Annotated in this window: 108 protein-coding genes (2 of these 108 cut by a window edge); 55 read left to right on the forward strand and 53 right to left on the reverse strand. The window is 34.1% G+C overall.

The window, feature by feature from the left end:
• The 4 genes from ICJ85_RS01605 to ICJ85_RS01620 form a co-directional block, all read left to right on the forward strand.
• On the forward strand, positions 1 to 202 hold the 3' portion of the coding sequence (locus tag ICJ85_RS01605) for a DUF4251 domain-containing protein (protein ID WP_188222017.1). 353 nt of this gene lie to the left of the window's left edge; the window shows 202 of its 555 coding nt (coding positions 354-555); its start codon lies off the left edge, out of view; the stop codon is at positions 200 to 202.
• A 32-nt stretch (positions 203 to 234) separates the two neighbouring features.
• The gene (locus tag ICJ85_RS01610) at positions 235 to 546 is read left to right on the forward strand and encodes a hypothetical protein (RefSeq protein ID WP_188222018.1); all 312 of its coding nucleotides are present in this window, start codon (positions 235 to 237) and stop codon (positions 544 to 546) included.
• Positions 547 to 669: 123 nt separating this feature from the next.
• Positions 670 to 1,299, forward strand: a complete 630-nt coding sequence (locus tag ICJ85_RS01615) for a dioxygenase family protein (protein WP_241739469.1) — start codon at positions 670 to 672, stop codon at positions 1,297 to 1,299.
• A 216-nt stretch (positions 1,300 to 1,515) separates the two neighbouring features.
• Positions 1,516 to 3,300 carry a prolipoprotein diacylglyceryl transferase gene (locus tag ICJ85_RS01620; RefSeq protein ID WP_188222019.1) on the forward strand — a complete coding sequence of 595 codons (1,785 nt, stop codon included), beginning with the start codon at positions 1,516 to 1,518 and terminating at the stop codon, positions 3,298 to 3,300.
• 34 nt (positions 3,301 to 3,334) lie between these two features.
• Here ICJ85_RS01620 and ICJ85_RS01625 read toward each other — a convergent pair whose 3' ends face one another.
• Complete coding sequence (locus ICJ85_RS01625) at positions 3,335 to 3,973, reverse strand: DUF6266 family protein (RefSeq protein ID WP_188222020.1); 639 nt, start codon at positions 3,971 to 3,973, stop codon at positions 3,335 to 3,337.
• Positions 3,974 to 4,329: 356 nt separating this feature from the next.
• Here ICJ85_RS01625 and ICJ85_RS01630 point away from each other — a divergent pair, with 356 nt between their 5' ends.
• The 24 genes from ICJ85_RS01630 to ICJ85_RS01740 all read left to right on the forward strand — a co-directional run bounded on the left by ICJ85_RS01630 (position 4,330) and on the right by ICJ85_RS01740 (position 24,302).
• Positions 4,330 to 4,743: a hypothetical protein gene (locus tag ICJ85_RS01630; protein ID WP_188222021.1), complete on the forward strand. Its 414-nt coding sequence runs from the start codon at positions 4,330 to 4,332 to the stop codon at positions 4,741 to 4,743.
• 127 nt (positions 4,744 to 4,870) lie between these two features.
• Positions 4,871 to 4,990, forward strand: a complete 120-nt coding sequence (locus ICJ85_RS16720) for a hypothetical protein (protein WP_394354397.1) — start codon at positions 4,871 to 4,873, stop codon at positions 4,988 to 4,990.
• A gap of 69 nt (positions 4,991 to 5,059) precedes the next feature.
• A complete protein-coding gene (locus ICJ85_RS01635) occupies positions 5,060 to 5,596 on the forward strand; it encodes a sugar O-acetyltransferase (protein ID WP_188222022.1) in 537 nt (178 codons plus the stop codon).
• Positions 5,597 to 5,969: 373 nt separating this feature from the next.
• Positions 5,970 to 6,365 carry a hypothetical protein gene (locus ICJ85_RS01640; protein ID WP_188222023.1) on the forward strand — a complete coding sequence of 132 codons (396 nt, stop codon included), beginning with the start codon at positions 5,970 to 5,972 and terminating at the stop codon, positions 6,363 to 6,365.
• A gap of 610 nt (positions 6,366 to 6,975) precedes the next feature.
• Entirely contained in the window at positions 6,976 to 7,731 is a 756-nt protein-coding gene (locus ICJ85_RS01645; protein WP_188222024.1) for a DUF6090 family protein, read from the forward strand.
• Positions 7,732 to 8,039: 308 nt separating this feature from the next.
• Positions 8,040 to 8,819 (forward strand): DUF6090 family protein, encoded by a 780-nt coding sequence (locus ICJ85_RS01650; RefSeq protein ID WP_188222025.1) that lies wholly within the window; start codon positions 8,040 to 8,042, stop codon positions 8,817 to 8,819.
• 113 nt (positions 8,820 to 8,932) lie between these two features.
• Positions 8,933 to 10,435 (forward strand): agmatine deiminase family protein, encoded by a 1,503-nt coding sequence (locus tag ICJ85_RS01655; RefSeq protein ID WP_188222026.1) that lies wholly within the window; start codon positions 8,933 to 8,935, stop codon positions 10,433 to 10,435.
• A gap of 59 nt (positions 10,436 to 10,494) precedes the next feature.
• Positions 10,495 to 11,304 carry a DUF6090 family protein gene (locus ICJ85_RS01660; RefSeq protein ID WP_188222027.1) on the forward strand — a complete coding sequence of 270 codons (810 nt, stop codon included), beginning with the start codon at positions 10,495 to 10,497 and terminating at the stop codon, positions 11,302 to 11,304.
• Positions 11,305 to 11,322: 18 nt separating this feature from the next.
• On the forward strand, positions 11,323 to 11,877 hold the full coding sequence (locus ICJ85_RS01665) for an SRPBCC family protein (protein ID WP_188222028.1): 555 nt from the start codon (positions 11,323 to 11,325) through the stop codon (positions 11,875 to 11,877).
• Between the two features lie 221 nt (positions 11,878 to 12,098).
• Positions 12,099 to 12,470, forward strand: a complete 372-nt coding sequence (locus ICJ85_RS01670) for a hypothetical protein (RefSeq protein ID WP_188222029.1) — start codon at positions 12,099 to 12,101, stop codon at positions 12,468 to 12,470.
• 214 nt (positions 12,471 to 12,684) lie between these two features.
• Positions 12,685 to 13,989 carry a Na+/H+ antiporter NhaA gene (gene nhaA / locus ICJ85_RS01675; protein ID WP_188222030.1) on the forward strand — a complete coding sequence of 435 codons (1,305 nt, stop codon included), beginning with the start codon at positions 12,685 to 12,687 and terminating at the stop codon, positions 13,987 to 13,989.
• 68 nt (positions 13,990 to 14,057) lie between these two features.
• On the forward strand, positions 14,058 to 14,567 hold the full coding sequence (locus tag ICJ85_RS01680) for a TlpA family protein disulfide reductase (RefSeq protein ID WP_188222031.1): 510 nt from the start codon (positions 14,058 to 14,060) through the stop codon (positions 14,565 to 14,567).
• Positions 14,568 to 14,791: 224 nt separating this feature from the next.
• Positions 14,792 to 15,796, forward strand: a complete 1,005-nt coding sequence (gene ahr / locus ICJ85_RS01685) for an NADPH-dependent aldehyde reductase Ahr (RefSeq protein WP_188222032.1) — start codon at positions 14,792 to 14,794, stop codon at positions 15,794 to 15,796.
• Between the two features lie 28 nt (positions 15,797 to 15,824).
• On the forward strand, positions 15,825 to 16,250 hold the full coding sequence (locus ICJ85_RS01690) for a hypothetical protein (protein ID WP_188222033.1): 426 nt from the start codon (positions 15,825 to 15,827) through the stop codon (positions 16,248 to 16,250).
• Positions 16,251 to 16,265: 15 nt separating this feature from the next.
• Complete coding sequence (locus ICJ85_RS01695) at positions 16,266 to 16,499, forward strand: hypothetical protein (protein ID WP_188222034.1); 234 nt, start codon at positions 16,266 to 16,268, stop codon at positions 16,497 to 16,499.
• 181 nt (positions 16,500 to 16,680) lie between these two features.
• Positions 16,681 to 17,379 carry an SIMPL domain-containing protein gene (locus tag ICJ85_RS01700; protein WP_188222035.1) on the forward strand — a complete coding sequence of 233 codons (699 nt, stop codon included), beginning with the start codon at positions 16,681 to 16,683 and terminating at the stop codon, positions 17,377 to 17,379.
• A gap of 34 nt (positions 17,380 to 17,413) precedes the next feature.
• Entirely contained in the window at positions 17,414 to 17,944 is a 531-nt protein-coding gene (gene hemG, locus ICJ85_RS01705; protein ID WP_188222036.1) for a menaquinone-dependent protoporphyrinogen IX dehydrogenase, read from the forward strand.
• Between the two features lie 182 nt (positions 17,945 to 18,126).
• Entirely contained in the window at positions 18,127 to 19,941 is a 1,815-nt protein-coding gene (locus tag ICJ85_RS01710) for a vWA domain-containing protein (protein ID WP_241739470.1), read from the forward strand.
• A 358-nt stretch (positions 19,942 to 20,299) separates the two neighbouring features.
• Entirely contained in the window at positions 20,300 to 20,821 is a 522-nt protein-coding gene (locus ICJ85_RS01715) for a GNAT family N-acetyltransferase (protein WP_188222037.1), read from the forward strand.
• 35 nt (positions 20,822 to 20,856) lie between these two features.
• Positions 20,857 to 21,333: a GNAT family N-acetyltransferase gene (locus ICJ85_RS01720; RefSeq protein ID WP_188222038.1), complete on the forward strand. Its 477-nt coding sequence runs from the start codon at positions 20,857 to 20,859 to the stop codon at positions 21,331 to 21,333.
• Positions 21,334 to 21,370: 37 nt separating this feature from the next.
• Positions 21,371 to 21,931, forward strand: a complete 561-nt coding sequence (locus ICJ85_RS01725; RefSeq protein WP_188222039.1) for a GNAT family N-acetyltransferase — start codon at positions 21,371 to 21,373, stop codon at positions 21,929 to 21,931.
• A 147-nt stretch (positions 21,932 to 22,078) separates the two neighbouring features.
• Positions 22,079 to 22,420, forward strand: coding sequence for a sulfatase-like hydrolase/transferase (locus tag ICJ85_RS01730; protein ID WP_188222040.1), 342 nt, complete (start codon positions 22,079 to 22,081; stop codon positions 22,418 to 22,420).
• Positions 22,421 to 22,468: 48 nt separating this feature from the next.
• Entirely contained in the window at positions 22,469 to 23,674 is a 1,206-nt protein-coding gene (locus ICJ85_RS01735) for a glycoside hydrolase family protein (RefSeq protein ID WP_188222041.1), read from the forward strand.
• Between the two features lie 73 nt (positions 23,675 to 23,747).
• Positions 23,748 to 24,302, forward strand: a complete 555-nt coding sequence (locus ICJ85_RS01740; RefSeq protein ID WP_188222042.1) for a 2'-5' RNA ligase family protein — start codon at positions 23,748 to 23,750, stop codon at positions 24,300 to 24,302.
• Here the strand turns inward: ICJ85_RS01740 and ICJ85_RS01745 are convergent.
• Positions 24,291 to 26,024, reverse strand: a complete 1,734-nt coding sequence (locus tag ICJ85_RS01745; protein WP_188222043.1) for an APC family permease — start codon at positions 26,022 to 26,024, stop codon at positions 24,291 to 24,293. The genes ICJ85_RS01740 and ICJ85_RS01745 overlap by 12 nt on opposite strands.
• A gap of 817 nt (positions 26,025 to 26,841) precedes the next feature.
• On the opposite strand from ICJ85_RS01745, the gene ICJ85_RS01750 reads away from it, so the two are divergent.
• Complete coding sequence (locus ICJ85_RS01750) at positions 26,842 to 28,905, forward strand: DUF748 domain-containing protein (protein ID WP_188222044.1); 2,064 nt, start codon at positions 26,842 to 26,844, stop codon at positions 28,903 to 28,905.
• A 67-nt stretch (positions 28,906 to 28,972) separates the two neighbouring features.
• On the opposite strand, the gene ICJ85_RS01755 is transcribed toward ICJ85_RS01750, so the two are convergent.
• Entirely contained in the window at positions 28,973 to 29,605 is a 633-nt protein-coding gene (locus ICJ85_RS01755) for a fasciclin domain-containing protein (RefSeq protein WP_188222045.1), read from the reverse strand.
• Positions 29,606 to 29,798: 193 nt separating this feature from the next.
• Here ICJ85_RS01755 and ICJ85_RS01760 point away from each other — a divergent pair, with 193 nt between their 5' ends.
• The 5 genes from ICJ85_RS01760 to ICJ85_RS01780 all read left to right on the forward strand — a co-directional run bounded on the left by ICJ85_RS01760 (position 29,799) and on the right by ICJ85_RS01780 (position 34,342).
• Positions 29,799 to 30,593 (forward strand): hypothetical protein, encoded by a 795-nt coding sequence (locus tag ICJ85_RS01760; RefSeq protein WP_188222046.1) that lies wholly within the window; start codon positions 29,799 to 29,801, stop codon positions 30,591 to 30,593.
• Between the two features lie 449 nt (positions 30,594 to 31,042).
• Positions 31,043 to 31,870, forward strand: a complete 828-nt coding sequence (locus tag ICJ85_RS01765; protein ID WP_188222047.1) for an OmpA/MotB family protein — start codon at positions 31,043 to 31,045, stop codon at positions 31,868 to 31,870.
• Between the two features lie 185 nt (positions 31,871 to 32,055).
• Positions 32,056 to 32,673: a YqaA family protein gene (locus ICJ85_RS01770; protein WP_188222048.1), complete on the forward strand. Its 618-nt coding sequence runs from the start codon at positions 32,056 to 32,058 to the stop codon at positions 32,671 to 32,673.
• 65 nt (positions 32,674 to 32,738) lie between these two features.
• Positions 32,739 to 33,029 (forward strand): DUF3817 domain-containing protein, encoded by a 291-nt coding sequence (locus tag ICJ85_RS01775; RefSeq protein ID WP_188222049.1) that lies wholly within the window; start codon positions 32,739 to 32,741, stop codon positions 33,027 to 33,029.
• A 2-nt stretch (positions 33,030 to 33,031) separates the two neighbouring features.
• On the forward strand, positions 33,032 to 34,342 hold the full coding sequence (locus ICJ85_RS01780; protein ID WP_188222464.1) for a mechanosensitive ion channel family protein: 1,311 nt from the start codon (positions 33,032 to 33,034) through the stop codon (positions 34,340 to 34,342).
• A gap of 95 nt (positions 34,343 to 34,437) precedes the next feature.
• Here ICJ85_RS01780 and leuB read toward each other — a convergent pair whose 3' ends face one another.
• From leuB to ICJ85_RS01810, 6 genes are all read right to left on the reverse strand, one after another.
• Complete coding sequence (gene leuB / locus ICJ85_RS01785) at positions 34,438 to 35,493, reverse strand: 3-isopropylmalate dehydrogenase (RefSeq protein WP_188222050.1); 1,056 nt, start codon at positions 35,491 to 35,493, stop codon at positions 34,438 to 34,440.
• Positions 35,494 to 35,506: 13 nt separating this feature from the next.
• On the reverse strand, positions 35,507 to 37,030 hold the full coding sequence (locus ICJ85_RS01790) for an alpha-isopropylmalate synthase regulatory domain-containing protein (RefSeq protein WP_188222051.1): 1,524 nt from the start codon (positions 37,028 to 37,030) through the stop codon (positions 35,507 to 35,509).
• A gap of 3 nt (positions 37,031 to 37,033) precedes the next feature.
• A complete protein-coding gene (gene leuD, locus ICJ85_RS01795) occupies positions 37,034 to 37,630 on the reverse strand; it encodes a 3-isopropylmalate dehydratase small subunit (protein ID WP_188222052.1) in 597 nt (198 codons plus the stop codon).
• 55 nt (positions 37,631 to 37,685) lie between these two features.
• Positions 37,686 to 39,080 carry a 3-isopropylmalate dehydratase large subunit gene (gene leuC / locus ICJ85_RS01800; protein ID WP_188222053.1) on the reverse strand — a complete coding sequence of 465 codons (1,395 nt, stop codon included), beginning with the start codon at positions 39,078 to 39,080 and terminating at the stop codon, positions 37,686 to 37,688.
• Positions 39,081 to 39,315: 235 nt separating this feature from the next.
• Entirely contained in the window at positions 39,316 to 39,702 is a 387-nt protein-coding gene (locus ICJ85_RS01805) for an acyl-CoA thioesterase (protein WP_188222054.1), read from the reverse strand.
• Positions 39,703 to 39,719: 17 nt separating this feature from the next.
• Complete coding sequence (locus tag ICJ85_RS01810; RefSeq protein WP_188222055.1) at positions 39,720 to 40,607, reverse strand: DUF72 domain-containing protein; 888 nt, start codon at positions 40,605 to 40,607, stop codon at positions 39,720 to 39,722.
• A gap of 130 nt (positions 40,608 to 40,737) precedes the next feature.
• On the opposite strand from ICJ85_RS01810, the gene ICJ85_RS01815 reads away from it, so the two are divergent.
• Positions 40,738 to 41,154 carry a glyoxalase gene (locus ICJ85_RS01815; protein WP_188222056.1) on the forward strand — a complete coding sequence of 139 codons (417 nt, stop codon included), beginning with the start codon at positions 40,738 to 40,740 and terminating at the stop codon, positions 41,152 to 41,154.
• Here the strand turns inward: ICJ85_RS01815 and ICJ85_RS01820 are convergent.
• Both ICJ85_RS01820 and ICJ85_RS01825 read right to left on the reverse strand, forming a co-directional pair.
• On the reverse strand, positions 41,151 to 41,825 hold the full coding sequence (locus ICJ85_RS01820; protein ID WP_188222057.1) for a DUF2461 domain-containing protein: 675 nt from the start codon (positions 41,823 to 41,825) through the stop codon (positions 41,151 to 41,153). The genes ICJ85_RS01815 and ICJ85_RS01820 overlap by 4 nt on opposite strands.
• A gap of 46 nt (positions 41,826 to 41,871) precedes the next feature.
• Positions 41,872 to 42,648 (reverse strand): tRNA pseudouridine synthase A, encoded by a 777-nt coding sequence (locus ICJ85_RS01825; RefSeq protein WP_188222058.1) that lies wholly within the window; start codon positions 42,646 to 42,648, stop codon positions 41,872 to 41,874.
• A gap of 100 nt (positions 42,649 to 42,748) precedes the next feature.
• On the opposite strand from ICJ85_RS01825, the gene ICJ85_RS01830 reads away from it, so the two are divergent.
• Positions 42,749 to 43,165, forward strand: coding sequence for a hypothetical protein (locus ICJ85_RS01830; RefSeq protein ID WP_188222059.1), 417 nt, complete (start codon positions 42,749 to 42,751; stop codon positions 43,163 to 43,165).
• Positions 43,166 to 43,212: 47 nt separating this feature from the next.
• Here ICJ85_RS01830 and hisIE read toward each other — a convergent pair whose 3' ends face one another.
• The 18 genes from hisIE to ICJ85_RS01920 form a co-directional block, all read right to left on the reverse strand.
• Positions 43,213 to 43,806: a bifunctional phosphoribosyl-AMP cyclohydrolase/phosphoribosyl-ATP diphosphatase HisIE gene (gene hisIE / locus ICJ85_RS01835; RefSeq protein ID WP_188222060.1), complete on the reverse strand. Its 594-nt coding sequence runs from the start codon at positions 43,804 to 43,806 to the stop codon at positions 43,213 to 43,215.
• Entirely contained in the window at positions 43,803 to 44,558 is a 756-nt protein-coding gene (gene hisF / locus ICJ85_RS01840; RefSeq protein WP_188222061.1) for an imidazole glycerol phosphate synthase subunit HisF, read from the reverse strand. Before hisF ends, hisIE begins: the two co-directional genes overlap by 4 nt.
• A 1-nt stretch (position 44,559) precedes the next feature.
• The gene (hisA, locus tag ICJ85_RS01845; protein WP_188222062.1) at positions 44,560 to 45,294 is read right to left on the reverse strand and encodes a 1-(5-phosphoribosyl)-5-[(5-phosphoribosylamino)methylideneamino]imidazole-4-carboxamide isomerase; all 735 of its coding nucleotides are present in this window, start codon (positions 45,292 to 45,294) and stop codon (positions 44,560 to 44,562) included.
• 1 nt (position 45,295) lies between these two features.
• The gene (gene hisH / locus ICJ85_RS01850) at positions 45,296 to 45,877 is read right to left on the reverse strand and encodes an imidazole glycerol phosphate synthase subunit HisH (RefSeq protein WP_188222063.1); all 582 of its coding nucleotides are present in this window, start codon (positions 45,875 to 45,877) and stop codon (positions 45,296 to 45,298) included.
• Entirely contained in the window at positions 45,878 to 47,014 is a 1,137-nt protein-coding gene (hisB, locus tag ICJ85_RS01855; RefSeq protein WP_188222064.1) for a bifunctional histidinol-phosphatase/imidazoleglycerol-phosphate dehydratase HisB, read from the reverse strand.
• Positions 47,014 to 48,048 carry a histidinol-phosphate transaminase gene (gene hisC, locus ICJ85_RS01860; RefSeq protein ID WP_188222065.1) on the reverse strand — a complete coding sequence of 345 codons (1,035 nt, stop codon included), beginning with the start codon at positions 48,046 to 48,048 and terminating at the stop codon, positions 47,014 to 47,016. Before hisC ends, hisB begins: the two co-directional genes overlap by 1 nt.
• A complete protein-coding gene (gene hisD, locus ICJ85_RS01865) occupies positions 48,048 to 49,331 on the reverse strand; it encodes a histidinol dehydrogenase (RefSeq protein ID WP_188222066.1) in 1,284 nt (427 codons plus the stop codon). Before hisD ends, hisC begins: the two co-directional genes overlap by 1 nt.
• Before the next feature lie 11 nt (positions 49,332 to 49,342).
• Complete coding sequence (hisG, locus tag ICJ85_RS01870) at positions 49,343 to 50,200, reverse strand: ATP phosphoribosyltransferase (protein ID WP_188222067.1); 858 nt, start codon at positions 50,198 to 50,200, stop codon at positions 49,343 to 49,345.
• A gap of 325 nt (positions 50,201 to 50,525) precedes the next feature.
• A complete protein-coding gene (locus tag ICJ85_RS01875) occupies positions 50,526 to 51,341 on the reverse strand; it encodes a prohibitin family protein (RefSeq protein ID WP_188222068.1) in 816 nt (271 codons plus the stop codon).
• A 13-nt stretch (positions 51,342 to 51,354) separates the two neighbouring features.
• A complete protein-coding gene (locus tag ICJ85_RS01880) occupies positions 51,355 to 53,388 on the reverse strand; it encodes a VWA domain-containing protein (RefSeq protein ID WP_188222069.1) in 2,034 nt (677 codons plus the stop codon).
• A 51-nt stretch (positions 53,389 to 53,439) separates the two neighbouring features.
• On the reverse strand, positions 53,440 to 54,186 hold the full coding sequence (gene fabG, locus ICJ85_RS01885) for a 3-oxoacyl-[acyl-carrier-protein] reductase (RefSeq protein ID WP_188222070.1): 747 nt from the start codon (positions 54,184 to 54,186) through the stop codon (positions 53,440 to 53,442).
• Positions 54,187 to 54,334: 148 nt separating this feature from the next.
• The gene (gene sucD, locus ICJ85_RS01890) at positions 54,335 to 55,207 is read right to left on the reverse strand and encodes a succinate--CoA ligase subunit alpha (RefSeq protein ID WP_188222071.1); all 873 of its coding nucleotides are present in this window, start codon (positions 55,205 to 55,207) and stop codon (positions 54,335 to 54,337) included.
• Between the two features lie 72 nt (positions 55,208 to 55,279).
• Entirely contained in the window at positions 55,280 to 56,218 is a 939-nt protein-coding gene (locus tag ICJ85_RS01895) for a UDP-3-O-(3-hydroxymyristoyl)glucosamine N-acyltransferase (protein WP_188222072.1), read from the reverse strand.
• Between the two features lie 6 nt (positions 56,219 to 56,224).
• A complete protein-coding gene (gene efp, locus ICJ85_RS01900) occupies positions 56,225 to 56,794 on the reverse strand; it encodes an elongation factor P (RefSeq protein WP_188222073.1) in 570 nt (189 codons plus the stop codon).
• 34 nt (positions 56,795 to 56,828) lie between these two features.
• A complete protein-coding gene (gene lpxA, locus ICJ85_RS01905; protein ID WP_188222074.1) occupies positions 56,829 to 57,614 on the reverse strand; it encodes an acyl-ACP--UDP-N-acetylglucosamine O-acyltransferase in 786 nt (261 codons plus the stop codon).
• Positions 57,615 to 57,638: 24 nt separating this feature from the next.
• Positions 57,639 to 59,045 (reverse strand): bifunctional UDP-3-O-[3-hydroxymyristoyl] N-acetylglucosamine deacetylase/3-hydroxyacyl-ACP dehydratase, encoded by a 1,407-nt coding sequence (locus ICJ85_RS01910; protein ID WP_188222075.1) that lies wholly within the window; start codon positions 59,043 to 59,045, stop codon positions 57,639 to 57,641.
• Positions 59,036 to 60,058: a UDP-3-O-(3-hydroxymyristoyl)glucosamine N-acyltransferase gene (gene lpxD / locus ICJ85_RS01915; protein ID WP_188222076.1), complete on the reverse strand. Its 1,023-nt coding sequence runs from the start codon at positions 60,056 to 60,058 to the stop codon at positions 59,036 to 59,038. The genes ICJ85_RS01910 and lpxD overlap by 10 nt, the downstream gene beginning before the upstream one ends.
• A gap of 118 nt (positions 60,059 to 60,176) precedes the next feature.
• Positions 60,177 to 61,397: an HD domain-containing protein gene (locus ICJ85_RS01920; RefSeq protein ID WP_188222077.1), complete on the reverse strand. Its 1,221-nt coding sequence runs from the start codon at positions 61,395 to 61,397 to the stop codon at positions 60,177 to 60,179.
• A 107-nt stretch (positions 61,398 to 61,504) separates the two neighbouring features.
• On the opposite strand from ICJ85_RS01920, the gene porX reads away from it, so the two are divergent.
• From porX to ICJ85_RS01940, 4 genes are all read left to right on the forward strand, one after another.
• Entirely contained in the window at positions 61,505 to 63,058 is a 1,554-nt protein-coding gene (gene porX / locus ICJ85_RS01925; protein ID WP_188222078.1) for a T9SS response regulator signal transducer PorX, read from the forward strand.
• Positions 63,059 to 63,148: 90 nt separating this feature from the next.
• Positions 63,149 to 63,553 (forward strand): tRNA (adenosine(37)-N6)-threonylcarbamoyltransferase complex ATPase subunit type 1 TsaE, encoded by a 405-nt coding sequence (gene tsaE / locus ICJ85_RS01930; RefSeq protein ID WP_188222079.1) that lies wholly within the window; start codon positions 63,149 to 63,151, stop codon positions 63,551 to 63,553.
• Between the two features lie 186 nt (positions 63,554 to 63,739).
• The gene (locus tag ICJ85_RS01935; RefSeq protein ID WP_188222080.1) at positions 63,740 to 63,883 is read left to right on the forward strand and encodes a hypothetical protein; all 144 of its coding nucleotides are present in this window, start codon (positions 63,740 to 63,742) and stop codon (positions 63,881 to 63,883) included.
• A 7-nt stretch (positions 63,884 to 63,890) separates the two neighbouring features.
• Complete coding sequence (locus tag ICJ85_RS01940; protein WP_241739471.1) at positions 63,891 to 64,367, forward strand: hypothetical protein; 477 nt, start codon at positions 63,891 to 63,893, stop codon at positions 64,365 to 64,367.
• Here ICJ85_RS01940 and ICJ85_RS01945 read toward each other — a convergent pair.
• Positions 64,364 to 66,820 carry an outer membrane beta-barrel protein gene (locus ICJ85_RS01945; protein WP_188222082.1) on the reverse strand — a complete coding sequence of 819 codons (2,457 nt, stop codon included), beginning with the start codon at positions 66,818 to 66,820 and terminating at the stop codon, positions 64,364 to 64,366. The two genes, ICJ85_RS01940 and ICJ85_RS01945, sit on opposite strands and share 4 nt — an antisense overlap.
• A gap of 181 nt (positions 66,821 to 67,001) precedes the next feature.
• On the opposite strand from ICJ85_RS01945, the gene ICJ85_RS01950 reads away from it, so the two are divergent.
• The 4 genes from ICJ85_RS01950 (at position 67,002) to ICJ85_RS01965 (ending at position 70,324) form a co-directional block, all read left to right on the forward strand.
• Positions 67,002 to 68,201, forward strand: a complete 1,200-nt coding sequence (locus tag ICJ85_RS01950; protein ID WP_188222083.1) for an alanine dehydrogenase — start codon at positions 67,002 to 67,004, stop codon at positions 68,199 to 68,201.
• Positions 68,202 to 68,245: 44 nt separating this feature from the next.
• Complete coding sequence (locus ICJ85_RS01955; RefSeq protein WP_188222084.1) at positions 68,246 to 68,596, forward strand: hypothetical protein; 351 nt, start codon at positions 68,246 to 68,248, stop codon at positions 68,594 to 68,596.
• A 7-nt stretch (positions 68,597 to 68,603) separates the two neighbouring features.
• Entirely contained in the window at positions 68,604 to 69,200 is a 597-nt protein-coding gene (locus ICJ85_RS01960; protein ID WP_188222085.1) for a sugar transferase, read from the forward strand.
• Between the two features lie 65 nt (positions 69,201 to 69,265).
• Entirely contained in the window at positions 69,266 to 70,324 is a 1,059-nt protein-coding gene (locus ICJ85_RS01965; protein ID WP_188222086.1) for a polysaccharide biosynthesis protein, read from the forward strand.
• Here ICJ85_RS01965 and ICJ85_RS01970 read toward each other — a convergent pair.
• Positions 70,319 to 71,494 (reverse strand): proline dehydrogenase family protein, encoded by a 1,176-nt coding sequence (locus ICJ85_RS01970; protein WP_188222087.1) that lies wholly within the window; start codon positions 71,492 to 71,494, stop codon positions 70,319 to 70,321. The two genes, ICJ85_RS01965 and ICJ85_RS01970, sit on opposite strands and share 6 nt — an antisense overlap.
• Positions 71,495 to 71,596: 102 nt before the next feature.
• Between ICJ85_RS01970 and aroB the strand changes: the two genes are divergently transcribed.
• On the forward strand, positions 71,597 to 72,664 hold the full coding sequence (aroB, locus tag ICJ85_RS01975) for a 3-dehydroquinate synthase (protein WP_188222088.1): 1,068 nt from the start codon (positions 71,597 to 71,599) through the stop codon (positions 72,662 to 72,664).
• Positions 72,665 to 72,684: 20 nt separating this feature from the next.
• On the opposite strand, the gene ICJ85_RS01980 is transcribed toward aroB, so the two are convergent.
• On the reverse strand, positions 72,685 to 73,809 hold the full coding sequence (locus ICJ85_RS01980; protein WP_188222089.1) for a DegT/DnrJ/EryC1/StrS family aminotransferase: 1,125 nt from the start codon (positions 73,807 to 73,809) through the stop codon (positions 72,685 to 72,687).
• Positions 73,810 to 73,954: 145 nt separating this feature from the next.
• On the opposite strand from ICJ85_RS01980, the gene ICJ85_RS01985 reads away from it, so the two are divergent.
• Positions 73,955 to 74,953 carry an SDR family oxidoreductase gene (locus ICJ85_RS01985; protein ID WP_188222090.1) on the forward strand — a complete coding sequence of 333 codons (999 nt, stop codon included), beginning with the start codon at positions 73,955 to 73,957 and terminating at the stop codon, positions 74,951 to 74,953.
• A 15-nt stretch (positions 74,954 to 74,968) separates the two neighbouring features.
• Complete coding sequence (locus tag ICJ85_RS01990) at positions 74,969 to 76,252, forward strand: nucleotide sugar dehydrogenase (protein ID WP_188222091.1); 1,284 nt, start codon at positions 74,969 to 74,971, stop codon at positions 76,250 to 76,252.
• Between the two features lie 56 nt (positions 76,253 to 76,308).
• On the opposite strand, the gene ICJ85_RS01995 is transcribed toward ICJ85_RS01990, so the two are convergent.
• A complete protein-coding gene (locus ICJ85_RS01995; RefSeq protein ID WP_188222092.1) occupies positions 76,309 to 76,788 on the reverse strand; it encodes an Lrp/AsnC family transcriptional regulator in 480 nt (159 codons plus the stop codon).
• 70 nt (positions 76,789 to 76,858) lie between these two features.
• The gene (locus ICJ85_RS02000) at positions 76,859 to 77,992 is read right to left on the reverse strand and encodes a M14 family zinc carboxypeptidase (RefSeq protein WP_188222093.1); all 1,134 of its coding nucleotides are present in this window, start codon (positions 77,990 to 77,992) and stop codon (positions 76,859 to 76,861) included.
• A gap of 335 nt (positions 77,993 to 78,327) precedes the next feature.
• On the opposite strand from ICJ85_RS02000, the gene ICJ85_RS02005 reads away from it, so the two are divergent.
• Both ICJ85_RS02005 and ICJ85_RS02010 read left to right on the forward strand, forming a co-directional pair.
• Positions 78,328 to 78,747 carry a helix-turn-helix domain-containing protein gene (locus ICJ85_RS02005; protein ID WP_188222094.1) on the forward strand — a complete coding sequence of 140 codons (420 nt, stop codon included), beginning with the start codon at positions 78,328 to 78,330 and terminating at the stop codon, positions 78,745 to 78,747.
• Between the two features lie 56 nt (positions 78,748 to 78,803).
• The gene (locus tag ICJ85_RS02010; protein WP_188222095.1) at positions 78,804 to 79,172 is read left to right on the forward strand and encodes a DNA topoisomerase IV; all 369 of its coding nucleotides are present in this window, start codon (positions 78,804 to 78,806) and stop codon (positions 79,170 to 79,172) included.
• Between the two features lie 10 nt (positions 79,173 to 79,182).
• Here ICJ85_RS02010 and ICJ85_RS02015 read toward each other — a convergent pair whose 3' ends face one another.
• Both ICJ85_RS02015 and ICJ85_RS02020 read right to left on the reverse strand, forming a co-directional pair.
• A complete protein-coding gene (locus ICJ85_RS02015) occupies positions 79,183 to 79,683 on the reverse strand; it encodes a hydrolase (RefSeq protein WP_188222096.1) in 501 nt (166 codons plus the stop codon).
• Positions 79,684 to 79,695: 12 nt separating this feature from the next.
• Positions 79,696 to 80,457: an MBL fold metallo-hydrolase gene (locus ICJ85_RS02020; protein WP_188222097.1), complete on the reverse strand. Its 762-nt coding sequence runs from the start codon at positions 80,455 to 80,457 to the stop codon at positions 79,696 to 79,698.
• A 97-nt stretch (positions 80,458 to 80,554) separates the two neighbouring features.
• On the opposite strand from ICJ85_RS02020, the gene ICJ85_RS02025 reads away from it, so the two are divergent.
• Positions 80,555 to 82,018 carry a TonB-dependent receptor gene (locus ICJ85_RS02025; protein ID WP_188222098.1) on the forward strand — a complete coding sequence of 488 codons (1,464 nt, stop codon included), beginning with the start codon at positions 80,555 to 80,557 and terminating at the stop codon, positions 82,016 to 82,018.
• 71 nt (positions 82,019 to 82,089) lie between these two features.
• Here the strand turns inward: ICJ85_RS02025 and bcp are convergent, their stop codons facing one another.
• A complete protein-coding gene (bcp, locus tag ICJ85_RS02030) occupies positions 82,090 to 82,545 on the reverse strand; it encodes a thioredoxin-dependent thiol peroxidase (protein WP_188222099.1) in 456 nt (151 codons plus the stop codon).
• An 87-nt stretch (positions 82,546 to 82,632) separates the two neighbouring features.
• Here bcp and ICJ85_RS02035 point away from each other — a divergent pair, with 87 nt between their 5' ends.
• Positions 82,633 to 83,292 carry an endonuclease III domain-containing protein gene (locus tag ICJ85_RS02035; RefSeq protein ID WP_188222100.1) on the forward strand — a complete coding sequence of 220 codons (660 nt, stop codon included), beginning with the start codon at positions 82,633 to 82,635 and terminating at the stop codon, positions 83,290 to 83,292.
• 431 nt (positions 83,293 to 83,723) lie between these two features.
• Here ICJ85_RS02035 and ICJ85_RS02040 read toward each other — a convergent pair whose 3' ends face one another.
• On the reverse strand, positions 83,724 to 84,518 hold the full coding sequence (locus tag ICJ85_RS02040) for a hypothetical protein (protein ID WP_188222101.1): 795 nt from the start codon (positions 84,516 to 84,518) through the stop codon (positions 83,724 to 83,726).
• 165 nt (positions 84,519 to 84,683) lie between these two features.
• Positions 84,684 to 84,908 carry a helix-turn-helix transcriptional regulator gene (locus ICJ85_RS02045; protein WP_188222102.1) on the reverse strand — a complete coding sequence of 75 codons (225 nt, stop codon included), beginning with the start codon at positions 84,906 to 84,908 and terminating at the stop codon, positions 84,684 to 84,686.
• A gap of 121 nt (positions 84,909 to 85,029) precedes the next feature.
• Between ICJ85_RS02045 and ICJ85_RS02050 the strand changes: the two genes are divergently transcribed.
• Complete coding sequence (locus ICJ85_RS02050; RefSeq protein WP_188222103.1) at positions 85,030 to 85,590, forward strand: restriction endonuclease; 561 nt, start codon at positions 85,030 to 85,032, stop codon at positions 85,588 to 85,590.
• 1 nt (position 85,591) lies between these two features.
• A complete protein-coding gene (locus tag ICJ85_RS02055; protein WP_188222104.1) occupies positions 85,592 to 86,521 on the forward strand; it encodes a DNA-methyltransferase in 930 nt (309 codons plus the stop codon).
• 491 nt (positions 86,522 to 87,012) lie between these two features.
• Here the strand turns inward: ICJ85_RS02055 and ICJ85_RS02060 are convergent, their stop codons facing one another.
• The gene (locus ICJ85_RS02060) at positions 87,013 to 87,597 is read right to left on the reverse strand and encodes an RNA polymerase sigma factor (protein WP_188222105.1); all 585 of its coding nucleotides are present in this window, start codon (positions 87,595 to 87,597) and stop codon (positions 87,013 to 87,015) included.
• A gap of 320 nt (positions 87,598 to 87,917) precedes the next feature.
• Between ICJ85_RS02060 and uvrA the strand changes: the two genes are divergently transcribed.
• Entirely contained in the window at positions 87,918 to 90,698 is a 2,781-nt protein-coding gene (gene uvrA / locus ICJ85_RS02065; RefSeq protein ID WP_188222106.1) for an excinuclease ABC subunit UvrA, read from the forward strand.
• A 7-nt stretch (positions 90,699 to 90,705) separates the two neighbouring features.
• On the opposite strand, the gene ICJ85_RS02070 is transcribed toward uvrA, so the two are convergent.
• Positions 90,706 to 91,683 (reverse strand): DUF3667 domain-containing protein, encoded by a 978-nt coding sequence (locus tag ICJ85_RS02070; protein WP_188222107.1) that lies wholly within the window; start codon positions 91,681 to 91,683, stop codon positions 90,706 to 90,708.
• 168 nt (positions 91,684 to 91,851) lie between these two features.
• Between ICJ85_RS02070 and ICJ85_RS02075 the strand changes: the two genes are divergently transcribed.
• Entirely contained in the window at positions 91,852 to 92,484 is a 633-nt protein-coding gene (locus tag ICJ85_RS02075; protein WP_188222108.1) for a hypothetical protein, read from the forward strand.
• Positions 92,485 to 92,579: 95 nt separating this feature from the next.
• Here the strand turns inward: ICJ85_RS02075 and ICJ85_RS02080 are convergent, their stop codons facing one another.
• The 12 genes from ICJ85_RS02080 to ICJ85_RS02135 all read right to left on the reverse strand — a co-directional run.
• The gene (locus ICJ85_RS02080) at positions 92,580 to 93,608 is read right to left on the reverse strand and encodes a formylglycine-generating enzyme family protein (RefSeq protein ID WP_241739472.1); all 1,029 of its coding nucleotides are present in this window, start codon (positions 93,606 to 93,608) and stop codon (positions 92,580 to 92,582) included.
• A gap of 218 nt (positions 93,609 to 93,826) precedes the next feature.
• A complete protein-coding gene (locus tag ICJ85_RS02085; RefSeq protein ID WP_188222110.1) occupies positions 93,827 to 95,398 on the reverse strand; it encodes a SusD/RagB family nutrient-binding outer membrane lipoprotein in 1,572 nt (523 codons plus the stop codon).
• A 37-nt stretch (positions 95,399 to 95,435) separates the two neighbouring features.
• A complete protein-coding gene (locus ICJ85_RS02090; protein ID WP_188222111.1) occupies positions 95,436 to 98,768 on the reverse strand; it encodes a SusC/RagA family TonB-linked outer membrane protein in 3,333 nt (1,110 codons plus the stop codon).
• Positions 98,769 to 98,984: 216 nt separating this feature from the next.
• Positions 98,985 to 101,246 carry a GH92 family glycosyl hydrolase gene (locus tag ICJ85_RS02095; protein WP_188222112.1) on the reverse strand — a complete coding sequence of 754 codons (2,262 nt, stop codon included), beginning with the start codon at positions 101,244 to 101,246 and terminating at the stop codon, positions 98,985 to 98,987.
• Between the two features lie 11 nt (positions 101,247 to 101,257).
• Entirely contained in the window at positions 101,258 to 103,681 is a 2,424-nt protein-coding gene (locus ICJ85_RS02100) for a glycoside hydrolase family 3 N-terminal domain-containing protein (RefSeq protein ID WP_188222113.1), read from the reverse strand.
• 145 nt (positions 103,682 to 103,826) lie between these two features.
• Entirely contained in the window at positions 103,827 to 105,305 is a 1,479-nt protein-coding gene (locus tag ICJ85_RS02105) for an alpha-L-fucosidase (RefSeq protein ID WP_188222114.1), read from the reverse strand.
• Between the two features lie 7 nt (positions 105,306 to 105,312).
• Complete coding sequence (locus ICJ85_RS02110) at positions 105,313 to 107,640, reverse strand: GH92 family glycosyl hydrolase (RefSeq protein ID WP_188222115.1); 2,328 nt, start codon at positions 107,638 to 107,640, stop codon at positions 105,313 to 105,315.
• A 13-nt stretch (positions 107,641 to 107,653) separates the two neighbouring features.
• Positions 107,654 to 108,982 carry an alpha-L-fucosidase gene (locus ICJ85_RS02115; protein WP_188222116.1) on the reverse strand — a complete coding sequence of 443 codons (1,329 nt, stop codon included), beginning with the start codon at positions 108,980 to 108,982 and terminating at the stop codon, positions 107,654 to 107,656.
• A gap of 25 nt (positions 108,983 to 109,007) precedes the next feature.
• Positions 109,008 to 111,335, reverse strand: a complete 2,328-nt coding sequence (locus tag ICJ85_RS02120; protein WP_188222117.1) for a family 20 glycosylhydrolase — start codon at positions 111,333 to 111,335, stop codon at positions 109,008 to 109,010.
• Positions 111,336 to 111,358: 23 nt separating this feature from the next.
• Positions 111,359 to 112,375, reverse strand: a complete 1,017-nt coding sequence (locus ICJ85_RS02125) for an isoaspartyl peptidase/L-asparaginase family protein (RefSeq protein ID WP_188222118.1) — start codon at positions 112,373 to 112,375, stop codon at positions 111,359 to 111,361.
• A 10-nt stretch (positions 112,376 to 112,385) separates the two neighbouring features.
• Complete coding sequence (locus ICJ85_RS02130; protein WP_188222119.1) at positions 112,386 to 114,626, reverse strand: GH92 family glycosyl hydrolase; 2,241 nt, start codon at positions 114,624 to 114,626, stop codon at positions 112,386 to 112,388.
• A 9-nt stretch (positions 114,627 to 114,635) separates the two neighbouring features.
• Positions 114,636 to 115,343, reverse strand: partial view of a putative glycoside hydrolase gene (locus tag ICJ85_RS02135; protein ID WP_188222120.1) — the 3' portion only. It continues 408 nt past the right edge of the window; 708 of the gene's 1,116 nt are visible here — the last part of the coding sequence; the start codon falls outside the window, past its right edge; the stop codon is at positions 114,636 to 114,638.

The following is a 115,343-nucleotide window of genomic DNA, read 5'->3' on the forward strand; positions in this document are numbered from 1 at the left end:
AGGATTAGTCAAAGACTATGAAGTTAAACCTAACAAGCACAGTGGGTATACGATTAAATTTGACGCCACAAGTAATAATGAAAATTTTGATGTTAGCATCGATTTATATCCCAACATGAAAAGTTCTATGACCTTAACAGGAAACACCAGAACAACCATACAATATACTGGAGAAGTAAGTGCTAAAAAAGAAGAGGAGTAAGATCTTAATTATCATTTAGATACATTGATGTAATGAAGGAATCGACAGTTTCCGATGATTATCCGTTAACCCGATTAGTTCGTTATGTGAATTTAGTAGGCGTATTGCTGTTTTCAATAGGTATTTTTACACCCAATTCAGGTATAAAATATATAAGTACCCTGTTTTTTGTGTATTTCTATTTATGGATTTTTATATTATTTCTTGCGTCAGAAATCGGGTTTGTTATCGTAAACAAAAGCAATCTTTTTAAACACATTCAATCCAGCTGGTGGGTTGCGCTTGGTGTTTTATTTCCAATAACCCTGTTCATTATATTATCTGCAATGATGGTTTTCCAGTAGGTTTATGGATGCAAAAAAGTCGTGTTTTTGTAGTTTATCGGTTAAATACAGCGTTCGTATAATATTTTATTAGTGGTAGCTTTAATGTTTTAATTTTAAACCTATTAAATTTTATGCCTTACTATGAAAGCCCTTTATTCTTTATTAAGCATTGTATGTATGTTATTAACTGGCATGTGGAGTTACGCGCAGGAGACTGCCAGTATTTTAGATGATGTACCACCTCAATACAAAAAATCAAGCCCTATATATTTATTATCGGATTACCAACTGAATAACACCGATACCATTCCGGATTTTGCTGAAAAGCCAAACAAATTAAAAATCTCCGGAACCATCTACGAAAGTGATGGTGTAACACCTGCTAAAGATGTGGTTTTATTTATTTTTCAACCTGATGAAAACGGCGACTATAAAATGAAACGCGATAGTAACCGTAAACGTTATGTGCACCACCGCGGTTGGATTAAAACCGATGCCGATGGAAAATATACGTTTTATACCTTCATGCCAGGTAAATATTTAGGAGCAAAAGAGCTAAAACAAATTCACAGGATTGTTAAAGTGCCTGGGCAACCAGAACAAGGATTATCATCGTTTTTCTTTAATGACGATCCGTTAATCCCGGAGTTAACCTTATCCTGTAGAGCGGAAGCTGTTAAAAGTATGCTGCGTTTAGAAATGAAAGACGGTATGCTTATAGCAAACAAAGACATTACCTTAAAGAAAGGTGTCGATATTTTAGCTCAATAATTTTTACTCTGTTAATCGAATTTCAAACAGGCATCCTAAGGGTGCCTGTTTTTTTTACTTAAAATATCATAAACAGGGTGTTATTTTAAGCTTTTCAGAGGATTATATGCGTATAATTTATTAAATTTAATAGCCGGCTTTAACCAACTACCAACCAACGTTTTAATTTAAATATTCGAGGTATTTAAATGACCTATTTAATAAAACCCGTTAAGTATGGACATTACTATCGAGAATCCCCGGTTTTACTTCAAGCTGTTTTATCTTTTAGCTTTTGTTTTTATTTACGCCATGGTGCTTTATAAAAGTGTTAAACGCAAATACCACTTGCGTTCGGTATTACTTATGTTAACCACCATATCGCTGTTTACGGTTTTAGGGTCAAGGCTGTTTACCATCTCTATAGACCACTGGTTAAGCGTTATACAGTCGCCAGCCACTGAATTTAATAACCGATCGGCCGTAGGAGGCTTGTTGTTTGGTTTGGTTGGTTTAGTGATCTCTCAGCGCGTTTTCGGGTTTAATCGGCCCATGCTGGATTTATATGCCTGGTTGGGGCCCATAGCCTTGGGCATTATTAAATTTGGCTGTTTGTTTAACGGTTGTTGCTATGGCGTACCCAGTAATGCCTTTTGGGCGGTTCGCTATCCTGTGGGTACCCATGCCCATTTCAATCAGTGGTCTGCGGGACTAATCCCTTCAGATATGGCGACCACCCTTTCTGTGCACCCTGTACAATTGTACGAAAGTCTTATTCTGTTTGTGGTTGGGTTTATAGTTTGTAAAACCCATAAGTATTGGCGTAAAAACTTCAGTGCTATAGTATCGGGCTTAGTGCTATTCTTTTTTATGCGCTTTGGCATAGAGTTTTTCAGAGATCCAAGCGGCTCCCAATTTAATGATGTGTATTATTACGGATTGCGCTGGTACCAATGGAGCATGCTTCTGTATGGTGTTTTGGCTTCAGTTATATTATTAATTTATGAGAGATACTTAAGCATAGAATTGATTAAGGGACGACAAAACTCACCCTTTCTTCATGCCGATTTTATGTATATCATCCTCATATCTCTGGGACTTTATACGTTTAAAGGCTTGTTGTCTACTTACGAAATTGCAGTGATATGGATTAAGTTTCTTCCTGCTATTGTGCTTTCGGGGTATTACTTATTTACCGATAACCGTTTAAAACGGTACCGTTGGATAACCAGTTTGGCACTCGTGATGCCAGTTTATGTGTTTGCACAAACCATTCCCACACAAAAGCCTGTAGTAAAACAATATCACCGAATTGATGTTGGTGGCTCTTTTGGCGATTTTGCAAATGAAGTCCGTTTTAATCCACAGGAAGGGGAGTGCGGCACCACTTACGACAGCCAGTATTTTAAACAAACCTACAGTGTTGTTGGCGGCGGGTACTCCTTTATTACAGAAAAGAAAAAAAGTAAAATTACCTATGGCGCTAATCTCTCAGCAGGAACCATTAAAAGCACGAATCTCTCTGCGAATACCAGCGAATCTGACTTTATTTTTGGTGTAAACCCTTATTTTAAAGTGGATGGCAAATGGCTGGGAGGCGGTGGTGGTTTTCAGTTGGGTAATTTAAGAGTTAATAAAGATGAAACTATAGATGAAAACAATATAGGAGATGCTCAAAAAACCTATACCATTTTACCTGAGTTTTATGTGCGTCTGGGGCCTAAAAAGTATTTTGATATCGATTATAATTACGGTTTTATGTATCCTTCGGCATTTCCAACATTATACTCCAGAGTAAGTATTGGCTCAGGATTTGGTTTAAGTGATAATTACAGTTTACGCTATGGACATATATTAAATTTAGATACCGGTTATATTTCAGCCGAAGCCTTAATAACCGAACAATTTGGCATCAATATCATGTATATCTTTGAAGAAGATTATTATTTGCCTTTTGATGATAACACCAGTGGGAAAATGGTGTTTTCTTTAAATTACAGATTCGGACATAAATCGAAATAAGATATACCAATGCAAAGCATACACCGCCTTTGTCTTAAACTGTATAAGGCCCCAAATAACAACTGGTAGCACTTAATGTTTTTTGGGGGTTTGTAAAGCCTGCCCATAGCTGCACTTCAAGACCTTGAAATACAGGCTCGAAATTTAAGGGGTAGGCCGAATCGCTACGTTGCACTGTGGGAGTAAAACAAGCAAATTGTTTTATAGCCGGGGCGTAAGCGACCACCAAAAGCCTATCGTCTGCATAAGCCATGCCTTGATTACTGTTATCTGTCCATTGTAGCTTTAAGGGTTGGTTTTCCTGTGTTTCAACAACTACATCCTCAAAACCACGTAACGACCCCATGCTTATTAATACTTTGTTATACTGTATTATAAAGTCCACACCGTTAAAAATGGTAGCTTCTTTTAAGTGATACGAAAACGCCAGATTGTATCGCGATTTACTCTTTACAGGTGCTCCAAAGGTCTCATTTAAAAGGTCTTTAATGGGGGTTAAAAAGCTGTGGATACATTTAAATCTATTGCGTTGCTTTTGTTGGGCTGGTGTTGGTGGTTTATGCGATTTGTTGGGTAGCGATCGTAACACTGCTTTACCGCGCCAGCGACTACCAATTACAGTCCCTACTTTTCCTGAGAAATCGCCTAAAACACCTTGTTGGTATGTTGCCATGATTTTGATTATTAAGGGGTTACATAAAGTAAATATACAAAGAAAAAACTGACTAATTTAATTTTATTGTAAGATTTTAAATATGATATTGTAGCATTGCAGGGGTTTGGTTCGTGTTTCCTTCGGGAATTCCTCGGGTTTTCTTCGTAAAATAAGGGTTTTACCGAAGGATTCCCGAAGGAATATCGAACATGACTCGAAGGAAACCCCTAAAACAGGCGTTTCAATTAAATGTGTATTTTCTTAAATAACAGCACTTTTTTGTAGGTATTTATGTATATTTGGGTGTATATATAATAGAAATAAACACACCAGTGTGTTTATACATATGTTGTAAGTAATTTAAAATCAGGTTCATGAAATTAAAAATAATAATAAGTGTTGTATTCTTTTTAACTTATTTAAACCACAGTGCACAGAATTTAGACCTACCTAAAGAAAACTTAATAGGAAGATGGAAATTTATCAAAATGATTGACGAAAATGGAAAAAAATTAAATCCAGATGTTAGTCTCACTAAAAATAGTCCAAAATTTAAAATTAAATTTCCCGACGTAATTTATAAAGAAAATGGAGAAAATATAATAGACCCTGACCATAAAACTCCTTTAAAAGCAAATTGGTATTGGATACCTAATTCAAAAATTGTAACAGTACCAGAAAGAACAGACTTTGCTTCAGACACAGTAAGAATCGAATGGATAAAAAAAGATAAAATTAATTTCATACGGAAAGGAGAACCTTTTATTAGGGTTTACAAAAAAAAATGAAACTACTTACAACACCAGTAGCCGTTGCACAAGCCCATAATTTTGAAAAAACATGATACATAAGCGCCCATTTTAAGGGCGTTTGTTGTTTTTTTTAAGTATTACGGTCTATCTGAATACAACATTTATGAATACAGCTCACGCTAAGAGGGCTACAAAAAATGCAATTAAATTATATAATGAAGTAAGATTACACCTATCTTTAGGTTTTAAAACACCAAATATGGTATACAAATTAACTGCTTAAATTCATGTTTAACCTGTAGCCATATTTCAGGACGAGACATTTGAACTAAAATCAAGAAAATAAAAGAATTTGAAGAGAATTGAATACAAAAGAAATGACCAAAATCTAAAAAAGGACTTCGTTCGAGCTGGAAAACTTCTGCAAAAATTCAATTTGGCTGACTACGAAAATGAACAGTTGAAAACGAAAATATTGACCGAACTTTTTGGAACAGTAGGAAATGGAATTTCAGTCGAACATAATTTCCATTGCGATTTAGGATACAATATTCACGTTGGCAAGAATTTTTACGCAGGTTTCAATTGTACCATCTTGGATATGGCGGAAGTTAAAATTGGAGATAATTGTCTTATTGCACCAAATGTTGGAATTTATACAGCTGGACATAACATAAATCCAATTGACCGACACAAAACTGGATTTGCGAAACCTACAACAATTGGAAATAATGTGTGGATTGGCGGACATTGTGTAATAATTGGTGGAGTTAAAATTGGAGACAATTCAATTATTGCTTCAGGTTCTGTTGTGACAAAAGACGTTCCAAAAAACACAATTTTTGCTGGTAATCCAGCGAAAAAACTGAAAGATATAGAAGCTGATTAATAAAAAACTACACACAATCGAATAGACGGCCGTGAACGCTAAGTTCACGGTGCGCCTCTCAACTTAGCGAAGCTATATCACGAAATTCTATATAATAAAATAACAGATTGAGTACACCACCGTACCCTTCGACTAGCGCTCAGGATAAACCAAGCGGGGCACGTATACGGCGGTTCAATAACCATCTTTTCAACTCGCTCTTTACACCTAATAGAACTATCTTCAACTTTATTCTTGGGCTACCAAAGTTAACTGGGATTTCAACACCCATTCACAAGCGTAAAAGTTAGTAATTTTAGCTATCTTAGTTCCAACCAATCCGCAACTGATTGTTATACCAGATCGTTAGCGGTAAAAGAATAAAAACTAAACGATGTCTGATTGTATATTAAAATTTTGGCCTAAAGAAGAGGTAAAGGAGATTAAGACTGAACAAATAAAAAAGGGACTTCACGACTCTAAAATTATTGATGAACCTAAAGAACTTTGGGGGGAACAAGGTTATGAAGCTGGATCAGCAATGAACGATTACTTTGAACCTGTATTGAACCCTGAATGGGCAAAGCAATACTTCCCAACAATTGCACTTATGATTGAAGAAAAAGGATACGGTGTTGAAAGTGGTGAAGAGGACTTCGAATACGTTGACAGATTAAACGTTGTATCCATTAAAGGTGGCGAAGGAGCTTTTGATTCGTGGAATAAAATGTGTGCTGAACTAGAAAAAATCACAGGGGACAAATACCAAGGTGGTTGGGAACTACTATAAATACATATTAGATATGTTTAAAAACCTTTTTAGTAAAAAACGTGAGGAAGAGTTAACTCCTCAAATTGACCTTACGAAGATTCTTCCAATAATTAAAGGAACTCAGCCTGAATTTGGTTCAAACATGGAAGTGGAAGCTCCAATAAACAGACCATGATTGAATTCCTGATACTTGGGAGGAAAAACATAAACTGGATAAAACAAATCCTGACGACAGAAATAGGATTGATTCAGATGGCTATACTATGTTAGAGAAATATTTAAATAGCCTCGAATAAAACACGGGGTACAACTATGTATGTGAAAAATATCGGAATAGGAATTTTAATATTGTTTCTCATTGGACTTGTTGGAACACTAACAATTGGAAAGAATAAATGGTTGAAATTGGTAAAGGAATAAAAATACGGTTTACAACAAAGACGCATAAAAATAATTAGTAATTTATTACAAAATAAATAGTTAGTGCGTATTTGGTTACTCTAATTTTCTTCACGGAAAGTTCACACAACTTTACTATCTTAGTTAGATAATCTGATAATTGTAGCGGATTTTCATTTAACGAAACTATGCACAAGCTGTGGTGTTCGATTATTACAACCATTAACCAATGATAAAATTCTTTAGAAAAATTAGACAAAGGTTAGTAACTGAAAACAAATTCAGTAAATATCTTATTTATGCAATAGGAGAAATCATACTTGTAGTTATTGGAATTTTAATTGCGCTTCAAATCAATAACAGGAACCTAAATAAAAGCAATTTAAAAGAATCTAAAGAGTTTGTTGTACGACTAAAAGCCGAAGTAAAAAGTAATATAGGTTTTGTTAAAGAGGAAATTGAAAAAAAAGAAAGCCAAAGAAGGAGTTCTTTAGCTATTTTAAAAATGATTGGTGAAGATATAACCAAACTTTCTTCAAAGACTTTAGACAGCCTAATCATTATAACTATGGCAAATGGCAATGTGGAATTTAAAAATGGAACCTTAAACGAAGGGCTGAATACAGGGAAGGTCGCACTTATTAAATCCGATTCCTTAAAAACACGTTTATACGGTTTGCCATCTCTAGTCGAAGAGGTTAGAAGTGGAGAAAAATACATGAACGAAGACCTTAACGAATATTTTTATCCGTTTATATATGAGCATATCAGTTTTAGGCAGATGGACTTTGAACACACTGCGCATGGAGAACTAATCGGGCCTTCAAAATTTAGCAGCCACAACAATTTAAATGTACTGAATATTCTAAAGTTTGAGAGCTTAATAGACAATATATTTTATAACTCTAATGTACAGATTGATAACTACCAAAGACTTAAAAATGAATTAGAAAACCTCTATGAATTAATCGAGGAATATGAATAAAAGAATGAAAGCATAATAATGATAGCTGTTACACAAGTCAATAATGTTGTGAAAAATAATATACAAACGTCCTTGTTAAGGGCGTTTGTTGTTTTTTTTAAGTATTACGGTCTATCTGGATACAACCTTTATGAATACTGGTAATGCAAAAAGGGCTACAAAAAATGCAATTAAATTATATAATGAAGTAAGATTACACCTATCTTTAGGTTTTAAAACACCTAATGCGGTGTACAAGTAAGTGCTTAAAATATGTTTAACCTGTAGCCATATTTCAGGATTAAACATTATGACTAACCAAAACATCGATGATAAAATTCTTTAGAAAAATTAGACAAAAACTGCTCACTGAACATAAATTCAGTAAATATTTGACATATGCTTTTGGAGAAATTATTCTTGTAGTTATTGGGATTTTAATTGCACTTCAAATTAATAATTGGAACCAAAAGAGAATTGAAAACAACAAGGAAAAATTAATTTTAGCAGAGCTTATAATTGACCTTGAAGAACAATCTAGATTATTAAAGGATTATGTAGAAACCGAATCAAGCTTTTATCAAAATGGAAAAGATATTTTAACTCATTTCGCTAAAAACCAAACCTTTTATGACAACGATACCATATACGCAAAGTTGAATTCTTTAGCTTCTAGAAGAACATTTACTCCATTAAACACAACCTTTCAAGAACTAATTTCCACTGGAACTATTGGAATTTTAAAAGATAAGCCAACAAAGAGAAAAATAATACAATATTATAAAGAGTTGGAAAGAATTTCATCTGTAATTGCCAATAACAATGTTCATATTGTTGATGGAATTTACCAGCCTGAAATTTTAAAACAGACATTGTTTACTTTAGATGAAGATGACCCTGTACTTGAAAACATGAATAAGTTAATTTTTGACAGAGAATCACTAAATAGTATTCGAAACACTTCAAAAGATTTGTTATCTGATGCAAATAACACGTTACATTTATTCAATTTAGTGGAACAAAGAACAATTGTTGCCCAAACCCATGTGGAAATTTATAAAACAATTTATTTACAAACAAAGGACCTACTCTTTGACTTGAATAATTAACTTAAGCCATTTATAGCTTATTACTAGGTTTAGCTTTCTAAATTAAGCACTTAAGAAATACGAAACTATATATAAAATAAGCCGTTACAGCTAATTCAAATAAAAGAGGAACTATGAAACAAAAATCACTAAATATATTAATTTTATTATTCCTCTTTTCTTGTTCGAATAATACCAAAAGAAACATTGAGACAGTTGAATCTTATTATTATCCACAAGGATATAATAATAGAACTGCTGCAGAATGGGAACCGGCTTTAGGAACATTGATAGTTTGGCCACTAAGTATTCCCTATAAATTAGCTATCGAACTTGCGAATGACAATCATCTATTCACAATGGTAGAAAACGAAGACGCTCGAAAAGAAGCAGAAAAATGGTTTAATGAATGGGGTATCAATCAAGAAAATGTGACTTTTGTTTATGCAAAACAAGGCGTTGATGCTTGGTGGACCAGGGATTGGGGCCCAAGTGCTATTTTTACAAGAAAAAAAGAATATAAATTAGCTGATGGAAAATATATTTATTCAACACCAGGAACCGATTTAGCCTGTAATGATTCTTTGCGATTCCTCTTCTTGGATGAAAATAATAAATTAGAACTAACGCAAATTGATGATGACGCCACAATTCCCCTTGCCAAACAATTGGGGTTTGATATTATGGATTTACCATTTAACAATACCGGTGGCAATGTATTGACGGATGGATTAGGAACAGCCTTTTCTACCTGTGTTATATTCGCTGAAAACAAGTATCACGGAATTGACAGTAAAAATTTTCTACATTTAAATGATTCTCTATTAGGTTTTGAACGCTATAATATCATTTCTAATTTTGAAAAGATGGGAATTCAACATATTGACTGCTTGTTAAAACTTATTGATGAAGAAACAATTTTAGTGGCAGAACCACCAAACGACCACGAACTCTATGACATCTACAATAATATTGTCACAAATGAACTTTCAGTGTTAAAATCACCCTATAATAAACCATATAAGATTGTAAGAATTAAGACCGATCGTTATAAAGATGAACGTTTAGCGGCCTATACCAATTCTCTTATATTAAACAAAGTAGTTTATGTTCCTCTTTTTGATATTCCACAAGATTCAATTGCATTACAAACTTGGGAAGATGCAATGCCAGGATATCAAATAAAAGGCTTTACGTTCGCTTTAGATGATGAGCCTGTTGTAACAGATGAATTGAGAGCACATTACAAATCTTATGGTTGGAACAGCGGAGATGCATTGCATTGCAGAACAAGGGCAATTTGGAATCCTGAAATGCTTTTTATTACAGTCAATAAAATTAAAGCAGAAGTCGATTCAAATCAAAACAATAAAGTATTTGCAACAATAATAGATTACAGCAAACAAGGACTTGTTGAGAATAAAACGGAGCTATTCTGGAAAATATCAGGAGCAACCGAATGGAATATTATTCCGCTCTTGCCAACCAATACTGATAACCTTTTCTCTGCCGAAATTCCAAATCATAATTCAGGCACAGCAATAGAATATTATATTTCCGCGGTTTCCAATTCGGGAGAAAGAGAGACTCGGCCAATAACAGCACCAATTGCAGCTTATAATTTTTTAATTAAGTAAACAACCAGTGTTCAAGAACTTATATGAAAAATTACTAGTTTTAAATAAACTACCAACCAATGATAAAATTCTTTAGAAAAATCAGGCAAAAACTGCTCGCTGAACATAAATTCAGTAAATATTTGACATATGCTTTTGGAGAAATTATCCTTGTAGTTATTGGAATTTTAATTGCGCTTCAAATTAATAATTGGAACAACGAAAAAAATAGAAAAAATGCTGAGAAAGTTATTATTGAACAACTCGTAGAAGATCTTAAAAAATCACAAATAGAACTTAAGGAAATCAAAGACTCATGTGAAGAACGAGCTAAAGCAAGTGCCATCGTGTGTCATGCCTTCTTTAAAAACGATACGCCAAATGACAGCATTTATAAATACATGCGCATACCTCTGGGTAACGCAGTATTTAGTCCTACACTAGGAACTGCGCGGTCAATCATTAATTCTGGTAATGTAACATTAATAAAATCTAATGATTTAAAAATTAAAATCACCAGATATGTAGAAATGGTTGAATACAAATTAAAAGACATAAACCGTTATGAAGAAACCTATTTTAGAAATGGACAGATTTTATTAAAAGAAGTGGTACAATTTACAAATTTAGTACCTAAAGAAACTTTATTTCATCAAATAACAGGTGATAATCCCTCTGTTTCAGACACTTTAAAAACTGACGAATTAAGAGCTATACCATACGTAATAGAGAAAATACCATTTGAAATAGATTTGAAGGAAATATTTCAAAATTATAAGGTGTTTTCAGCTTATAATTCTCTACTAGTAGCCCATAGAAATAGTGCTTATAGATATAATGATATATTGGAAATCACAAAGGTACTATTGGATGCACTTGAAAAAACATAAAAACGAAAATATATTCTAATGAAAAAAACACTAATCTTTTTCCTTTCAATCTTTTTGTCCTCAATCTCATTCGGACAGGAGAAAAGAGTTGTATCGAAAATTGATTCGACAAAAACACCAGAATTAGTTTTAATTCAAGAACTAACTATAAAAGCGCCTATCGATTCGGTGTGGAACGCATATACTACTAAAAAAGGTTGGGAAAGTTGGGCTGTGCCTCTTGCCGAAGTTGAGCTAAAGGTTGGCGGATATATCAAAACGAATTACAATGAGCAAGGACAAATAGGAGACAGCACCACAATTGTTACTCACATCATAAATTACGTACCGAAAAGACTTCTAACATTACAAGCAGAAATAACCGATAATTTTCCTGAATTTATGAGAAGTGACGCCAAGGATTTCTTCAATGTTATTTATTTTGATGAGTTAGAAAATGGAGACACTAATATAAAGTCTTTTGGAATTGGATATAAAAACAATCCTAAATATCTTTCGTTAATGAATTATTTCATACCTGCCAATGAAAAGACCTTAATGAACTTAATCGCTTACCTCGAAAAAAAGGAATGACAACAACAACAATGAGTAAGTATCTATAACCTTAACGGAAGATTAGACTAACTTTCGATTACGCTCAGGGCTAGTTGAATCCACTCGGGATTAGCTCCTCGGAACCTAAAGGTTTGCCAACGACAATTCTAAACTGAAAAATAAAGTAGACTAAACCCATAACGGATGGTTATTCATATTGCAATTATCATGTGTTTATAGAATATTCAATTAAAAAAATAATGAAAAGAAATAGTGAGGTTTATAGTCTCAATAAAGGTTATAGCTCTTTTATTTATAAAAGTGAAACGGGGCTAATGTATAGTTTTCCTGTTTCATCAGGTTTTATTGATTTGAGTTTTGAATTTGCTATTACAGAACATGATTTGAATGTATTAAAATCAAACAACTATAAATTTAAGGTGTTATATTATGTTGTATTTTATGAAGCTCAATCTACCTTTGGAATGAGACATACAACTCCACGAAAGTATACTGCTAAAGAATTTGAGATAGCTAAAAACAAAGTATTATATCAATACGAACCTGAGTTAAAGTTGTATGTTAAAGAATTTTCGAAACGGAGGAATTTAGGAGAAGATTATTTTCAATAATTCTGTAAACTTATATTTCCTCAAAAAAAGGATAATAACAATGTATAGTGATTACTCCTCCGTATTTTCATTCGGAAAATCCTCGCAAATTTGTTATATTAGTTAATAATCCAGAAATCCTGACGGGTAGTCATAAAACCAACCTTATTAGGGGTTAGAGAATATACTGATAATTAATGCATTATAATATATTTCAAAATAAAAAACGTCCTCAATGAGACTAGATCCAATAGATAAGTATTTATTAATTCCCATAAACCGGTTTATTAGCAATTCTACAACCAGTGGCATTTTATTATTTGCATCAGCTATACTAGCTTTAATACTAGCAAATTCCCCTCTTAAAGAGGCTTACCATCATTTTTGGGAACATACCTTCACTATAGGTTTTAGTGATTTTAAAGTGTCTAAATCCTTGCATCACTGGATTAATGATGGGTTGATGTCGATATTCTTTTTTGTAGTGGGATTAGAGTTGAAGCGAGAGATCATGGCTGGCGAACTTTCAAAGCCCAAAGATGCTATGCTTCCTATTTTTTCAGCAATAGGTGGTATGGTGGTGCCTGCATTTCTATATTTATTATGGAATTCAACAGGTGAAGCATCTAATGGATGGGGGATTCCCATGGCTACAGATATTGCTTTTGCATTGGGCATACTTTACTTGTTAGGTGATAGAGTACCTATATCTCTCAAGATATTCCTAACGGCTTTGGCTATTGTTGACGATTTGGGTGCAGTAATGGTTATTGCCTTTTTCTACACTTCTGATATTTCTACAATTAGCCTATTAATTGGTGGTGGTTTTTTTGCTGTGCTTTTATTAGCCAATATTTTAGGCGTCAGAAGTACTATATTTTATGGGGTTGTTGGCATTGGCGGCTTATGGATGGCGTTTTTGCTCTCTGGAATTCATGCTACCATTGCGGGGGTAATTGCAGCGCTTACAATTCCTGGTAATGTAAAAATTGGAGACACTTTATTTGTAAAAAAAATGAATGACCTTACGAATGAATTTGAACGAAGTGCCCCTAACAATGTTTCTTTAATTACAGCAGACCAGCTTCATATTTTAGCAAAAATAAGAAGTTACTGCAAAGGGGCTATGACACCGCTGCAACGTCTTGAACATCGTATGCACCCATTGGTGGGGTATGTGGTCATGCCAATATTTGCTCTTGCTAATGCTGGTATAACGTTTTCTGGTAGCTTTTTTGATAATTTGAGTAGCAATGTTAGCCTGGGTGTCATTTTTGGGTTGGCGTTTGGTAAATTTATTGGAGTTGTCGGTTTTTCTAAAATCCTAGTAAAACTGAAACTGGCAACACTTCCGGAAGGTGTTAATTGGAAACAAATTTACGGAACAGCGATGCTGGCAGGTATTGGTTTTACCATGTCGTTGTTTATAACAGACCTGGCGTTTGCGGATGCTGCTTATATTCTACAAGCTAAAATAGGGATTTTTATAGCTTCCCTTTTGTGTGGTATTGCTGGGTATTTAACCTTGCGAAAAGCCTGAATATAAAATCTGATTAACAACTTTAATAGGTAATAAAAGCTAATACTATGAATGCCATAACTTTTCGTTTGACTGTATTTTTTGCGATTGCTACATTGTCATTATCCATTTACGGACAAAATGTTGAAGGGTCTAATATTGTGCACAAAGGCGAGCAAGTTCCAGACTTTAGCTTAAATGATGAAAACGGGCAGTCATTCTCTATCGCCGACCAAAAAGGAAGTATCGTTCTTATTAATTTTTTCGCCACCTGGTGTGGTCCATGTGTTGCAGAAATGCCCTTACTACAGGATAAGGTTTGGTTGAAATATAAAGACCATACGAATTTTAAATTTATAGCCATTGGCAGAGGACATAACCAAAGTGAAGTGATTGCATTTAAAAATAAATACAAGCTTGGGTTCCCTGTATATGGCGATCAGGATAAGTCTGTTTACAGCAAATTTGCAACTGGTTATATTCCCCGAAATTATATTATAGATGCTGAAGGAACCATTGTTTATGCTTCGGTTGGTTTTACCAAAGAAGAATTTAAAAAAATGACTAAGACCCTGAATCATTTAATAATATCTAATTAATATTCAATACCTTATACCAACTACATAAATTTAAATCGATTCGGGTAAACTTTCTAAGCTTCAGGAAAACCTTTTGGGTTATAAATACAACAAACCAACACAAATAAATCAATTCTTTAAGGTGTTTTAAGTAAGAGAATTTGTAAATTTAAAGAGACGACACCAAAATGAGGCCTTAAGCTTCAGTTTGGTGGCTTTTATTCAATTAATAAATAACAAAACCCATGAAAGTAAACGGATATGCTGCGACAGCAGAAAAATCGAAACTAACACCTTATACATACGAATTGGGACCTTTAGGTGCAGAAGATGTTGATATTAAAGTATCTTATTGTGGAATTTGTCATTCCGATTTAAGTATGATTAATAATGAATGGGGCATGTCTCAATATCCTTTTGTTCCCGGTCATGAAATTATTGGTGAAGTTCTAGCAATTGGTGATGCCGTGAAAAACCTAAAAGTTGGAGATCAAGTAGGATTAGGATGGATGTCATCGTCTTGTATGAGCTGCGAACAATGCATGGATGGATCACATCATTTATGCGGAAGTAGTGAGGCCACTATTGTGGGAAGAAATGGTGGTTTTGCCGATAAGGTTCGCGGACATTGGTCATGGGTAATTCCCCTTCCCGAAGGCATCGATATGAGTAAGGCTGGGCCATTATTATGTGGAGGTATTACGGTTTTTAATCCGATAATTCTTGCGGGCGTAAAACCTATAGATAAAGTTGGTGTAATAGGTATTGGCGGTCTTGGACATATGGCCATTAAGTTTTTAAAACACTGGGGGTGTGAAGTCGTTGCATTTAGCTCGAATCCAAACAAAAAACAGGATATTTTAAATATGGGCGCTAATAAAGTAATTAATTCAAGAGCACCAGAAGAGCTGGAAAGCATCGCTGGTCAACTTAATTTTATATTAAATACCACCAATGTGTCTCTTGATTGGAATTCTTATTTAATGACCCTTGCACCTAAAGGGCGTTTTCATACGGTTGGAGCTGTACTAGAGCCTATGGCTATTCCGGCATTTAGTTTAATTATGGGAGAAAAATCGGTAGGAGGAAGTCCTATTGGGAGCCCTGCACTAACTAAAACCATGCTTGATTTTTGTGTGCGTCATGAAATCTATCCACAAGTAGAAGAGTTTTCTATGAGTGATGTTAATGAGGCTATCGCACATTTAGAAGAAGGAAAAGCCCGCTATAGAATTGTCTTGAAAAATTAGTTTAACCCAGTGTATTTAATAGGTAATAATGGAACGACTACTCAAAATACTTATGTGTATTTCTTATTTATGCATCATACTGCCGGGCGAACATATTGCGATGCCAATAGGCATGTCTTTAATTTTTAGTTTTATGGCTGGTGATATATTGGGTGTCATGCTGTCCATACTAATTGTAGTAACTCTAATTATGATTCTGTTTACCGCTATAAAATCATTACAAAGGCAACGCCTGATAATCACTTTAGGAGGTGTATTTCTTTTACTTCCTTTAGGTGGTTATTTGTCGTATTTGTATAGTGATAACACTTATAAGTTTGTAGATGAAACTGTATTTTTTGTTACACTTTCTATATTTTTAGTGCTATATGCTGTAACCTTAGCGTATCTTGGTAGGAAGGAAAAAACCTCGTTGAAAGAAACTAACGGTTGCACAAACCATTGTACTCAATAAATCAAAATATTTAATATGACTAATGAGAACGTTCTGATTTGTAGCGATGTAAATGCGCGTGATGGAATCGGAATTGAAATCTATCAAAATGATGAACTGATTATGGAAATATTTCGTGATGATTCAACTAAAAGTAGGACTATACGACTTTTTAAAGAACATATTTCACTGGAATTAATGGAAAAATATATTCGATACTTTAAGAGGGAAATACCTTGGGATTTTGAAGACCATGATTGTGTTAAATAAAATATTTCATACAAAACTATAGAACCAGAATTAAGGCAGATTAAAAACCCTCAGAGCTAGCTGAATCCACTCGGAATTGCTAACTTTAACACGACATTAAAAACATCTAAATCAAATTATATTTCCAGAATTCGTTACGCAACCAAATTCCGTTTAATGCATCTATTAATAAAAACCTACAATGAAACACTTAATAATCCTAATTCTTTTAGCTGTACCTACATTAGCTTTAGCACAAAAAAACTTTATAGATCAACCTTATGTTGAGACCAATGCCAAAGTAGACACGCTGGTGGTTCCTGATAAAATATATATGTCTATACTTTTAAATGAAGCCGATAGCAAAAACAAAACGTCTGTTGAAGAGCAGGAAAAAACACTGGAAAAGACACTAAAGCAACTAAATATCGACACCGAAAAAGACTTGTCCTTACAAGAGTTCTCAAGTGATTTTAAAAATTACTTTTTAAAAGGGCAGAATGTCGTAAAATCTAAAATGTATGCGTTAGTGGTAGGCGATGCTGTGACCGCCGGAAAAGTATTAGCCGAATTAGAATATGTAGATATTTCGAATGTGAGTATAGATCGTACAGAGTACTCTAAATCTGAAGAATTATTATTAGAATTAAAATCTCGCGCCGTAAAGAAATCGCTTGTAACAGCTAAAACCATGGCTAAACCTTTAAACCAGAGTATTGGTAAGGCACTTTATATTTCAGATGGTTATTCCATTACTAATGCCTTGCAAGGGAAAGCTGCAGGTATTCAAATACGAGGGATGGCCAGCAGATATGAAGCTGAAGTTGCCGATCCTATTAATACCGAATTTCAGAAGGTGAAGTTTGAAGTTTCAGTTAACATAAAATATGCCCTCGAATAACTGGTGTCATTCATAATTATTTAAAATTTATAGCATGAATACCTTACTGATGTTATATGCTTCTGTAGACGGACAAACATTAAAAATATGCAACAGCATTGCTGACAATTTAAAAGAAAGGGGCATTAATGTAGAAGTGTTTGAAATTTCAAAGTTTAAAGGGAATTTACTAAACTATTCATCATTAATCATAGGAGCTAGTATTAGGTATGGCAAGCACCATAAGACTGTTTCAAATTTTATAGATAAACATATTGATACCCTGAAAAAGATGAAAACGGCATTTTTTTCGGTAAATCTGGTGGCCAGAAAAATAGACAAAAGCACCTTTGATACCAATCCTTATGTGATTAAGTTTTTTGAAAAGCAAGCTTGGAGACCAGACATTGTAGATGTGTTTGCAGGGAAGTTAGATTATCAATCCTATTCCTTCTTAGACAGCCTAATGATTAAACTCATCATGAAAATGACCAAAGGCCCGACAAAAACAGAAAAACCTCTGGAGTTTACAGACTGGAATAGAGTAGAGGCGTTTACTGAAAACATACACCTTGAGTTTCAATAAAGCAGTTTAGTTATTTAACTCCAAATAATTACTTCTTTTCTTACTTGTTTTTAGGTTATTGACTACATTTTAATTAATTTAAATGGCGTTATTTTAAACTAATAGGTTAGTTTGGAATAATTTATGATACAACTTATTTAATCTTAAAATAATACGTTTCATTAATCTTAAAACATACAGCTATGCAACTAAACAAAATCAGCATTACAATTATGTTCTTTGTAATTCTATTAGCTCAAACGGTAATAGGTCAAAAAATTACAGGCACAGTTTACGACGACACTAAAACACCACTTCCGGGAGCTAATGTTTATGTTAAAGGCACATCTAAAGGCACTACAACAGATTTTGACGGTAAATACGAGATTGAAATCGATGCAAAACATCAGGTGTTAGTATTTTCTTTTATAGGATATAAAACCAAAGAAGTAAAAGTAAAGGGTAAAACCATTGTTAATGTCACCCTGGAACAAGATTCAGCTACTTTAGATGAAGTTGTGGTAGTAGGCATGGCAGAGTCCAGGATGATGAAGAGAGAGCATGTTGTAGGGTATTCTATTGCGCGAATACCACAAAACACAGAAAGTTATGCTGCAATTAAGGAGAATGATTTTAAAGATGTTATTAAAAACCCGTTGTCTACATTTTCTGTAGATGTAGATAAGGCATCCTACAGCAACGTACGTCGTTATATAAATAACGGGGGCTTACCTCCGGCAGATGCTGTTCGGATTGAAGAAATGATAAATTATTTCAATTACGATTATAAAGCGCCTAAAGACGATGCCCCTTTTAGTATCAACACAGAATTGTCGGCTTGCCCATGGAATAAAGATAATTTGTTATTACATGTCGGGTTACAAGGCAAAAAGATACCTATGGATGATTTGCCGCCGTCTAACATCGTCTTTCTTTTGGATGTATCAGGTTCTATGAATAGTCCGAATAAGTTACCCTTATTAAAATCTTCATTAAAACTCCTTTTAGAAAGCCTAAGACCAAAGGATCGCGTCGCTATTGTAGTATATGCAGGTAGTTCGGGGTTAGTGTTACCGTCGACCAGTTGTAAGGATAAGAAAACCATTATCGAGGCTTTAGAAGGCCTAAGTGCAGGCGGATCTACAGCAGGTGGCGAAGGTTTAAAATTAGCCTATAAAATAGCTAATGAAAATTTCATAAAAAAGGGCAACAACCGTATTGTTATGGCTACAGACGGCGATTTTAATGTAGGGTTAAGTAGTAATTCTGAAATGGAGCGCTTAATAACCGAAGAACGTGAAAAAGGAATAGCTATTTCGGTTTTAGGTTTTGGGATGGGGAATTATAAGGATGATAAAATGGAAATTATAGCCGATAAAGGTAACGGTAATTATGCGTATATCGATAATTTATTAGAAGCCCGAAAAGTATTGGTGAGTGAATTTGGAGGGACCATGTATACCATTGCAAAAGATGTGAAATTTCAATTGGAGTTTAACCCGGTGCATGTTTCAAAATACAGATTGGTAGGCTATGAAAATCGTTTACTGAATGAAGAAGATTTTGAAGATGATACCAAAGATGCCGGAGAGATAGGTGCGGGACATACAGTTACAGCCTTATATGAAATTATTCCTTCTAAAAACAATAGCGATAAGGAGAATCGTCTAAGATACCAGACATCAGAATTGACAAGTCAGGCTTTAGAAAGCAACGATTTAATCACGCTTAAATTACGTTATAAAAAACCTGAAAAAAATAAGAGTTTGCTTATTGAGCAATCTGTACAAAACAAGCCTGTAGCATTTACCGAGACCAGTGATAATTATAGGTTCTCCGCATCAGTAGCAGAATTCGGTATGTTGTTACGAGACTCTAAATATTTAGGGACCGCCACATGGAAATCGGCTTATATGCTGGCAAAAGATGCGAAAGGTAGTGATGAGGAAGGCTATCGAGGTGAGATGATACGACTTATAAAAAGCGCCGAACTTTTAAGCAGTAATAAACAGGAATAGGACATATTTTTTTGTTTTCACTTACAAATATTTATATTGCTTGGTGTAAAATAATCTATATGAACTTTAGCTTTAATAATTCATCTTTTAAACCGATTTTATTTCTATTAATTGGAAGAAACTATCGTATCGTATTAAATTAAGTAAGTTCTAAAGATCCTTCATAAAATTTACAGGTGCGCAAATTATACATATTCTTATTTCTTACTACGGCTGTTTTAGGTGCTCAGGATTCCCAGCTTGATATCTTGAATTGATGCAGGATGAATTTAATGCAGAGCAGTTAGAAAAAGGCAGTCATGTGCAACTTATTTTTTCTAAATAATTTATCTTTATTTAAACATGTAAAACTTAAGCCATGAGCTTGTACAAAACCTTTGAAACCGAGCGACTTATTTTAAAGCCAACAACTACAGAAGATGCTGCCTTTGTTTTAGAGCTATTAAACACTCCTAAATGGTTAAAATATATTGGAGATAGAAAAGTACATACGTTAAGCGAAGCCAAATTATATATAGAAACTAAGATGCTTCCTCAGTTAAAAAGACTTGGTTTTGCAAATTATACAGTAATTAGAAAAACCAATCAAGAAAAAATAGGTAGCTGTGGTTTATACGACAGAGAAGGGGTTGAAGGCGTAGATATAGGATTTGCTTTTCTTCCACAGTACGAGAAACAAGGTTATGCTTTTGAAGCTGCTGGAAAAGTGAAAAATATGGCTTTTAATAATTTTGGCTTAACCGAAATTTATGCCATAACAACAAAGGAAAATAGTTCGTCACAAAAGTTACTTGAAAAATTAGGCTTAAAGTTCAAGAAAGTCACCAATATTCCAGGTGATGACGAAGATTTATTGCTATATAAACTTAAAAACAAATAAGGATAGAAGCCTTAATTAAATTTGAATATGTTAAAATGATCATTAGACAACTAAAAATATCAGACAATTCTATTTTGGCAAGTATAGTAAAGAATACTTTTACCGAACATGATGCTCCAAAATGTGGCACCGTTTTTTCTGATCCCACCACCGATGATTTATTTACATTGTTTAAACATAAAAACTCAATGTTATGGGTAGCTGAAGATCAAGGAGAAGTATTAGGTTGTTGCGGAATATACCCAACAGAGGGCTTGCCGGAAGGCTATGCAGAACTGGTGAAGTTTTACCTATCGCCATCAGCCAGAGGAAAGGGTGTTGGCACTAAACTTATGCAGCAAAATATTGAATCCGCCAAAGCATTAGGGTTTCATCATATTTACCTTGAAAGTTTACCACATTTTGCAACAGCCGTTAGAATGTATAAAAGATTTGACTTTCAACCCTTAGATAAACCATTAGGTCAATCCGGGCATACGTCTTGTAATATATGGATGGTGAAGGCGATCTAATTAAGTTAAAAAACACTAACAACCAACTAAATAGACAATGAATACAGATTATCTTTTTACCTCCCGAAGGTTAGGATTTCGAAATTGGCAAACAAATGATATAAAGGAATTTACAGCAATGAACGCCGATGCAGACGTTATGAAACATTTCCCTAAAACTTTATCTAAAGAGGAAACCAAAGAGTTTGTCGAGCGATTACAAGTCCATTTTGAAACGCATGGTTACAATTATTTTGCTGTCGATATTCTGGAAACAGGAGAATTTATAGGTTTCATTGGTTTAGCCTTTCAAACGTATGCTTCAAGCTTTACACCAGCTGTAGATATAGGTTGGCGTTTAAAAAAGCGAGCATGGGGAAGAGGCTACGCTACGGAAGGAGCGAAACGATGTCTTCAACTGGCATTTGCAGATTTAAATCTAAACCATGTTATAGCCACATGTACCAAACAAAATGAGAATTCTGAACGCGTAATGAAGAAAATAGGAATGAAAAAAGTTTCAGAATTTAATCATCCTAAACTTAAAGGCTATCCAGAATATGAAGTTTGCTTGTGTTATAAAATAACAAAATCCGATTGGACTAAAGCGAACGAATAGGGTTAAAATTATCGGAATAAAGGAAAACAAAATACGGTTTAAAGATCAAATGTTGTTAAAGGCTTTAAGTTTGTTGTCTATCGAAAATTCGTTTAAAATATCAACACATATAGTATTTTGTAAATCAATTTACGGAATAGATAATTTATGAGAACATTTAAAATTCTAAATATTCTATTAGCGTTTGTAGCCTTGGTTAGCTGCTCGAAAGAAAAGGTAAATGCTTCACCAAATATTGTCATTATTTATGCTGATGATATGGGCTACGGCGATTTACATATTCAAAATCCGAATTCAAAAATTCCAACCCCTAATTTGGATAATTTGGCAAAAGAAGGTTTGCGTTTTGCTGATACTCATAGCTCATCAGGAATATGTTCTCCCAGTCGTTATGCGCTTCTTACAGGAAAACACCACTGGCGAAGCAATCATTTTGGTGTGGTTCAGGCTTTTTACTTTCAAACTATCGCGAACAAGGATACTCCGTAAATAAAGCAACAAACTAACAACTATTTTAAAAAAATAAACTAAATCTAAATGAAGCTCACTTTTCTTAATTTATGTTCAGTATTAATTCTTTTAAGCTGTACTCAAAAAAAACAAGAATCTCTAAGCGTTCAAGCAGTACCAATTGATGGTCATGTAGAAGGCAATATTATTGTTGGACCATCAGTATTAAATGATCCTGATAGATTTGTTTGGGGCGGCAGTGTTGTAAAAGGAGATGATGATAAATACCATATGCTCTATTCTACCTGGGAGTGCGGAGATTCTATTCCATCATTTTCAAATTCCTGGGTGCTTAATTCTAAAATAGCTTACGCTGTTTCAGATTATCCTGATAGAGATTTTAAATTTCAAAAAATTGTGTTAAGGGGAAAAGCATTAGAAGGAGATTCTACAACCTGGGACGCACAAATGGTTCATAACCCACATGTAAAGAAGTTTAATAATAAGTACTATTTATATTATGGCGCCGGAAAAGATCCGGGGATGCAACCTGCAGGTTCAAAAGGCGAACATGTAAATAAACGAAACCGGGTTCAGCAAAGTCAATGTATTGGCGTTATTGAATTTAATAATTTTGAAGATTTGATGAACGGAAAATACAAACGTTTCGATACACCGCTTTTAAAACCCAGAACCCGGGTAAAACCTAATAATATTGTTAATCCTTCACCAGAAGGGACAGCGCCTAAGCCGGATAATATTATTGTAGTAAACCCTTCGGTTGTACAGCGTCCATCAGATGGAAAATATCTGTTATATTTTAAAGGTAACTTTTATAATCCCGGATGGCGAGGAGTCCATGGTGTTGCTATTGGTGATTCTCCAATAGGCCCTTTTACAGCAACCGACGACTTTGTATTTGATATTAGAAACGAAGATGGCACGATTGCCAGTGGGGAAGATCCTTATGTATGGTATCACAATACAAATAAAAAGTTTTATGTTGTACTTAAGGATTTTACAGGGAAAATTACAACAGGTCAACCAGGACTGGCATTACTAGAGTCCATTGATGGTATAAAATGGACAAAACCAAAAGAATCATTTTTTTTAAAAAAGGAAGTCACTCTTAAATCTGGAGACACGCTTCATGTAGATCGTTTAGAACGTCCGCAACTTTTAATTGATGAAGATGGAACTCCTAAGGTGCTGTATTCAGCATGTGCTTTAATTAACGTAAATCCCACTCAAAAAGGAGAGTCGTTTAATGTACATATCCCATTAAAACATTAGTGATAAATAGTATTTTATTAATTTTATAATGAACATTATTTTATGCTTATATCAAAAAGACAACACTTAATAAATGGCTGAAACTAAAATTTACAATTTAAGAATTGTGCCGCCTTCTCCTGTTTATGAAGAGGTTTTAGCATTTAAAGATTCATTTATTAAAACTTTTGGTAAGCAAACATACTCAAAATCTAAACCTCATATTACTCTGGCTCAATTTCAAATGCATACTGAAAATGAGCCTTATTTACTTCAGTATTTAAGTGAGTTTTCAAATCTTGAAAAGTTTAAAATGCAAATTGAAGGCTTTTACACTTTTATTTCTTCAAAGGCGCTGATTTTAAAGGTTTCCGATTCAGAAAATTTCAGTAATTTAATTAAACAAATGAAAGTAATATGGGTTAGAGATCTTCACAGAAAACCCAATACATTAATCACATCAAACACCCCTCATATTACTATTTCTAAAACTAAAAATCTTGATATGCTTCAGAAAAGTTTAGAGTTTTTCAAGTCGGAAGCTTATGTAAAAACTTTTAATGTAGATCATTTACTTTTAGTTTCCAGATACGATTATAAAACCTGGGATTCGGAATATCGCATTGATTTAACAGCATTAAATGATTAATCTTACATCGCCGAGTTCTTCAATTCGATAAGGGAATTTATCTCCTGGCGATCCGATAAACATAAAATTGATTGGGATGTGCCAGCGTTTGGACAGTTCTTGAATCTTTTCCGGACCAAAAATTCCGGGTTCTTCAATAAACTCGATATCAATATCTGGGTAAGCCCGGTCTAAAACTTCAATATCCAGTTTAAGGTTATCAGGTACATGAGTTTCATCCTTTACAACAGAAACGATTTTTAAGCGTCGTGTGTTTTCATTACTTTCTATGTATTGCAAAACCTTATTAAGAGTGGCAACATCATCATGATTAGTAAAAAACACAAAGTGCTGTGAATTAATGCGATGAATGGCGTATTTGATTTTTACATTAAGGTATTTAAATATGGTTTTCTTTTCAGGAGTAATATAATCCAGAAAAAACAGGACGGCTTTTAAAATAGCTATACGGTATAACATAAAACCTATAACCAGCATGGCAGGAATAAAATATTCTAAGAATACATTTAAATCTTCGGGGTTTAAAATAATATTTCCAACTAAAGCAATTGCAACCCCGGCTATAGCAATGAGTAATTGTATCCAACCGGCAACTTCTGGTCTGGGTAAATTTTTTCGGTTTACTTTTAAAAGCATATTACCAAAGCTGAACAATATCATTACACATAAAAAGGCAATGGTATAAATACCTGCAAGAGATTCTAAATCGCCTTCAGTAATTAGCAGGATGGAAGTAGAAAGTAAAAAGAAGGCAATAAATATTAAATAAGAACTACCACGTTTGTTTTTTTTAAGTAATACTTTCGGAAGAATTCGATCTAAAGCCATACGTTCAACCAAACCACCAACGCCAACATAAGAGGTTAGTACAGCGCCACTTAACACTAAAGCTGCATCAATAGAAACGAGATACAAAAGCCAGTTTCCGCCTGTTAAATGTCCCATAAAAGACAGAAGCGTATCTTCATTAGTAGTGATAGTTGCTAACGGAATAATCGATAAGGCCAAAAATGCCAATAGCGGATTAAAAACAGTAACGATAACCCACATATTTTTTAAGGTTTTTCTAAAAACGCCATCTTGTTGTTCTTCTACGTAATTGGCCGAACTTTCAAAACCACTAATACCTAACATGGCAGCTGCAAATCCAAAAAACAGAGCAGTAGCTATACTGCCTTTAACAGGAGCTTTAAAATTTTCAATCAGTACATCAAAACCGTTAGAAAACAAAAAGTATAAACTAAAAAAGCATAAAATAATTAATGAACTCAAGTGAAATATAAAAATAAATATGGCCACTTTAGACGATTCTCCAATGCCCATAATAACCAACCCCATGAAAATGAATAATAAAAAAATGGTTGCATAAACTATAGGTATGCCGCTCCATAAACTATGAGCATATTTAATCGCTTCACTAGATGAAATCACAGCGGTTGCCATATAAGACAATACCGTTAATGTTGCTGCAAACGAAGCTGTCGATTTTTTTGTAGTGTTAAGCAAGGCATTGTAAGCACCACCGTTTAAAGGTAATGCTCCAACAACTTCTCCATATATTTTTCGGTATAAAAATAAAATTGCTGAAACCAGAAGTAATGAAATCCAGGCATACTGACCAGCATATACAATAGATAGCGCTGAAACATATAAACAGGAAGAACTAATGTCGTTACCACAAATAGCTGTCGCAGCTAATTCGTTTAGTTGCTTTTTAGACATAATAGGATATTTTAGTCAAAAGACATGAAATCGCAGTTGGTTTATGTTATTACTAATTTAAGAATTTTTGTGCGCTTAACTGACTAAAAATAAAACTATTAATTGTTGTTCTTTCTTGGTTGTCTTAAAAAAATAAATAGACCTACTATTTTAAGATTTGACTTTGTAAATGCATTAGTTTACATTTCTATTGAATTTAATTTATTGATTTAATGCGTATTAACATATTAATGTTACGCAAAAAGCCTTGCGTATATTAATGAATTTCTAATTGCTGAGAATTGCGTATTTGAAAATTAACGGGTATTTATTCGAAATACTAAAAATACAGAAAAGTAGATTGACTCCTTTAAAATAGAAATAATTGATTTAAATTATTGTTGTAATAGTATTTTATGATTCTGTAAAATGAATGTTATTTTTGAAGTAAAAATACTACGCCGTGAGAATTGAGTATTTGAAAATTTCTAATCAATGATGCGGAATATTAAAATTATGAGAGGTATAAAAAATAGATTAATTTAATAAGTTATAACAATGAAATACTATCGTTTAATTAGATAAATTTATTATAGATACATATTATTACAAAAGTCTTTAAAATCGATTTTACTAATAATAATAAAGAAGGTGTTATTGGTCTGTAAAATCATTCAGTTAATATATTTTAACTTTTTGAATATCTATTACCCACGAAATATAAATAGCATAATTATTACCTTTGAATTATATTTCAATACGAGACTTATAAATATTTAGCTCTATGCCCTCAGAAAACCAAAAGTCAAAGTTTCTCGGAATTTCTTTAACCAAATCAATGAAACGCTTGGTAATTGTATGCTTTAGTATATTGATGGTAGTCATACTATTTCTTGCAATTTCTCCATCTATTGTTCGAAATCAATTGGAGAAACACGGTAGAGAATGGGTTGGTAGAAAGCTAAAAATTAACGACTTGTCTGTAAATTATTTCACTTCTACAATAACGCTAACTGGAGCAACAATGTTTGAAGCTAATGATAAGGATAAGTTTGTTTCTTTGGATAGTCTTATTCTTGATGTAGATCCTTTAGAATACTTTTCTTCATCTATAGTAGTGGAGCAACTATATATTAAAAACCTTTGGGTAAACATTTCTCAGAAAGATTCTATATTCAATTTCGATGATTTAATTGCTTTTCACAATACTGAAAATGATACAGTTACCAAACCAGATAGCGACAAGGAAGCTTACCTTTTTAGTTTGTCTGATTTAAAGCTAAACGGAGGCACCTTAATATATAACGATCAAACACACGATGTAACTCAGACTTTAAATAATTTATCCTTTTATTTACCTCATGTAGAATGGGGAAGAGGCTCTAGTAAAATGGATGCTTCATTTAAACTAACCGAGGGAGGACAGTTTGGAATTGCTTCAGAATTTGACTCAGAAAAAGGGGATTATTTAGTTCATTTAACTATCGATAACCTTGATATTTCATCATTTACTCCATACACTAAAGAGCATCTTAACATTTCGGAAATGGAAGGATTAGCTTCAGGAAAAGTTGATATTTCAGGAAACATGAATAACTTAAAAATAATAGATATTATAGGTAATTCTTCTTTAGAGGGCTTTGCTTTAACCGATGCTACCGGTCAGAAATTTTTAGCCGCACAAAACATCGTTTGTCCTATTGAAAAAGTGATGCCTATGCAGTCAGTGTATCAGTTAGGAGATATCATTATACAAGAACCTACAATTGATTTTCAGCTATTTAAAGACTCTAATAATTTTTATCGTTCCTTTGGTTTAGATACAACTGAAAGCTCATCCGAACCTGATGTAACATCTGAGAACCACAAGAAAACACCAGTAAAGTTTAGTGTAAAATCTATTCATTTAGAAGAAGGTAAATTAAATTTTACAGACCATACCACGGCAACGCCTTTCGTCTATAACTTCTCTAAAGTAAAGATGGATTTCAACGAAATTAAAAATGATTCCGATTGGGTAAATGGCAAGGCTTCTATGGTTTTAAATGATCGTGGACAATTAGCAGCAGACATTGGATTTAACCCTAGTGATGCAGCTATGAATATGAAGGTAAATTATGTGATTTCAGACTTTCAGTTAAGCGATTTAAACATTTATTCAATGGAATACACCGGTTATCCTATTCTTTATGGAGATATGTATTATAAAGGAATCATTGATATTAACCAGGGAAAGCTTAATCTTGAAAACAAATTAATTGTGCATCATGCAGAAGTTGGTAATAAAAAAGGAAGTCCGTTTTATAATTTACCATTAAAAGTGGCATTGTTTATATTAAAGGATAAGGACGGTGTAATTAATATGGATATTCCTGTGAGAGGTGATTTAAACGATCCTGAAATTGATATTCGAAAAATAATATGGCGAACGTTCGGTAATTTTCTGGTAAAAACGGTAACGTCACCGTTCAGAGCGCTCTCAAATCTTATAAATGTGGATCCAAGTGATATTAAAGAGATTAATTATACTTACATGGATACAACACTTGTTAACCGCAAAGAACATCAACTTGACTTATTAAGAAAGCTCGAAAAAAACAAACCTGGTTTAGATATTGAACTGGTATATTTTAATGATAAAAACAAACAAAAGGAAGAAATTGCCAAAGCATTAAAACTGGTAGATACAACAGAAATCAATGCTGTATCAAAGGCTTTTGATTCTACACGGGTAGCTAGTGTTAAAACTTATTTAGCAAGAGAATCTAACGATAGTACAAAAATTAAAATAACAATTCCATCTCCAACAAACCTTAAAAATACAGGAGCCCAACCTGTTTTTGAGATTAAATATAAAATGCAAGGAGAAGAGCAACAGGATTTTCAAATAGAGGAGGAGTAAAACAAATAAAAGCTATCAAAATTTTGATAGCTTTTATACCTAATAAACCAATTAAACTACAAACAAATTATTCTATAGGGAGTATAACCGTATCGATTACGTGAATAATTCCATTAGAAGCAGAAATATCAGCATCCATAATATTAGCCGAATTTCCAATAGCCATAATACTTAAATCAGGGTAAACATCAAAAGTAGCATCAGGCAATAAAGTTTCAATGGTACGCATACCATTTTTTGGCACCACACTATTAGAAGCTCTACGACCGGTTGTTACGTGGTATTGTAATACACTTAAAACCAGTTCAGCATCTAAATCGGTAATACCATCTATTCCTAGTGCAGCATACAAGGCACTAAAAGCCTCGTCGGTTGGAGCAAAAACGGTAAATTGATCTGTTCCATTTAAAAATAGATTTACAAGACCAGCATCTAGTTGCTCATCAACATACATTAAAGCAGCTACCAATTGAGTAAAATCTGCACCTATAGCAATCGCAGCTATAGGATCGGAACCTTTTTTGGGCGCAGCTTTAGCGGTTGAAGAACTATAAGTCGAATTAGCCTCTATAATTTCGTATAAAGAGGCAGTAGTGTCATCTTGCATGGTAGACATGTCTTCCGTATTACAAGACAACACAAACAAGGTTAACATTAAACAAGTTGCGATTTGGGGAATGCTTTTGTAAAATCGTTTCATCACTTATATGTTTTAGTTAATAGGTTAAAGATAAGCAATTTATTTAAAATGTTTAACTTTTTTTATAAAAAGTTAAACAAAGTAGTCTATAATGTAGGTTTTTAACATAATAAAAAGGGGTGTTTGTTTGAAAACATGTATAATTTTCAAAAAAATAATTACATTTAATACATCCCCAAAAAACTGTAAATCAATGCCTAAACAAAATGGAATAATAAAACTTAAAGGCGTTTTTAATGGCGTAAGTTATTACAAATTAAATGGTGTATACGTGGCTAGAAAGGCCGTTGGCCCTTCAAAAGAGCGCATTAATTCAGATCCTGCATTTATCAAGGTAAAAGCTAATAATCAAGAGTTTGCTGCAGCGTCAATGCTTTCAAAAGCATTAAGAGCAGGATTAGGTAATAACGCAAAGTATTTTAAAGACACCTATATGGCAAGTCGTTTAACAGGCTGTTGCCTCAAAATAGTACAAAAGGGTAGTGGTAACCTGGGGCAAAGAGAAGCCAATATACATAATAACACAACAGCACTAATAGGGTTTCAACTCAATAAAGACCTTGTTTTCAACAAATTAATTAGCGTAAAACCTATTGTTACAAATAATAGTAAAAGAACTCGTGTTTCAATAAATATTCCCAAAATCACAGCTAAAACTCATAAAAAACTACCTAAAAACCATACACATGTTCAGCTTACAGCAGCTTTAAGCGTAGTATCTAATTATGTATGGCAATCAGATCTCAATACGTATATACCAGAATTCCCGGCTATCAATGCTTTAGGCAGCGCACAGCAAAGTCATAAATTATTATGTAAAATAGAACACAAAAATATAAACTTAAATCTAGAATCACCTGTAAACAATAGTATACCAAAACAGGTTGCTGTAATGGTTTGGCTGGGTATAACATATTTTCAAAAACTAGATAACCAATTCATACCACAGCAAACAGCTAAAGCTATGGTGTGTGTCGCTGTGGTTTAAATCTTTGTGCATAGTATTAAACTGCAGGTTCACCCGTATTAAAGCCCAGTCAAACTTAAGTATACGCCGCAAATCAAATATACATAACTTATATCGAATTGCTGAGAATCGCTTATTTAAAGAAATTAATATTCTTGTACAGAATATTATAAATACACAAAACAAATAAATCATAATTTATAAGGATTAGCTAACCGTATTTATAAGATAACAACCATCCTAAATAGTATATCTAGATAATTAGCGCAGAGTAATACAATATTTCAAATACTAAGAACAGACTTTAAATAACACAAATCAAATTGAACTATAATTTATATTATGTAAAATAGGATATTTTGAATCCTCTCTATTTCAGTAGTTTATAAATAAAATAAAAAATAATTAACCGCTCAACGTCTAGAATCGACATCTCATCGTAATTATAAGCAAAACAACAAACTTAAATTATGAGAAAAATATCATTAGTAGTATTGTCTGCGATTTTATTATCGTCTTGTGTTTCTAAAAAGAAATATGTTGCTTTAGAAACCGAAAATGGTCAGCTTAAAAGCGAATTAACCAAAACAAAAGTTGAAAATGAAGAATTAGAAGCAAAATTTGACGCTATTCAAGCGCGTGTTGATGCTTACAATAACAAAATCAACTCATTAACAGAAGAAAGCAACGCAAAAATGGTAAACGTTGATGGCGTTGTTATGAGCGAAGATGCTAAAGCTCAAATGCGTGAAACGTTAAAAAATGTACCTTCGGAATATTTAGCTGGTGCCACTACTCTAAAAGATTCAATGAACGCTGCTATTACTTACAACATTAAAAACACAGCAAGCGATATTGATGAAAGTGATGATATCGCCGTAAAAGTTGAAGAAACTGTAGTTATGATTTCTATTTCAGATAAAATGTTGTTCAAATCTGGAAGTTACAGAGTAACTGATAAAGCTGATGCTATTTTACAAAAAATCGCTGATGTTATCAACTCTGAAGAAAGCTTAGATGTTATGGTTGAAGGACATACAGATGATAAGAAAATGATTGAAAGTGCGTCTGTAAAAGATAACTGGGACTTAAGTGTTTTACGTGCAACATCTGTTGTAAAACGTTTGCAAAACAATTTTGAAGTAGCACCAGAAAAATTAATAGCCGCTGGTAGAAGTTTTTACCAACCTTTAGTAAGTAATGATACTGCCGAAAACAGAGCTAAAAACAGAAGAACAAGAATTGTAATTTTACCAAATATCGATAAGTTTTTTGCGCTAATGGCTGCAAATCAATAAAACATATCTCTCTATTAATCCATTGTAAAAAAAGCTGTCTACCCTCAAAAGGCAGCTTTTTTTCATTTCTTCAATATTTGAATTCAGGGTTTATAAAGTCTTAAATCTTTATTAAAAAACCCATACTTCATCAGGTAAAGCATTCTAATCTGCTATATTTGTTAGCCTAAAAAATTGCTTTTACAATGAAATCCAAACCAAAAACAAAATCTGAAAAATCCAGATTACAGTTATTACACCAATATTATAGCTACACAGGGTTTTATGGGTTTGTTTGGAATGCCGTAAAAAAAGCATTACCCTACATTATTTTAGCGGTTGCTGGCGTTTATATTGTTAATCACTTTTTTAATATTAACGATCTACTGGTTCAGTTAACCAAAACATTACCTGTTTATGGCGTTTTAACCTTCTTTTTTGCTTCAGAAACTCTTCTGGGGCTTGTACCGCCAGAAATTTTTATTGCCTGGGCAGGAAAAATGCATGCGCCTTGGATGTATTTATTTTTACTGGCTATTTTATCATATTCAGGAGGTTTAATATCTTATTATCTAGGACATATTATCACTAAAATACCTTCCATACACAATTACATGGAGGTTAAAATGAAAAAACAATTGAAAAACTCTAAAAAATGGGGTGGTTTCTTAATTGTTGTTGGAGCACTCCTACCACTACCCTTTTCAATTTCCTGTATGGCAGCCGGCATTATTGCTTTTCCGTTTAGAAACGTCATGCTTTTCGGGTCCTTACGTTTATTACGTTTTTTAATTTACGGACTGGTGATTTTTCATGTGTTTTAAAAAAGTCTTAAAGTCGGGCTTTTTTTAATCTTTGTACACTATTTTTACAGGCAAAAATTTATACTATGTTTTCATTGCTTAACATTTTTAGAATTGTTGCCTTTTTAGAAGGGCTATCATATATTCTTTTACTTTTTATAGCTACCCCGGTAAAATACATGCTAAATGAACCACAATATGTCAAATTATTAGGCATGCCACATGGTTTATTATTTGTCGGATATATTGTTTTAGCTTTTTTAATAAAACCAGATTATAATTGGAACGGTAAACAATTTTCATTTATCTTATTCGCAGCTATATTACCATTCGGAACATTTTATGTGGATAAAAAATATTTAAAACCAGTAGTTTAATGATGTTTCAAGAAAAAGAAACTGAAAATATTATAGAATCTACCGAAAAGGTTTTTGAAACAACAGGTTTAGATCTTAAGCACTGGCTATACGATCATTTTTTATCTTTAGGTTTAAATGAGACTAGCGCGAAATACCTGAATATGTTCGCTCTTTTAGTAGTTTTGGGTGTTTTGGTGTTTATTATAGACTTCCTTATCAGAAAGTTTTTAAGAGGTATTTTTACGCAATTTGCCACCAAATCGAAAACTAATTTTGACGATTTGTTGATCGCTAATAAAGTACCAAGAAACATAGCTCACATTATACCTCTGCTTATTACTTTAGAGTTTATTCCTTTAGTGTTTACAGATTTTCCTGATTTTGAAAATTTTGCGGAAAAGACACTTAAGGTGTTTGCCATAGTATTGACCTTATGGGTGGTGCGAAGCCTCTTAAACACGATTAAAGATTATCTTAAGACCCTACCAAACTTCAAAGATAAACCTATAGCAAGTTATATTCAGGTGTTTATGATTTTCGCCTGGGTAATTGGGATTTTCTCTTCGTTTGCTATCATTACTGGAATTGAATTCTTTAAATTTATTACTGCATTAGGTGCTGGTTCTGCTGTGGCGCTTTTGGTCTTTAAAGACACTATTCTTGGGTTTGTAGCTAGTATTCAGGTATCCATTAACGATATGGTTCGTATTGGTGACTGGATTACTTTTGAAAAGTACGGCGCCGATGGAGATGTTATTGAGATTACTCTGGCAACCGTTAAAGTTCAAAATTTCGATAAAACCATTACTACCATTCCCACGTATGCCTTAATTTCAGATTCATTTAAGAACTGGCGTGGTATGACAAGTTCCGAAGGCCGTCGTATTAAACGAGCATTATATATTAAACAAAGTGGTGTCAAATATTTAGATGATGCAGCAGTTGAAAAGTTAAAAGGCATTCAACTCATTACATCGTATTTGGATAGTAGACAAGCCGATATCAAGTCGTATAATGAATCGCATAATATCGATAAATCTTTATCTCTTAACGGAAGAAATTTAACCAATTTAGGTGTGTTTAGAAAGTATATCGATTCATATCTTAAACAACACTCGGCTATTAATAAAGATATGATGATTATGGCGCGCCAGTTAGCACCAACAACGCAAGGCATTCCTTTAGAAATCTATGCATTTAGTAGTGATAAACGCTGGGAAAACTACGAATATATTATGTCTGATATATTTGATCACTTGATAGCAGCCCTTCCTTATTTCGATTTGGAAATTTTCGAATTGCCAAGTGATTCAAGCTTTAAAGGAAACTAACATTGTTATTCTAAATTCAATTCAGCATAGCATCAAGTCATAAAAAAAGGTGAATTCTAATGAATTCACCTTTTATATTTTATAAAAATGTTAGCTTATATATTTGCAGCTAACCAATCTCCTACTTCTTTAGTTCCGTAAGCTTTTCCGCCTTCGGCTAAGTCCTCCGTTACGATTCCTTCTGCTAAAGCTTTATTTACAGCATCTCTGATTACTTTTCCTTCTTCTAATAAGTTGAAGTTCTCAAACATCATAGCTGCAGATAATACCGTTGCCATTGGGTTCGCTATATTTTTACCTGCCGCCTGAGGATACGACCCGTGAATCGGCTCGAATAACGAAACACTTGTTCCTAAGGATGCCGATGGCATTAACCCCATAGAACCAGAAATTACAGAAGCTTCATCGGTTAAAACGTCTCCAAATAGGTTTTCTGTAATTAGTACATCGTAATCTTTTGGCCATTGCACTAAACGCATTGCTACAGCATCAACAAACTCATAAGACACTGTTACTTCAGGATACTCTTTTTCTAATCCTTGTACAGTCTCTCTCCATAAACGAGAAGTTTCCATAACGTTAGCCTTATCTACACAACATAATTTTTTAGAACGTTGCATAGCCGCTTCAAAACCTTTACGTGCTAAACGTGTGATTTCCTCTCTCGTATACATGTTGGTGTCGTAAGCGGTATTACCATCATCTTTTCTTCCTTTTTCACCGAAATACACTCCAGAGGTTAATTCTCGGAAAAATACTAAATCAGTCCCCTCAATACGTTCTTTCTTTAAAGGCGATTTATCTAATAGCGACGGGAAAACAAAGGTTGGTCTTACGTTAGCGAACAAGCCCAATTTTTTACGCATTTTTAATAATCCTTGCTCTGGACGTACCGGCGCTGTAGGGTCATTATCAAATTTCGGGTGCCCGATTGCTCCGAATAACACTGCATCTGACGATGCACAAATCTCGTGAGTTTCATCTGGATAAGGCTCGCCTACCGCATCAATCGCAGCAGCACCTGTTAAAGCTGGTTTCCAAGTTATCTCGTGTCCAAATTTTTCAGCAACAGCATCACTTACTTTCACTGCTTGCTCAATCACTTCAGGTCCTATTCCATCACCTGCTAAAAGTGCTATATTAAATTTCATTTATTTTGTATTCTTAATTAGTAATTATATTTAACATTTTTTCTGTGGCTTTAATTGCCGAAACCGTTTGATCGGAATCTAAACCACGTGTTTTAAACTCATTTTTACCGTTTTTCCAGGTTATAATAGTTTCACACAAGGCATCAGAATGACTTCCTGGAGGTATTCTTACCGCATAATCTATTAAATCTGGAAGGTTTTCATCTCGCATCATATAGATTTTGCGAAGTGCATTCATAAACGCATCAAACTGACCATCACCAGAAGCAATTTCTTCGTATGTATCACCATCAATTGTAATGGAAACCGTTGTTGATGGTTTTAAGCCTTTAGCATGTGTTAAAACGTATGAATTAACCTTGGTATGCTCTTCATAGGAGTAACTATCTAAAACGTCCGATATGATATACGGAAGATCTTCCTTAGTAACCACTTCTTTTTTATCACCCAACTCGATAATACGTTGCGTAACTTTTTTTAAATCGTTATCGTTGAGCGATAGTCCTAATTCCTGTAAATTCTTTTGAATATTGGCTTTCCCTGAGGCTTTCCCTAGCGCATATTTACGTGTTCTGCCAAAACGCTCAGGCATTAGGTCGCTAAAATAGAGATTCTTCTTGTTGTCGCCGTCTGCGTGAATTCCAGCAGTTTGTGTGAACACATTAGCTCCAATTACCGGTTTGTTGGCAGGAATCATAATTCCTGAAAAGTTTTCTACCAGCTTGCTTACCGTGAATAACACCTTTTCGTTTACACCAATTTCAATAGTTGGCATAAAATCGTTTATCATAGCAATAGTACTCGCCATAGGTGCATTTCCTGCACGCTCGCCCATACCATTTACAGTTAAATGTAAACCATCGGCGCCTGCATTTAAAGCCGACATAACATTGGCTACACTTAAGTCGTAATCGTTGTGCGCATGGAAATCGAAATGTAAATCAGGATACTTTTCTTTGATTTCCTTTACAAACTCATAAGATTCTGGAGGCGTTAAAATTCCCAAGGTATCAGGTAGCATAATACGATCTACTTTTTGCGTACTTAAAAACTCTAAAAACTGAAAAACATAGTCTTTAGAATTACGCATACCATTACTCCAGTCTTCTAAATAAATATTGGTTTTTATGCCTTTTGAAGATGCTAAAGCAATGGTTTCTGATATCTCACTAAAATGCTGATCTGCTGTTTTTTTAAGCTGGTAAGTTAAATGATTTAATGAACCTTTGGTTAAAAGGTTTTGAACTACTGCTCCCGCTTCAATCATCCAGTCGATAGACACGCCTTTATCGACAAATGTTAAGACTTCAACTTTATCTAAATAGTTGTTGTCCTTTGCCCATTTTGTTATGTTTTTAACTGCTTGAAATTCACCTTCAGATACTCTGGCCGAGGCTATTTCAATACGGTCAACTTTTAATTCTTCTAAAAGAAGTTTAGCGATGGTGAGTTTCTCTGAAGCAGAAAACGACACTCCCGAGGTTTGTTCACCATCGCGGAGTGTCGTATCCATTATTTCAATTCTTTTAGACGCCATGTATTACAACGGTAAAGTTTCAGCGAACGCTTCTATATCACCTTTCATGCTTTGTAAATAATCGATATCATCGAAACCATTTAGCATGTTTCCTTTTTTATAGCTATTGATATCAAAAGACTCTTGAGCACCAGTAGAAAGGATAGTTATTGTTTGCTCAGGTAGATTGATTTCGATTTCTGTTTTTGGGTCGTCATAAACCGCAGTAAAGATTTGCTCTAAAAACTCTGGAGAAACCTGTACCGGTAACACCCCAATGTTTAAACAGTTGTTTTTAAAGATGTCAGCAAAGAAACTTGATACCACACAACGGAATCCGTAATCGTAAACCGCCCATGCAGCATGTTCTCTTGATGATCCAGAACCAAAATTCTTTCCTCCAACTAATATTTTTCCTGTGTAAATAGGATTATTTAAAACAAAATCTTCTTTTGGTGTATCATCACCATTATATCTCCAGTCACGGAATAAGTTATCTCCAAAACCTTCACGCTTTGTTGCTTTTAAGAAACGTGCCGGGATGATTTGATCGGTATCTACATTTTCTAACGGTAAAGGCACCGCTGTTGTTGTTAATATATTGAATTTATCGTAAGCCATTTTAATTTCTAATTTTTGTGTTTAATCTTTGATTTAATAAATATTATTTCAACGATTATAATAATTCTCTAGGATCGGTTACTACTCCTGTTACAGCTGCTGCTGCTGCCACTAAAGGAGATGCTAATAAGGTTCTTGACCCAGGTCCCTGACGTCCTTCGAAATTTCTGTTAGACGTACTAACTGCATATTTTCCAGCAGGAATTTTATCGTCGTTCATTGCTAAACACGCCGAGCATCCTGGCTGTCTTAAAGTAAATCCAGCTTCGGTAATAATATCTAAAATACCTTCTTCTTTAATTTTATCTTCAACTTCATGAGATCCAGGCACTAACCAGGCGGTTACATGATCAGCTTTTTTACGTCCTTTTACAATAGAAGCAAAGGCGCGGAAATCTTCAATACGACCGTTGGTACAACTTCCTAAAAACACATAGTCGATTTTCTTACCAACCATAGCATCATCTTCATGGTAGCCCATGTAATCAAGAGATTTTTTAAATGTTGCTACACCTCCTTCAACAGCTTCTGCAGTTGGAATGTGTTTAGAAATACCAATTCCCATACCTGGATTTGTTCCGTAGGTAATCATTGGTTCAATATCCTTAGCATCAATATTTATTTCTTTATCGAAAGATGCATTAGCATCAGTTTTTAAAGTTTTCCAGTAAGCAACAGCTTTATCCCACTCCTCTCCTTTTGGAGATAATGGTTTATCTTTTAAATAATTGAACGTTGTGTCGTCAGGCGCAATCATACCACCACGAGCCCCCATCTCAATAGATAAGTTACAAACAGTCATACGGCCTTCCATAGTCATGTTTTCAAAAACATCACCAGCATATTCAACAAAATACCCTGTTGCACCTGATGTTGTTAATTGTGAAATGATATATAAAGCAACATCTTTAGGAGTCACCCCTTTGCTTAATTCGCCATTTACGTTGATACGCATTTTCTTTGGCTTAGGTTGCATAATACATTGTGTAGACAATACCATCTCTACCTCTGAAGTACCAATACCAAACGCAATAGCACCAAACGCACCGTGTGTAGATGTATGTGAATCTCCACAAACAATAGTTGCCCCAGGGAATGTAATACCATTTTCTGGCCCTACAACGTGAACAATACCGTTCTTTTTGTGTCCTAATCCCCAGTGGCTAATACCGTATTCACTAGAATTTTCTTCTAATGCCTTTAATTGGTTAGCAGATAAGGGATCTTCTACCGGTAAATGCTGATTAATGGTTGGCGTGTTATGGTCTGCTGTAGCAAACGTACGCTCTGGGTATAATACTTTTAATCCTCTATTTTTTAACCCAAGAAATGCCACAGGACTTGTAACTTCATGAATAAAATGACGGTCTATAAAAAACACATCCGGACCACCATCAATTTTCCTTACAACATGTGAATCCCATACTTTGTCAAACAATGTCTTGCTCATAATAATATATCTCTAATTTTAGTTTTAAATCTTAGTGAATGTATTGGTTAATGAAGTTCAATTAACCAAGGCAGACAAAGTTAATAAATACTCTAATTTTTTCAGCATTTACTAAAACATATGGCACATGCTTGTGATATTTTTATAGGATTATTAGCGAAGCTGAAAAAAATCGATAATTTTTTAACGGAATCGCAAAATTGCTTGGAAATTTTAAAGCTCTATTTTAGGTAAATTACTTCAACCTGTCTACTACGTATTCTACTTCGGTCTTTCCGTGAGGTTTTGCTTTACCATCTGGCCCCAAATTCACCATAACAATACTTGAAATGGTAATAATGGTTTCATGGGTCATTTTGTTACGAACCTCACAACTTAACACCAAAGAAGCCTTACCAAATTTAACCACTTCCATACCTATTTCGACGATATCACCCTGCTTTGCTGAGGCCTTGAAATCTATTTCACTCATATACTTGGTAACCACTTTCTGGTTTTCAAGTTGTATGATGGTATATAAAGCAGCCTCCTCATCTATCCATTCTAAAAGACGTCCTCCAAATAAAGTACCATTAGCGTTTAAATCTTCGGGCTTAACCCATTTTCTGGTGTGGAATTTCATAATAATGTTTTTATTAATTAAAACAACGACGGTTGCTCGTCATCGTTTGGTATTTTTAATTTATATCCTAATTCTGAATTCAGCTTTTTTATAAAGTAAGCCGATAATAATGGGGACTCTTTTTCAATATTTTGATGGATAAAAAAGTCTATTTCTTTTACGCCTTGCTCAGACCAGAGTCTTATCCGCTCTATCCAATCATCCAAACGCGTATAATCGCTATGGTGATTAGCACCAACATAGCGCACAAAAGCTGTGGCATTGGTTAAGCGCATATGCATTAGATCCCGCCTTCCTGCTGTGTCTACAATAATATTGGAAACATCGTTGGCTTCTAGCAGCTGATACAATTCTTCTGCAACAGATGCATCATTATACCAGTCGGTATGCCTGAACTCCATAGCCAAAGGCATTTCCTTAGGCCATGATTCTGCAAATTTCACGACTCTATCAAAATCTTTCGGCGAAAAATTATTATGCATCTGTAAAAATATGGTTCCTAGCTTTTCCTTTAGGTTGGCAGCGTTATTCAAATAATGATTAACCACATCTGTGGTTTCCTGCAATCGCTTCCAATGGCTAATTTCCTGATTTAATTTTGGGAAGAACTTAAAATTTTCAGGCGTTTTTTTATACCAGGTTTCAAATTGTTCGGCTGGAAAAATTCTGTAAAAAGTAGCATTTAACTCAATTGAATTAAATTGTGATGAATAATATACCAATTCATCTTTCGTGCCACGCGGATAAAACCCTTTTAAATCTGCTCTGTTCCATTTGGCACAACCCACATAAATTTCAGGAACATTATCATCTTTAAATTTATTTAAATTCTTTATTGTATCCGGGTGATCTGCCGGTAATGAAAAATCTATATTTTGCGGATTATCTACGCTTCCAAACTTCATTTATTTCTTCTTAATTCAATTTTGGAATAAAGATAAAAATATGATTTGTTAATAAAGTCGTTAACAATTATAATTTTTCACGACCAATTGCGCTTTTTAATTCTATAATTTTAGTAAAACTCTTATAATTATGGATAATAGACAGCTTAACTTAACAAAGATTCGTCCTGAATTTAAAACAACTACCATTAACGACAATATGAGTAGTGACGAACGTTTTCAGAATTTAGTATTGCGACCTATTGTTAAATTTCAGAACAATTTATTGAATGAAGTTTTTTTAAATTATGTGAGCAAGCACAAAAATGTATTCTACAGCTTAACCATTGAAAAGCGTATTGATTACATTGAAAATGCTATAATTAAAGATATGAAATTTAGAAATTCTTTAAAAGGTATGATTATTGGCATGTTTACGGTTGAGGAGTATATAAATTACATTCAAAACTCATCGGCACTAAATAAACGTATGATGAATCTTGTAAAACAGCGATTAATCGATAATGTACAGCTTTTTGAAAAACCCGAGATTCTTAAAGCGATTTAAAGCAAACTTTCCCCGTTTAAATTAGTAGTAAGCACATCGCTCATATAATCAAAATATGGGCGAATTGCTTTAAATGCCATATTTACATCATCAATAAAACCAGCATCTAAAACCTGAGCATCGGTATATTTTTTTATAAAGATGTATTGTTTTTTCTTAATTAGGTCGATGTTTTCATGGTCTTTACTGAAACCCTTGGGCGCTGTTTTTACTTCATCTCCAACAAGGTCGCCCCAAATAGATTTAAAGGTTTTATTATTTAAAATATCTCTCATTTCACTGGCATCTACTTCAAATTCTTTTCGAATTCGAAGCAGGTCGGCTGGCTCAGGTTGCCAGAATCCTGTAGCAATAAAACTTTCATTACCGGGTTGAATATGTATGTAGTAACCACCTCGTAACTGCGGTTTAACCCGGTGAAAAGTCCCTCCAAAATGTGTTTTATAAGGTAATTTATTTTTAGAAAAACGAACGTCACGATAAATCCGAAAAATTTTAAGTTTGTCAATGTCATCGTGGTTTTTTAAATCTTCTAAAACACTATTGTAAAAGCTTTTGATATCCTTTTCTATGGATTTAAATTCTTTCTTATGCTCATTAAACCAGTCTCTGTTATTATTTTGCTCTAACTGTTGAAAAAAATTAAATACAGTTTCTGGTACGACTTTCATATGAGTTATTTTAAAAATTTAAATCTAAGTTACAAAAGCCTATTGGTTATTCAAACTCTATATGATTAAGAATTAAACCGGATGCCGGAGCAATATATTCCATTTTAACAAATACATCCTGCTGCAGACTATGTTTTATATCTTCTAGGGTTAATTTGCCTTTACCTAAATCGATTAAAGTCCCCATCATTAAACGGATTTGGTTTCGCATAAAGCCTTTTCCTTTTACCCGAAGTACATAAGATTCTTTTGGAAAATAATTCGCTGTATAAATATCATTTTCAACAATCTCACAGGTAATAATCTCACGGTTGTATATCCCATTATCGGTAGGCTTAAAGCAGTAGGATTTGAAATAATGTTCTCCTTGGAACAATTTAGCACCTTCCTTCATTAATTCGATATCCAAATCATCGAGAATCGTTGTCATAATCGGAGCGCAAAACGGATGACATTTTTCACCAAACGTAAATAAATACAGGTATTCCTTTATTTTAGAATGATTAATAATATTAAACTTAGCATCAACTTCTTTGATATCTAAAGCCCGAATATCCTGAGGTAGATTATAATTAAACAATCCTAAAAATTCCTGCATATCCTCTAAGGGTTCCGATAAAAATAATTCAAATGCAGCACATTCTGCCGACACCATTGCATCGGTTCTTCCTGAACTTAAACTTTTAAACCGTTTTCCGTCTAAAATAAAATTCAAAGTACGATCTACCATTAAATGCAAAGTTTTAACATCAGGTTGCTTTTGCCAACCATGAAACCGATAGCCCAAATATTGAATGGTGATTAGGTAAAAATATTTTTTCATCACTATGTTTAATCCGCGGGCAAAGTAAACTTATTTTATCAGTTATGACAAAATTTTTATAAATTGTATAGTATAATTACTAACTAACAAACCGATTATTATGACAAGTTTAAAAGAAAAGCCACCGTTTTGGTTTTGGGTTGTGAGTGTTATTGCTCTTTTATGGAATATTATGGGGGTTGATCAATACATAGGTCAAGCCTACAAAACAGACAGATGGAAAGCATCTATGACAACAGAACAAATTGAATTAGCCTCCACACTACCTTCCTGGTTAACCGCTGCTTTTGCGATTGCAGTTTTCACTGCAGCCATAGGTAGTTTAGGCTTGTTGCTGAGAAAAAAATGGGCGTATTCATTATTACTCATTTCATTTGTAGCTGTTATTATTCAAATGGGGTATTTTCTATTCTCAGGGCATTCAGATAATTTAGGAATGACCATTAGCATTATAGTATTTGCCGCTTTTTTGGTTTGGTTCTCAAAGAAAGCCGTTTCAAAACGTTGGATTACTTAAAAAAACTTACAAAAAAAGCCTCTGATTAGTTCTGAGGCTTTTTTAATTTATTTGTGTCTGCTTTTTAATTCGGTTTCAATATCTTTTAAAGTGAATCCTTTAGCTTGCAACAACATGAGGTAATGAAACAATAAATCTGCCGATTCATATAAGAATAATTCATCATTATTATCCATAGCTTCAATTACTGTCTCCACAGCCTCCTCTCCTACTTTTTGCGCAACTTTATTAATACCTTTTGAAAATAAACTTGCTACATAAGATTTGCTAGTATCCTTATTTTCAACGCGCTCTTTAATAACCTCTTCCAAAGTTGAAAAGAATCCGTAAGAAGACTGATTTTCTTCTCCCCAACAGTTATCTGTTCCTTTGTGACAAGTTGGCCCGGCAGGATTCACTTGAATCAACAAGGTATCATTGTCACAGTCATTTTTAATAGAAACCAAGTTTAAAAAGTTACCACTTTCCTCACCTTTAGTCCATAAACGTTGTTTACTTCTACTGAAAAAGGTTACTTTTTTTGTTTCTAAAGTTTTCTGATAAGCATCCTCATTCATATACCCCAACATCAACACGGTTTTTGTTGTGGCATCCTGAATAATAGCTGGAACAAGTCCGTTATCGTCATATTTTATAGTCATAATCGTACTTCTATATTATGTTCTTTTAATTCTTTTTTTAATTCCGGGATTGGGATCTCACCAAAGTGAAACACACTGGCAGCCAAAGCAGCATCCGCTTTTCCTTCAATAAACGTATCAACAAAATGCTGTACATTACCAGCGCCTCCAGAAGCAATAATCGGAATGTTTAATTCCTCTGAAAGTTTAGCTAAAGCTTCATTTGCAAATCCGTTTTTGGTACCGTCGTGATCCATAGAAGTAAATAAAATTTCACCAGCGCCGCGGTCTTCAACCTCTTTAGCCCATTCAAATAAATCGATATCTGTTGGGATACTCCCGCCGGCCAAATGTACTTTCCAATTCCCGTCAATCTGCTTAGCATCAATCGCTACTACGACGCATTGGCTCCCGAATTTATCGGCTAATTCATTAACCAGTTCCGGGCGTTTAACTGCTGAAGAGTTGATAGAGACCTTATCTGCACCACACTGAAGCAAAGCATCTACGTGTTCTACCGAAGAAATTCCACCACCAACGGTAAATGGAATATTTACTTGTTCGGCAACACGCAACACCATATCTAAGGTTGTTGCACGACCTTCTAAAGTAGCTGCAATATCTAAAAACACCAATTCATCAGCTCCAACTTCGGCATATTGTTTCGCTAATTCTACCGGATCTCCCGCATCGCGTAAATCGACGAAATTTACACCTTTTACAGTGCGTCCGTTTTTAATATCTAAGCAAGGAACTATTCGTTTTGTTAGCATACTATATAAATTTTTCGAGTTGTTTTAAGGTGATTCTGTTTTCGTAAATCGCCTTACCAATAATAACACCTTCGCAACCCAATTCTTTTAAAACCGGCAATTCATCAATAATTGAAATACCTCCTGAAGCAATTAATTTCACTGATTGACCGTTACTCGCGCTTGAACATTCAGCAATAATTTCTTTATATAAATCTACTGAAGGCCCTTGTAGCATACCATCTTTGGAAATATCTGTACAAATCACATATTGAATGCCCTTTTTCTGATAACCTTTTATAAAAGGAATCAGCTCTTCCTGACTATCTTCCTGCCATCCGCTAATCGCTATTTTTCCCGCATTACTGTCGGCACCCAGAATAATTTTTTCAAATCCGTATTTTGAAATCCAACCTTCAAAAGTCTTAGCGTCTTTTACAGCAATACTGCCTCCTGTAATTTGTCGGGCTCCTGAATTAAAGGCAATGTGTAAATCTTCATTAGTTTTTAATCCGCCGCCAAAATCTACCTTTAGCTTAGTTTTTGATGCAATCTGCTCCAAAACCTTGTAATTAACAATATGCTGCGCCTTTGCGCCATCTAAATCAACTAAATGCAAATACTGAATACCTGCATCTTCAAACATTTTAGCAACTTCTAACGGATTCTCGTTGTACACTTTTTTTGTGTCGTAATCACCTTTGGTTAGACGGACACATTTCCCATCTATAATATCTATGGCTGGTATAATTCTCATGTTATAGTTCTAAAAAGTTTTTTAAAATTTGTTCTCCAGCTAAGCTACTCTTTTCCGGATGAAACTGCACGCCGTAAAAGTTTTTATGTTGCAAAGCCGAAGCATAGTTTAAACCATAATCTGTGGTTGCAATGGTTTCAGGGCAATGTTCAGCATAATAACTATGCACTAAATACATATATTCCTTTTCTTTAATGCCTTTGAATAATTTAGATTTCAGCTCTTTAATAATATTCCAACCCATTTGAGGCACTTTAACGGGGTTGTCAAAACGTTTTACAACCGTTTTAAACACACCAAGCCCCTTAGTATTCCCTTCTTCGGTGAATTCACAAAGCAACTGCATCCCTAAGCAAATCCCTAAAACCGGTTGTTTTAATTTAGGGATGAGTTGATCTAATCCTGTTTCCTTAAGCATGGCCATAGCACTACTAGCCTCTCCTACACCAGGAAATATGATTTTATCGGCAGCAAGAATTTCTTCAGGATTGTTTGATAATATGGCATCAACACCCAGTCGCTTAAAAGCAAACTGAATACTTTTAATGTTTCCTGCTCCGTAATTTATTATAACTAATTTCATTTATAACATTCCTTTGGTTGATGGTAAAAACATTTTATTTGAATCTCGTTTTACCGCCATTTTCATCGCTTTAGCAAAGGCTTTAAAAATACCTTCGATTTTGTGATGTTCATTTACCCCTTCGGCTTTTACATTTAAGTTGCATTTAGCTCCATCAGTAAACGATTTAAACAAGTGAAAGAACATTTCGGTTGGCATATCGCCTATTTTTTCACGTTTAAATTCGGCATCCCACTCTAACCAGTTACGTCCACCAAAATCTACAGCGACCTGAGCCAAACAATCATCCATTGGTAAACAGAAACCATAACGTTCAATGCCTAATTTATTACCAAGCGCTTTACTAAATACTTCTCCTAAAGCAATCATGGTGTCTTCAATGGTGTGATGCTCATCAACCTCTAAATCGCCATCGACTTTAATCGTCAAATCCATAGCACCATGACGACCGATCTGATCTAACATATGATCGAAAAATGACAAACCGGTATCGATATCGTTTTTACCTGAACCGTCTAAATTCAGCTTGATATAAATCTTGGTTTCATTCGTGTTTCTGGTAATTTCAGCTATACGATCCTTCAGTTTTAAAAACTCGTAAATCTCTTTCCAATCGGTAGACGTTAAGGCTATGGCATCATATATTTCCTGTTTTGATGTTTCTATTTCATCTGCTCCAAGATTCGGGTCTTCAGAAAGATAAATCCCTTTTGCTCCAAGATTCTTTGCCAATTCCATATCGGTAATACGATCACCTAATACAAAAGAATTTTCTAAATCATAATCTTCAGAAAAATATTTGGTTAATAAGCCGGTTCTTGGCTTACGCGTTGGTGCATTCTCATGAGGAAAGGTTTTATCAATGTGTATATCAGCAAACTCAATTCCTTCTTTAGCAAAAGCATTTATAATTTTATTTTGTGCCGGCCAGAAGGTATCCTCAGGAAATGAATCGGTTCCTAAGCCATCCTGATTGGTTACCATAACCAGTTCGTAATCTAATTCACTGGCGATTTTAGCCATATATTGAAATACTTTTGGATAGAACTCCAATTTCTTTAAACTATCTAACTGATAATCTACAGGTGGCTCTAAAACCAATGTACCATCGCGGTCTATAAATAATACTTTTTTCATTATATAGATTTTAAGGTATCTATTAATATTTTGTTTTCGGTTGGGGTTCCAACCGTTAATCTTAAGGTGTTTACGCAACCCGGTTGCGTGGTTCGGTTTCGAATAACGATGCCTTTTTCAATGAGCTGATTATAACGTTTATTGGCATCATCAACTTTTACCAATACAAAATTGGCATCGGTTGGGTAAATGTTAGAAATGTAATTAACAGATTGTAATGCTTTTACTAATTTTTCTCTTTCCGAAAGAATATCCTGAATCTGATTTGTAGCTATATCTTTTACACTTAGTAATTCAATAGCCTTTTTCTGAGTCAACTCATTGATGTTGTATGGCGGTTTTATAGCATTTAACACTGAAATTATTTCAGTCGATGCATAACATATTCCTAAGCGGATTCCTGCCATAGCATAAGCTTTAGAAACCGTTTGAGTAACAATTAAATTAGGGTACAAGTCTAATTTAGACACCCAGCTTTCTTCTTTTGAAAAGTCGATGTAAGCTTCGTCAATAACGACAATTCCTTGAAATTCTGAAACTAATTTTTCAATAGCCTGAGCATTAAAGCTATTGCCTGATGGATTGTTTGGTGAACAAATAAACAACAGTTTACTGTTCTCGTCTACAACGCTTAAAATTTCATCAACTTTTGGTTGAAAATTTGCATCTAAGTTAACTTTCTTAATACCAATGGCGTTTAAATTAGCTAACACCTCATACATTCCGTATGTTGGTGGTAAGGTAATGACATTATCCTGATTAGGTTCACAAAACGCTCTGTAAATCAAATCTAACACTTCATCGCTTCCATTTCCGAACATGATATTTTTCGTTGGCACACCTTTTATTTCTGACCAAAGCGATTTTAAAGCGCGTTGTAACGGATCTGGATACCGGTTAACCCCATTCTCAAACGGATTTTCGTTAGCGTCTAAAAACACCATATTATCAGTAGCGCCCTGAAACTCATCACGAGCAGAAGAATACGGCTTTAGCGCCTTAATGGTCGGTCTTAATAACTCTTTTATATCCATTATTCTATATCCTTTAATCGAATTGACACTGCGTTTTTATGGGCTTGCAATCCTTCTGCTTCCGCCATTTGCTCGATAGTGTTTCCAATATTCAGCAAGCCTTCTTTAGAAATTTTTTGAAACGTCATACTCTTTTGGAAACTATCTAAATTGACTCCAGAATACGCTTTTGAAAAACCGTTGGTTGGTAAAGTATGATTGGTTCCAGAAGCGTAATCACCCGCACTTTCTGGCGTGTAATCACCGATAAATACAGAACCCGCATTTGCAATTCCATTTATATAAAACTCTTCATTTTTAGTGCAAATAATAAAGTGCTCTGGTCCATATTCATTAATTAACTCTAAAGCAACGTCATCACTTTCAACATAAATCAGTTTCGAATTCGCGATGGATTTTTCAGCTATTGCTTTACGCGGAAGCACATTAAGTTGTTGTTCAACTTCTTCAGATACTTTTTCAATGACATCTTTAGACGTTGATACTAAAATTACCTGACTATCCGTACCATGTTCTGCCTGACTTAGTAAATCTGACGCGATGTAAGCTGGGTTTCCCGTTTTATCAGCAACAACAAGTAATTCACTTGGTCCTGCAGGCATATCGATAGCTACACCAAATTTAGTAGCTAGCTGCTTTGCAACAGTTACAAACTGGTTTCCTGGTCCGAAAATTTTATAAACTTGAGGTATAATCTCCGTTCCAAAGGTTAAGCCTGCAATCGCCTGAATACCACCAGCTTTTACAATTTTAGTCACCCCACAAAGTTGTGCCGCAAATAAAATTTCGTTAGCTAATTTTCCTTCTTTGTTAGGTGGTGAACATAAAACAATCTCTTTACATCCCGCAATTTGAGCTGGAACAGCCAACATTAATACTGTTGAAAATAGTGGAGCCGTTCCACCAGGAATATACAACCCTACTTTTTGTATAGGTCTTTTTTCCTGCCAACAAACTACTCCGTCTGCAGTTTCAACTTTAAGCTTGGATGTTTTTTGAGCGGCATGAAAGGCTTCAATATTTTGCTTCGCCTGAACTATTGCTTGCTTCAAATCTTTAGAAACCGCATTAACAGCATCTTCTATTTCAATTTCAGTAACAACATTTGAATCTAGATTTACACCATCAAATTGTTGTGTATACTTTTTAATAGCAACATCCCCTTCCTGACGAATTTCGTTAAATATTTTATTTACAGTAGCTTCAATATCATCAACAGTCTGCGTCGGTCGTTTTAAAACTTCTGCCCACTCTGATTTTTCAGGGTTACTAATTATCTTCATAATATTGAGAATTAAAGTACCATTTTTTCAATAGGACAAACCAAAATACCTTGTGCACCCTTTGCTTTTAGCTCATCAATAACATCCCAAAATTCATTTTTACTAATTACCGAGTGTATTGAACTCCAGCCTTCCTGAGCCAAAGGTAAAACCGTTGGACTTTTCATTCCTGGCAGCACATTAATAATATCCTGAACTTTATCGTTTGGTGCGTTTAGTAATACGTATTTTGACTCTCTTCCTTTTAAAACCGACTGGATTCTAAATTGAATCTTATCTAAAATAGCCTGTTTTTCTTCACTTAAAACAGGAGACACAGCTAAAACCGCTTCAGATTTTAATAAGGTTTCCACCTCTTTTAAATTGTTTTTAAACAGTGTACTTCCACTTGAAACAATATCGCAGATTGCTTCTGAAAGCCCAATATTTGGGGCAATTTCAACCGATCCGTTAATGATATGAATATTAGCAGAAACACCTTTAAGATCTAGATATTTTTGTACCGTATTCGGGTAAGATGTGGCAATACGCTTTCCTTCTAAATCGGTAAGACCGTTGTATTTCATAGATTTTGGCACAGCAATGCAAACACGACACGTTGAAAAACCAAGTTTTTCTGCAACACCAATACCTTCCCCTTTTTCAATCAATACATTTTCGCCTATAATAGCTGCATCAACCACACCATCTTTTAGGTATTGGGGAATATCTCCATTCCTTAAATAAAATACCTCTACTGGAAAGTTGCGAGCAGAAGCTTTTAATTGATCTTTTCCGTTGTCGATAGAAATACCAATGTTTTTTAGTAATTCCATAGATTCGTCGTGTAGACGACCAGATTTTTGAACTGCAATTCGTAATTTACTCATTAGTTTGTTTTTCTGAGTTTAAGACAATAGTTGGTTTTTAAATAAAAAACCCGCTTGATTGTCTCAAACGGGTTCTAAAATATGTTGAATTTATTCAATACATTTTCACTTCGCCTGAGAGCAAATTTGAAAATGATGATGATGATTTTGAATAAATTTCATTAAAATTTCGTTTTGTTTTCACAAATATTTGAAATAAAAACTATTAATTCCAAATAATGCGATTATTTTTTTTCAGTATTTAATATTTAAAAGTTTTCACAACATTCTTTTAATTAAAATTCAAAATTAAAAGACAATGTTAAATAATCTATTAAATAGCCTTTTATTGATTTCCTAAAATGATAGGCATACCGCTATCTCCCGAACCAATAACAATCACTTTACTATTTGGCGATTCCGACAACTTAACTGTTGCTTCAATACCTTTGTCCTGAAGAATTTTATCGGTTAATGAAGCGCTTAAAATTCTGTTTGCATCAGCCTTTCCCTGAGCTTCAATAATCACTTTTTCGGCTTCTTTTTGAGCAGTCACTAAACGGAACTCATATTCTAAAGACTCTTGCTCTTGTTTTAATTTACGCTCAATAGCGTCTTTAATTGTTGGAGGCAAGGTTACATCGCGAACTAAAACCTCGTTTAATTGGATATACTGATCATCCACAATTTTTTGAGTTTCTTCAAATATTTCCTGCTGAATTGCATCACGTTTACTGGAATACAATTGCTCTGGTGTATAACGACCTACAACACTTCTTGCCGCAGACCGAATTGCAGGCAGCAGTACACGATCTATATATTGCTCACTTTTTTCCTGATGAAGTTTGCCTAACTGATTGTATTTAGGCTGAAACCATACAGATGCTTCCAATTTAATATCTAATCCGTTAGATGATAATACATTCATTTTTTCCAACTTCTCCTGCTGACGCACTTCATAAACAAACACTTTATTCCAAGGCGCAACAATGTGAAATCCTTCTTCTAAAGGTGGCTCATCGGTAACTACACCACCTCCAAATGTTTTATATAATACACCCGCCTCCCCGGAACCAATGGTTACGGCTGATTTAGACAATACGACAATAATTATGATTGCTATAACAACTATAGGCAATGCTATTTTTGGCAATTTTTCCATTATTTATTTTAGTTTAAATTAATCCGTTATATTTTCTTAAAAACCACTCAGCGCTTAAACTTAAGGCTATAATGATCAATAAATATTTCCAATCTATTAAAGGTAAGCTATTTTTATGGCTTTTTTGAATCGCGCTATACCTTGAATCACTTAGTAAATCATTAACTAAATCATTAGTATCTGCAATAAAATAAGCCTTACCAGAACTATTAGTAGCTAAATTTTGAAGTTTTGTTACATCGGCATTTAAAAATTGTTGCTCCACATTATATTCGAGAATCGTAAAACTCCCTGATTTTGAGATATTGGCTTCTTCAGCCTCAACCGTAAAAGTATATTCAGAAGGTGGCAAACTACTCAAATTCACCTCGTAATTATTTCCTTTAAGTATAAGCGGAAATGTTTTAGATTCATTAGATTCTTTATTTATTACCGTTATATTTAGAGTTTCACGTTCATCAAAAACATAATTCTTATCGAAATACTCAGCGGTTATAATAACACCTCCGGAACCATTGTAAAACGACTGATAGTCGACATTTAACCTACTTTTTAACTTATTGGAGGCTAAATATTGAATCAATTTATTAAAGAAATTATCGAAACCGTTAAAGGATTTGGATTCAACATAACTCTGGGCACGCCACTGCCAAATATTTTCACCTAATAACAAGGCTTCTCGTCTCCCCTGTGTTTCAAAAGTTCCCAACAATGGCTCTCCAACATCTATACCGTTAAGGTTCTTTTGTAAAATGGTTTCAAAGGGCACCAAAGTAATCAAAGAACTATAATAAGAATGCAATGGAGGAAAAGTTTCGAAGGAAATATCATCAACCAAAAACGGTGTATAGTTCTTATCTAGAACAGCTTGATAATCCTCCGTATTATAAGTAATTTCAAATTCATAACTTTTGGTGATATTGTTTAAAAATTCGATATCGGTCTTAGGTCCAACAATAACAAATCTATTTTTATTCTCAGCATCCAATTGTTCAATTAACTCTTTAAACTTGGTGTTTGGTTGATACAATATAATTAATTGAAAATCATTTATTTCATCTAAAATTGAATTAGGATTAAAAAGCGAAACTGAACGTTGCTCATTACTTTCAATACTCTTTTTTAAGGCTCCTAAATCAGGATGAACAATATCACTAACAATAGCTACTTTCGTTTTTTGATCTATAACTTCAACCGCAAAATTTTTAGAATTGTTTATCTTGTTTTTTTCCGAATCCAAAGATTTTAATGTTGCATTATAGGCTTGCACACCAACCTGATTTGCTGGTAAGGTGAATTTGATAATTTTAGAATTATTTTCTTTCGAAAAATTAACGGTTTCTGAATACACAACTGCACTTCCTCGCGTTACACTAAAATCAGATTTTACCGACCCATTACCATTATACACTAAAATAGTTTCTACTGGAAATTTATTTTTTAAATAGGCATACTTATTTACATTAAGTTGTTGAATTTTTAAATCGGTGTAAGTTATTGTATCTCCTAAAACAACAGGGTAAATAGGTTGTTTATAATTCATATAATCAAATTCATAGTTGTTACCATAAGTTTGATTACCATCTGTTATTAGTATTGTAGGCGCTGTACTTTGTTTATAAATTTCTGATAACTGAGAGAATACGTTACTTATATTTGTTTCTTTCTCATTAAAAGAAAGCGAATCTGAAGGGTTTAAACGATTACCAAAGTTATAAACACTTAAATTGAATTTATCACTTAACTTACTGTTATTCTTTATTTGATTGAAGAGTGTTTTTACTTCTTCGTCATGACCTAAATATTCTACGGAAGCTGAATTATCAATCGCAATGACCAAGTTTGGCTTTTCTACCGATAAAACAACTTGCTCAAATTTAGGGTTGATTAGCAATAAAAGAATCGAAAAAATAGTTGTGAAGCGTAGAAACAAAAAAAGCATGTTCAATTTAGACATGCCTTTTTTGTTTTTATAATACTGAAATCCTGCTATCAATAAAGCAGCAATTCCAGAAATTATGATGTATACCAGAGTTTCAGAACTCATTAATTTACATAAAGTTTAAAAGTGAGATTTCCGCAGTAGCGGAAATGGAAATTAAGTTAACATTCCACCGTCAACGTTTAACGTTTGGCCTGTAACGTATGCACTCATATCACTAGCTAAGAACACACACACATTAGCGACGTCATCAGGAGTACCACCACGTTTTAATGGGATACCAGCTCTCCAACCTTTAACCACTTCTTCGTCTAATTTAGCCGTCATTTCAGTTTCAATGAAACCAGGAGCAACTACGTTACTACGAATGTTTCTTGATCCTAATTCTAAAGCCACAGATTTAGAGAATCCGATGATTCCAGCTTTTGAAGCCGCATAGTTGGTTTGACCAGCATTACCTTTTACACCAACAACAGAACTCATATTGATGATAGAACCCCCACGTTGCTTTAACATTGTGCGTTGTACAGCTTTAGTCATATTGAAAACCGACTTTAAGTTTACCTCAATGACTGTGTCGAAATCCTCTTCGGAGATACGCATTAATAAGTTGTCTTTAGTAATCCCTGCATTGTTTACTAATACATCGATACTACCAAATTCCGCAACTACATCTTCAGCCAGCTTTTGAGCCTCTTCAAAACTAGCTGCATTACTTTTATAACCTTTAGCTTTTACACCTAAATCGTTTAATTCTTTTTCAAGCTCGTTAGCCGCTTCTACAGACGAACTATATGTAAACGCAACATTAGCACCTTGTGCTGCAAAAACTTGCGCAATACCTTTACCAATACCTCTACTAGCTCCAGTGATTATGGCGGTTTTACCTTCTAATAATTTCATTGTGATTAATTTATTTCTAAGCGACTCTTAAAGTAGAGTCCAAATGTTTTTTTCGTTAATTCCTTAATTCAAATATAACAAATACAAGTTGTAACAAATAAAAAACCTCACAAATTATTGCGAGGTTTTTATGATATGTTTAGAGAGATTATCCTAAAACTTCAGCAACCTTCTTACCTATTTCAGCTGGAGAATCCACTACGTGAATTCCACATTCTCTCATAATTTTCTTTTTAGCCTGAGCAGTGTCATCACTACCTCCTACAATAGCACCAGCGTGTCCCATTGTACGACCTGCTGGAGCAGTTTCACCAGCAATAAAACCAACAACAGGTTTTTTACTTCCGCTTTCTTTGTACCATTTTGCAGCGTCTGCTTCTAACTGACCTCCAATTTCACCAATCATAACCACAGCTTCTGTTGCTGGATCGTTGATTAATAATTCAACAGCTTCTTTTGTAGTTGTTCCAATAATTGGATCTCCACCAATACCAATAGCTGTAGTGATACCTAAACCTTGTTTTCCAACTTGGTCTGCCGCTTCATACGTTAAAGTACCCGATTTAGAAACAATACCTACTTTTCCTTGCTTAAATACAAATCCTGGCATGATACCAACTTTAGCTTCACCTGGGGTGATAACACCTGGACAGTTAGGACCAATTAAACGACAGTCTTTATCTTTAATGTAGTTTGATGCCGTAATCATATCTGCAACAGGAATACCTTCAGTAATTGTGATAATTACTTTAATCCCTGCATCAGCAGCTTCCATAATCGCATCAGCAGCAAAAGCTGGCGGTACAAAAATAATAGTAGTATCGGCCCCTACCTGATCTACAGCGTCTTTTACTGTATTAAAAACAGGCTTGTCTAAGTGTGTTTGTCCTCCTTTACCTGGAGTAACACCGCCTACTACATTCGTTCCGTATTCAATCATTTGGCTTGCGTGGAAAGTACCTTCACTTCCAGTAAACCCTTGAACTATTATTTTTGAATCTTTGTTTACTAAAACACTCATTTTTTCTTATTATTTTGAATAAAGCTGCACAAAAATACATTTTTGAAACATACTTTCAGCAGCATTTTTAATTTATTTTTTAGTTTTTAATTCTTCTAAAACCTTAGGAATTTGTTTCACTAAAGCCAAACCTTTTAAGTGTTCTTTAGCTTCCTGAGCAGGTGTTCCCCAGTAGGTTTTATGTCCGGCTAACGATTTACTAATACCGGCTTGCGCATGAACTACAGCCTTAGTACCAATAGTGATACCACTAGCACAACCTACTTGCCCCCAAATAGTCACTTCGTCTTCAATAACTACGCAACCTGCAATTCCAGCTTGAGAAGCAATCAAACATTTTTTCCCAACTACAGTATCATGACCAATTTGAATTAGGTTATCTAATTTAGAACCTTCACTAATTATCGTATCTCCTGTTACACCTCGATCTATGGTACAAGAAGCTCCAATATCCACGTTGTCCTGAATAACCACACGTCCACTGGATTTTAAACGATCGAACCCTTCCGGACGCTTTTTATAATAAAACGCATTAGCTCCTAAAACCGTATTGGCGTGAATTGTTACGTTATCACCAATTACAGCATCATCATAAATACTAACATTGGAGTGAATGACACAGTTTTTACCAATAACAACATTGTGCCCGATAAAGCAATTTGGTTGAATTACAGTCCCTTCTCCTATTTTTACAGAATCGGAAATCTGAGCATTTGCAACTTTAAAAGGTTTGAAATGATTCGTAAGCTTATTGAAGTCTCTAAAAGGATCGTCACTTACCAACAACGCTTTACCTTCAGGACACTCAACTTCTTTGTTTATTAAAACAATAGTAGCTGCAGAATTTAAAGCTTTATCGTAATATTTTGGATGATCGACAAATACAATATCACCAGGTTCGACAACATGTATTTCGTTCATTCCTAAAACAGGAAAATCATCATCCCCAACAAATTCACAATCGATTAATTGAGCTATTTGTTTTAATGTATATGGATTTGGAAATTTCAACTGAAATTATTCTTTAACGCGTTCTTTATACGTTCCTTTTTCTGTTTCAACTTTAATTTTATCACCCTCGTTGATAAATAAAGGTACATTTACAATAGCTCCTGTTTCAACTGTAGCAGGTTTTGTAGCATTAGTTGCTGTATTTCCTTTAACTCCAGGCTCTGTCGCTGTAACTTCTAAGATAACACTTGCTGGCATTTCAACAGAAAGTGGCATGTTATCTTCGGTGTTAATCATTACAGTAACAACTTCTCCTTCTTTCATTAATCCGGGACTATCTAACGCTGCTTCCACTAATTGAATTTGTGTGTAATCTTCAGTATTCATAAAATGGTAGTACTCCCCATCATTATATAAAAACTGGAATTTATGGGTTTCTACACGAACATCATCTAATTTATGCCCTGCAGAAAAAGTATTATCTAGCACTTTTCCTGTTGTTACACTTTTTAATTTTGTTCTAACGAAAGCAGGACCTTTACCTGGTTTAACATGTAAAAACTCAACAATTTTGTAAATGTCGTTGTTATATCTTAAGCATAATCCGTTTCTAATATCACTCGTTGTAACTGCCATAATATATGTATCTAATAATTGATTTTAATTTTTATTAATTTGCTTTGAAGTATCCTTTCATAATACCGCGCTGAGAATCTTTAATAAACTGAAGAATCTCATCACGTTCTGGAGTGGCCTCCATTTCAGCTTCAATAATTTCAGCTGCTTGGGTATTATTGTAATTCTTTTGGTAAAGGATTCTATAAATATCTTGTATTTCTCTGATCTTATCAGTGCTAAATCCGCGACGTCTTAACCCAACAGAATTAATCCCAACATAAGACAATGGCTCTCTTGCCGCTTTCACAAACGGAGGCACATCTTTACGAACTAAGGACCCACCGGTAACAAAGGAATGATTTCCAATAGATACAAATTGATGTACCGCGGCCATACCTGCTAAAACAACATAGTCTCCTACTGTAATATGACCTGCTAAGGTGCTATTGTTCGAGAAAATACAGTTATTTCCAACGATACAATCATGAGCAACGTGACAGTACGCCATGATTAAACAGTTGTTACCAATAACGGTTTTCATTCTATCTGTAGTTCCTCGGTTAATCGTAACGCATTCTCTAATGGTTACATTATCACCAATTTCTACCGTCGTATCTTCATCGTTGTATTTTAAATCTTGTGGAACTGCCGAAATAACCGCACCAGGAAAGATGTTACAGTTTTTTCCAATACGAGCACCTTCCATAATAGTTACATTACTTCCTATCCAGGTCCCTTCACCTATAACTACATTATTATGAATGGTTGCAAAAGGTTCTATTACAACATTTTTTGCGATTTTAGCGCCCGGATGAACGTATGCAAGAGGTTGATTCATTTGTTCAGTTTTGTCTTTAAAAGTTTATTTTACTTTAGATATCTGCGCCATAAGCTCTGCTTCTGCGCATAATTTTCCATTAGCATACGCATATCCCTGCATGTGGCAAATACCTCTTCTAATAGGTGTTATTAACGTACATTTAAATATTAACGTATCACCTGGAGATACTTTTTGTTTGAATTTAACATTATCCATTTTCATGAAGAATGTTAAGTAATTTTCAGGGTCCGGCACAGTACTTAACACTAAAATACCTCCTGTTTGCGCCATGGCTTCAACGATTAACACCCCAGGCATAACCGGTGCTCCCGGGAAGTGACCTTTAAAGAACTCTTCATTCATAGTCACATTCTTGGTAGCTGTTACATGCTGATCGCTAAGTTCGAAAACTTTATCGATTAATAAGAATGGTTGCCTGTGTGGTAACATTGACATAATTTGAGTTACATCCATTAATGGAGGTTGATTCAAATCAATATTAGGCACATTATTACGACGCTCGTTTTTAACAATTTTTGATAGTTTTTTAGCGAACTGTGTATTGATAAAGTGACCAGGTTTATTAGCAATTACTTTACCTCTAATTTTAGTTCCCACTAAAGCTAAATCTCCAACAACATCTAGCAATTTATGTCTTGCTGCTTCGTTAGGATGATGTAATGTTAAGTTATCTAAAATTCCGTTTGGCTTAACAGCAATAGCATCTTTTTTAAACGCAACTTTTAATTTCTCCATAGTTTCAGGAGACAACGGTTTATCTACATAAACGATTGCGTTATTTAAATCACCACCTTTAATTAAGCCATGTTCTAAAAGCATTTCAATTTCGTGTAAAAAACTAAATGTTCTAGACGTAGATATTTCTTCTTTAAAATCTGAAACCTGATTTAAAGTCGCATTTTGAGTTCCTAAAACTTTAGTACCAAAATCGACCATGGTAGTAATTTGATACTGATTAGCTGGCATAACAAGAATTTCGCTTCCTGAATCTTCATCTATATATGATACAATATCTGTAACTACAAACTCTTCACGGAAAGCATCTTGTTCTACAATACCAGCTTTTTCAATAGCTTCAACAAAAAACTTCGATGAGCCATCCATAATTGGAGGTTCTGAAGCATTCAACTCCAAAATAACGTTATCGATATCTAAACCAATTAAAGCTGCTAAAACATGCTCTGAAGTTTGAATGGCAACTCCGTTTTTTTCTAAACATGTTCCTCTTTGGGTATTTGTAACATAGTTAGCGTCAGCTTCAATTACAGGTGCCCCTTCTAAATCCACACGTTTAAAAGCCAATCCTGTATTAGCCGGTGCAGGTTTAAACGTTAATGTAACGTCTTTACCGGTATGTAAACCAACGCCAGTTAAAGAAATTTCTTTCTCTATAGTTTTTTGTTTCGTTTCAGTAACTACTATTCCCATTTATTTTTTTCTAAATCATTAATGTTTTTAACAATCTTAGGTAAGTTCTTAAAGTGAACATACGACTTATTATAATCACTTAGCGTTATAGCAGGAGACCCTTGCAACACTTCGTTATCTTTTACTTTTCTGGCTATACCAGATTGCGCCTGAACTTTTACATTGTTACCAATTACAATGTGTCCTGCAATACCTACCTGCCCTCCTATCTGACAGTTTTCTCCAATTTTGGTAGATCCTGCAATTCCTGTTTGGGCAGCAATAACTGTATTTTTACCGATCTCAACGTTATGAGCTATTTGAATTTGATTATCCAACTTAACACCGGTTCTTATAATTGTAGAGCCTAGTGTTGCCCTGTCTATCGTGGTCGCTGCACCAACATCAACATAATCTTCAATAATTACATTTCCAGTTTGAGGCACTTTATTATACCCTCCATTTTCGTTAGGTGCATAACCAAATCCGTCAGCGCCAATAATAGCACCAGAATTAATAACACAATTATTTCCAATTATGGTTTCTGAATATATTTTAGCACCGGAAAAAACGATAGTGTTATCCCCTATTACTGTATTATCTCCAATATATGAATTCGGAAAAATTTTAACATTCTCCCCAATCTTTACATTTTCACCTATATAAGAGAAGGCACCAACATAAATATTATCTCCACAAGTTGCGGATTCTGCTATAAATGAAGGTTGTTCAATACCTGTTTTGTTAAGTTTAACAGAGTTATAATATTCTAGGATTTTCGAGAAAGCTAGATACGCATCGTCAACTTTAATTAACGTAGTGGCTATTTCTTCTTCTGGTTCAAAGGTCTTATTAACAATGGTAATAGAAGCCTTTGTTGTATATATGTAGTGTTTATATTTCGGGTTTGCTAAAAACGTTAAAGAGCCTTCAGACCCTTCTTCTATTTTAGAAAGTTTAGACACTTCAGCATCAGGATTTCCAACGACATCACCCATTAAAATTCCTGCTATTTGTTCTGCTGTAAATTTCACACTTTAAAGTTTGCTGATTAAATTTCTTGGGCAAAAATAGGAAAAATGTGTTAAAGTTTTTCACGCGTACCCTCTTTATTGTTTTAAAGTCATCAAGCCAAACCTTAGGCTATGCCCGCTAAGTTCTTTGTTTTGGGTAACATATATAATATTTTGTTACCGGTTTAGATAATGCTTTTATATTTAAATGATCGGAAGCTTTTACAATATCTTGAATTTTTCCTGATTTATGCAAAATATTTATACTCTTGTGCTTTAACTGGTAGGCTTGGTTTGAAATATCTCCGGTAAAAACAAAATAGGAAGCTTCCTTCCTACTAATATTATAGTCAGTAATTAAATCTTCAAGGTATTTTTCCAGGTTTTCTGCTTTTATTGGCTTCTTTTTAACTTTGATGGTTAACAGGTTTCTATTGATTATCATTTCACACAAATGACTTAAAACAAAATCTTTCTCAAATTGCCACTCCTTCATGGCCGAAATAATATCATAATCATCTAACTGAGCAAAAACATCAAGTGTTCCTTCGCTAAATTCCTGCAGTGTAATTTTATTTTCAAGAAAGTAAGTTAATGCTTTACTAGCTATTAATTTATAACCTTCACTATTCAATTCTTTCGCACGTTTTAACACACGAATTAATAATTGTTCGGCAACTAACGCTGTTTTATGCAAGTATACCTGCCAATACATTAAACGTCTGGCTACAATAAATTTCTCAACACTATACACTCCTTTTTCTTCAACGACCAATTCATCATTTACAACATTTAACATGGTTATTAACCGTTCACTATTCACATTACCTTCCGCAACACCTGTATAAAAACTATCTCGTTTCAAATAATCAGCACGATCAATATCAAACTGTCCCGAAATTAACTGACACATAAAAGCACGTGGATATTCTCCTTTGAAAATTTCAATAGCTAACGTTAAACTTCCGTTAAATTCCTCATTCAAACGCTCCATAAAAAGTAAAGAAAGATGCTCATGAGATACGCCATTTACTATACTGTGCTCCATAGCATGAGAAAACGGCCCATGACCAATATCATGTAACAAGATAGCTACATAAAGCCCATTTTCTTCGTCTTCAGAAATCGCAACTCCCTTAAAACGAAGTACATTTACAGCTTGTTGCATTAAATGCACGCAACCAATAGCATGATGAAATCGTGTATGGTGCGCTCCCGGATAAACCGTATAAGACATCCCCATTTGGGTAATTCTTCGTAAACGTTGGAAATATTTATGCTGAATTAAATCGAATATTAGAGAATTCGGAATAGTAATAAATCCGTAAATTGGGTCGTTTAATATTTTAAGTTTGTTCAAACTTTAATCATTAAGGTTATATAAAACAAATATAAATATTATAGACTGTCTGAACAAAAGACAATTACCAAACATATTGAAATAAATTAATTATTAAACATATTTAAATGAGTGCAATACAAATACTTTGGGTAGATGATGAAATTGATTTACTAAAGCCACATATTTTATTTTTAGAGCAGCGTAATTACAATGTTACAACCTGCAAAAGTGGTAGTGAAGCTATTGATGTTTTAGAAACCGAAAAGTTTGATATTGTCTTTCTAGATGAAAACATGCCAGGTCTTACCGGCCTTGAAACGTTAAATGAACTAAAAGCCAAGCAAGACAATCTTCCGGTAGTAATGATTACTAAAAGTGAGGAAGAATATATTATGGAAGAAGCTATTGGAAGTAAAATAGCAGATTACCTAATAAAGCCGGTAAACCCAAATCAAATCCTGTTAAGTTTAAAGAAGAATTTAGACCATTCCAGATTAGTTTCTGAAAAAACAACGTCAAGTTATCAGCAGGAATTTAGAAAAATAGCAATGGATTTAGCTATGGTTAATTCTTATGAGGAATGGGTAAACCTGTATCAAAAATTATTGTATTGGGAAATTCAATTAGAAAACATTGAAGACCCAAGTATGTTTGAAATATTAGAATCTCAAAAAACGGAAGCTAACACCCAGTTCGGAAAATTTATAGAAAAGAATTATGCAGACTGGTTTCTCCCAAACACAGAAGCGCCTGTGATGTCTCATACCCTATTTAAAGAAAAAATCGTTCCAGAACTTAGTAAAGAGCAACCAACACTTTTAGTAGTAGTCGATAATCTACGCTACGACCAGTGGAAAGTTTTCGAACCCATAATAAATAATTACTACAAAAAAGAGCACGAAGAAGCTTTCTTTAGCATACTTCCTACAGCTACGCAATATGCGAGAAATGCCATTTTCTCAGGCTTAATGCCTAGCGATATGGAAAAACTGTATCCGCAATTTTGGAAAAATGACACAGATGAAGGTGGAAAAAATTTACATGAAGAAGATTTTCTTCAAGCCCAAATGAAGCGACTAAACCTAGATCATTTAAATTATGAGTTTCACAAAATAACCAACTTAAGAACAGGTAAAAAACTGGTTGATAATTTCAAAACCCTAAAAGATAATGATCTCACTGTAGTAGTTTACAATTTTGTAGACATGCTATCTCATGCAAAAACCGAAATGGAAGTTGTAAAAGAATTAGCCTCAAACGATAAGGCTTACAGATCATTAACTCTAAGCTGGTTTAAGAACTCGCCCTTATTCGAAATGATTCAGCAAGCACAACAATTAGGTTTTAAATTAATTGTAACTACAGATCACGGCACAATCAATGTAAAAAATCCATCTAAAGTTATTGGAGATAGAGATACAAGTTTAAATTTGCGCTATAAAACTGGTAGAAGTTTAACGTATGAAGAAAAAGAAGTTCTTGTATTTAAAGATCCGAAGGAAGTACATTTACCTTCAATAAATATGAGTAGCTCCTATATTTTTGCGAAAAGTGATTCATTCTTTGCTTACCCTAATAACTACAACCATTATGTTAGTTATTATAGAAATACCTATCAACATGGTGGGGTTTCGCTTGAAGAAATGATTATCCCTTTTTCCGTTTTTCTGCCAAAATAATCTATATAATACCAAAAAAACCGATAAAACGCACAAATCTTTAGCGTTTTTCGTATATAATTTGTAATATTGTTTTTAAATTTGATTGGATTGGAAATAAATTATAATCTTGAGCAACTTGATGAAGTAGCGCAGCAGATCATCAAAAACCTAAAAACCAAAACATTGTTATTTCATGGCGATATGGGCGCAGGGAAAACAACTTTAATCAAAGCATTAATAAAAGCTTTAGGAAGTCATGACGAAGTGAGTAGCCCGACCTTTTCGATTGTAAACGAATATGAATTGAAAGATGATAAAATTTATCATTTCGATTTATACCGTATAAAGGAAGCAGAAGAGGCTTATAATTTTGGAATAGAGGATTATTTAGATTCCGGATATTGGAATCTTATAGAATGGCCAGACGTCATAAAAGATTTATTACCAAATGAATTTGACACCTTATCTATTGATATTAAAGAAGACAACAATAGATTATTAATTTTAAAGTAAGAATAAATAACGTTTAAGTTACATGATATAGAAACACATTTACTCTGAAATTTGAAGTTTTACGGTAAACCCGTAGCAAAAAAATAGAAAAACCCTGTTTTTAACAATTTTTTAACATTTCAAGAAAAAACTTCAAGTTAGCCTTTAGTTACATTTGGGTAATTAATTAATTAAATCCCTTAAAAAATGAAAACTAAAAAGTATTTAATCGCAGCAGCGATCTTCGGAGGAATGTTGTTCACAGCTTACGCAGCAAACGCAGTTAACCAAGATGGAGAACAAACAGCAAAAATTGAAAAATCAAGAATCATCGTTCCGAAACACGGATAAAAAGAGCTTGATAATAGGCAGTGTTATTGCTACTTTTATCGCAACAACACCCTATCTTTTTTACTTATACGAAAGTGTTCCTGATATTCCTATCTGGAACACTTTTTTATTTACATATGAAAGTAAACATTACGGAAGCGCCTTCGTTTTAGCTTGGACACTTTCAGGTAAAGTAATCCCTTTAATTTTGTTATTTATTTGGTTTTTTACGTGCAGACATTGGTGGTATCATGTTCTACTTGTTCCAATATCTATGTATGTTTATCAAATATTCACAATTTTTAATGAAGATCAAAAAAACATAGATTCAAACCAATTGATATACATGATTCCTATCATGGCAATTATTATTCCTTCAATTTATCTAATAAGAGCACAGATTTTTAATAAAATTAATACAGTAGATAAAACAATGGAAGAATTGGAAGATGAGTTTAAAATGACGCCAAAAAATTTCTGGGATAGATTAAGAAACTACTTTTAATTATGTGAGCTATTATTGTTTTCTAATCTATTTCGCTCTTCAGAATTAATTTCTTTTTTATTTGTAGATAACTTATAATTTCCAAATTTGTAATTAAACCCTAAAGTAAATAGTCTGTTTTCCATTCTTGATGTCATAAATAAATCCTGATCTGCATAATTATTGCTCAAATCAAAGTTTTGCGTGTTAAATACATCTGTAACACCTACACTTAATGATGCTCTATTATCCCAAAACGATTTTCTAACGCTTATATCCAGTCCGTGACGCGTACTGTAAACAGAAGGACCGTCTACCATTGGAGATATATAATTATAAGACACATCTATCGATAAACTCTTATCCTTTAAAAGCGTAAAGTAATTCACAACCTGCGCATATACAGACCACTTATCATTTGTAATAAGCAAACTATCATTATAATATTTTCCTTCGTAATAAAAGAGTGAAGATAAAACATATAAATTCCAGTTTGAAACAATGTTGGTATACGTCATAAAATCTAAACCGTAAGAAATATTTCTGTCAATATTGGTTTTTATATATCTAACTTTATTGTTGACATTATCCTGCTGAAATAATTCTAATGAAGGATTGTCTTCATATCTATAATATACCTCAAATGTATATGTGTCTTTTAAAGTGTATCCTAAAGTAAAAACATCATCAATTTGAGGTTTCAACGTTGGGTTACCTACTAAGTAAGTATTATCATTTAAATAATACTTGAAAGGGTTTAAATCATTATATCTAGGTCTTGATATGCGTTTGTTATAACTAAAATAAATTTGATGATTATCATTGATCCTATCAAGCAAATAAAACGAAGGAAATAATTTAGTATATGTTGACTCGTTGGAATTACTGATTGTTTCAGATTCTCCAGTTAAATCTGTATGTTCCAAACGAAGTCCTGTTTTAAAGCTCCAGTTGTCCCAGTCTTTAGAAAAACTAGCATATACAGCGTAATTCATTTCATCATACAAAAATGTATCAAGCTCATCTATATCTGTTGATTGTTGACCATTATTTACAATAAACTGATTTATGTAACTTCCTGAATTTATATCTGAAACTTTTAAACCTGTTTCAAATTGACCATTGTTCTCAAAAGGTAACTCATAATCAACTTGGCCGGTGTATAGTTTTGTAGATTGACTGTTATTTGTCTGAAATATACTCTCTCTAAACGGAACATTTTCATTAGTCAAATAATAATTGGTGTTAACGTTTTGCAAACTTGCAAAATCATAATTTGTATGATGCAGGTTTACAGACAGTTTCTCTCCTTCCCTTTTGAAATCATGAACAAAATCAAGATTAAACGCTAGATTATTGGTTTTAAAGTTTGCGTTATTTGTGGTATTAAACAGAGAATCTAACACATAATTGGCACTAAACATTTGTGTTGTGGAATTTACATCTGTATTTGTATTTTTCTCTGGACCTATTAAAATGCTAGAAGAAAAACTTAAAGTGTTATTTTCGTTTAATTCATAATCGATATTTGCATTAATATTATGATTTAACGACTCTTTAGTTCTTTTAAAATCCGTTTCCCAAATAGACGATGTTTGATTTAATTCATCTTTAAAATTTACAATTTCATCGTTGTGTCTATAATCTTTTCTTGGACTTCCACTATAATTTAAATAGGCATCTAATTTATTCGTTTTAAAAAAATGACTAGTCCCTAAAGCATATTTTGGGTATTTATAACCTTGCTTGTAATTTCCAAATATTGTTCCATTATAACCTGCTGTAATATTTTTACTGGTCACAATATTTATCACAGCATTCCCCTCAGCCTCATATTTAGCAGGAGGATTAGTTACTACTTCAATTGATTTTAAATTCTGAGCTGTCGTTCCTTCTAACAATTGTTGAATTTCGTTTGAAGATAAATACACTCGTTTATCGTTTAAATAGATAATAGGTTCGCCATTTTTAACTGTAATTTTATTATCAGAAACCATAACGCCTGGAGTATGTTTCAGCACATCTAGCACATTATAGTTTGATAGTGTGGAATTTTCAACATTAAAAACAACACGATCAATTAATCGTTTTACAGTAGGGCGTTTAGCGGTGACTACTACTCCATCTAAAGCCTCAGCTTTTTCATTTAAAACAATGTTGTTAAATGCAATATTTTTATACAACTCAAAAGTTACATTGTAAGGTTCAAAACCTAAATATGAAATTTTCAATTGATAGGTTCCTTTATGAATATCTTCAAAAATGAAATTTCCGGAATCATCTGTTGTCGTTCCTATTATATACTCGTTATCACTATCTATTAAAACAATGTTGGAATAAGCTACTTCTATTTTATTTTCATCAACTACATGTCCAGAAATAGTGTAGTTTTGCGCCAAAGCCAACAATGGAAAATAACATAAAAAATGTAGTAGTAGTTTTCTAAGCATAGAGAGTTTTCTACATACAAACATAAAATAATTTATTTAAAATTTTTTGAGGGAAAACCATAAAAACACAAACTTTATCATTTAATTTCTGAAAAATCAGATGAATAGCACAATGTGGTTATAATTTGAAATATTTTTAATTTACTTAAATGTGCTAACCAAATAATTTGTAATTTAACTTTTCGATATCAACCACGTATAAAGCATGTCTAAACAACTGTCTCCTTTTACAAAACAACAACTTTTACCACAGGAAGAAACTCTTGAAATTTTTAAACGAAAAGGTGAGCTTTTTATAGGAATCCCTAAAGAAACAGCCTACCAAGAAAATCGTATTTGTTTAACACCTGACGCGGTTTTTGCAATTGTAAGTAATGGACATCGAGTCCTTTTAGAATCGGGAGCCGGAGATGGCGCAAATTTTAGCGATAAGGACTATAGTGAGGCAGGCGCTGAAATAACAAAAGACACTGCAAAAGTTTTTGCATGCCCTATGATTCTAAAGGTTGAACCACCTAGTTTGGAGCAAATTAAAATGATGAATCCTCAAACGATTCTAATTTCAGCTTTACAACTTAAAACACAATCAAAAAAATACTTTGAAGCCATGGCGGCTAAGCGCATTACGGCTCTAGCCTTTGAGTTTATTAGAGATGCGGATGGAAACTATCCTGCTGTAAAATCGCAAAGTGAGATTGCAGGAACAGCCTCTGTTTTAATAGCTTCTGAATTATTAACCGACGCTAAAAGTGGGAATGGTCGTATGTTTGGAAACATTAGTGGGGTTCCCCCATTAGAAGTTGTTATTCTTGGCGCGGGTACTGTAGGTGAATTTGCAGCAAGAAGCTCTCTGGGGCTTGGTGCCAGCGTGAAAATATTCGATAATTCTATAACTAAACTCAGACGAATTCAAACCCATTTAGGTCGCCCATTGTATACATCTACTATTCAGCCTAAAATATTAACCAAAGCTCTCAAGCGTTGTGATGTCGTGATTGGAGCAGTTCGAGGGAATAATCGTTCTCCTATTATTGTTACAGAAAATATGGTACAGGATATGAAAAAAGGTTCTGTTATCATAGATGTTAGTATCGATATGGGTGGCTGTTTTGAAACCAGCGAAGTTACCTCGCACAAGCAACCTACATTCGTGAAACATAATGTAGTTCATTATTGTGTACCTAACATTCCGGCTAGATACTCCAGAACATCCTCATTATCAATAAGTAATATTTTTACGCCTTATCTTCTAAAGATAGCTGAAGATGGCGGTGTAGAAAATTCAATAAGATTTGATAAAGGTTTAAAAAATGGGTTGTACTTTTACCACGGAATTTTAACAAACAAATCGGTTGGCGAGTGGTTTAATTTAAATTACAGCGATATTAATTTGATTATTTTTTAATTATTGTTTTCAATTACCATTTCGGCCAATTTTAAATTTTATACATGAAATTAATTCAACGTACTGGATACTACCTTGGCGGATTTTCATTCGGATTAATCATCTTAGCGTTCTTTTTAAACGGTAAAAAAGTATCTTGTAGTTATGGGCCTGATGCCAGGGTATTGAAAAACATCAGACAAAAACAACTCATCTACCCTTCTGATTTATCTGACTCTTTACTCGTTAATTATATTCTGAAAAAAGGTGATGTTAATTTCTCCGAAAGTGATGTTCATCAAAAACCATGTGGTGTTTACATTGTTGAGGGTGAATATGAAAATAAAGACATTCAACTAACTATTGAAAACTGCGATAGCATTGCCACTATAAAGGCTGTGAACTATAAAAAATAAATTAGAGATGTACATAAAACGAGGGTTTGACATAGTTTTCGCTTTCATTCTACTTGTTTTATTAACCCCTGTACTGATACTAATCGGAATTCTTATAAAAATTGATTCCAAAGGCTCTATCCTATTTAAACAATTAAGGGTAGGAAAAAACAATAGAGATTTTACTATTTTCAAGTTTCGTTCTATGGTGTCAGATTCGAAGGAGCAGAATTTACTAACCTTAGGTGATAACGATAGGCGTATTACAAAAGCAGGTTATTATCTTCGTAAATATAAATTAGACGAATTACCACAGTTATTTAATGTTTTTATTGGAGACATGAGTTTTGTTGGTCCACGGCCAGAACTACGTTATTTTGTTAATTTTTACTCAAATAATGATTTGGTTGTACTAAAAGTAAAACCAGGCATTACCGGATTAGCTTCTTTAAAATACAGACACGAAGCAGAACTATTAAAATCAGCTAATAACCCTCAGGAATTTTATATCAATTCTATTTTGCCTGATAAATTAAAAATCAATAAAGAATATATAGAAAACAGGAGTTTATGGCTAGATTTTAAAATTCTGTCACAAACAGTTTTCAGAGTTATCTTCCAATAAGAACTTGTTCCTATTGCAGCAAATCTATATTATTTCTACTTTGCAGTAGCTTAAATTAAACCTGAATGAACAACTCGATTGACTTTTACATAGATCAACTTATAAATCACACTGATTTATTTGATACTAATATAAATGATTTCGAAGCAAATAAAGTATTCGATTTCTCTGAAGAAACTATCCTAATAACTGGGGCCGCTGGTACGATAGGTAAAGAATTATTCAAACAACTCATTCCTTGCACCTTTAAAAAAGTCATTCTAATAGACATTGCAGAATCTGCCCTTTACAACCTTTCTATTGAGTTTACTGAACACATAAATCACAAAATAGAATTAAGAGTTTGCAATATTAATGACAAAGCTTCAACCAAACATATATTCTCTACCTACAGCCCTACTATGGTTTTTCATTGTGCAGCATACAAACATGTACCATTAATGGAAATTAATCCATATGAAGCTGTAAAAACAAATATCATAGCTACAAAACTACTTGCAGATCTCTCTGCTGAGAGCAATGTGAAAAAATTTGTTTTTGTTTCCTCCGATAAAGCTGTTGTTCCTAAAAGCATCATGGGAATGACAAAACATATCGCTGAACAATATTTAGATTCTTTGGAGTCAAATACCGAATTTATCATTACCCGATTCGGAAACATATTAGGATCTAACGGTTCCGTATTACCGGTATTTTTAAAACAGATTGAACTTAATTTACCGTTAACTATTACAGATAAAGATATGACGCGCTACTTTATAGGTCGACAAAAAGCATGTCAACTTATACTTGAATCTACAGGTTTTAATAATTTAAAAAACAAAACTTTATCATTTAGAAATAACAGTCCTATTAGCATTTATAAATTAGCTAAATCCGTAATATCAATATCAAAAAAAGATGATATAATAATAAAAATAACCGGTGTTCGGTCTGGTGAAAAATTACATGAAATAATGGTTGACAGCAATGAATCAACAGAACCCATATCGCATCCAGACATCTTTCAAATTAAAAACAAAAAAAAGCCTGCCAAACAAATAGCAGACTTTAAATATTTAAAAAATATTACCCCAAACACTTCAACACTAGACGCTGAAATTATTCTGAGAAAATACTTATAACGTTTTTCTACGTTTCTTTTCTTTTGACAGCAAATTAAGCTCTCGACCTGTTTGTCCTGCAACAGAAGTATTCTCCTCAGCACGACGAATTAAATATGGCATCACATCTTTTACTGGCCCAAAAGGAATATATTTCGCTACATTATAACCTAAGTTTGACAAGTTAAAACTAATATGATCGCTCATACCGTACAACTGACCAAACCAAACACGAGAATCGTTGTGCTTTAACCCTTTTTGCTTCATCAAGTCCATTAATATATATGAACTTTCTTCGTTATGTGTTCCTGCAAACAGCGAGATATCTTCAAGATGTTCTAAAATGTAATTTAAACAATCATTAAAGTTTTCATCTGTAGCTAATTTACTTGCACAAATAGGTGTTGGATATCCTTTTTCTTCAGCACGCTCATTTTCTTTCTCCATATATGCGCCACGAACAATCTTATATCCAAGCTTATAACCTTCCTTTTTAGCTTTATCATGCTCTTTACGCAGGAAATCCATTCTATCATGACGATACATTTGAAGCGTATTGTACACCACTGGCTTTTCGGTGTTATACTTTTTCATCATATCGGTTACTAAAGCATCGGCAGCATCCTGCATCCAACTTTCTTCAGCATCAATTAAAACAGCTATGTTGTAGTCTTTTGCTTTTTTACAGACAGCATCATACCTACCTATAACCTTATTCCATTCCTCCTGTTCCGCAGAAGTAAGAGTCTCGCCCTTGCCTATTTTTTCATATAAATAAAAACGTCCAAACCCGGTTGGCTTAAACACTGCAATAGGAATCGCCTTTAATTCCTTGGAAAACTCCATGATTTTTAAAACAACATCACGGGCGTTATCGAACTCTTTTTCGCTTTCTTTCCCTTCTACAGAAAAGTCAAGCACAGAACTCACGCCCTTCTCATACATTTTATTAATAACCGGCAGACAGTCATTTTCACTAACTCCTCCACAAAAATGATCGAAAACGGTAGCGCGAATTAGTCCTTCTACAGGTAAATGTGCTTTAATCGCAAAATTCGTTGCAGCAGTACCTATACGCACCAAAGGCTCGATAGAAATCATTTTGAATAAAAAATAAGCGCGCTCTAACTCAGAGTCACTCTTAAGCGCAAAGGCCACTTCCGTATTATCGAATATGCGTTCTACACTCATAAAGAATCAAAAAAATTATATAAAAGTAATGCCGACGAAGTTATCATTTTATGAATAAATCTCCTTAATTTCACATCCTTAAAAAAAAGTTAAATATTTAGCATGGATTCCATCAGCACAAACAACTGTACTATTCATTTCAATAACATATGCTACCCATCTTTAAATAAGCATATTAAAGAAAATAATTTCTCTAAAATCTTTATACTTGTAGACGAAAATACTCATGAATTTTGTTTACCATATTTCTTAAAACAAGTAGAAACAGAAATAACTATCGAGATAATTGAGATCGAATCCGGTGAAATAAACAAAACAATTGATACCTGTGTTGGGGTCTGGAATACACTATCTGAATTAGATGCCGATAGAAAAAGTTTATTAATCAATATTGGCGGTGGTGTTATAACCGATTTAGGTGGCTTTGTAGCTTGTACTTTCAAACGAAGCATAGCTTATGTTAATGTACCAACAACACTGTTATCGATGGTTGATGCATCTGTTGGTGGCAAAACAGGTGTGGATTTAGGGCATTTAAAAAATCAAATAGGGGTAATAAGTAATCCTGATTTAGTTTTAATTGATACACAATACTTAGCTACACTCCCACAAAACCAAATGCGTTCCGGTTTAGCAGAAATGCTAAAACATGGTCTTATTAGCGATATTAACTACTGGAATAAATTTCAAGACCTTTCAAAATTAAACGCTGACGATTTAGACCAACTAATTCATGAATCGGTTTTAATTAAAAAGAATGTTGTTGAAGTCGACCCTTATGAAAACGGCTTAAGAAAAACATTAAACTTCGGACACACTTTAGGACACGCTATTGAGACTTATTTTTTAAGCAACCCTAACAAAACAACGCTTTTACACGGTGAAGCCATTATTATAGGTATGATTTTAGCTTCTTATATTTCAACTGAATTAACTGGATTCTCAAAAGAAACCACTTTAAAAATTAAAGAATTCTTTACGGAATACTATGGAAAAGTAGAGATTACAGAAGACGAACGCAAACCAATTATGGAATTGATGAAATACGACAAAAAGAATAATCACGGCAACATTAACTTCGTGCTTTTAGAAGATATTGGCAAACCTAAAATAGATTGCTTAGTCGATGATGATATTATAATTGATGCTTTTAAATTTTACGCATCATAAAACAATTTGAAGCCTGTAATTTACTTACAGGCTTTTTTAATTACGTTGACTACCTTTTTTAAATCTTCCTTACTTAAATTAGACCCACTAGGGAGACACAATCCTTTATTGAAAAGGTTCTCAGAAACACCATTAACAAAACTTAAACAACCCTTAAAAACAGGCTGTAAGTGCATCGGCTTCCAAAATGGTCGAGATTCTATATTTTCCTTTTCTAAATTTAACCTGATCCGTTCGCGCATTTCAAAAGATTCAGTCAAAATACAGGTCAGCCACCTATTAGAGTTACTATCATAATCCTCATCTAAAAATGTAATTCCTATTAATTCAGATAATTCAGATTTATAAAAACTGTAATTACCCCTTCTGGCTTCCACCCGATTTTCAAGAACCTTCATTTGTCCGCGACCAATACCCGCTAAAACATTACTCATTTTATAGTTGTAACCTATTTTAGAATGCTCATAATGCTCAGCTAAATCTTTTGATTGATTCGCCAAATGAACAGCCTGCTCTTTTAACTTTTCATTTTTCACAACCAAAGCTCCTCCAGCTGAAGTTGTTACTATTTTATTTCCGTTAAAAGAAAACACACCTATATCCGATAAATTACCACAAGGTTTGTTTTTATAACAACTCCCTAAAGCCTCTGCCGCATCTTCCACAACAGGTATATTGTATTTCCTCCCAATAGCATTTATTTCATCAACTTTGTACGGTGAGCCATAAAGATGCACAGCAATAATGGCTTTTGGTTTTTTAAAATTCTCAATCCGGTTTAAGATAGCCTGCTCTAAAAGTTCAGGTGACATATTCCAAGTTTCGGATTCACTATCCACAAACACTGGTGTTGCACCCTGATAAAGAACCGGATTTACAGAAGCTATAAACGTAAAATTCTGACATAACACTTCATCGCCTTTTGAAACCCCCAGTAGCTGCAAAGCCAAATGAATAGCCGATGTACCTGAATTTAAAGCGACTACTTTAGAATCATTCCCAAGAAAATTTTCCAAATCAGATTCAAATCCTTCAATATTATCGCCCATTGGCGCAATCCAATTTGTTTCAAAAGCGTGATTTACATATTCTTGCTCCAACCCACTCATATGAGGTGATGATATGTACATTCTTTTACTACTCATTAATCTCTATCGGCTATTTTACTATTCATGAAAAACTAAATTAAATCATTCAAAATTGAATAAAAAAAAGAAAACAATACCTGAATTTGTTTAGCAATTAAAATTACATTTATATTTTTAATCCGATTTATAAAAGCATCACAAAATGACACCCGAACAATTAAACATACTAAAAAACAAACACGTCTTGGTAACGGGTGGTGCTGGTTTTATCGGTTCTAACTTATGCGAACACCTTTTATCACACAACATAAAGGTAACTTGCCTGGATAATTTTTCAACTGGAAAACAAGAGAATTTAGAAGGTTTTAAAAACAACTCGAATTTCAAACTCATAGAAGGCGATATTAGAAATCTAGAAGATTGTAGAGTTGCTTGCTCTAAAATTGATTATATTTTACATGAGGCTGCACTTGGTTCTGTACCACGATCCATAAGTGACCCAATCACCACAAACGACGTTAATATTTCCGGTTTTTTAAATATGTCGGTTGCAGCTAAAGAAGCAAATGTTAAACGATTTATTTACGCCGCAAGCTCTTCTACTTATGGAGATAGCAAACCACTACCTAAAGTAGAAGATAAAATAGGGAAACCACTTTCTCCCTATGCTATTACTAAATATGTTAATGAATTATATGCCGATATATTTCACACCACATATGGGCTAGACACAATAGGATTACGGTATTTCAATGTATTTGGAAAACGACAGGACCCAAACGGAGCTTACGCTGCTGTAATACCTAAGTTTGTTCAGCAACTTTTAAAACACGAGTCTCCTGTGATAAATGGCGACGGAAGCTATTCCAGAGACTTTACTTATATTGATAATGTTATTCAAATGAACATTAATGCATTAACAACCCAAAATCCAGATGCATTAAACAACGTTTACAATGTAGCCTATGGAGAGCAAACCACTCTTTTACAGCTCACCTCTCTGCTAAAAGAATATTTATCCGATTATGATAAGAATATTGAACACATTGAAATTAAATTTAAAGAAAATAGAATTGGGGACATCCCTCACTCTTTAGCTTCAATAGAAAAAGCTAAACAATTACTAAATTACAATCCCCAATACGACATAAAAACTGGCCTAAAAGAAGCTGTTAAGTGGTATTGGAATCATTTAAGATAAAGAACTTTCCAAAAAATGAAGGATATAAAAATTGCCGTTATAGGTCTAGGGTATGTAGGATTACCGCTTGCGAGATTATTCGCCACCAAATACCCTGTTATTGGTTTTGATATTAATCAAAAACGAATCAAAGAATTAAATCAAGGCAATGATATAACATTAGAGGTTGGTAAAGATGAATTACAAGCTGTCTTGAAGACTTCAAACGAGGACAACTCAAATGGACTATTCAACTCATCTAACTTAGAGGATATAAAAAGCTGCAACCATTACATTGTTACGGTTCCAACGCCTATCGACAAAAACAACAAACCAGACTTAACGCCGCTTTACCGCTCTACTGAGTCTATCGCAAAAGTATTAAAAAAAGGAGATATCGTGATCTACGAATCAACCGTATACCCCGGAGTTACTGAAGATGAATGTATTCCAATTTTAGAAACTATAAGCGGTTTAAAATTTAATGAAGACTTTTTTGCCGGCTATTCCCCCGAACGTATAAACCCAGGTGACAAACTCCATACCGTTGATAAAATCCTTAAAGTTACCTCCGGCTCTACCCTTGAGATAGGAAAAAAGGTAAACAACTTATACGCCAGTGTCATCACTGCCGGAACCCATTTAGCTCCATCTATAAAAGTAGCGGAAGCCGCGAAAGTTATTGAAAACTCACAACGCGACATCAATATTGCTTTCGTAAATGAGTTGGCTAAAATTTTCAATTTAATGAATATCGACACGCAAGCTGTTTTAGAAGCTGCAGGAACCAAATGGAATTTTCTTCCGTTTAAACCAGGACTTGTTGGCGGACATTGCATAGGTGTAGACCCCTACTACTTAGCACAAAAAGCAATAGAAATCGGGTATCATCCTGAAATTATTCTGGCTGGTCGACGTGTAAATGACAGCATGGGACATTATGTGGCTTCGGAAGTCATAAAACTCATGGCTCAGAAAGACATCAGAATAAAAAATGCGAAAATTCTAATTTTAGGAATCACCTTTAAGGAAAATTGCCCTGATGTTCGTAACACTAAAGTTGTTGATGTAGTTACTCAATTACAAAGCTACGGTACCGAAGTTACTATTTACGACCCTTGGGCAAAACCCGAAGAAGTATTACAGGAACACAACCTTAATACCGTAACAGAATTACCAAATGAAAAATTCAACGCAGTAGTATTAGCTGTTTCTCACTCAGAATTCCTTGGTATAAACATCAAAAACTTATTAGAAGACAATAGTATATTATACGATGTAAAGAGCTTTTTAAAAGAACCTGTAAACGGCAGGTTATAAAAGAAAAAAGGCGCCAATCATAAATTAGCGCCTTTTTTATACCTAATTAATAAAGCTTACATTTCGTTAAAAATAGTATGCATTAATCGTTTTTTATCGTTGATACTTTCCTCTAGCGATATCATGGTTTCCGTTCTGTAAACACCTTCAATATCATCTAATAAAAAGATAACTTCTTTTGCATGTTCAGTACTTCTCGCACGAATTTTACAAAACACATTAAACTTCCCTGTGGTGATATGCGCTACAGTAACATAAGGTATCTCGTTAATTCTCTCTAACACAAATTTAGTTTCAGAGGTTTTATTTAAAAATACACCCACGTATGCAATAAACGAATATCCTAATTTTTTATAATCTAACATTAAAGAAGAACCTTTGATGATTCCATGTTCTTCCATTTTCTTCACTCTTACGTGTACCGTACCTGCAGATATTAATAATTTTTTTGCAATGTCTGTAAACGGAATCCTAGTGTTATCGATTAACATATCAAGGATTTGGTGATCAATCTCGTCTAATTTAATTTTCCCCATAATTAATTATTCTTAAGTATAAAGCAAAAATAATACATTTTCTTTAAAAATAATACATAATTAATAGGCTTTATTTCGAAAATAATGAGATTTTTTCATTATTTATAATTACGAAAACGTTTTCGTCGCCTAAATTAATAGCATTCCCCTGCTCATTAAGTACTTCTAAACCATTGGCTTGAATGGTTTTATGTGCATAAAACCCCTTCAAATCTTCAATTTTATCGACTTTAGGAACGAAAACAACTTCATTATTAACCAAGCGCTCCTGAAACATAATACCAATATCTCCTGCTGAAGCATCTCGTATAATTACATCTAAAAACAGCTTTTCATTTTCTGGTATATCCAAATACGCCTCGTAATTATCTCCTAAAACATTATTATTAACAATATAATCAAAGGATGTTAAATAAGACATATATATTAATTCCCTTGTTTTTTCTCTTCCGTAATCCTCATGAAAATGCCCTGCCTCAAATAGAATAGTTGGAATATTTTTACTTTGAAATGTATCTCCTACACAATTTAAGTTAAACGCATCATCATACACTCCTACTTGTCCTGGAATTTCCTTTTGCAAGGCATCATTCATTACGCTGATAATCTCCATAGCAATCTTTCTATTTGACGAAATAGTACATTCCTGATCTTGTGCCGGTGATAAAAAGGATACCGTTGCAGATTTATTGGTATTCCCAGCACTAAAAATTGTTCGTTGACCATGAAGATTATAACAATAGTGTGGTTTAAAAGCTTCGAATGCTGCTTTTAAAACTAAACTTTCAGGCTGTGTTAAATTTTGAGCATCTCTATTCAAATCCACCTCATTAGCATTTATTCGAGTATAAGCCTTAGCGCCATCTGGATTTAAAATAGGTATAATGTATAAGGTGCACCCATTTAAAATGTGCTGTATTGACGAATCGTTGCTTAATAATGTATTGGTAAGATCAAAAATTGCCTTAGTGGTTGTCGATTCATTACCATGCATTTGCGACCACATTAAAATTCGCTTATCTCCAAATCCTATTTTAAACGCGTAAATATCATCGTTTAAGACAGATTTCCCGATACTTTCAAATTTCAATTGACTACTTAATGAATCTAAAATAGGTTTTATGTGATTATTGGTAATATATCGATGACTTAAACGTGACTCTTTGTGATTTAAGTAAAGTGATTTTATGGTCTCTAATTGCATGATCTTAATTTGTTGACAAATGTAAGAATTTAAAAAGTTACAATTGTCAACAACTCACTTTTTACAAATGTAAACAAGGTTTTATGTTTAGATGTATACATTTGTAAACAGAAGTATTTTCGTCAATCACATCGATTGTATCTTAACTGATTCGTTATTTGGCTAAAAACATTAAATCAAACATAAACTATTTTATTTCAGTTGTTTAATGGTGTTTAACTGAAGTTTTACTTTTAATACTTTGACATTTTTTACGTGTTTTTTGTATACATTTGTATACTATAAACATATTTTTATTACATTTGTAACACAGTAAACATTTGTGAACAGTTACAATGATAAACACAGAAGAATTTACAATACGTCTAGAGAAAGTCATCAATTTTTATGGAGAATCAGCCTCTTCCTTTGCTGAAAAAATCGGTGTTCAACGCTCTAGCATATCCCACATTTTATCTGGAAGAAATAAGCCTAGTTTAGAATTTGTGTTAAAAATACTTTCAGCCTATCCTGAGGTAGAATTGTATTGGTTGTTAAATGGCAAAGGAAGTTTTCCTGCGAAAAAAGAAACTACACCTTCACCTCCGGTTGAGGCTCCAACAAAAATCAAACAAGTTGAAGATCCGGCTCCAATTTCCAGAGCAGCCGTAAATCGTCCAGAAGAAAAAATATTTTCTGAAAATGCAAATGGAAAAACTATAGAGCGTATTGTGGTTTTTTATTCAGATGGTACTTTTAAGAACTATCACAATTAAAATTAAGATTGTTTAGTACCTTTGCTTGAAATTTTAAAACCTTATAAATCGTTCAGATGAAATTTTTTTATGCTCTAATATTTTTAAGCCTGTTTAGCTGTTTTGAAACAACTCGTAATTGTAGCGATTATAAAACCGGAGAATATTATAGTGAAGTGACTATTAATGGCGAATTATTTAAATCAAAGTTTAAACGTACTGATGATCTTCAGGTGGAAACCTATAATAATAAAATAGATTCTTCGTCACTGCGATGGATTAATGATTGTGAAGTTGTATTTAAAACCATTAATCCGAAAAACATGGCCGAGCGAAAAGATATTCATTTAAAAATCTTAACAACTACTGATAGTTCGTACACTTACGAATACTCGTATGTTGGCGAAACCCAAAAACAAAAAGGAATCGCCTATCGAGTTAAATAAATTATAGGATTTAATCGAACGGATACAAAAACGACTCCACTACATTAAATTCAATTTGTTGATTTTCGTTAATGTAATACGTTAAAAACATTTCTCCCCAATACTTACCATCTGTAAAATCGGCAATAATCCATTTATGGTTTAATAACTTAATGGTATTAATCATCATGCGCTTGCCTTCGCTCGCAGCATATGGTACAATAGGGTGTTCACCTTTTACTTCATTTAATTTATAAAGTTCGTCTTTAATAACGGGAACCAGTTCACTTACATTATAGCCTTGATTTTCAAAATAACTAATCGCATCTTCATTTCTATTGAAATTAAAATGTGATAAGTCTGTAATGTCATGCTGCATACTCACTAACGAATCTTTATACTGCTGCAGTTGCTCTTTGTAATCGCCAATATTTTGATTCATGTCTTCAAACACACGCTTCGAGTTCACAAACTGAAACAATACCAATAGCATAGCAAACACGAACAAGTACATGAAAATTCTTTGCTTCATTCTTTATTTTTTTTAAATGGTTATTTGTAATTCATCATGGGCCAAAAATACATTTTCTGGCAAAGTTTTCTCTACTTCTTCGTGAAAACCTAACAAATGACTAATATGAGTTAAATATGCTTTTCCCGGATTTACCTTTTTTATAAACTCCAGAGCTTCATCTAAATTAAAATGCGAATAATGTGGTTCGTATCGTAACGCATTAACAACTAATACTTTTACATTTTTAATTTTTTCAATTTCTTTATCCTTAACAGTTTTCATATCTGTTAAATAGGCGAAATCACCGAACCTATACCCAAATACCTGCAAATCCCCATGTTTTCCGTTTACCGGAATAACTTCTAATTCTTTTAACTGAAACGGTTTGTTTTTAACGCGATTCGTAATAACTGTTGGAGCTCCCGGATATTTGTTTTTTGTAGCAAAAATATAATCATATTTCTTGATTAAAGACTTTAATACGCGCTTGTGAGCATAAATAGGAATATCGCCTTGCCTAAAATAAAAAGGACGAATATCATCCAGACCAGCAACATGGTCGGCGTGTTCGTGAGTAAAAATAACACCATCTATTCTTTTGCATTCAGCACGTAACATTTGATATCTGAAATCAGGACCACAATCTATTACATAGGTATAATCATCCCATTCTACCAAAACAGAAACTCGTAATCTTTTGTCTTTTGGGTCTTTACTTAAACAAACCGGGTGGTCGCTCCCTATAATAGGAACCCCTTGTGATGTGCCTGTACCGAGGAAAGTTACTTTCAAAATAGTCTTAAGTTTATCACAAAAATAAGAATGTTTTTTTGTTTCACTTACTTATTTAATATCTTTACTCCACAATAGAAAATAACCTTAAAAACCTATGGAAATAAGCATAAAAGGTGATAAAGAATTTGATGATATTCCTTCGTTAAAAACTAAAGCTCTCCGAATTAATTTAAACGAAAATATTTACGGAACCTTCGCCGAAATTGGTGCCGGACAGGAAACCTGTAGACATTTTTTTAGAGCGGGTGGTGCTTCTGGAACAATAGCAAAGGCGATGTCTGCTTACGATAAAGATTTTAGTGATGCTATATATGGCGCCGAAGATGATGGTCGTTATGTAACTGAAGCACGTTTAAGAAAGATGTTAATCCATGAGATGAATCTTATGGAGAACCGTTTAACACGTGAAAAAAATCCGAATAAAATCTTCTTTACCTATGCCAATACTGTAGCAACTATAGATTTTGCTAAACAATTTAAAGGCCACGGCTGGGTTGGTATTAAATATCAGGTTGAAGCTGGTGGTGATTATAATGAAATTATTTTACACCTTCGTTTTAAAGAAAACGACGCAAGGCACCAGCAGGAAACGCTTGGTATTTTAGGAACCAACTTAATTTATGGGGCTTTTTACAAATACAACGAACCTAAAAAACTACTACGTTATTTATATGATCATTTAGATAAAGATCGTCTAGAGATTGACACTATCAACTTCTCTGGTCCTGTCTTTAAAAATGTAGATAACCGTTTAATGAGCTTACAACTTGTTAAAAATGGAATGACAGACGCCGTAATGTTTGGTCCTGACGGAACCAATGTTTTACCAGCCAAAGTATTCTATAAGAAAAACATTTTAGCGCTCCGTGGTAGTTTCAGACCTGTAACCAAGGTGAACATGGAAATGTATGAGAAATCATATGAGATGTTTATCAAAGAAAACAAAGTAGATAAAGAGAAGACCGAAGTGGTTTTCGAGATTACTTTATCTAACTTAAGAGCTGAGGGTGAAATTGACGAGCAAGACTTTATTGATAGGGCCGACTTATTATGTGCTCTTGGGCATTCGGTAATGATTTCAAATTTCCAGGAATACTACAAAGTAGTTGAGTATTTCTCTAACTACACCAAATCCAGAATGGGATTAGCTATGGGAGTTAGTAACTTAGTCGATATTTTTGATGAGAAATATTACAGACACTTAAGTGGTGGTATTTTAGAAGCCTTCGGTAAATTGTTCTTTAAAGATTTAAAAGTTTACCTATATCCAATGCACGATCAGGAAACTGGAGAATTAATAACCAGTGAAAACCTAAAAGTGTATCCGCGTATGAAAGAATTGTATAAATTCTTTAAATACAATGGTAAAGTGATTGATATTGAAGAGTACGATTCTACCATCATGAATATTTTCTCTCGCGAAATTTTAAACATGATTGCCAATGGTGAAAGTGGATGGGAAGATATGGTACCAGACGGAACGGCTGAATTAATCAAAGATTATAGATTATTTGGTTATTCTAGAAAACCATTAACTTTAATTAGAAAAAGAAAATAATATTTTCTACACATACAAATAAAAAAGCAGCTTAATAAAAGCTGCTTTTTTATAGAATATCATTCTAAAGATTAGGCTTCTAAAATTTGAGCAGCGTGATCTTTAGTTTTCACCTTTTCTATTACACGCTCCACAATACCGTTTTCATCAATTAAAAATGTCATGCGATGAATTCCATCGTACTCGCGACCCATAAATTTCTTAGGCCCCCAAACTCCGAAGGTATTAATAACAGTCTTGTCTTCATCAGCTAGCAACGGAAAGGGGAATTCATATTTGTTTTTAAAATTACTTTGTCGTTTAGCACTATCGGCACTAACTCCCAGTAATTCGTATCCTTTTTCTTTTAAAACTTCAAAATTATCTTTAAGATTACATGCTTCAGCTGTACAACCTGGCGTGCTCGCTTTCGGATAAAAAAATACGATTAACTTTTTGCCTTTATAATCACTTAGGGACACTGTGTTTCCTTGCTCATCTACAGAAGTAAAATCTGGAACGGTATCACCTGCTTTTAATGTGTTCATTTATTTAATTTTTACAATTTAAAACCATTTCCAAAGTGTAATACAATAGATATATTAACTTTGCTTTTCTACAAAATTATGCAATTTATGACCAAGGAACAAAAGATTGAATTTGTAATAACTACCTTAAAAGAATTATACCCAACCATTCCGGTGCCTTTGGATCATAAAGATCCTTACACCTTATTAATCGCAGTACTAATGTCTGCGCAAAGTACGGATGTTCGTGTAAATCAAATTACACCTTTATTATTTGAGAAGGCTGATAACCCTTATGATATGGTAAAGTTAACGGTTGAAGAAATTAGAGAAATTATTAAACCTGTTGGGTTATCACCAATGAAAAGCAAGGGCATTCATGGTTTATCAAAAATACTAATTGAAAAACATAATGGTGAGGTCCCACAGAATTTTGAAGATTTAGAAGAGTTACCTGCCGTAGGCCATAAAACAGCTGGCGTTGTCTTGTCGCAAGCCTTTGGTATTCCTGCGTTTCCGGTAGACACGCATATTCATCGATTAATGTACCGTTGGAATTTAAGTAACGGTAAAAGTGTTGCGCAAACGGAAAAAGATGCCAAGCGATTATTTCCTATGGAATTATGGAATGATTTACATCTTCAAATTATATGGTATGGACGTGAATACTCTCCTGCACGAGGTTGGGATTTAGATAAAGATATTATAACCAAAACCATTGGAAGAAAATCGGTGATAAACGATTATTATAAAACAAAAAAGTCCTAATTTTCATTAGGACTTTTCCAACTTAATTCAGAAGCGCTTCAAACTTCTTTTTATTACAATTTATAACTTGATAACGTAGTATTTTTTTTGGATTTGTATCGTATTAATTTACAATGTTTTAAAAAACAAAACAGGACATGCTCGTATTTTTGTTTGTATTTATGTCCACTAAAAGACACTTTTCGTGCGTTAAGCGGACATTTTTTTCGGGCTTATTTCGGGGAGAATACTAAAATGAAATACGAATTAAAATACGAAAACGCTTTCTCAATAAATTGTAGAAGAAAATTCAAATTAATGTATTTAATAAAAACCAAAATTTGTTTAGAATTGTAACTTAAAATCACATTATAACCATTCCTCTTAATTATTTAACAATAATAAATACAATCAAACATAGGAGAATCCTACAATATCAAGTTTAATCTATATTACATGTTATTTTTTTTAATAAAATTAATACTATCCTCTATTTGACTTTCGACTTCTGTTTTAGTTCGATAATCAAGGGGAATTGACATGTAGGTAGATAATTGAAACATGCTAAAATTTAAGTCTAATGCCCCATCATAGTTTTTAAAACTTGTAATGTTATTTAGGTATTTTATTTTATCTTCAGAATCAATCGTTAAAACATAACCGTATGGAGGAAATGCTATTTCCGAACAATTTATAGGCTGTCCTCCCTTAAAATCTGCTTTTACCATATGGTTTACATATCTAATATTTTCTGCTCTTGTCAAATATGCAAAAACTTTAAATTTATCTGGCAATGTTCTTGTTTCCTTGTTGGAGACAAATTCAGAAAGTTCAGGGTAAGCATCTAAATAGAAGTCTCCATTTATAGCTAAAAACATTGATATTATTTGTTTCATTATTTTTAAAGGTTCAATTTGTTTAATTGTATACTTGTGCAAATAAAACTCTCTATCAAGTAAAATCTCAAATCCACCAGTCACCCACCTCTTGTAAGCTGGCACATATTCTGAACCTAAAAAGCTATTGCATTTTTTACAAAATGAATTAAAACCTATTCCTCCTTGTTTTATTTTTCCTTTTGGGGGATTTTTAAAAGGATTTTCATTTTTAAAATAATCTTCAAAAGCGACAGATGCGTATTTAGTATTACTATTAAACGTAGTTTTTGGAGGAACGTGTTCGAATGACAACATTGTTTTCTCTCCGCAAAGACGACATTTCCCAGAAATCATTTTATGTCTACCCATGCTTTTTATTTTCGACTTACTGTTAAACAAAAAAAATAGTAGCGGATTTACACACAGTAATTTTTCACTTCAACACAGATCTTTTTATATATACTTACTTTAGTATTTGTGATTAAACCACTATTACTTTTATAAATTAGTACCTACTGGCTATTTCCGTTCTGTTTAGTTTTCTACGTTGGTATTATCATGCAACAGTTTAGCTACGGACACGCCTAATATTTCCGCAATTTGAAAAAGTGTTTCTAAAGAGGGTTGCATATCATTCGTACACCATCTTGAAACCGTAGATTTATCTTTGTCAATTTTTTCTGCCAACCATTTACTTGACCTTTCTTGTTCTACGAGGACGATTTTAATTCTGTTATATTTTTTATTATTGCTTTTCACGAAAATAAATTTGCGTTTTACGAAACCATCATTTATATTTGTGAAATATATTTAAAATTAGACGGATTTTGCGATTTTAATTGATTTTCTTTGTTTTTGAACAAACGAGAGTTAATATATAATGAGCAAAATTGAAGATAAGTTAAGTGAAGTTTTAGAGAAATACTCTGAGAATTTCACCACTAAAGTATATAACGATGATTTTAATGATACAGATGTTTTGATGGAAGCATTCGGTATTACACAGGAATTGAAAAGTGAAAACAAACAATATTGGGGGCGCGAACTTGGTAAGTGTTGGGAAAATCTTTTGAGAGATTTGTTTGAAGCTACTTGTGCAGATTTTGAACCGCCCAAAAGATTTGGTACAGATGAACCTGCGGATTTCTTTTGTGGTAAAGACGCTATTGACACGAAATATAGAGTAGGTTCAGGTGATTCAGGAACTTTGAAAAAATTTGAATCTTATGGTAAATTATTAATAGAAAAAGGATACAGACCCGTCTTTTTGTTTTTAAGAACTGATAATTTGCAGGCAGCATTAACTAAAATGGATGCTGGTAGTTGGATTAAGTATATGGGTGATGACACGTTTACTTATATAAAAGAAAAAACAGGTTTCGACTTAAAAGAATGGCTTATAAAACTCAAGAAAGAAGAAACTTTTAAAATTGACAGATAATATGTTTGAAATAAATAAGGTTTATTCAGGTGATTGCATTGATGTAATGAAGGAATTCCCTGAAGAATCAATTGCTTGCTGCATTACTGACCCACCGTACAACTATGAATTTATTGGTCATAAGTGGGATGATTCTGAAGTCAAAAGAAGGACTAAAAGAGTCAAGGATAGCAAGACAATGGTTAAGAATATTCCTTATGGAAGTGGTCTTGCTGGTGGTGTAAGAAACGCTAGATGGTACGAAAAAAATCGCAAGAATGATTTAGATTATATGAAATGGTGTCAATTATGGACTGATGAATTATTTAGAGTCTGTAAATCAGGTGCCCCTGTCGCTGTTTTTAACAGTAATCGTTCAATAGCACACGTTCAAATAGCATTAGAAAATAGTGGGTTTTACACTAGGGATTTATTAGTTTACAGAAGAAATTCTGGAATCCCTAGAGGTCTTAACTTGCAAGGGAAACTACATAAATTGGGGCATCCTGATGCTGATAAATGGGAAGGATGGCATAGTGCTTTTAGAAATGAATGGGAAGCCGTGGTAATTGTTCAAAAGCCTTTAACAAATAATTATTGGGAAACTTTGCAAAAAAACAATGTAGGTGTTTTTAAAACTGTTAATGATGATGGTACATTCCAATCAAATATCTTAGAAAATTTATCTAAAAAAGACAAATCCGAGAAATATAGTCATTGTACTGTAAAGCCTCTAGGTCTAATAAAAAAATTGGTCGATACTTTATGTCCACCACATGAAGAAAATATAATTTTCGACCCATTCGCAGGTAGTGGCACAACATTAGTTGCTGCTCAGGATTTAGGGTTCAATTATTTAGGAATTGAGATTGAGGAAAATTATATACCAATAATAAATGAAAGATTAGAATCTACTAATCAATTCAAAGAGTTAAATCCATCTCTTTTTTAGAGTTTTTAAACAATAATATTTTTTCGTTTTTTTTGACAAACGTTCTTTTAAATTTTAAAGTAAGTAAAAACCGTTTTCAAATTAATTTGTTTGAAAACGGTTTAGAACTAAAATAAGAGATTTTATTCTCTTAAAAACAATTTATAACACTTAAAAAATTTTAATAACACCTTGTATAAGCACACATAAATACGAATTAAAATACGACCATATTTGTACAAAAAAAATCGGGGCTCGGGTTTATTTCGGGGAAAAAATAAATACGAATTTTGTAAGTAACTGACTCAATTTAAATTAGTTAGAAATATCTTTTTTTCATTTAAACTTATAACACTTAAAGCCTTTGAATAACTTAGAAGAAATTTAACCGTTTCTTCTCGCGGTTCCATTGCATTCGATTTTTTAATAGAATTTTCAGAGTAAAGTTTTGCCATTATATTAATTTAAGGATTCATTTAAATTACTAACGTGGCAAAAATCAGTTTATTGCATCAATTCGTTAAAATAATATTATGCTTATCAATTATTTTTCTCAAGTTGATTAAAGCATATCGCATACGACCTAAGGCCGTATTAATGCTTACCCCTGTTTTATCTGATATTTCTTTAAAGCTTAAATCGTCGTATATACGCATTAACAACACTTGCTTTTGGTCATTCGGCAATTCATCAACCAAACGTCTTACATCATTCTCCACTTGTTTTTTTATAATCGTACTTTCTGCGTTTAAACTCTTGTCGCTCAACACCGAAAAAATATTAAACTCCTCTGTGTTATCAAATTTAGGCATGCGGTTGTTCTTTCTGAAATAATCAATCACAAGATTATGTGATATACGCATTACCCATGGTAAAAATTTACCTTCTTCGTTGTAAGCACCTCGCTTTAAAGTGCGAATCACTTTAATAAAGGTATCCTGAAAAATATCTTCAGCAACATCTCTATCGTATACCTTAGAAAAAATAAAACTGTAAATTTTTTGCTTGTGCCTGTTTATAAGAATTTCCAGGGCACTTTCATCTCCTTTAATGTAGCTACTAACTAAGACAGCATCTTTTATGTTATCGTATTGCATAATCATTACTTTTTAAGCATAGAAGAAAACTTCCAAGCTTTTGGGGTTATAAATTTTAAAGTAATGTTATGCTATAGGCAAGTTTATGTTAGTTTGACAAATTGATTAATAGACTCAAATATAACAACAATCGTTCCTAAAACAAAAATAACATGACTTTTTTTATTGTTAAGCCGATGATTTATTCCTTTTTTATCATAAAAATCTAATTTTCAATCAATATTTTATTATAAATACCTAGGATAATTTCATTTAAAGCAGATTATATTTAACAGAATAAATACTTTAGTATCTTTGCGAAATCATTCCTTTTAAGATCTATGAACACTACTATTTCTGAAGTAAATCCGAAAGAAAATATTATTATAAAAGGTGCAAAACTGCACAACTTAAAAAATATAGATGTAGTAATACCACGCAATAGATTGGTGGTTATTACTGGTTTATCTGGTTCTGGTAAATCAAGCTTAGCTTTCGACACCTTGTATGCGGAAGGGCAACGACGTTATGTAGAAAGTCTGTCAAGTTATGCGCGCCAATTCTTAGGACGTTTAAATAAACCAAAGGTCGACTACATAAAAGGAATAGCTCCGGCCATCGCTATTGAGCAAAAAGTAAATTCAACAAACCCAAGATCAACAGTAGGGACAAGTACGGAGATTTACGATTACTTAAAATTATTATACGCCAGAATTGGTAAGACCTACTCGCCTATTTCAGGATTAGAGGTGAAAAAGGACACGGTAACAGATGTACTTGAATTTTTAAAAACTTTTCCTGAACGCGAAAAATTATTATTGCTATCTCCTATCCATTTAGAAGATGGTCGTACTATGGAGGATAAAATAAATGCCTTAGCACAACAGGGTTATGCTAGGATAAAAGTAAGTGACCGCGTTATACGAATAGACGAAGCTGAACATCTTTCAGAAAAAGATGAAGTTATGTTAGTCGTAGATCGAATTGTAATTAAAAATGATGAAGATTTTTATAACAGATTAGCAGATTCCATTCAAACCGCATTTTTTGAGGGTAAGGGCGAATGTTTTATCGAAACGCTATCAGATAACAACTTACGCCACTTTTCAAATAAATTCGAACTTGATGGCATGAGTTTTTTAGAACCTAATGTTCATCTTTTCAGTTTTAATAACCCTTACGGTGCCTGCCCTAAATGTGAAGGCTATGGTGATATTATTGGTATTGATGAGGATTTGGTTATCCCAAACACAGCTTTATCAATTTATGAAAATGCTATTTTCCCATGGCGCGGCGATAGCATGAGCTGGTACAGAGATCAATTAGTAAATAATTCTCATAAATTCGATTTCCCCATACATAAACCCTATTTTCAATTAAGTGATGACCAAAAACAGCTAATTTGGGATGGTAATAAGTACTTTGAAGGATTAAACTCTTTCTTTACTGAATTAGAAGCTAAAGCTTACAAAATACAAAACCGAGTGATGTTATCACGCTACCGCGGAAAAACCAAGTGTAAATCCTGCAATGGCAAGAGATTACGCGTTGAAGCAAACTACATTAAAATAGCAGGTGCGACTATTACCGATTTGGTAGAAATGCCGTTAGACCGATTAGCTGAATTCTTTAGAACTCTGGAATTAAACGAACACGATACTAAAATTGCTGATAGACTTTTAAAGGAAATTAATAATAGATTAGCCTTCTTGTCCAATGTTGGCTTAGACTATTTAACCCTAAACAGAAAGTCCAATACGCTATCTGGTGGTGAAAGTCAGCGCATTAATTTAGCAACGTCTTTAGGCAGTAGTCTTGTAGGGTCGATGTATATTTTAGACGAACCAAGTATCGGGTTGCATCCTAAAGATACCGAACGATTAATATTAGTCTTAAAGCAATTACGTGATTTAGGCAACACGGTAATCGTGGTAGAACACGACGAAGATATTATGAAATCGGCAGACACCATTATCGATATCGGTCCTGAAGCCGGAACCTTTGGTGGTGAGGTTGTCGCTTGCGGAACTTTTACAGAATTACTTGATTCAAAATCATTAACCGCTCAATACTTAAATGAATCATTAAAGATTGAGATTCCAGAAAAGCGTCGTACTTCTAAATATTACGTAGACATTTTAGGGGCTCGAGAAAACAATTTAAAAAATATTGACGTCCGGTTTCCTTTAGGTATGCTTACGGTAGTTACCGGGGTTTCCGGAAGTGGAAAAAGCACCTTAGTTAAAAAAATATTATTCCCTGCTTTACAGAAAAAACTAACTGACTTTAGTGATAAAGCGGGGCAATTTTCGGATTTAGAAGGGAATTTCAGTAACATCAAACACATCGAATTTGTAGACCAAAACCCTATTGGGCGTTCTTCAAGGTCTAACCCTGTAACATATATTAAAGCCTACGACGATATTCGAGCATTGTTCTCAAAACAGAAACTTAGTAAGCTTAGAAATTACCAAGCCAAACACTTTTCATTTAATGTAGATGGCGGACGTTGTGAGACTTGCAAAGGAGAAGGTGAAGTAACCATTGAAATGCAATTCATGGCTGATGTGCACTTAGAATGCGAAACCTGTAAAGGAAAACGTTTTAAGAAAGAAGTTTTAGAAGTTCAGTTTGTTAATAAAAGTATCGATGATATTTTAAATTTAACCATTGATGATGCTATTGCCTTTTTCGAAACTAATAACGAAACAAAAATTAAAAACAAGCTACAACCTCTTCAGGATGTTGGCCTTGGATATGTAACTTTAGGACAAAGTTCCTCCACGCTTTCAGGGGGTGAAGCGCAACGTATTAAGTTAGCTTCCTTTTTAGGTAAAGGAAACAATAAAGAGAAAGCTCTTTTTATATTCGATGAACCAACCACAGGATTGCATTTCCACGACATAAAAAAGCTTCTAAAATCATTTAATGCTTTAATTGAAATAGGGCACTCTATTATAGTTGTAGAACACAATATTGAGCTCATAAAATGTGCCGATCATATTATAGATTTAGGTCCTAATGGCGGAGAACATGGCGGTAATTTAGTTGCTTCTGGAACACCTGAAGATATTATAAAATCCCCGTCCATAATTGGAACATATTTAAAAGATAAATTGTAAAACAATTCTAATAAAACAAAAAAGCAACCATAAACATTACCACTATTGCGGCAGGAATTACCATTAGCAAAAAAGAAAATGTCGCCAAAAAGCTTTTAAACAAACTCTTTAGTTTGCTTTGGTTATAAAATTTTATAATAGCAAAATAGAAATAAATAAAAACCACAATCAGCACGATATTATTTAGCCAGGACATCGGTTGCCAAATTAAATCTACTATCACTAAAAAGCTAAATAGCATAAATACAAACGCAAAGAAATACAAGCTAAACACGAGATTGTAAGAGAACGGAACTTTTTTATAATACAATAGTTTTAATATAAAAGCGAAAATAGGCAACAAAAAAAACATAGCTATAGGTATACTATCGTAAAAAGCCTGTAAAATAGACCCTCCATTCCGTTGCTTATAAAATTTTAATATTTGGGCATAAATCCTTCTTTTAAAAAATCCTGCATCACTATTCACCCCCATTGCTTGAAAGATAGCTTCTTTAGGGGCATCAATAGCTATCAAAGAGTCGACTGTTCTTCCATCAAACGAAAAATCGTTTTTATCAATATATTTTGTGGTCGTTACATTTCTTAAAGAATCTATAATTTGAGTCTTCAAACTATCATGTACAACAACAGGAATTTCCTTTTTTTCTAGAACTTTATTAACTGTTTCAACTTGTTTTCTACTAATAAACGAAAACAAAAAGAAAAACACCACAGATATAAACAAATACATTTGCGCTGGATGTAAATACAACAATCGTTTGCCTTCAACAAAACGTTTCGCTAAATACCCAGGCTTAATCATGAGAGGAATAAAACTCTTAAAAAAACGCGCATCTACAGAAAAGTAATTACTAATTGTATTGTAAAACAATACCGAAACGGTAAGTTGATCATTTGATTTTTGTCCACAATACGGGCAAAAATCAAAACCTTGCTCAAATCTATTTTCACAGTTTCTACAAGTTTCTAAAGGTTTTTTCATCTGATAATGGTTGGTTGTTATAAAAATAATAAAAATCTAAGCACTCCAACAAAATGTAGATTACTGATAAACAGAAGTGTATATTTTTGGCACGCAAATTGGTCAATTGATAAACGAAGCGGAAACCGAAAAGCTTATGAGTAGGTAAAATCAAAAAAATGAACGATTATGAAAACACTAGTACTTTTATTCGCAGGGATGCTTTTTAGCACAAACAGTGTTATGGCTTTAGATTTAAATAAAACAACTATAAATACCCCAAACCATTACCGTTATGTTCAACCTGTAACTTTCGTTGAAAATGGTATTGAATTTTCAATCTTCCCTGATGGAAATTTTGATTATGAATTTCTATATAATACAACATATTATAATTCGAACTCTAGAAGAAGCTCTATCAATGCATCTTACAGTAATCCTAGAGTAAGTGTAAATTATACATCTACGTCTCCAAATAGAAATTTCATCTCAAGAGACAGAAATGGCACGATTCGTGATATAGGAAATATACCGATTAATTACGACCGTACTGGAAATGTAACCCAAATAGGTTCTGTTTTTATTGGTTATGGTCGTGGTAAAAACGCAACTTTAAACCGAGTTGGAGGATTAACAGTTAACTATAACAGTTGGGGGCAAATAGTTTCTACAAAAGGATATGTAAACTCAAATAATCGTCATGTGAATTATTGTGTCATTGAAAACGACCTATCGAATAATTATTCGCATCACAATAACAACGATAGCTATTACTATTACAAGAAAAATGGTAAAACAAAGAAATTGAAAAAGAGAAATTAGATTTTTTATTAGTTAGTTAAAGATTCCCGGATCCGGTTTTCCACGAGTTCGGGATTTTTTTTTTGAATAAACTACTTATTTTTACAATAGAACAATTACTTCAACATATCTGGAGTTGCAACAGTTCTAAACCCTATATGATCTGAACTCGAATTAGGCTCCATCCCCATTTTGGCTGAAATTCTGAAACTTGCACAATACGAAGCATTACATAAAAAAGAACCACCTTTAATCACATGTTCTTCAATATAAGGCTTACCTATACTATATCCTTTTTCGGCACCTTTTGGATTTTCTAATATCTGATTCTGATTAATTTGGTTATAATAATTTTCGTTAAATAAATCACTTGTTAATTCCCAAACATTACCTAACATATCATATAAACCAATACTGTTAGCTGAATAGGATTTAACAGGAGCAATCAATTCAAATCCGTCCTTCGACTCATTTTTTATAGGAAACACTCCTTGCCACGTATTTGCTTTTTCGTTTAAGACTTCGGCATCATCACCCCAGGTATACACTTCATCTCTATGTATCCCTTGTGCCGCCGATTCCCACTCGGCTTCGGTTGGAAGTCTACGATTTGCCCATTTGCAATAGGCTAAAGCATCTTCTAAAGCAATATGCACCACCGGATAATCATCTTTACCTTCAATGGAACTTTCTGGCCCCTCAGGATGTTTCCAGTCTGCTCCTACCTGCCAACGCCACCATTGCTCATAGTTACGCATATTAGCGACTTGTTTCACCTCTTTATTAAAAATTAAACTTCCTGGTTTTAAAACTGAATCATGAGGCTTAGGAGTTCCTTCTGGCAGCTCCTTTTTTAGATCTTCCCAATCAATAGGTCTTTCGGCAACTGTTATGTAATCAGTAGCGCTTACAAAGGCTTGAAACTGCTTATTGGTTACTTCAGCGGCATCTATAAAAAAGCCATCTACAGAAACTATATGTCCGGGTTTCTCTCTAGGTAAAGCAAATTTATCATTTTGTTTTGCGCCCTGAGTAAAGGTTTTAGGTTCTACCCAAACCATACCTTTCGGTGCTTTTATTTTTTCAGAAACACTTGCCGTATGTAATTGTGTGGTGTTCTTACTATCTGTTTTACAACTAAACATGATAGTCATTGAAAAAACAAAAAACAAGGTGTGACACTTAAAACTTACTTTCATTGCAAAACCATTAATTTGGTGAATATTTTATAAAGTTGAAAAGCAAATATAAGAGTTAGAACATAAAACCTAATGACTTTTTTAAGGTATTCTGTAAATCTTAATTACAAAAAAAGCCTTTCATTAATTTGAAAGGCTTTTTGATTACACTTATAAATCAAACTTTAATTCACATCCCAGAAAATCTTTGTGGTCATATTGTCCATAGAAGATACTTCAGAGAAGTTTTCTGTATTTAATGCTCTCTCTTTATCCGGATAAATCCACCTTACTGGAGGTAAAGATTGCACATCAGAATCATCTGGCATAAACTCTAATTCAGGTAAGTCTAAGCGACGTTGCTCTGCCCAACTCTCACGTAAATTAACAACTCCATAATGAATCCATTTTTGTGTAGCAATTAACTCTAATTTTTCAGCCTCTGTACCAGACCAAGCTACACCAGCACCTGCAACATAATCAGCCACCTCTGTTGCTCCTAATGCATCTACTTCTCCAGAAATATCATTATTTGTAATTGATCTCACCCAATAATACCATTCTACAGATTGTTCGATACCCATTTCGTAAGCTTCTTGCGCCATAGCATCGTTTCCACTTCTTAAATAGTATTCTGCTTTAATAAAGCTTACTTCAGCGGCATCCATGATTACACCAGGGAAAACCTGATTTAAGTTGAATGTCGATCTGCTAAATAAACTTACCTCTCCATCATCAGCTGCAGTTTGTTGACTAGTAGCATCAGCTAAAGGATCTATACCTTGATAATCGTCATTTACCGTTTTCTCAAAATAAACACGTAATCTTGGATCTGTATTAGCAACCATATGATCTACCATTAGCTTCCCAGCATAATTAGTATACCATCCATCACTACCAAATCCATCCTCAAACCCTCTAGAGTTAATATCAGAATCAACGTTTACAACTTCTATCTGTACATTCTCATCATTAGAATCGATTGTTGGATATGATCCGCCTAAAATTGCACCCATTTCAGTACTTGCACGAGCTGAAAACTCAGAAGTTCCTGACACACGATTAAGTAGTCTTAAACGTAACGAGTTACAATATTTTTTCCATAAATCAAGATCTCCATAATTCACATAATCCTGATTAGCAAATATAGTTGTTGTTACAGCACTTAATGACGTACTATTTAATTCGTCTGCTATAATGGCTAAATCATCTAACATCATAGTGTATAAATCATTTGAAGCATCGTATGCAGGTAAAGACGAAATGTAATCCCCGCCGTTTGTACTCAACATCCCAGCTTCATTAAATGGAATATATCCAAATAAATCTACCATTTCTTGAGTATGATCGTAAAGGTATATAGTCGCAGCTTGCATAAAAATTTTGTTAGCAGCCTGCTCCTCATCTGACAATCCGTTATAAATTTTTTGAAGCTCTCTGTATTGCGTTAACATACTGTAGTATTGATTCCATTGCTCATCTACAGTCGCCGCTCCAACTTTATATTGACCTAGGCCATTTAACCATCCAGCGGCTTGTGTCCAAGGTAATAATGTAGGTCTTAATATGATAAAATAATTATTATATTCGGGTAATACATACTTTGCATTGGCAAATAACACTCCTGTAAACTGCTTTGCCACTGTTGTTTCGCCAATTTTGTCCGGATCTTTATAATTATCGCTAAAATCTGATTCTGAACATCCAGTACTAAAAAGTCCTAATGCCAATAACCCTATGAAAATATGTTTCTTCATGTTGTGTCTTTTAAAATTATTCATTCTCACCATCATATTATAATTTAGCTCTTAAACTTAATCCAAATGATCTGCTAGAAGGATTCATACCTGCTGTATTAACGTTTTGAAACCACTTAGACCCTGCTGTAAGTTGTTCTGCATCCATATCTTTAATCGTTCTGTAGATATAAAATAAATTTCTACCAAACACAGATAGTTGTAAATCCTGGAAACCAATTTTCTTAACAATATCTGAAGGTAATTGGTATGCTAAAGATAATTCACGCATTTTGAAATATGTATTCTCCTTAATATATAATTCATATCGAGTGTTTGGACTATATTGAGGTCCACCCCAGTTATATACCGTATTGTAATATTCTGGGTTAGAAGTGATATAATCATTTTCAGTCCCATCAGCTTTTACACCATCTAAAATAATACCATTATCGTAAACTTGCTCTCCGTTAGGCCCTTGAGCTGTTCCTTCTGCGATTAATTCTCTCTCACCAGTTACATCATTCTCAAACCATGTTAAACCTCCATGTTCAGCATCCATATATTTTAAACTTTCTTCTGTTAAACCTCTACTGGTCATCCAGTTAATACCTGTAGGCATAACATAACCCCCTACTCTAAAATCTATCAAGGCACTTAATGTGAAGTTTTTATACGTAAAGAAGTTTGCAAAACCACCAATAAACTTAGGTTGTGCACTTCCTACTTTAATCCAGTTATCTGGGTCTACTTTATATAATCCGTTTGGATCAACAATTTTATCTCCATTAGCATCAGTAGCTACCGGGTGTGTATAGAAAACACCAACAGGCTCTCCTGGCTCTGACACTAATTTAGCCGCACTACCATCATAATTAGCATGCACTAATTCATCTAACCCAGGCGCTAAAGATTCTACAGTATTTTTGTTAAATGCAAAATTAATAGATGAATCCCAGGTAAAATCATTACCCGCAATAGGCGTTGTGTTAAACGCTAACTCAAATCCTTTATTACGCATGGTACCTATATTAGTTAAAACATCACTCGCTCCTGCTGAATTAGGTAAAGTTAATGGAAGAATTTGATCTTCTAATCGAGAATCGTAATATGTTGCATCGATACCAATTCTTCCGTTAAACATTTTAAACTCTAAACCAAACTCAACATCGCGCTGCGTTTCAGATTTAATACCATCGTTACCCGCTGCTAAAGGTAGTGTTGTATAACTTACAGAACCCGCTCCTTGATCTCCCAAAGTACCTTGGTTATAAGCTATGTTAGCACGATATGCTTGTGGAAAATTACCTACTTTACCCCAAGAGGCACGAAATTTACCATAATTAATAAAGTCTGGCATCTCGAACGCATCAGAGAACACAAAACCTGAATTTACAGAAGGGTAAACAAATGAATTGTCATCTGGATTCATAGTAGATGTACGATCACGACGCACCGTAGCTTCTAAAAATAAATAATTTTTAAAACTAAAGTTTGCTGTACCAACTAAGGCATCTTTAACATAAGATAATCTTTTTTCGTGAACCCACTGATTGTTAACTCTGTACCCTCCTTGAGGCGTATTAGCTGAGGCATTTAAGGAAAACCAGTTTTCAACATTTAAACCACCTGCAGTCCCAGTACTTTGACCTTTAAACAAAGATTTTGTAGCGGTATAACCTCCCATTAAACTCATGTTTAAATCTTCAGTCAAGTCTTTATTATAGGTTAAAAATACATCTCCATAAACTAACTTACTATTTTCATTAGTAATTCTATAAAGTCCAGATGGGTTCCCAATTGATAAAGGTCTAACATTTGGTCTTTTGTCTTCCGATTGAAAAACAGTGAAATCTGTAGACATTCTTCCTCTTAAGGTTAACTCATCGGTAATATTCCAATGTTGTGTAATACTAGCGATTACACGATCTGAATTTTCTTCCATCATATAACGATTAGTACGCCACGCATATTCTAAAAGATCATTACTATACCCTGGATTAGTGATATTTTCTTCTGGTGTTAAACTTGCGCCACTACCCGTAACATAACGATATCCTAAACTCGTTTCATAATTTTGATGATACCATGCTCCATTATCAAAACGCGTCATCATACCAGTAAAATTATTCATTAAACGATCTACTTTATAGGGTCTGTTTTCGACTTTTGTATTGATATAATTAACCAACACATCCGTTTTTAAATCGTCATTCCAGTTAAAGCTAGAGTTTAAGTTGAAAATATTTTTATCATTTTCAGAATTCAAACTAAGCCCTTCATTATCCTGACGTGTGTAAGAAAAACGGATATTAGATTTATCAGACGCATTAACAATAGAAATATTATTTGTAAAATTATGAGCATCTTGAAATAAACTCTCATACCCATCCTGTGCTTTATAAGGAATAACCCCTATCCAGGCTAAAGCGTCTTCTCCATCGAATTTTGGTCCAAAGTTCACGGTTGTATTAATTGGTGTTCTTACACCATCGGTATATACCCACATGTCTTCATCTTGACCTGCATCATTATAGTATACCGGATAACCAGGACCTCTTACATTTTGAAAACGTGGCAAATAAGCAACCTTGTCTACTGTGTAAGTAGAATTGAAAGACACGCCTAAACCTTTTTTCATGCCTTTACCACTTTTTGTTGTAATTAATACAACCCCGTTTAAGGCTTCATTACCATATGTTGCAGCTGCAGAAGCTCCTTTTAAAATCGATATATTCTCAATATCTTCAGGGTTAATATCTAAAATACCATTACCCTGAATACGTTGATCGTTCCAATAACTTGTATTGTCTACGTTATCATTTCGAATAGGAATACCATCAACCACATAAAGCGGCTGTGTATTTCCTGTAATAGATCCAATACCTCGAATTTGCATATTCACAGCACTGGTAGATCCACCTGTAGTAGCTCCAATTTGAACACCTGGTGCTTTTCCATATAATGCTGTAGCAAAATTAGGTGTTCCTGTTTTTGTTAGTTCTTCAGCCTCTACCGTTGCCGTGGCGTAACCAATAGCACGTTTCTCTTTGGTTATACCGAAAGAGGTAACAACAACCTCTTCTAAACTTTCAGTACTTTCAGCAAGTTGCACATCAATTGATGTTTGCCCTGCAACAGAAATTTCTTTGGTTGTATATCCAATGCTGGAAAACACCAATATTTCATCGCCGGCAAGTTCGATAACATAACGTCCATCGAAATCTGTTGCAACTCCCTTTGATGTTCCCTTTACAATAACGTTCGCTCCCGGAAGAGGAATCCCGCTAGTAGCATCAGAAACAACCCCTGAAACTGTAGTTTGTGCTCCGGCATATAACACACCGAAGAAACAAAATACAAACAGTAGTTTGAATAATTTTTGGTTCATAAATTTTTTAGTTTTGAGTTAATATGAATTAAATTAACAATTATTTAACCTGACAAGTATTCTTTTTTCGACCAACAACTCTTCTAGAGTAGTGAATGAAAAACAAATTAAATAATTGATGTTTTATAATAGTAAAAAGCCTACAAATAATAGGTAAACCCAGTATTTATAAGCTTTTTGAAGAGGCATAATTACACTTATTTATTTAAAAATGCATTATTCCAATGTAACTTTTATGATTTTAGCACTTGTTAGCTCATCATGACTGATAAAATAACTGTTACTTTTCTTGTCGTTTATTTTGATTTCTTTAACAATTCCGTTATTCCCATTATTGCGCTCTATAACCAACTCGTTTTGTTCATAATATTTACCATCCAATTCAATTGTAACTTTATCAAACATTGGTGTCGTAATAGTATACATTGGTTCGCCAGGGACTATAGGATAAAATCCCATCATAGAATATACTAACCAAGCCGACATGGTTCCGGTATCGTCATTTCCTGGTAAACCATCAGGTGAATTTTTAAAATGCTTTCTCACCAACTCCTTAACCAACTTTTGAGCGCGATATTCTTCGCCTTTTACGTAATTGAATAAATAAGGGTATGCAATATCAGGTTCGTTAGCCATATCAAATTTATCTGTATCAAAAATCTTTTGAAGTTGAGCTGTAAATGGTTTATCTCCTCCCATTAACTTTTTTAGTCCTTTTATATCATGAGGTTCCATAAAAGCATATTGCCAGGCATTACCTTCTATAAAACCAACATTTTCGGTGAAATTAGCACCAGCATCAGGATCGAACGGTTCGTACCAAGTACCATCTGCATTGCGAGGTCTTAGTAAATTCAAATCCTTATCAAACAATTTTCTGTAAGACAAAGAACGCTTCATAAAACGTTTATAATCATCTTTATTTCCTAATGCTTTTGCTAAAAGCGCAATTGAATAATCGGCAATATTGTATTCCTGCGTTGTTGAAACCGGACCTTTGCTTTCTGTTGTTAAATAGCCTTTCTCAATATAATCTTTCAAAGCAGGTCTTAATGGATTGTTTTCAATCTGATCGGCACTTTTCAGCATGGCTTCATAAGCTTTCTTTACATCAAAATCCTTGATTCCTTTTAAATAGGTGTCTGTAATAACAATACTGGCTGGATCACCAACCATAGTAAAGGTTTCAGTAGAATTTAATTCCCATTTTGGTAGCCAGCCATTTTCATCATACATATCAATCATACTGTTTACCATATCAACCTGTTGTTCCGGATAAACCAACGACATCAGCTGATGTAAATTTCTGTAGGTATCCCATAATGAAAACACTGTATAACGCGTACCATCAGTTTTACCAATCTTCCCGGTTTTTATTTCGGGATACTCCCCATTAATATCGTTAAGCATATTTGGGTGTATTAAGGTATGATATAACGCCGTATAAAAAATAGTTTTATCGTCCTGTGAACCGCCTTCCACTTGTATTCTGGATAATAAAGTATTCCATTTAGTGTAGGTTTCTTGATAAATATCTTCAAATGATTTTCCTTGAGTTTCTTTTTCTAAGTTCTCTCTTGCATTCTCAATACTAACGTACGATACACCAATCTTAACTTCTACCGTTTCTGGTTTTTCAAACTTATAAGAGAAATAGGTACCAATACTATCGCCAACCACCGTTTTGGTAGCATTCTCCATAATACGGGTTTTACCGTTATACCCCATCCACTGTGCTTCTACTCCGTCGTATTTATCTGGTGTATTCCAAACACCAAATGTTTCGGCAGGTTTAGAAAACTTGGCTACAAAATATACAGGATAAGCATCTTCAGGGCTATTGTAGCAAAAAGAACCTACGGTTCGCATACCTTCAATCTCCGTTGGAGATACTATTTTTACCATGGCGCCTTGTTCATTGGTAAGTCCTAAACCAAGATTTAATAAAAGGTTAGACTCTCCTTTAGGAAATGAAATTCGACTAACCCCCACATGTTCTGAAGCTGTTAATTCTACTTTGGTGTTGTATTTATCTAAATCAACACTGTAATAGCCTGCTTTGGCAACTTCGTTTTTATAGGTGGTACCATATTCCAAATGATTGGTTTTTAAACCTCTTGTTGTTGGCATCAACAATAACACCCCTAAATCAGGACAACCAACGCCGCTTAAATTCACATGAGAAAACCCTGTTAGAAACGTATTTTCATTCACGTAAGGGTTAGATAACCACTGACTATCTTTTTCTAAAGGATTTTGAGGTCCAGCCACATTAAACGGACTCACGCTAGCCATACCTCGGGGTGCAATAGGCCCAGGATAGGTCGCACCATAATTTGAAGTTCCTATAAACGGATTCACATAATCTGCTGGTTGCTCTTGGGCCTGTATATTTTGAAATACAAAACCACATAAACCAAGAATAATCCCTTTTTTAAGTTGATTAAAAACAGATGATGTTTTATTAATCGTATTCATATCGTTGACTTTTATTTTATAATTAATTGCCCTGTTAACTGCTCGTCTTCAGAAGACGACCCGATAATGATTTTAAAAACTCCAGGTTCTACGACACGTTCCATATCTGAATTCAATAAAGACAAATCCTTTGGTTTTAAGGTCATAGTTATTTCTTTTTCTTCTCCAGGTTTTAACGTAACGCGCTCAAAACCTCTAAGCACCTTGGTATAGGTAACTACCGATGCAAATTCATCCTGAATATACAATTGAGGCACTTCGTCTCCTTCATAATCCCCAGTATTTTTAATTTTAAATGATACTGAAACCGACTTAAAGTCCTTTGAATCTGTTTCTGGTGTTACCTTTAAATCACTATACTCAAAAGTAGTATAACTCAACCCATAACCAAACGGATATAGAGCTGTATTGATTCTAGTTTGACCAATATCACCTTTACCCTGCCCTTTTTGAGAACTTCTTTTATATGGAAAGTTAAAAGGAATTTGCCCAACTGTTCTAGGAAATGTTATTGGTAATTTTCCACCAGGATTGTAGGCTCCAAAAATAGCTTCAGCAATTGCTTGTCCGCCGTATTCTCCAGGAAACCAAGCTTCAATAATAGATGGAATATGATCGTCTACCCAGTTAATACTCATTGGGCGGCCATTAATTAAAACAACCACAATTGGCTTTCCGGTAGCATAAAGAGCTTTTATTAAATCTAATTGATTTCCCGGTAAATCTAAGGATGTTCTGGATTTTGATTCACCCACGGTATCTTCATTATCACCAACAGCAACCACAATTAAATCGGATTTCTCTGCAGCCTTAACTGCCTCATCAATATAGTTTTGCTGAATATCATCTGGAGCTACACTATAAAGTTCACTTTTCGGCCAGTTAGCATCGTAAAAGTCACAACCCTGGGTGAAATTCACATTCGCTTTATCGCCAACAAATGTTTTAATACCATCGTAAACTGATTGCACTTTTATATTAGAAGGTCCATAACGACTAATGGAATGATTTATAGCCTTTGCATTTGGGCCTGTAACCAAAATATTTTTCAAGGTATTTAATTTCACAGGCAACAGGCTTTCTGAATTCTTCAACAAGACTAAAGACTCTCTTGATGCTTTTAATGCAATACTTTCACTTTCAGAGCCATGAACAATAGCGTCAGCTTCTTTTACATCATTAACGTAAGGACTATCAAATAATCCCAATTCAAATTTAACTCTCAAAACATCTTTAACACGCTCATCTATAATTTCTACTGGAATTCTGCCCTCCTCAACCAGTTCTCTTAAAGGTAAGATGAAATCTTCTGCAGGTGAAAAATTGGTGCGCACATTTAAACCAGCCATAACCGATAAATAGACAGTTTCTTTAAAATCTTCAGCAATATGATGACGCCCTTTTAATCCACCCACAGCCCAACTATCTGAAACCACATAACCGTTAAACCCCCATTGATCTCTTAGCAATTCGGTTAAAAAATAATGACTTCCAGTTACCGGAATACCATTATAATCGTTGTACGAAGACATGATGCCTTTTAACCCACCTTCCTGAACAACGGTACGGAAAGGTTCTAAGTAAATTTCATGCATTTCGCGTTCTGTAACATGCGGATCGGTTCTGGCATCGCCATCACGTCCGCCTTTTGGAGCACTGTACACGGCAAAATGCTTTGCTGTAGACACAATATTCTGAGCCTGTAATGACTTTACCATATTTAAACCTAATTGCGACACTAAATACGGATCTTCACCATAACACTCGACAGTTCTACCCCATCTTGGGTCTCTGGCTAAATCTAAAATTGGAGAATACACATTGGTATACCCCAAAACTCGTGCCTCCTTTCCTGTAATGGCTCCAATTTCAGACACTAGGTCTTTATCCCATGTACTACCGATACCTATTTGGGCAGGAAAACTTGTTGCGCCGTCGTGACATAAGCCTCGAATACCTTCATTTGTAAAATCTACCGGAATACCTAAACGGGTATCTTCAACAAAAAAGCGTTGCACCTCATTAATAGCTTTCGCATGGCTTGATGGCGGCCAAGAGTATTCCGTTTCGGCACTCTTATGATAAGCTAAACCGTTTAGATGTTCATCGATGTTACCAATTCCATCTTTATAAACTCGATTTTTCCAATCGGCGTTTGGTAATTCATCCTGAAGCACGCGACCAAAACCATATAGCGTTGCCATCTGACAAGTTTTTTCATCTAAAGACATCTGATGTATTAAATCGTCAATTCTATCGTTTAGAGGCTGTGAAGCATCTTCATAAATGTCCTTTTTCTTGTTTTTATTAAAATCAATCCAGGTATCGTGATATATTTTAGCTTTCTTTTTCTTTGAAATAAATTCCTGAGCAGACACCATGCTGAAAGACACAGTAGTTATCGCTAATACTGGAATTAATTGTTTTAATTTCATAAACTATATTATTCTATTTGAGACATCAACCGTAATTTCAACTAGTTAAAGCTTAAAGTTAAATACTAACATGTATTTTAATCAAAAATAGGTGCTTACGTAATTTTAAATTCCGCAAACACCTATCTATTTATTGAACTTAAATCTATTGATTTACAGCATCAATTTTTAATGTCCATGCGTATTTTGAAGGTAAACTATTTCTTAATTTCTCAGGAATAATTACTTTAAATCCTTCAGCTTGTTTTTCCCATTTTAAACGTGTTCTCGAACCAAGCATAGTGATTTTAGTACCTTTTTTAGGTGTGATTGATTTTACAACTACTTCCGATGGAATTTTATCTTCCTCTTCTCCCGCCATGTAGAATAAAAACACATTACCTTTTTCATTCTGAGTCATACAAATATTATTCTCTTTAAATGGAGCGATAGGTTTTGTTGCGTAAATCGCTGTACTGTTTACATCCATCCAATCACCATAAGCTTGTAATAAATCGTATGCACCTTGCTGCCACTCACCTTCTGGGCTTGGCGCAACGTTTAATAGTAAATTACCGCCTTTCGCAACCACATCGATAAGTGTATGAATTCCTTCGCGAGGGCTCATGTATTTCGCATTTGGCGTGTAAGACCAGCCACCTCCTGAAATAATGCAAGACTCCCATGGATATGGCAACGTCTTCTCTGGCACACGATTTTCAGGTGTTAAGTAGTTTTGGTTTTTGCCGTGAACAGCGCGATCAACCACAATTAAACCTGGTTGCTGTTTACGAGCTTTAACCACTAACTCATCCATTTTAATATCCTGATTGATGATACGGTGTTTTAAATACCCGTCTTCAGCTTTATCAATTGTTTTTCCATACCACTCCGTAATTTCAGCTTTAGGCGTTTTAGCCACCCAGCCACCATCTAACCAAAGAATATCGATTTTACCATAATCGGTTAAAAGTTCCATAATCTGGTTATGCGTGAAATCGACATATTCCTGCCATTTTTCAGGATTCTCTGAAGGTGAATAGTTTACGTTTCTATCTTTTGGTGGGTATTTTGGCCACCAGTAACTATCTACATTCCAATCTGGCTTAGAGAAATATGCTCCTGCCCAAAGTCCTTCATTTCTAAATGAATTGAATACTTCTTTAGCAATATTCGCCTTAGGGTTTGAGGAGAAAGGTGTTTTAGGGGATGTAATTTTATAATCGGTATATTTTGAATCGAACATACTAAATCCGTCATGGTGCTTTGTCGTAAATACCACATATTTCATCCCGGCATGTTTGGCTGCTTTTGCCCATTTATCTGGGTCGAATTTTGTTGGATTAAAAGTGGTTTGAAGCGCTTCATATTCCTTTTTATATGCAAAATAATCGTCTGGATTGCTTCCTTTTTTACGTTCACACCATCCGTACTCTTCTGGTGATAAAGACCATGATTCCACAATTCCCCATTGACTATATGTCCCCCAGTGCATTAATAAACCGAATTTAAGGTCTTGCCATTGGTCTAACTTCTCTAATACTAACGGATCTGTTTCCGGCACATAGCGTTCATCTTCATAAATGGCCTGCGAAAACGATTGCAATGAAAGCAATGCCGTAATAGCTATAAGCGTCTTTTTCATACTTTAATTATTTTTTAATTGAGTTATTAAGTGAGTAAGGTGCATTTTCTATTTTGCTGCCCCACTCCGTATTTGCTGTGTTTGTTAAATTGAATTTTAAAACACCTCCATTCTGGATGGTTTCATAATTCAAATAGGTATTATTGTAAACTCCTTCATTCAGATCTACTGATTGAATATAAAAGTTGTCTTCTGAATTATTTTCTGAATGTATTTCAAAGGTCTTTCCGTTTTCTAAATGAAGCGTTGCCTTTTTGAATAGCGGACTACCGATGACATACTGATTGACTCCAGGCGTTACCGGATAAAATCCTAAAGCGCTGAACACATACCAAGCCGAAGTTTGACCGTTATCCTCATCACCACAATAACCATCTGGGGTTGATGAATATAGTTTAGTTAAAACTTCTCTAATGCGTTCCTGAGTCTTGTAAGGTGCTCCTGCATAATTATAAAGGTAAATCATATGCTGAATAGGTTGATTACCATGTGCATAATTCCCCATATTTACCACCTGCATTTCTCTAATTTCGTGAATGGTGTGCCCGTAATACGAATCGTCAAATTTTGGAGGCATCGTAAAAACACCATCTAATTTTGCAATAAATGCCTCATTACCAACCACTAAATTAATTAAGCCTTGTATATCATGAAATACCGACCAGGTATAATGCAAACTATTGCCTTCGGTAAAGGCATCCCCCCATTTTAAAGGATTAAACGGATATTGAAACGAACCGTCTTCATTTTTTCCACGCATTAACCCCGTTGAAGGATCGAATAAATGATTATAATTCAACGACTGCTTTTCAAACTTTTCTGCTAATTCTTGTTTACCAAGTTTTTTAGCCATTTCAGAAATTGTAAAATCGGCATACGCATATTCTAAAGTTCTTGCTGCATTTTCTTTGATATCTACATTATAAGGCACGTATCCTAAGGTATTATAATAGTCTAACCCTTCACGACCTACAGAATTTACCGGGCGTCCTTCTTCAACGGTAGCATTTTTTAGAATCGCTTCAAAAAGCACATCAACATCCTTCTCTTTTACATTTCCTTTAAGAAATGCATCAACAATTATTGGTGCAGAATTAGAGCCAATCATACAATCGCGATGTCCGGGGCTTGCCCATTCTGGCAACCAACCTGATTCTTTATACGTATTTGCAAGCCCTTCCATGATGTGACTATTTAATTCCGGATACATCATATTAAAAAATGGAAAAACAGCTCTAAACGTATCCCAAAATCCGTTATCAGTGAACATATAACCCGATAACACTTTTCCGTTGTACGGGCTGTAATGAACGATGTTGTTATTTGCATCAAATTCATAAAACTTTCTTGGGAACAATAGCACGCGATATAAACAAGAATAAAATGTTCGAATATGATCGATATTATCATCTTCTATTTCAATTCTGTTTAACTCTTTATTCCATGCCTGCTTTGCTTTGTCTTTAGAGTCTTCAAAAGAATCTTCTCCAATTTCTCTATCAAGATTTAACTGCGCTTGTTCTGGACTTATAAATGACGATGCTACTTTTACATGCACCACATCGCCTCGTTTGGTTTTAAATCCAATGATCGCACCAACATGATTTCCTTCACTGTTTTTAACGTTTTCCTGTAATTTCCAATCGTCATGCCAGGTGTTTGTTATTTCAAAATCACAATCGAATTCCGCAACAAAATAGTTATGAAAATTCTCGGGAACACCGCCACTGTTATTTCTACAATAGCCAATGATTTTTCGTTCTTCAGGAATGATTTTCACCATGGATCCTTTAAAAAAGGCATCTAATAAAATATAGGACTGTTCGGCTTCAGGGAACGTAAATTTAAAATGTGCTGCTCTTTCGGTTGGAGCAACTTCTGCTTTAACATCGTAATCAGCTAAATACACCGAATAATGATAGGGTTTTACCGTTTCCGCTTTATGCGAGAACCATGAGGCACGTTCATCCTCCTGAAATTTTAAATCACCAGTAACAGCCATTAAAGAAAAGGCGGCATAATCATTAATCCACGGACTTGGCTGATGTGTTTGTTTGATGCCTCGTATTTTTTTAGCATCATAAGCATAGGTCCAGCCATCTCCCATTTTTGCCGTTTGCGGAGTCCAGAAATTCATCGCCCATGGTGTGGCGATTGCTGGATATGTATTTCCGTTAGATAAACTATAATCGGAGTCGGTTCCCATTAACGGATTTACCAAGTCGACTAAATTATCATTTTTAACCGCTTTGGTATTTTCAGCTTGTTTGGTCGCCTTATTGCACGAAACAAAGCTTAATAGTAATACCCCTAAATATATTATTAACCGACTCATATCCTTAATTCTACTAATTACTTTCTATGACCTGACCCGCATCTCCATATAAATCAACCTCGCCATCTAACTGAAGGGCAATTACAGTAACGTTTTCATCCTGCACGTGTTCTGGTAAATCGATGTATAATAAACCTGGCACTTTACTCCAGTATAATTTCCCAACCACATCGGTTTTTAATTTGGTGCCATTACCAACTACCCAAGCACGGTTTACTTTATTTTTAAGTCCTTTAATTAATAACGGTCCGTTTGGTTTGTTGTCTACGTACAGATATAAAATGGTTTTATCTTTCGATAAGGCCGAATAACCATTAAAATGCCCGAATGGAATTCCTGCACGTGTTCCATAAATGGCAGCAGCATGCTTGTTCGTCCATTTTCCTAATCCTTTCAAGATTTCAACTTGCTCCTCTGGAATAGTTCCATCCGCTTTAGGACCTATATCTAAAAGTAGATTACCTCCCATATTAATACAGTCCACAAAAATGCGAATGATTTGATTTAAGCTCTTGTATTTGGTGTCGTTTGGTTGATAGCCCCAGGAATTGTTCATAGTCATGCATAATTCCCAGTATTTATCTTTTGGTTTATTTACAGGCACACCTTGCTCTGGCGTAGCGTAATCGCCGTAACCTTGTAGTCTTGAATTGATGATGGTCGAAGGGGTTTCTTTGAATAAAAGCTCACGAATTTCTTTAGCTTTCCATTTTTCTGCTTTCTGCTCCCAATCACCATCAAACCAATATAAATCCGGATCGTAAGCTGTTAATTCTTTTAATTGACCGAAATTAAACTTGGTAAATTTATTCCAACGTTTATCATCTTCTTTATAACGTTTTTCATTTCTTAAGAAGTTTGGATAATCAGGATAAGACCAATCTAACAAAGAATAATACAACCCTAATTTTAAGCCTTCCTTACGAACCGCTTTTGCAAAAGGTGTGATTAAATCTTTTTTCGCTGGGGTTTTATCAATTACATTTAAATCGCCCTGTTTGGTATTCCATAAAGCTACACCATCATGATGTTTTGTAGTGATTACCGTGTATTTTGCGCCACTTTCTTTAATTAATTTTGCCCAGTATTCAGGATCATAGTTTTTAGCTGTAAAGCCATTTAATTGCTTCATATAATCCTCATAGGTGATGTATCCGTTATGAAACGACCAAGATTCGTCGATTCCGTTTACGGCATAGATACCCCAGTGGATAAAAATACCAAGCTTAGCATCTTTAAACCACGCCATGCGCTCTTCTTTACTTTGCTCTGTTTCCTGCGCTTTAGTTTGAAAACTGAATAATGTCATCAGTAAAGCTGCAGCTATATAACGTTTCTTCATTTTAAGTTTATCTTTTAAAGTCTAATTAGTTTACCAATATTTCATCAACAAATAGCCAAACCCCGCCACCTCTTGGATTTTTTTCTAAAGCTTTTGCTCTCACTTTTACAAACCTTGCAGATTGTTCAGGGAAATTCACCGCAAAATCTTTTTTAGATACTTTTGAAGCTTGCGCATATGGTCTTGTTGTTTCTCCTATTTTTTCGAAAACTTTACCATCATTAGATATCGATACTTCAACAGCCACAGGAAAATAAATACCTGCCTTCTGGCTTTCTAAAGTTCCAACCGCCACATTACTAATTTCATTTTCATTTTCTAAATTGATTACCACTTCCATATCGGTTAACCAACCTTGCCATTGTCCGTCATGGAAATTTTGCGAGCCGCGTAATGCATTATCCAAAGTGGTTGCTCCAGTACCTTTATAAGCATTGCTATACTGCGTATTGTAGGTAACTTTTTTTCCTATGGCTTTATGAAATTTAATCGTGTCTACATAAGTGATTCCAACAGGTTTTTCATCTTTGAATAAAGATGCCTTTAAAATTGTAGTTTCTTTAATCTGAAACGTATCAGTGTACTTCTGTGCACTTTCATTTAAGTCCGCAGTTCCTAACACATATCGAATATCTGGATTTGGAAATTCATTTTTAAGGGATAAATTAACTGCTTGATTAATAGAATCGAAGGAATATGCAGGCCTTAGAGTATAAGCACTTTTCGCATAATTGATATCTAAATCCTTATAACGCTCAAACATCATTTCCATTCGGCGTGAAAAATCTTCCCAGTTACGAGATTCCTTAGTACTCCATAAAGCTTCAGACATGGCTGCCAATCTCGGGAAGATCATATATTCAGACTGATCTGTAGTTGGTAAATATTCCGCCCATAAATTTGCCTGACCACCTAAAACATGCTTCGCTTCTTCGGGAGTCATTTCATCTGCAACCGGATCGAATTCGTATACCTTACTTAAAGGTGTATAAGCCGTAAATGCTGTTGGTTCGTATTCCTGAGGCCCTTGATAATAATCAAAATAACAATGAGATGTTGGTGTCATAATCACGTCATGTCCTTGCTTGGCAGCTTCAATACCTGGTTTGTTACCTCTCCAGCTCATCACCGTAGCTTCCGGAGCAAGACCACCTTCAATAATTTCATCCCAACCTATTAGTTGTTTACCTTTCGAGTTGATGTATTTTTCCATACGTTTTACAAAATAACTTTGTAATTCATCAACATCTTTTAAACCTTCCTCTTTAACACGTTTTTGACAGTGCGGACAGATTTTCCAATTGGTTTTGGTGGCTTCGTCACCTCCAATATGAATATATTTTGATGGGAAAATGGTCATGACTTCATCCAATACATTCTCTAAAAACTCGAAGGTACTATCCTTTCCTGCACAATAAATATCTGTGATTGGCCAAAGTCCACCAGAAGGTACTCCAATTTCCTGATTAAAACACGCTAATTCTGGGTAAGACGCTATTGCACTCGACACGTGAGCCGGCATTTCAATTTCAGGAATCACCTCTATATTTTTAGACGCGGCATAAGCAACGATATCTTTTAATTCTTCCTGAGTTAAAAAACCGCCGTAAGTTCCTTTAACACCATGTAGATTTTTATCGCGGTTGTGCCAGAATTTATCTTCCTGATCGACGCGCCATGCGCCAACTTCGGTTAATTTTGGATATTTCTTGATTTCTATTCGCCACCCTTGATCGTCGACTAAATGCAAATGCAACACATTCATTTTATGCATCGCTAAACGATCAATCGTTTGCTTAATATAATCACTGTCGAAAAAATGGCGCGATAAATCAAGCATTAATCCACGATATTGAAAACGTGGTTCATCTTTAATCGAAACATTAGGAACAATCCAATCTTGATTTGCTACTAAAGAAGTATTCTCGATTGTTGTTGGCAGTAATTGTCTAAGCGTTTCAATACCATACAGAAAACCAGCAGCCCCTTTGGATTTTATAATTATTCCTTTTGAATCTGCATCTAACTCATAAGCTTCGGGTTTCAGATTAGCATCTGTTACGAATTGGACATAATTTTTTGAAGGCGCTTCATTTACAATTTCAGGAGTAAATCCTGCAGCCGTTTTTAATTTATTAATTAAAACCTCTAAAGCCGCTTTCTGACTTTCATCTTCAATAATAAATTGCGTGTTCTCGTTTATCTCAAATCCACCTTGATTCAAGGTTAATTCAACAGGTTTTGGAATGATTTGAATATCCGCTTCTGTGAAATTTACCTGGTTCGACTGGCACGATGCCAACATCAGTCCAAGTCCTAAAAGCAATATTTTTGATTGACTAAATTTTATCATCTTAAATTAGTTTGTGTCTTCTTTTATTTATCCCAGGTCATTTTAAATTTCGAATCTTCCATTCTATTTCCATTAGCTTCATCGTAAACTGCATAATTAAACCCAGATCTTAAACTATAACCACCATATTCACCGGCCTTATTTATAGCTATAAATCCTACCTGTAAATATTCCATATCCTGATGGTTCTTATGTTTGTCGTAAATACGTTCTACAATCTCTTTACAAGCTTCATCAGGTGATTTACCTTGACGCATTAACTCAACAACCATAGCACTTCCTGCTGTTCTTATAACTGCTTCACCAAGTCCTGTAGCAGCGGCAGCTCCGACTTCATTATCTAAAAATAATCCAGCACCTATGATTGGGGAATCTCCTACGCGTCCGTGCATTTTCCAAGCCGCACCACTGGTTGTACAACCACCCGTAATGTCACCATTTTCATCAATCACCAACATGCTTATGGTATCGTGATTTTCAATATTAATGACTGGTTGATATTTTGATTTTTCTAACCAGTTTTTCCAGTCTTTATCAGAGGCTTCTGTTAACAAATTTTCTTCTTCAAAACCTTGCTCCTTAGCAAACTGTAAGGCGCCTGCGCCAGTTAACATAACATGAGGCGTATTTTCTAATACTTTTTGTGCCACAGCAATGGGATGCTTTATATTTTGAAGAAAGGATACCGATCCACAATCACTATTAGAATCCATTATACAAGCATCTAAAGTCACTTTTCCTTCTCGGTCTGGATAACCACCATAACCAACGCTTCTCACTTTTGGATCTGCTTCAGGAATTCCAACCCCAGCAACAATAGCGTCTAAACCAGATTTACCAGATTTTAGTAATTTCCATGCTTCTTCGTTAGCTGGTAATCCATGATTCCAAGTAGAAATAATTAAAGGTTTAGTTCCTTTTTTATCGTCAGAAACAGCAGCCGAAACCACTGATTTTGTTTCTTCTTTACAGCTTAAAAGTGCACTCACTCCTAATGTTCCTAATGCTGCGTTTTTAATAAAATGTCTTCTGTCTCCCATGTTCTCAATATTATTTATATACCTGTGACGATATTGCCATAGTGTACGTTTGGTTTTTATTTGGTTGAGGCCCCATAACAAATTGTAAGGTTCCTCCTTGTATAATGTCTTTGTGTTCTATATAACTTTTTGAAATTTCCCTTCCGTTTAAAGTTATAGATTGAATGTATTTGTTTTCCGCGGTGTTATTTTCAGCTTCAATTGTAAAATTTTTTCCCGATTCTAAGTGAATAATGGCTTTATCGAAAATAGGCGAACCAAAAGCGTAAACACCCTGAGCAGGATTTACCGGATAAAACCCTAAAGCACTAAATACATACCAAGACGACATTTGTCCGCAGTCTTCATTTCCGCAATGGCCATCTGGTGTATTTTTATATTGTGTTTCTAAAATGGTTCTGATAATTTCTTGTGTTTTTTCAGGCTTACCGATGTAATTATACAAGTATCCAACATGATGACTTGGCTCATTACCGTGGACATATTGACCTATCATACCCGTGCTAAAAATAGGTAATTTGTCGGTAGTTAACGGGTAAAAACTAAACATAGAATCCAGTTTTTTTTCAAATCGCTCAGTACCAACTTCTTTTATCAAACCCTCAATGTTTTGGGGTACTGACCACATATATTGCCAAGCATTACTCTCGCAATAATAGGGTGTGTATTCTTTAGGAATGAAGTTTTCTATAAAAGTCCCATCTTCATTTTTTGGACGTAAAAAAGTACTTTTTGAATCGTATAAATTTCTCCAATTTTCAGAACGATTTAGGAAATACTCGTAATCTTCTGTTTTATTTAAAGCTTTGGCAAATTGTGCGACACACCAATCGTTATATGCATATTCCAAGGTTTTTGAAACTGACCAGTTTTCATGATGCTCATCAACTGGAATATAGCCTAATGTTTTATAATCATCTAATTGACGAGCATCGACCACAGAACTTAATTTACAGGCTTCGTAAGCTAAATTTTCATCAAACCCGTTAATGCCTTTAAAATAAGCATCAACAATAACAGGGATCGCATGATTACCAATCATCATATTGGTTTCATTCCCTTGCATAGACCAAACCGGTAACAATCCGGTTTCCTTATAATGAGCCAACAAGGAATTAATCATATCCGAAACCCTATCAGGATGCATTATGGTATACAATGGATGCGCTGCGCGATAGGTGTCCCATAACGAAAAGGTATCGTAACGATTAAAGCCTGAAGTTGTCATAACACTATCATTAGCACCTTTGTATTCGTTATTGTAATCACTCAATAAAGTCGGTGCTAACATAGATTGATACAACATTGTGTAAAAAATATGCTTCTTTGTTTCATCGGTAGTGAATACTTCTATTTTTTCTAGTTGTTGTTCCCAAACCTGGTTCGCTTGCTCTTTATACTCCTCAAAATTGAAATGAGGCGCTTCGTTCTCCAAAGATTTATGAGCACCATCCAAACTTGCTGTCGATAACCCTGTTTTTAAAATGATGACATCATTGTCCTCTGTTTTATAATTAAGAATGATTTTTGTATTCTTTCCTACAGCCTCACTTTCAACTAAAGAATCGTTTAAAAATAACTGATAGGACTGAAATGGTTTATACACCTGGATTTCAAAATACACACGCTGATCTTTAGCCCATCCTGTAGATTTTCGATAACCTTGAAGAGTACTGTCGTTTAAAACTTTTATATATGTATCTGTAGGTGCATCCCAATTAAGCGCATAACCTAAATCGATATGAATTTGTGATAATGTATCTTTTGGAAAGGTATATTTATGAATACCTGTTCTTTGAGTAGCTGTTAATTCTGCCTTGATACCATAATCTAATAAATTGACTTCATAATATCCCGGAGAGGCTGATTCCTGTTCGTGAGAAAAACTTGAAAACGGCTTGTAATTATTCGCTTCAATACGTTTGTTAAAACGGCTATTGGTTGGCATCACTAAAATATCGTATAAATCGCCAGCTCCAGTTCCAGACAAGTGGGTATGTGAAAAGCCTGAAATAATAGAATCCTGATAAAAATACCCTGCAATTCTGTCCCAACCAGGAATACCAATATCTGGACTCAATTGTACCATTCCGAAAGGCACAGTAGCTCCTGGATACGTATTACCAGGACCATCTGTACCTATATAGGGGTTCACATACTGTGTGAGTTTTTTATGAATTACATCATCAGTCTGTTTGCAATTCACTAAAAGCATTGCACAAACTGAAAATATGTAAACTCCAAACTTCATCAGGTACGATTATAAATTAGCTTTTGTCGTTTTTATAGTTTCAAAAAATTCGTCTGAAATCGCATTACCATCGAAAAAAGAAACCCCTTTTGCTCCATTTTCTTTAGCGTATAAAATAGCCTGTTTTAAACCTTCAGTGGTTTTAAAATCAGGAATATAAATTCCTGTGTTCAATGATATCCCTTCACTTTCAGTATCATTTACACCCTGCTTGGTTGCATAACCAATCCAGTCTACTTCTTCGTTGTAAAATCCATGGTAAATCATTGGGTAAACTTCATCAATATCCCATTTATCCCAACGCTGACGCACCATGTGATCCGCTATTTCAGGGTATGGAAACACGGCGGCTGTTAATATTTTATTGTTACTGTGAGCAATTTTATAAGCATCATCTACCACCGATTTAATAGCGTTTAATCTGAAGTTTTTCCACTCCATATCAATCGCCGTATTTTTACTTTCTAAAGGATTTTTATGATGGATTTTTTCAAACTCGCTAATACAAACATCGCAATAACAAAAGTCGTATTCAGGTAATTCTTCATCCTGAACTAAATCGTATTTTGGTAATAGTCCGATTGGTAAAAAGATATCCGGAAAACGAATATAATCTAAGTGGACGCTTTCCACTCCTTCAACTTTTGCCAAACCTTCCACTAAACCTAAAATATGATTTCGAGATTCTTTTCTTGTCGGGCATAACCACTGATAATA

The organism is Aestuariibaculum marinum, from assembly GCF_014596975.1.
GTDB lineage: Bacteria > Bacteroidota > Bacteroidia > Flavobacteriales > Flavobacteriaceae > Aestuariibaculum > Aestuariibaculum marinum.

Bases quoted from the DNA above. Each gene is read 5' to 3' on its own strand.
- ICJ85_RS01610 (WP_188222018.1), top strand. From the start codon at position 235: ATGAAGGAATCGACAGTTTCCGATGATTATCCGTTAACCCGATTAGTT.
- ICJ85_RS01615 (WP_241739469.1), top strand. From the start codon at position 670: ATGAAAGCCCTTTATTCTTTATTAAGCATTGTATGTATGTTATTAACT.
- ICJ85_RS01620 (WP_188222019.1), top strand. From the start codon at position 1,516: ATGGACATTACTATCGAGAATCCCCGGTTTTACTTCAAGCTGTTTTAT.
- ICJ85_RS01625 (WP_188222020.1), bottom strand. From the start codon at position 3,973: ATGGCAACATACCAACAAGGTGTTTTAGGCGATTTCTCAGGAAAAGTA.
- ICJ85_RS01630 (WP_188222021.1), top strand. From the start codon at position 4,330: ATGAAATTAAAAATAATAATAAGTGTTGTATTCTTTTTAACTTATTTA.
- ICJ85_RS16720 (WP_394354397.1), top strand. From the start codon at position 4,871: ATGAATACAGCTCACGCTAAGAGGGCTACAAAAAATGCAATTAAATTA.
- ICJ85_RS01640 (WP_188222023.1), top strand. From the start codon at position 5,970: ATGTCTGATTGTATATTAAAATTTTGGCCTAAAGAAGAGGTAAAGGAG.
- ICJ85_RS01645 (WP_188222024.1), top strand. From the start codon at position 6,976: ATGATAAAATTCTTTAGAAAAATTAGACAAAGGTTAGTAACTGAAAAC.
- ICJ85_RS01650 (WP_188222025.1), top strand. From the start codon at position 8,040: ATGATAAAATTCTTTAGAAAAATTAGACAAAAACTGCTCACTGAACAT.
- ICJ85_RS01655 (WP_188222026.1), top strand. From the start codon at position 8,933: ATGAAACAAAAATCACTAAATATATTAATTTTATTATTCCTCTTTTCT.
- ICJ85_RS01660 (WP_188222027.1), top strand. From the start codon at position 10,495: ATGATAAAATTCTTTAGAAAAATCAGGCAAAAACTGCTCGCTGAACAT.
- ICJ85_RS01665 (WP_188222028.1), top strand. From the start codon at position 11,323: ATGAAAAAAACACTAATCTTTTTCCTTTCAATCTTTTTGTCCTCAATC.
- ICJ85_RS01670 (WP_188222029.1), top strand. From the start codon at position 12,099: ATGAAAAGAAATAGTGAGGTTTATAGTCTCAATAAAGGTTATAGCTCT.
- nhaA (WP_188222030.1), top strand. From the start codon at position 12,685: ATGAGACTAGATCCAATAGATAAGTATTTATTAATTCCCATAAACCGG.
- ahr (WP_188222032.1), top strand. From the start codon at position 14,792: ATGAAAGTAAACGGATATGCTGCGACAGCAGAAAAATCGAAACTAACA.
- ICJ85_RS01690 (WP_188222033.1), top strand. From the start codon at position 15,825: ATGGAACGACTACTCAAAATACTTATGTGTATTTCTTATTTATGCATC.
- ICJ85_RS01695 (WP_188222034.1), top strand. From the start codon at position 16,266: ATGACTAATGAGAACGTTCTGATTTGTAGCGATGTAAATGCGCGTGAT.
- ICJ85_RS01700 (WP_188222035.1), top strand. From the start codon at position 16,681: ATGAAACACTTAATAATCCTAATTCTTTTAGCTGTACCTACATTAGCT.
- hemG (WP_188222036.1), top strand. From the start codon at position 17,414: ATGAATACCTTACTGATGTTATATGCTTCTGTAGACGGACAAACATTA.
- ICJ85_RS01710 (WP_241739470.1), top strand. From the start codon at position 18,127: ATGCAACTAAACAAAATCAGCATTACAATTATGTTCTTTGTAATTCTA.
- ICJ85_RS01715 (WP_188222037.1), top strand. From the start codon at position 20,300: ATGAGCTTGTACAAAACCTTTGAAACCGAGCGACTTATTTTAAAGCCA.
- ICJ85_RS01720 (WP_188222038.1), top strand. From the start codon at position 20,857: ATGATCATTAGACAACTAAAAATATCAGACAATTCTATTTTGGCAAGT.
- ICJ85_RS01725 (WP_188222039.1), top strand. From the start codon at position 21,371: ATGAATACAGATTATCTTTTTACCTCCCGAAGGTTAGGATTTCGAAAT.
- ICJ85_RS01730 (WP_188222040.1), top strand. From the start codon at position 22,079: ATGAGAACATTTAAAATTCTAAATATTCTATTAGCGTTTGTAGCCTTG.
- ICJ85_RS01735 (WP_188222041.1), top strand. From the start codon at position 22,469: ATGAAGCTCACTTTTCTTAATTTATGTTCAGTATTAATTCTTTTAAGC.
- ICJ85_RS01740 (WP_188222042.1), top strand. From the start codon at position 23,748: ATGGCTGAAACTAAAATTTACAATTTAAGAATTGTGCCGCCTTCTCCT.
- ICJ85_RS01745 (WP_188222043.1), bottom strand. From the start codon at position 26,024: ATGTCTAAAAAGCAACTAAACGAATTAGCTGCGACAGCTATTTGTGGT.
- ICJ85_RS01750 (WP_188222044.1), top strand. From the start codon at position 26,842: ATGAAACGCTTGGTAATTGTATGCTTTAGTATATTGATGGTAGTCATA.
- ICJ85_RS01755 (WP_188222045.1), bottom strand. From the start codon at position 29,605: ATGAAACGATTTTACAAAAGCATTCCCCAAATCGCAACTTGTTTAATG.
- ICJ85_RS01760 (WP_188222046.1), top strand. From the start codon at position 29,799: ATGCCTAAACAAAATGGAATAATAAAACTTAAAGGCGTTTTTAATGGC.
- ICJ85_RS01765 (WP_188222047.1), top strand. From the start codon at position 31,043: ATGAGAAAAATATCATTAGTAGTATTGTCTGCGATTTTATTATCGTCT.
- ICJ85_RS01770 (WP_188222048.1), top strand. From the start codon at position 32,056: ATGAAATCCAAACCAAAAACAAAATCTGAAAAATCCAGATTACAGTTA.
- ICJ85_RS01775 (WP_188222049.1), top strand. From the start codon at position 32,739: ATGTTTTCATTGCTTAACATTTTTAGAATTGTTGCCTTTTTAGAAGGG.
- ICJ85_RS01780 (WP_188222464.1), top strand. From the start codon at position 33,032: ATGTTTCAAGAAAAAGAAACTGAAAATATTATAGAATCTACCGAAAAG.
- leuB (WP_188222050.1), bottom strand. From the start codon at position 35,493: ATGAAATTTAATATAGCACTTTTAGCAGGTGATGGAATAGGACCTGAA.
- ICJ85_RS01790 (WP_188222051.1), bottom strand. From the start codon at position 37,030: ATGGCGTCTAAAAGAATTGAAATAATGGATACGACACTCCGCGATGGT.
- leuD (WP_188222052.1), bottom strand. From the start codon at position 37,630: ATGGCTTACGATAAATTCAATATATTAACAACAACAGCGGTGCCTTTA.
- leuC (WP_188222053.1), bottom strand. From the start codon at position 39,080: ATGAGCAAGACATTGTTTGACAAAGTATGGGATTCACATGTTGTAAGG.
- ICJ85_RS01805 (WP_188222054.1), bottom strand. From the start codon at position 39,702: ATGAAATTCCACACCAGAAAATGGGTTAAGCCCGAAGATTTAAACGCT.
- ICJ85_RS01810 (WP_188222055.1), bottom strand. From the start codon at position 40,607: ATGAAGTTTGGAAGCGTAGATAATCCGCAAAATATAGATTTTTCATTA.
- ICJ85_RS01815 (WP_188222056.1), top strand. From the start codon at position 40,738: ATGGATAATAGACAGCTTAACTTAACAAAGATTCGTCCTGAATTTAAA.
- ICJ85_RS01820 (WP_188222057.1), bottom strand. From the start codon at position 41,825: ATGAAAGTCGTACCAGAAACTGTATTTAATTTTTTTCAACAGTTAGAG.
- ICJ85_RS01825 (WP_188222058.1), bottom strand. From the start codon at position 42,648: ATGAAAAAATATTTTTACCTAATCACCATTCAATATTTGGGCTATCGG.
- ICJ85_RS01830 (WP_188222059.1), top strand. From the start codon at position 42,749: ATGACAAGTTTAAAAGAAAAGCCACCGTTTTGGTTTTGGGTTGTGAGT.
- hisIE (WP_188222060.1), bottom strand. From the start codon at position 43,806: ATGACTATAAAATATGACGATAACGGACTTGTTCCAGCTATTATTCAG.
- hisF (WP_188222061.1), bottom strand. From the start codon at position 44,558: ATGCTAACAAAACGAATAGTTCCTTGCTTAGATATTAAAAACGGACGC.
- hisA (WP_188222062.1), bottom strand. From the start codon at position 45,294: ATGAGAATTATACCAGCCATAGATATTATAGATGGGAAATGTGTCCGT.
- hisH (WP_188222063.1), bottom strand. From the start codon at position 45,877: ATGAAATTAGTTATAATAAATTACGGAGCAGGAAACATTAAAAGTATT.
- hisB (WP_188222064.1), bottom strand. From the start codon at position 47,014: ATGAAAAAAGTATTATTTATAGACCGCGATGGTACATTGGTTTTAGAG.
- hisC (WP_188222065.1), bottom strand. From the start codon at position 48,048: ATGGATATAAAAGAGTTATTAAGACCGACCATTAAGGCGCTAAAGCCG.
- hisD (WP_188222066.1), bottom strand. From the start codon at position 49,331: ATGAAGATAATTAGTAACCCTGAAAAATCAGAGTGGGCAGAAGTTTTA.
- hisG (WP_188222067.1), bottom strand. From the start codon at position 50,200: ATGAGTAAATTACGAATTGCAGTTCAAAAATCTGGTCGTCTACACGAC.
- ICJ85_RS01875 (WP_188222068.1), bottom strand. From the start codon at position 51,341: ATGGAAAAATTGCCAAAAATAGCATTGCCTATAGTTGTTATAGCAATC.
- ICJ85_RS01880 (WP_188222069.1), bottom strand. From the start codon at position 53,388: ATGAGTTCTGAAACTCTGGTATACATCATAATTTCTGGAATTGCTGCT.
- fabG (WP_188222070.1), bottom strand. From the start codon at position 54,186: ATGAAATTATTAGAAGGTAAAACCGCCATAATCACTGGAGCTAGTAGA.
- sucD (WP_188222071.1), bottom strand. From the start codon at position 55,207: ATGAGTGTTTTAGTAAACAAAGATTCAAAAATAATAGTTCAAGGGTTT.
- efp (WP_188222073.1), bottom strand. From the start codon at position 56,794: ATGGCAGTTACAACGAGTGATATTAGAAACGGATTATGCTTAAGATAT.
- lpxA (WP_188222074.1), bottom strand. From the start codon at position 57,614: ATGAATCAACCTCTTGCATACGTTCATCCGGGCGCTAAAATCGCAAAA.
- ICJ85_RS01910 (WP_188222075.1), bottom strand. From the start codon at position 59,045: ATGGGAATAGTAGTTACTGAAACGAAACAAAAAACTATAGAGAAAGAA.
- porX (WP_188222078.1), top strand. From the start codon at position 61,505: ATGAGTGCAATACAAATACTTTGGGTAGATGATGAAATTGATTTACTA.
- ICJ85_RS01935 (WP_188222080.1), top strand. From the start codon at position 63,740: ATGAAAACTAAAAAGTATTTAATCGCAGCAGCGATCTTCGGAGGAATG.
- ICJ85_RS01945 (WP_188222082.1), bottom strand. From the start codon at position 66,820: ATGTTTGTATGTAGAAAACTCTCTATGCTTAGAAAACTACTACTACAT.
- ICJ85_RS01950 (WP_188222083.1), top strand. From the start codon at position 67,002: ATGTCTAAACAACTGTCTCCTTTTACAAAACAACAACTTTTACCACAG.
- ICJ85_RS01955 (WP_188222084.1), top strand. From the start codon at position 68,246: ATGAAATTAATTCAACGTACTGGATACTACCTTGGCGGATTTTCATTC.
- ICJ85_RS01960 (WP_188222085.1), top strand. From the start codon at position 68,604: ATGTACATAAAACGAGGGTTTGACATAGTTTTCGCTTTCATTCTACTT.
- ICJ85_RS01965 (WP_188222086.1), top strand. From the start codon at position 69,266: ATGAACAACTCGATTGACTTTTACATAGATCAACTTATAAATCACACT.
- ICJ85_RS01970 (WP_188222087.1), bottom strand. From the start codon at position 71,494: ATGAGTGTAGAACGCATATTCGATAATACGGAAGTGGCCTTTGCGCTT.
- aroB (WP_188222088.1), top strand. From the start codon at position 71,597: ATGGATTCCATCAGCACAAACAACTGTACTATTCATTTCAATAACATA.
- ICJ85_RS01980 (WP_188222089.1), bottom strand. From the start codon at position 73,809: ATGAGTAGTAAAAGAATGTACATATCATCACCTCATATGAGTGGGTTG.
- ICJ85_RS01985 (WP_188222090.1), top strand. From the start codon at position 73,955: ATGACACCCGAACAATTAAACATACTAAAAAACAAACACGTCTTGGTA.
- ICJ85_RS01990 (WP_188222091.1), top strand. From the start codon at position 74,969: ATGAAGGATATAAAAATTGCCGTTATAGGTCTAGGGTATGTAGGATTA.
- ICJ85_RS01995 (WP_188222092.1), bottom strand. From the start codon at position 76,788: ATGGGGAAAATTAAATTAGACGAGATTGATCACCAAATCCTTGATATG.
- ICJ85_RS02000 (WP_188222093.1), bottom strand. From the start codon at position 77,992: ATGCAATTAGAGACCATAAAATCACTTTACTTAAATCACAAAGAGTCA.
- ICJ85_RS02005 (WP_188222094.1), top strand. From the start codon at position 78,328: ATGATAAACACAGAAGAATTTACAATACGTCTAGAGAAAGTCATCAAT.
- ICJ85_RS02010 (WP_188222095.1), top strand. From the start codon at position 78,804: ATGAAATTTTTTTATGCTCTAATATTTTTAAGCCTGTTTAGCTGTTTT.
- ICJ85_RS02015 (WP_188222096.1), bottom strand. From the start codon at position 79,683: ATGAAGCAAAGAATTTTCATGTACTTGTTCGTGTTTGCTATGCTATTG.
- ICJ85_RS02025 (WP_188222098.1), top strand. From the start codon at position 80,555: ATGGAAATAAGCATAAAAGGTGATAAAGAATTTGATGATATTCCTTCG.
- bcp (WP_188222099.1), bottom strand. From the start codon at position 82,545: ATGAACACATTAAAAGCAGGTGATACCGTTCCAGATTTTACTTCTGTA.
- ICJ85_RS02035 (WP_188222100.1), top strand. From the start codon at position 82,633: ATGACCAAGGAACAAAAGATTGAATTTGTAATAACTACCTTAAAAGAA.
- ICJ85_RS02040 (WP_188222101.1), bottom strand. From the start codon at position 84,518: ATGGGTAGACATAAAATGATTTCTGGGAAATGTCGTCTTTGCGGAGAG.
- ICJ85_RS02050 (WP_188222103.1), top strand. From the start codon at position 85,030: ATGAGCAAAATTGAAGATAAGTTAAGTGAAGTTTTAGAGAAATACTCT.
- ICJ85_RS02055 (WP_188222104.1), top strand. From the start codon at position 85,592: ATGTTTGAAATAAATAAGGTTTATTCAGGTGATTGCATTGATGTAATG.
- ICJ85_RS02060 (WP_188222105.1), bottom strand. From the start codon at position 87,597: ATGCAATACGATAACATAAAAGATGCTGTCTTAGTTAGTAGCTACATT.
- uvrA (WP_188222106.1), top strand. From the start codon at position 87,918: ATGAACACTACTATTTCTGAAGTAAATCCGAAAGAAAATATTATTATA.
- ICJ85_RS02070 (WP_188222107.1), bottom strand. From the start codon at position 91,683: ATGAAAAAACCTTTAGAAACTTGTAGAAACTGTGAAAATAGATTTGAG.
- ICJ85_RS02075 (WP_188222108.1), top strand. From the start codon at position 91,852: ATGAAAACACTAGTACTTTTATTCGCAGGGATGCTTTTTAGCACAAAC.
- ICJ85_RS02080 (WP_241739472.1), bottom strand. From the start codon at position 93,608: ATGTTTAGTTGTAAAACAGATAGTAAGAACACCACACAATTACATACG.
- ICJ85_RS02085 (WP_188222110.1), bottom strand. From the start codon at position 95,398: ATGAAGAAACATATTTTCATAGGGTTATTGGCATTAGGACTTTTTAGT.
- ICJ85_RS02090 (WP_188222111.1), bottom strand. From the start codon at position 98,768: ATGAACCAAAAATTATTCAAACTACTGTTTGTATTTTGTTTCTTCGGT.
- ICJ85_RS02095 (WP_188222112.1), bottom strand. From the start codon at position 101,246: ATGAATACGATTAATAAAACATCATCTGTTTTTAATCAACTTAAAAAA.
- ICJ85_RS02100 (WP_188222113.1), bottom strand. From the start codon at position 103,681: ATGAAATTAAAACAATTAATTCCAGTATTAGCGATAACTACTGTGTCT.
- ICJ85_RS02105 (WP_188222114.1), bottom strand. From the start codon at position 105,305: ATGAAAAAGACGCTTATAGCTATTACGGCATTGCTTTCATTGCAATCG.
- ICJ85_RS02110 (WP_188222115.1), bottom strand. From the start codon at position 107,640: ATGAGTCGGTTAATAATATATTTAGGGGTATTACTATTAAGCTTTGTT.
- ICJ85_RS02115 (WP_188222116.1), bottom strand. From the start codon at position 108,982: ATGAAGAAACGTTATATAGCTGCAGCTTTACTGATGACATTATTCAGT.
- ICJ85_RS02120 (WP_188222117.1), bottom strand. From the start codon at position 111,335: ATGATAAAATTTAGTCAATCAAAAATATTGCTTTTAGGACTTGGACTG.
- ICJ85_RS02125 (WP_188222118.1), bottom strand. From the start codon at position 112,375: ATGGGAGACAGAAGACATTTTATTAAAAACGCAGCATTAGGAACATTA.
- ICJ85_RS02130 (WP_188222119.1), bottom strand. From the start codon at position 114,626: ATGAAGTTTGGAGTTTACATATTTTCAGTTTGTGCAATGCTTTTAGTG.